This is a genomic window from Bacillus sp. FSL H8-0534, assembly GCF_038005885.1.
Taxonomy (GTDB): Bacteria; Bacillota; Bacilli; order Bacillales; family Bacillaceae_G; genus Bacillus_A; species Bacillus_A pseudomycoides.
Genome location: NZ_JBBOUC010000001.1, coordinates 461,373 through 576,715 on the forward strand (window position 1 = coordinate 461,373; position 115,343 = coordinate 576,715).

Annotated in this window: 118 protein-coding genes, 6 pseudogenes and 2 riboswitches (2 of these 126 cut by a window edge); of the genes and pseudogenes, 64 read left to right on the top strand and 60 right to left on the bottom strand. The window is 33.0% G+C overall.

Annotated elements, in window-relative coordinates; genetic code table 11:
* From MHH71_RS02595 to MHH71_RS02665, 15 genes are all read left to right on the top strand, one after another.
* Positions 1-689, top strand: partial view of an esterase/lipase family protein gene (locus MHH71_RS02595; protein WP_006094994.1) — the 3' portion only. It extends 553 nt beyond the left edge of the window; 689 of the gene's 1,242 nt are visible here — the last part of the coding sequence; its start codon lies beyond the left edge, outside the window; its stop codon occupies positions 687-689.
* Positions 690-876: 187 nt separating this feature from the next.
* Positions 877-1,902 carry a homoserine dehydrogenase gene (locus tag MHH71_RS02600; protein ID WP_033797637.1) on the top strand — a complete coding sequence of 342 codons (1,026 nt, stop codon included), beginning with the start codon at positions 877-879 and terminating at the stop codon, positions 1,900-1,902.
* A gap of 169 nt (positions 1,903-2,071) precedes the next feature.
* The gene (locus MHH71_RS02605; protein ID WP_006094992.1) at positions 2,072-2,794 is read left to right on the top strand and encodes an MBL fold metallo-hydrolase; all 723 of its coding nucleotides are present in this window, start codon (positions 2,072-2,074) and stop codon (positions 2,792-2,794) included.
* Between the two features lie 180 nt (positions 2,795-2,974).
* Positions 2,975-3,081: riboswitch (TPP riboswitch) on the top strand.
* 178 nt (positions 3,082-3,259) lie between these two features.
* A complete protein-coding gene (gene tenA, locus MHH71_RS02610) occupies positions 3,260-3,949 on the top strand; it encodes a thiaminase II (protein ID WP_033798902.1) in 690 nt (229 codons plus the stop codon).
* A gap of 328 nt (positions 3,950-4,277) precedes the next feature.
* On the top strand, positions 4,278-5,810 hold the full coding sequence (locus MHH71_RS02615; RefSeq protein ID WP_006094990.1) for an alpha/beta hydrolase: 1,533 nt from the start codon (positions 4,278-4,280) through the stop codon (positions 5,808-5,810).
* A 106-nt stretch (positions 5,811-5,916) separates the two neighbouring features.
* Positions 5,917-6,837 carry a macrolide 2'-phosphotransferase gene (locus MHH71_RS02620; protein WP_006094989.1) on the top strand — a complete coding sequence of 307 codons (921 nt, stop codon included), beginning with the start codon at positions 5,917-5,919 and terminating at the stop codon, positions 6,835-6,837.
* 385 nt (positions 6,838-7,222) lie between these two features.
* Positions 7,223-7,990 carry a DUF3959 family protein gene (locus tag MHH71_RS02625; protein WP_018780565.1) on the top strand — a complete coding sequence of 256 codons (768 nt, stop codon included), beginning with the start codon at positions 7,223-7,225 and terminating at the stop codon, positions 7,988-7,990.
* Between the two features lie 153 nt (positions 7,991-8,143).
* The gene (locus tag MHH71_RS02630) at positions 8,144-8,365 is read left to right on the top strand and encodes a hypothetical protein (RefSeq protein WP_078212017.1); all 222 of its coding nucleotides are present in this window, start codon (positions 8,144-8,146) and stop codon (positions 8,363-8,365) included.
* Positions 8,366-8,669: 304 nt separating this feature from the next.
* Complete coding sequence (locus tag MHH71_RS02635) at positions 8,670-9,086, top strand: DUF3995 domain-containing protein (protein ID WP_033798887.1); 417 nt, start codon at positions 8,670-8,672, stop codon at positions 9,084-9,086.
* 73 nt (positions 9,087-9,159) lie between these two features.
* Entirely contained in the window at positions 9,160-10,173 is a 1,014-nt protein-coding gene (locus MHH71_RS02640) for a DUF1835 domain-containing protein (protein WP_006094935.1), read from the top strand.
* 231 nt (positions 10,174-10,404) lie between these two features.
* A complete protein-coding gene (locus MHH71_RS02645) occupies positions 10,405-10,821 on the top strand; it encodes a hypothetical protein (protein ID WP_003204498.1) in 417 nt (138 codons plus the stop codon).
* A 200-nt stretch (positions 10,822-11,021) separates the two neighbouring features.
* The gene (locus tag MHH71_RS02650) at positions 11,022-12,257 is read left to right on the top strand and encodes a cytochrome P450 family protein (protein WP_006094936.1); all 1,236 of its coding nucleotides are present in this window, start codon (positions 11,022-11,024) and stop codon (positions 12,255-12,257) included.
* Between the two features lie 276 nt (positions 12,258-12,533).
* The gene (locus MHH71_RS02655) at positions 12,534-13,805 is read left to right on the top strand and encodes an MFS transporter (protein ID WP_006094937.1); all 1,272 of its coding nucleotides are present in this window, start codon (positions 12,534-12,536) and stop codon (positions 13,803-13,805) included.
* On the top strand, positions 13,795-14,433 hold the full coding sequence (locus MHH71_RS02660; protein ID WP_033798888.1) for a Vat family streptogramin A O-acetyltransferase: 639 nt from the start codon (positions 13,795-13,797) through the stop codon (positions 14,431-14,433). The genes MHH71_RS02655 and MHH71_RS02660 overlap by 11 nt, the downstream gene beginning before the upstream one ends.
* Positions 14,434-14,859: 426 nt before the next feature.
* Complete coding sequence (locus tag MHH71_RS02665) at positions 14,860-15,015, top strand: DUF1540 domain-containing protein (RefSeq protein WP_003204488.1); 156 nt, start codon at positions 14,860-14,862, stop codon at positions 15,013-15,015.
* Between the two features lie 97 nt (positions 15,016-15,112).
* Here MHH71_RS02665 and MHH71_RS02670 read toward each other — a convergent pair whose 3' ends face one another.
* On the bottom strand, positions 15,113-15,610 hold the full coding sequence (locus MHH71_RS02670) for a PadR family transcriptional regulator (RefSeq protein WP_006094938.1): 498 nt from the start codon (positions 15,608-15,610) through the stop codon (positions 15,113-15,115).
* A 138-nt stretch (positions 15,611-15,748) separates the two neighbouring features.
* Here MHH71_RS02670 and MHH71_RS02675 point away from each other — a divergent pair, with 138 nt between their 5' ends.
* From MHH71_RS02675 to MHH71_RS02685, 3 genes are all read left to right on the top strand, one after another.
* Complete coding sequence (locus MHH71_RS02675; RefSeq protein ID WP_006094939.1) at positions 15,749-16,960, top strand: cytochrome P450; 1,212 nt, start codon at positions 15,749-15,751, stop codon at positions 16,958-16,960.
* Between the two features lie 341 nt (positions 16,961-17,301).
* Complete coding sequence (locus MHH71_RS02680) at positions 17,302-18,162, top strand: Cof-type HAD-IIB family hydrolase (RefSeq protein ID WP_078212019.1); 861 nt, start codon at positions 17,302-17,304, stop codon at positions 18,160-18,162.
* Positions 18,163-18,493: 331 nt separating this feature from the next.
* A complete protein-coding gene (locus MHH71_RS02685; protein WP_018780555.1) occupies positions 18,494-20,275 on the top strand; it encodes a PAS domain-containing sensor histidine kinase in 1,782 nt (593 codons plus the stop codon).
* Positions 20,276-20,406: 131 nt separating this feature from the next.
* Here the strand turns inward: MHH71_RS02685 and MHH71_RS02690 are convergent, their stop codons facing one another.
* Positions 20,407-21,087: an aspartate/glutamate racemase family protein gene (locus MHH71_RS02690; RefSeq protein WP_006096949.1), complete on the bottom strand. Its 681-nt coding sequence runs from the start codon at positions 21,085-21,087 to the stop codon at positions 20,407-20,409.
* Positions 21,088-21,244: 157 nt separating this feature from the next.
* Positions 21,245-21,362: riboswitch (SAM riboswitch) on the top strand.
* 146 nt (positions 21,363-21,508) lie between these two features.
* On the opposite strand from MHH71_RS02690, the gene MHH71_RS02695 reads away from it, so the two are divergent.
* The 4 genes from MHH71_RS02695 to MHH71_RS02710 all read left to right on the top strand — a co-directional run bounded on the left by MHH71_RS02695 (position 21,509) and on the right by MHH71_RS02710 (position 24,855).
* On the top strand, positions 21,509-22,057 hold the full coding sequence (locus MHH71_RS02695; RefSeq protein ID WP_006094951.1) for an ECF-type riboflavin transporter substrate-binding protein: 549 nt from the start codon (positions 21,509-21,511) through the stop codon (positions 22,055-22,057).
* A 10-nt stretch (positions 22,058-22,067) separates the two neighbouring features.
* On the top strand, positions 22,068-23,768 hold the full coding sequence (locus tag MHH71_RS02700; protein WP_006094950.1) for an ABC transporter ATP-binding protein: 1,701 nt from the start codon (positions 22,068-22,070) through the stop codon (positions 23,766-23,768).
* Complete coding sequence (locus MHH71_RS02705) at positions 23,761-24,588, top strand: energy-coupling factor transporter transmembrane component T family protein (protein ID WP_033798894.1); 828 nt, start codon at positions 23,761-23,763, stop codon at positions 24,586-24,588. Before MHH71_RS02700 ends, MHH71_RS02705 begins: the two co-directional genes overlap by 8 nt.
* 168 nt (positions 24,589-24,756) lie before the next feature.
* On the top strand, positions 24,757-24,855 hold the full coding sequence (locus MHH71_RS02710; protein ID WP_018765986.1) for a YjcZ family sporulation protein: 99 nt from the start codon (positions 24,757-24,759) through the stop codon (positions 24,853-24,855).
* Positions 24,856-25,115: 260 nt separating this feature from the next.
* On the opposite strand, the gene MHH71_RS02715 is transcribed toward MHH71_RS02710, so the two are convergent.
* Positions 25,116-25,427: a hypothetical protein gene (locus MHH71_RS02715; protein WP_033798893.1), complete on the bottom strand. Its 312-nt coding sequence runs from the start codon at positions 25,425-25,427 to the stop codon at positions 25,116-25,118.
* 682 nt (positions 25,428-26,109) lie between these two features.
* On the opposite strand from MHH71_RS02715, the gene MHH71_RS02720 reads away from it, so the two are divergent.
* Positions 26,110-26,904 (top strand): alpha/beta fold hydrolase, encoded by a 795-nt coding sequence (locus MHH71_RS02720; RefSeq protein ID WP_006094948.1) that lies wholly within the window; start codon positions 26,110-26,112, stop codon positions 26,902-26,904.
* A gap of 545 nt (positions 26,905-27,449) precedes the next feature.
* Here the strand turns inward: MHH71_RS02720 and MHH71_RS02725 are convergent.
* Together MHH71_RS02725 and MHH71_RS02730 are read right to left on the bottom strand one after the other, a co-directional pair.
* Positions 27,450-28,715: a sensor histidine kinase gene (locus MHH71_RS02725; RefSeq protein WP_033798892.1), complete on the bottom strand. Its 1,266-nt coding sequence runs from the start codon at positions 28,713-28,715 to the stop codon at positions 27,450-27,452.
* Between the two features lie 110 nt (positions 28,716-28,825).
* Positions 28,826-29,698: a serine/threonine protein kinase gene (locus tag MHH71_RS02730; protein ID WP_003203550.1), complete on the bottom strand. Its 873-nt coding sequence runs from the start codon at positions 29,696-29,698 to the stop codon at positions 28,826-28,828.
* Positions 29,699-29,827: 129 nt separating this feature from the next.
* On the opposite strand from MHH71_RS02730, the gene MHH71_RS02735 reads away from it, so the two are divergent.
* The 5 genes from MHH71_RS02735 (at position 29,828) to MHH71_RS02755 (ending at position 33,837) form a co-directional block, all read left to right on the top strand.
* Positions 29,828-30,346 (top strand): GrpB family protein, encoded by a 519-nt coding sequence (locus MHH71_RS02735; RefSeq protein WP_006094946.1) that lies wholly within the window; start codon positions 29,828-29,830, stop codon positions 30,344-30,346.
* Between the two features lie 140 nt (positions 30,347-30,486).
* Positions 30,487-31,017, top strand: coding sequence for a hypothetical protein (locus MHH71_RS02740; RefSeq protein WP_018780545.1), 531 nt, complete (start codon positions 30,487-30,489; stop codon positions 31,015-31,017).
* Positions 31,018-31,029: 12 nt separating this feature from the next.
* Positions 31,030-31,704 carry a response regulator transcription factor gene (locus tag MHH71_RS02745; protein ID WP_003203539.1) on the top strand — a complete coding sequence of 225 codons (675 nt, stop codon included), beginning with the start codon at positions 31,030-31,032 and terminating at the stop codon, positions 31,702-31,704.
* The gene (locus MHH71_RS02750; protein WP_033798891.1) at positions 31,701-33,128 is read left to right on the top strand and encodes a HAMP domain-containing sensor histidine kinase; all 1,428 of its coding nucleotides are present in this window, start codon (positions 31,701-31,703) and stop codon (positions 33,126-33,128) included. The genes MHH71_RS02745 and MHH71_RS02750 overlap by 4 nt, the downstream gene beginning before the upstream one ends.
* A gap of 109 nt (positions 33,129-33,237) precedes the next feature.
* Positions 33,238-33,837 carry an undecaprenyl-diphosphatase gene (locus MHH71_RS02755; protein WP_018765976.1) on the top strand — a complete coding sequence of 200 codons (600 nt, stop codon included), beginning with the start codon at positions 33,238-33,240 and terminating at the stop codon, positions 33,835-33,837.
* 285 nt (positions 33,838-34,122) lie between these two features.
* Here MHH71_RS02755 and MHH71_RS02760 read toward each other — a convergent pair whose 3' ends face one another.
* A complete protein-coding gene (locus MHH71_RS02760) occupies positions 34,123-34,446 on the bottom strand; it encodes a hypothetical protein (RefSeq protein WP_018765975.1) in 324 nt (107 codons plus the stop codon).
* 170 nt (positions 34,447-34,616) lie between these two features.
* Here MHH71_RS02760 and MHH71_RS02765 point away from each other — a divergent pair, with 170 nt between their 5' ends.
* Positions 34,617-34,742, top strand: a complete 126-nt coding sequence (locus MHH71_RS02765) for a hypothetical protein (protein ID WP_006094941.1) — start codon at positions 34,617-34,619, stop codon at positions 34,740-34,742.
* 389 nt (positions 34,743-35,131) lie between these two features.
* Positions 35,132-35,965: an adenosylmethionine decarboxylase gene (gene speD / locus MHH71_RS02770; protein ID WP_033798890.1), complete on the top strand. Its 834-nt coding sequence runs from the start codon at positions 35,132-35,134 to the stop codon at positions 35,963-35,965.
* Positions 35,966-36,683: 718 nt separating this feature from the next.
* Here the strand turns inward: speD and MHH71_RS02775 are convergent.
* Positions 36,684-37,634 (bottom strand): nucleoside hydrolase, encoded by a 951-nt coding sequence (locus MHH71_RS02775; protein ID WP_033798895.1) that lies wholly within the window; start codon positions 37,632-37,634, stop codon positions 36,684-36,686.
* A 514-nt stretch (positions 37,635-38,148) separates the two neighbouring features.
* Here MHH71_RS02775 and MHH71_RS02780 point away from each other — a divergent pair.
* Positions 38,149-38,892: a YrrS family protein gene (locus tag MHH71_RS02780; RefSeq protein WP_018780541.1), complete on the top strand. Its 744-nt coding sequence runs from the start codon at positions 38,149-38,151 to the stop codon at positions 38,890-38,892.
* Positions 38,893-38,997: 105 nt separating this feature from the next.
* Here MHH71_RS02780 and MHH71_RS02785 read toward each other — a convergent pair whose 3' ends face one another.
* On the bottom strand, positions 38,998-39,522 hold the full coding sequence (locus MHH71_RS02785) for a GNAT family N-acetyltransferase (protein WP_006094954.1): 525 nt from the start codon (positions 39,520-39,522) through the stop codon (positions 38,998-39,000).
* 90 nt (positions 39,523-39,612) lie between these two features.
* Between MHH71_RS02785 and MHH71_RS30495 the strand changes: the two are divergent.
* Both MHH71_RS30495 and MHH71_RS02790 read left to right on the top strand, forming a co-directional pair.
* A pseudogene (locus tag MHH71_RS30495) lies at positions 39,613-39,729 on the top strand (DUF1453 domain-containing protein); the annotation flags it as partial.
* 80 nt (positions 39,730-39,809) lie between these two features.
* Positions 39,810-40,316 (top strand): DUF3189 family protein, encoded by a 507-nt coding sequence (locus MHH71_RS02790; RefSeq protein WP_018765970.1) that lies wholly within the window; start codon positions 39,810-39,812, stop codon positions 40,314-40,316.
* A 34-nt stretch (positions 40,317-40,350) separates the two neighbouring features.
* Here the strand turns inward: MHH71_RS02790 and MHH71_RS02795 are convergent, their stop codons facing one another.
* The gene (locus MHH71_RS02795; protein ID WP_006094955.1) at positions 40,351-41,061 is read right to left on the bottom strand and encodes a hypothetical protein; all 711 of its coding nucleotides are present in this window, start codon (positions 41,059-41,061) and stop codon (positions 40,351-40,353) included.
* A 563-nt stretch (positions 41,062-41,624) separates the two neighbouring features.
* Between MHH71_RS02795 and MHH71_RS02800 the strand changes: the two genes are divergently transcribed.
* From MHH71_RS02800 to MHH71_RS02810, 3 genes are all read left to right on the top strand, one after another.
* Positions 41,625-42,830, top strand: coding sequence for an MFS transporter (locus tag MHH71_RS02800; protein ID WP_003197956.1), 1,206 nt, complete (start codon positions 41,625-41,627; stop codon positions 42,828-42,830).
* Positions 42,831-43,033: 203 nt separating this feature from the next.
* Complete coding sequence (locus MHH71_RS02805; protein WP_006094956.1) at positions 43,034-43,939, top strand: glycerophosphodiester phosphodiesterase; 906 nt, start codon at positions 43,034-43,036, stop codon at positions 43,937-43,939.
* 211 nt (positions 43,940-44,150) lie between these two features.
* The gene (locus MHH71_RS02810; protein WP_018765965.1) at positions 44,151-45,005 is read left to right on the top strand and encodes an alpha/beta fold hydrolase; all 855 of its coding nucleotides are present in this window, start codon (positions 44,151-44,153) and stop codon (positions 45,003-45,005) included.
* 242 nt (positions 45,006-45,247) lie between these two features.
* Here the strand turns inward: MHH71_RS02810 and MHH71_RS02815 are convergent, their stop codons facing one another.
* Positions 45,248-45,715 (bottom strand): DUF2306 domain-containing protein, encoded by a 468-nt coding sequence (locus tag MHH71_RS02815; RefSeq protein ID WP_018765964.1) that lies wholly within the window; start codon positions 45,713-45,715, stop codon positions 45,248-45,250.
* Positions 45,716-46,038: 323 nt separating this feature from the next.
* Between MHH71_RS02815 and MHH71_RS02820 the strand changes: the two genes are divergently transcribed.
* On the top strand, positions 46,039-46,563 hold the full coding sequence (locus MHH71_RS02820) for a GrpB family protein (protein ID WP_006094958.1): 525 nt from the start codon (positions 46,039-46,041) through the stop codon (positions 46,561-46,563).
* A 249-nt stretch (positions 46,564-46,812) separates the two neighbouring features.
* On the opposite strand, the pseudogene MHH71_RS02825 reads toward MHH71_RS02820, so the two are convergent.
* Positions 46,813-48,117: pseudogene (locus tag MHH71_RS02825) on the bottom strand (aminotransferase-like domain-containing protein); the annotation flags it as partial.
* A gap of 139 nt (positions 48,118-48,256) precedes the next feature.
* Here MHH71_RS02825 and MHH71_RS02830 point away from each other — a divergent pair.
* The 10 genes and pseudogenes from MHH71_RS02830 to MHH71_RS02875 all read left to right on the top strand — a co-directional run bounded on the left by MHH71_RS02830 (position 48,257) and on the right by MHH71_RS02875 (position 54,884).
* Positions 48,257-48,715 (top strand): GNAT family N-acetyltransferase, encoded by a 459-nt coding sequence (locus MHH71_RS02830; RefSeq protein ID WP_033798898.1) that lies wholly within the window; start codon positions 48,257-48,259, stop codon positions 48,713-48,715.
* Between the two features lie 31 nt (positions 48,716-48,746).
* Positions 48,747-49,098 (top strand): annotated as a pseudogene (cutA, locus tag MHH71_RS02835) (divalent cation tolerance protein CutA).
* 178 nt (positions 49,099-49,276) lie between these two features.
* Positions 49,277-49,723: an NUDIX domain-containing protein gene (locus tag MHH71_RS02840; protein ID WP_003197936.1), complete on the top strand. Its 447-nt coding sequence runs from the start codon at positions 49,277-49,279 to the stop codon at positions 49,721-49,723.
* A 414-nt stretch (positions 49,724-50,137) separates the two neighbouring features.
* Positions 50,138-50,428 (top strand): heterocycloanthracin/sonorensin family bacteriocin, encoded by a 291-nt coding sequence (locus MHH71_RS02845; protein ID WP_018780539.1) that lies wholly within the window; start codon positions 50,138-50,140, stop codon positions 50,426-50,428.
* Between the two features lie 222 nt (positions 50,429-50,650).
* Positions 50,651-50,770 (top strand): annotated as a pseudogene (locus tag MHH71_RS02850) (GNAT family N-acetyltransferase); the annotation flags it as partial.
* Positions 50,771-50,807: 37 nt separating this feature from the next.
* Positions 50,808-51,254, top strand: coding sequence for an NUDIX domain-containing protein (locus tag MHH71_RS02855; RefSeq protein ID WP_006094963.1), 447 nt, complete (start codon positions 50,808-50,810; stop codon positions 51,252-51,254).
* A gap of 465 nt (positions 51,255-51,719) precedes the next feature.
* Positions 51,720-51,983, top strand: coding sequence for a heterocycloanthracin/sonorensin family bacteriocin (locus tag MHH71_RS02860; RefSeq protein ID WP_003207258.1), 264 nt, complete (start codon positions 51,720-51,722; stop codon positions 51,981-51,983).
* Between the two features lie 167 nt (positions 51,984-52,150).
* Positions 52,151-53,173 carry a serine hydrolase domain-containing protein gene (locus MHH71_RS02865; RefSeq protein WP_033798899.1) on the top strand — a complete coding sequence of 341 codons (1,023 nt, stop codon included), beginning with the start codon at positions 52,151-52,153 and terminating at the stop codon, positions 53,171-53,173.
* Positions 53,174-53,226: 53 nt separating this feature from the next.
* The gene (locus MHH71_RS02870) at positions 53,227-53,370 is read left to right on the top strand and encodes a hypothetical protein (RefSeq protein WP_006094966.1); all 144 of its coding nucleotides are present in this window, start codon (positions 53,227-53,229) and stop codon (positions 53,368-53,370) included.
* A 305-nt stretch (positions 53,371-53,675) separates the two neighbouring features.
* Positions 53,676-54,884, top strand: coding sequence for an L-lactate MFS transporter (locus MHH71_RS02875; protein ID WP_006094967.1), 1,209 nt, complete (start codon positions 53,676-53,678; stop codon positions 54,882-54,884).
* A gap of 43 nt (positions 54,885-54,927) precedes the next feature.
* On the opposite strand, the gene MHH71_RS02880 is transcribed toward MHH71_RS02875, so the two are convergent.
* A complete protein-coding gene (locus MHH71_RS02880; RefSeq protein ID WP_098788317.1) occupies positions 54,928-55,371 on the bottom strand; it encodes a permease in 444 nt (147 codons plus the stop codon).
* 160 nt (positions 55,372-55,531) lie between these two features.
* Between MHH71_RS02880 and MHH71_RS02885 the strand changes: the two genes are divergently transcribed.
* The 4 genes from MHH71_RS02885 (at position 55,532) to MHH71_RS02900 (ending at position 58,104) form a co-directional block, all read left to right on the top strand.
* Positions 55,532-55,969, top strand: coding sequence for an NUDIX hydrolase (locus MHH71_RS02885; protein WP_006094969.1), 438 nt, complete (start codon positions 55,532-55,534; stop codon positions 55,967-55,969).
* Between the two features lie 185 nt (positions 55,970-56,154).
* Positions 56,155-56,613, top strand: coding sequence for a hypothetical protein (locus tag MHH71_RS02890; protein WP_003207266.1), 459 nt, complete (start codon positions 56,155-56,157; stop codon positions 56,611-56,613).
* A 39-nt stretch (positions 56,614-56,652) separates the two neighbouring features.
* A complete protein-coding gene (locus MHH71_RS02895; protein ID WP_255261221.1) occupies positions 56,653-57,147 on the top strand; it encodes an NUDIX hydrolase in 495 nt (164 codons plus the stop codon).
* A 180-nt stretch (positions 57,148-57,327) separates the two neighbouring features.
* Complete coding sequence (locus MHH71_RS02900; RefSeq protein WP_006094971.1) at positions 57,328-58,104, top strand: Cof-type HAD-IIB family hydrolase; 777 nt, start codon at positions 57,328-57,330, stop codon at positions 58,102-58,104.
* Positions 58,105-58,445: 341 nt separating this feature from the next.
* Here the strand turns inward: MHH71_RS02900 and MHH71_RS30500 are convergent, their stop codons facing one another.
* Both MHH71_RS30500 and MHH71_RS30505 read right to left on the bottom strand, forming a co-directional pair.
* Positions 58,446-58,889 carry an erythromycin esterase family protein gene (locus tag MHH71_RS30500; RefSeq protein WP_006094972.1) on the bottom strand — a complete coding sequence of 148 codons (444 nt, stop codon included), beginning with the start codon at positions 58,887-58,889 and terminating at the stop codon, positions 58,446-58,448.
* A gap of 9 nt (positions 58,890-58,898) precedes the next feature.
* Positions 58,899-59,231 carry an erythromycin esterase family protein gene (locus MHH71_RS30505; RefSeq protein WP_006094973.1) on the bottom strand — a complete coding sequence of 111 codons (333 nt, stop codon included), beginning with the start codon at positions 59,229-59,231 and terminating at the stop codon, positions 58,899-58,901.
* A 455-nt stretch (positions 59,232-59,686) separates the two neighbouring features.
* Here MHH71_RS30505 and MHH71_RS02910 point away from each other — a divergent pair, with 455 nt between their 5' ends.
* A complete protein-coding gene (locus MHH71_RS02910; RefSeq protein ID WP_006094974.1) occupies positions 59,687-60,658 on the top strand; it encodes a helix-turn-helix domain-containing protein in 972 nt (323 codons plus the stop codon).
* Between the two features lie 772 nt (positions 60,659-61,430).
* Here the strand turns inward: MHH71_RS02910 and MHH71_RS02915 are convergent.
* The 4 genes and pseudogenes from MHH71_RS02915 to MHH71_RS02930 all read right to left on the bottom strand — a co-directional run.
* Positions 61,431-62,135, bottom strand: a pseudogene (locus MHH71_RS02915) (YwqG family protein); the annotation flags it as partial.
* 91 nt (positions 62,136-62,226) lie between these two features.
* A complete protein-coding gene (locus MHH71_RS02920; protein WP_006094976.1) occupies positions 62,227-62,634 on the bottom strand; it encodes a DnaJ family domain-containing protein in 408 nt (135 codons plus the stop codon).
* Positions 62,635-62,655: 21 nt separating this feature from the next.
* On the bottom strand, positions 62,656-63,849 hold the full coding sequence (locus MHH71_RS02925; RefSeq protein WP_033798900.1) for an alpha/beta hydrolase: 1,194 nt from the start codon (positions 63,847-63,849) through the stop codon (positions 62,656-62,658).
* A 181-nt stretch (positions 63,850-64,030) separates the two neighbouring features.
* Positions 64,031-64,882, bottom strand: a complete 852-nt coding sequence (locus MHH71_RS02930) for a patatin-like phospholipase family protein (protein ID WP_006094978.1) — start codon at positions 64,880-64,882, stop codon at positions 64,031-64,033.
* Positions 64,883-65,073: 191 nt separating this feature from the next.
* Between MHH71_RS02930 and MHH71_RS02935 the strand changes: the two genes are divergently transcribed.
* Positions 65,074-65,451, top strand: a complete 378-nt coding sequence (locus MHH71_RS02935; protein WP_006094979.1) for a PH domain-containing protein — start codon at positions 65,074-65,076, stop codon at positions 65,449-65,451.
* Between the two features lie 176 nt (positions 65,452-65,627).
* Here MHH71_RS02935 and MHH71_RS02940 read toward each other — a convergent pair whose 3' ends face one another.
* The 11 genes from MHH71_RS02940 to MHH71_RS02990 all read right to left on the bottom strand — a co-directional run bounded on the left by MHH71_RS02940 (position 65,628) and on the right by MHH71_RS02990 (position 74,911).
* On the bottom strand, positions 65,628-66,167 hold the full coding sequence (locus MHH71_RS02940) for a GNAT family N-acetyltransferase (RefSeq protein WP_167535677.1): 540 nt from the start codon (positions 66,165-66,167) through the stop codon (positions 65,628-65,630).
* Positions 66,107-66,628: a YfiT family bacillithiol transferase gene (locus MHH71_RS02945; protein WP_006094981.1), complete on the bottom strand. Its 522-nt coding sequence runs from the start codon at positions 66,626-66,628 to the stop codon at positions 66,107-66,109. Before MHH71_RS02945 ends, MHH71_RS02940 begins: the two co-directional genes overlap by 61 nt.
* A gap of 32 nt (positions 66,629-66,660) precedes the next feature.
* Positions 66,661-67,182 carry a GNAT family N-acetyltransferase gene (locus tag MHH71_RS02950; protein ID WP_006094982.1) on the bottom strand — a complete coding sequence of 174 codons (522 nt, stop codon included), beginning with the start codon at positions 67,180-67,182 and terminating at the stop codon, positions 66,661-66,663.
* 81 nt (positions 67,183-67,263) lie between these two features.
* Positions 67,264-68,595 (bottom strand): NAD(P)/FAD-dependent oxidoreductase, encoded by a 1,332-nt coding sequence (locus tag MHH71_RS02955; protein ID WP_006094983.1) that lies wholly within the window; start codon positions 68,593-68,595, stop codon positions 67,264-67,266.
* A gap of 299 nt (positions 68,596-68,894) precedes the next feature.
* Positions 68,895-69,674 carry an undecaprenyl-diphosphate phosphatase gene (locus MHH71_RS02960; protein ID WP_006094984.1) on the bottom strand — a complete coding sequence of 260 codons (780 nt, stop codon included), beginning with the start codon at positions 69,672-69,674 and terminating at the stop codon, positions 68,895-68,897.
* Between the two features lie 142 nt (positions 69,675-69,816).
* A complete protein-coding gene (locus MHH71_RS02965) occupies positions 69,817-70,446 on the bottom strand; it encodes a DUF4352 domain-containing protein (protein ID WP_033798901.1) in 630 nt (209 codons plus the stop codon).
* Between the two features lie 175 nt (positions 70,447-70,621).
* The gene (locus MHH71_RS02970; RefSeq protein WP_006094986.1) at positions 70,622-70,996 is read right to left on the bottom strand and encodes a nucleotide excision repair endonuclease; all 375 of its coding nucleotides are present in this window, start codon (positions 70,994-70,996) and stop codon (positions 70,622-70,624) included.
* Positions 70,997-71,122: 126 nt separating this feature from the next.
* Positions 71,123-71,686 carry a GNAT family N-acetyltransferase gene (locus MHH71_RS02975; protein ID WP_006094987.1) on the bottom strand — a complete coding sequence of 188 codons (564 nt, stop codon included), beginning with the start codon at positions 71,684-71,686 and terminating at the stop codon, positions 71,123-71,125.
* A gap of 189 nt (positions 71,687-71,875) precedes the next feature.
* Positions 71,876-72,991, bottom strand: a complete 1,116-nt coding sequence (locus MHH71_RS02980) for an NAD(P)/FAD-dependent oxidoreductase (protein WP_033798886.1) — start codon at positions 72,989-72,991, stop codon at positions 71,876-71,878.
* Positions 72,992-73,317: 326 nt separating this feature from the next.
* Complete coding sequence (locus tag MHH71_RS02985) at positions 73,318-73,968, bottom strand: YdeI/OmpD-associated family protein (protein WP_033798885.1); 651 nt, start codon at positions 73,966-73,968, stop codon at positions 73,318-73,320.
* 151 nt (positions 73,969-74,119) lie between these two features.
* A complete protein-coding gene (locus MHH71_RS02990) occupies positions 74,120-74,911 on the bottom strand; it encodes an arylamine N-acetyltransferase family protein (protein ID WP_006094929.1) in 792 nt (263 codons plus the stop codon).
* Positions 74,912-75,566: 655 nt separating this feature from the next.
* Between MHH71_RS02990 and secY the strand changes: the two genes are divergently transcribed.
* Positions 75,567-76,871 (top strand): preprotein translocase subunit SecY, encoded by a 1,305-nt coding sequence (gene secY, locus MHH71_RS02995; protein ID WP_006094928.1) that lies wholly within the window; start codon positions 75,567-75,569, stop codon positions 76,869-76,871.
* Positions 76,872-77,051: 180 nt separating this feature from the next.
* On the opposite strand, the gene MHH71_RS03000 is transcribed toward secY, so the two are convergent.
* Positions 77,052-77,969 (bottom strand): DMT family transporter, encoded by a 918-nt coding sequence (locus tag MHH71_RS03000; protein ID WP_006094927.1) that lies wholly within the window; start codon positions 77,967-77,969, stop codon positions 77,052-77,054.
* Positions 77,970-78,117: 148 nt separating this feature from the next.
* On the opposite strand from MHH71_RS03000, the gene pdxR reads away from it, so the two are divergent.
* Positions 78,118-79,584: a MocR-like pyridoxine biosynthesis transcription factor PdxR gene (pdxR, locus tag MHH71_RS03005; protein WP_033798884.1), complete on the top strand. Its 1,467-nt coding sequence runs from the start codon at positions 78,118-78,120 to the stop codon at positions 79,582-79,584.
* Here the strand turns inward: pdxR and MHH71_RS03010 are convergent, their stop codons facing one another.
* The 3 genes from MHH71_RS03010 to MHH71_RS03020 form a co-directional block, all read right to left on the bottom strand.
* Entirely contained in the window at positions 79,585-80,082 is a 498-nt protein-coding gene (locus tag MHH71_RS03010; protein WP_006094925.1) for a DUF421 domain-containing protein, read from the bottom strand.
* Between the two features lie 285 nt (positions 80,083-80,367).
* Positions 80,368-80,922: an undecaprenyl-diphosphatase gene (locus tag MHH71_RS03015; RefSeq protein ID WP_003197858.1), complete on the bottom strand. Its 555-nt coding sequence runs from the start codon at positions 80,920-80,922 to the stop codon at positions 80,368-80,370.
* Between the two features lie 372 nt (positions 80,923-81,294).
* Complete coding sequence (locus MHH71_RS03020) at positions 81,295-81,747, bottom strand: CHRD domain-containing protein (protein ID WP_006094924.1); 453 nt, start codon at positions 81,745-81,747, stop codon at positions 81,295-81,297.
* Between the two features lie 320 nt (positions 81,748-82,067).
* On the opposite strand from MHH71_RS03020, the gene MHH71_RS03025 reads away from it, so the two are divergent.
* A complete protein-coding gene (locus tag MHH71_RS03025) occupies positions 82,068-82,283 on the top strand; it encodes a spore germination protein (protein ID WP_003207198.1) in 216 nt (71 codons plus the stop codon).
* A gap of 26 nt (positions 82,284-82,309) precedes the next feature.
* On the opposite strand, the gene MHH71_RS03030 is transcribed toward MHH71_RS03025, so the two are convergent.
* The 4 genes from MHH71_RS03030 to MHH71_RS03045 all read right to left on the bottom strand — a co-directional run bounded on the left by MHH71_RS03030 (position 82,310) and on the right by MHH71_RS03045 (position 85,387).
* Positions 82,310-82,546, bottom strand: a complete 237-nt coding sequence (locus tag MHH71_RS03030; RefSeq protein ID WP_006094922.1) for a DUF3947 family protein — start codon at positions 82,544-82,546, stop codon at positions 82,310-82,312.
* A gap of 209 nt (positions 82,547-82,755) precedes the next feature.
* Positions 82,756-83,634, bottom strand: a complete 879-nt coding sequence (locus tag MHH71_RS03035) for an SDR family oxidoreductase (RefSeq protein WP_006094921.1) — start codon at positions 83,632-83,634, stop codon at positions 82,756-82,758.
* A gap of 12 nt (positions 83,635-83,646) precedes the next feature.
* Positions 83,647-83,994: a hypothetical protein gene (locus MHH71_RS03040; protein WP_033798882.1), complete on the bottom strand. Its 348-nt coding sequence runs from the start codon at positions 83,992-83,994 to the stop codon at positions 83,647-83,649.
* Positions 83,995-84,016: 22 nt separating this feature from the next.
* Complete coding sequence (locus MHH71_RS03045) at positions 84,017-85,387, bottom strand: aminotransferase-like domain-containing protein (protein ID WP_006094918.1); 1,371 nt, start codon at positions 85,385-85,387, stop codon at positions 84,017-84,019.
* A 125-nt stretch (positions 85,388-85,512) separates the two neighbouring features.
* Here MHH71_RS03045 and MHH71_RS03050 point away from each other — a divergent pair, with 125 nt between their 5' ends.
* From MHH71_RS03050 to MHH71_RS03060, 3 genes and pseudogenes are all read left to right on the top strand, one after another.
* A complete protein-coding gene (locus MHH71_RS03050; protein WP_438263655.1) occupies positions 85,513-86,154 on the top strand; it encodes a DMT family transporter in 642 nt (213 codons plus the stop codon).
* Positions 86,132-86,899, top strand: a pseudogene (locus MHH71_RS03055) (DMT family transporter); the annotation flags it as partial. The gene MHH71_RS03050 and the pseudogene MHH71_RS03055, both read left to right, overlap by 23 nt.
* Positions 86,900-86,916: 17 nt before the next feature.
* Entirely contained in the window at positions 86,917-88,602 is a 1,686-nt protein-coding gene (locus tag MHH71_RS03060) for a M3 family oligoendopeptidase (protein ID WP_006094916.1), read from the top strand.
* 485 nt (positions 88,603-89,087) lie between these two features.
* On the opposite strand, the gene MHH71_RS03065 is transcribed toward MHH71_RS03060, so the two are convergent.
* From MHH71_RS03065 to mtnN, 6 genes are all read right to left on the bottom strand, one after another.
* Positions 89,088-89,894, bottom strand: a complete 807-nt coding sequence (locus MHH71_RS03065) for an N-acetylmuramoyl-L-alanine amidase family protein (RefSeq protein WP_003207203.1) — start codon at positions 89,892-89,894, stop codon at positions 89,088-89,090.
* Between the two features lie 583 nt (positions 89,895-90,477).
* Positions 90,478-91,056, bottom strand: a complete 579-nt coding sequence (locus tag MHH71_RS03070; protein WP_006094915.1) for a GNAT family N-acetyltransferase — start codon at positions 91,054-91,056, stop codon at positions 90,478-90,480.
* 463 nt (positions 91,057-91,519) lie between these two features.
* The gene (locus tag MHH71_RS03075) at positions 91,520-92,017 is read right to left on the bottom strand and encodes an SRPBCC family protein (RefSeq protein ID WP_033798881.1); all 498 of its coding nucleotides are present in this window, start codon (positions 92,015-92,017) and stop codon (positions 91,520-91,522) included.
* A 169-nt stretch (positions 92,018-92,186) separates the two neighbouring features.
* Positions 92,187-93,038, bottom strand: coding sequence for a GNAT family N-acetyltransferase (locus MHH71_RS03080; RefSeq protein ID WP_033799653.1), 852 nt, complete (start codon positions 93,036-93,038; stop codon positions 92,187-92,189).
* 26 nt (positions 93,039-93,064) lie between these two features.
* The gene (locus MHH71_RS03085; RefSeq protein WP_006094910.1) at positions 93,065-93,700 is read right to left on the bottom strand and encodes an SDR family oxidoreductase; all 636 of its coding nucleotides are present in this window, start codon (positions 93,698-93,700) and stop codon (positions 93,065-93,067) included.
* A 46-nt stretch (positions 93,701-93,746) separates the two neighbouring features.
* Positions 93,747-94,454: a 5'-methylthioadenosine/S-adenosylhomocysteine nucleosidase gene (mtnN, locus tag MHH71_RS03090; RefSeq protein WP_033798880.1), complete on the bottom strand. Its 708-nt coding sequence runs from the start codon at positions 94,452-94,454 to the stop codon at positions 93,747-93,749.
* A gap of 475 nt (positions 94,455-94,929) precedes the next feature.
* Between mtnN and MHH71_RS03100 the strand changes: the two genes are divergently transcribed.
* The 3 genes from MHH71_RS03100 (at position 94,930) to MHH71_RS03110 (ending at position 98,493) form a co-directional block, all read left to right on the top strand.
* Positions 94,930-95,622 (top strand): response regulator transcription factor, encoded by a 693-nt coding sequence (locus MHH71_RS03100; RefSeq protein WP_029426830.1) that lies wholly within the window; start codon positions 94,930-94,932, stop codon positions 95,620-95,622.
* Entirely contained in the window at positions 95,612-96,769 is a 1,158-nt protein-coding gene (locus tag MHH71_RS03105; RefSeq protein ID WP_018780494.1) for a sensor histidine kinase, read from the top strand. The genes MHH71_RS03100 and MHH71_RS03105 overlap by 11 nt, the downstream gene beginning before the upstream one ends.
* 713 nt (positions 96,770-97,482) lie before the next feature.
* Positions 97,483-98,493, top strand: a complete 1,011-nt coding sequence (locus MHH71_RS03110; protein WP_033798879.1) for a D-alanyl-D-alanine carboxypeptidase family protein — start codon at positions 97,483-97,485, stop codon at positions 98,491-98,493.
* A gap of 60 nt (positions 98,494-98,553) precedes the next feature.
* Here MHH71_RS03110 and MHH71_RS03115 read toward each other — a convergent pair whose 3' ends face one another.
* The 5 genes from MHH71_RS03115 to MHH71_RS03135 form a co-directional block, all read right to left on the bottom strand.
* On the bottom strand, positions 98,554-99,321 hold the full coding sequence (locus tag MHH71_RS03115) for a glycosyltransferase (protein WP_006094905.1): 768 nt from the start codon (positions 99,319-99,321) through the stop codon (positions 98,554-98,556).
* A 255-nt stretch (positions 99,322-99,576) separates the two neighbouring features.
* Complete coding sequence (locus MHH71_RS03120; protein ID WP_050774405.1) at positions 99,577-100,146, bottom strand: shikimate kinase; 570 nt, start codon at positions 100,144-100,146, stop codon at positions 99,577-99,579.
* Between the two features lie 23 nt (positions 100,147-100,169).
* Positions 100,170-100,655, bottom strand: coding sequence for a DinB family protein (locus tag MHH71_RS03125; protein ID WP_006094903.1), 486 nt, complete (start codon positions 100,653-100,655; stop codon positions 100,170-100,172).
* A gap of 254 nt (positions 100,656-100,909) precedes the next feature.
* Positions 100,910-101,440, bottom strand: a complete 531-nt coding sequence (locus MHH71_RS03130) for a GNAT family N-acetyltransferase (protein WP_003197805.1) — start codon at positions 101,438-101,440, stop codon at positions 100,910-100,912.
* 23 nt (positions 101,441-101,463) lie between these two features.
* Positions 101,464-102,078, bottom strand: coding sequence for a flavin reductase family protein (locus tag MHH71_RS03135; RefSeq protein ID WP_033798878.1), 615 nt, complete (start codon positions 102,076-102,078; stop codon positions 101,464-101,466).
* 94 nt (positions 102,079-102,172) lie between these two features.
* On the opposite strand from MHH71_RS03135, the gene MHH71_RS03140 reads away from it, so the two are divergent.
* Positions 102,173-102,853 carry an ArsR/SmtB family transcription factor gene (locus tag MHH71_RS03140; protein ID WP_006094901.1) on the top strand — a complete coding sequence of 227 codons (681 nt, stop codon included), beginning with the start codon at positions 102,173-102,175 and terminating at the stop codon, positions 102,851-102,853.
* A gap of 201 nt (positions 102,854-103,054) precedes the next feature.
* On the opposite strand, the gene MHH71_RS03145 is transcribed toward MHH71_RS03140, so the two are convergent.
* The 8 genes from MHH71_RS03145 to MHH71_RS03180 form a co-directional block, all read right to left on the bottom strand.
* Positions 103,055-104,995 carry an AMP-binding protein gene (locus MHH71_RS03145; protein WP_078211923.1) on the bottom strand — a complete coding sequence of 647 codons (1,941 nt, stop codon included), beginning with the start codon at positions 104,993-104,995 and terminating at the stop codon, positions 103,055-103,057.
* A gap of 48 nt (positions 104,996-105,043) precedes the next feature.
* A complete protein-coding gene (locus MHH71_RS03150; protein ID WP_006094895.1) occupies positions 105,044-106,585 on the bottom strand; it encodes an acyl-CoA carboxylase subunit beta in 1,542 nt (513 codons plus the stop codon).
* A gap of 2 nt (positions 106,586-106,587) precedes the next feature.
* Positions 106,588-107,376, bottom strand: a complete 789-nt coding sequence (locus tag MHH71_RS03155; protein ID WP_006094896.1) for an enoyl-CoA hydratase — start codon at positions 107,374-107,376, stop codon at positions 106,588-106,590.
* Positions 107,377-107,380: 4 nt separating this feature from the next.
* A complete protein-coding gene (locus MHH71_RS03160; RefSeq protein ID WP_006094897.1) occupies positions 107,381-108,292 on the bottom strand; it encodes a hydroxymethylglutaryl-CoA lyase in 912 nt (303 codons plus the stop codon).
* A 22-nt stretch (positions 108,293-108,314) separates the two neighbouring features.
* A complete protein-coding gene (locus tag MHH71_RS03165; protein WP_003197789.1) occupies positions 108,315-108,530 on the bottom strand; it encodes an acetyl-CoA carboxylase biotin carboxyl carrier protein subunit in 216 nt (71 codons plus the stop codon).
* A 27-nt stretch (positions 108,531-108,557) separates the two neighbouring features.
* Entirely contained in the window at positions 108,558-109,895 is a 1,338-nt protein-coding gene (locus tag MHH71_RS03170; protein ID WP_006094898.1) for an acetyl-CoA carboxylase biotin carboxylase subunit, read from the bottom strand.
* 14 nt (positions 109,896-109,909) lie between these two features.
* Positions 109,910-111,055, bottom strand: coding sequence for an acyl-CoA dehydrogenase (locus MHH71_RS03175; RefSeq protein WP_006094899.1), 1,146 nt, complete (start codon positions 111,053-111,055; stop codon positions 109,910-109,912).
* 215 nt (positions 111,056-111,270) lie between these two features.
* Positions 111,271-112,239: a YbgA family protein gene (locus MHH71_RS03180; protein WP_006094900.1), complete on the bottom strand. Its 969-nt coding sequence runs from the start codon at positions 112,237-112,239 to the stop codon at positions 111,271-111,273.
* A 531-nt stretch (positions 112,240-112,770) separates the two neighbouring features.
* Here MHH71_RS03180 and MHH71_RS03185 point away from each other — a divergent pair.
* Positions 112,771-113,418, top strand: a complete 648-nt coding sequence (locus tag MHH71_RS03185) for a DUF2625 family protein (RefSeq protein ID WP_033799334.1) — start codon at positions 112,771-112,773, stop codon at positions 113,416-113,418.
* A 191-nt stretch (positions 113,419-113,609) separates the two neighbouring features.
* Here MHH71_RS03185 and MHH71_RS03190 read toward each other — a convergent pair whose 3' ends face one another.
* From MHH71_RS03190 to MHH71_RS03205, 4 genes are all read right to left on the bottom strand, one after another.
* The gene (locus MHH71_RS03190) at positions 113,610-113,822 is read right to left on the bottom strand and encodes a hypothetical protein (RefSeq protein ID WP_033798866.1); all 213 of its coding nucleotides are present in this window, start codon (positions 113,820-113,822) and stop codon (positions 113,610-113,612) included.
* Complete coding sequence (locus MHH71_RS03195) at positions 113,822-114,202, bottom strand: hypothetical protein (protein ID WP_006094832.1); 381 nt, start codon at positions 114,200-114,202, stop codon at positions 113,822-113,824. Before MHH71_RS03195 ends, MHH71_RS03190 begins: the two co-directional genes overlap by 1 nt.
* Positions 114,203-114,413: 211 nt before the next feature.
* Positions 114,414-114,785 (bottom strand): GntR family transcriptional regulator, encoded by a 372-nt coding sequence (locus tag MHH71_RS03200; RefSeq protein ID WP_033798867.1) that lies wholly within the window; start codon positions 114,783-114,785, stop codon positions 114,414-114,416.
* Positions 114,782-115,343, bottom strand: the 3' portion of a protein-coding gene (locus MHH71_RS03205; protein ID WP_033798868.1) for an ABC-2 transporter permease. Its footprint extends 95 nt past the window's final position; 562 of the gene's 657 nt are visible here — the last part of the coding sequence; its start codon lies beyond the right edge, outside the window; it ends in the stop codon at positions 114,782-114,784. Before MHH71_RS03205 ends, MHH71_RS03200 begins: the two co-directional genes overlap by 4 nt.

The window sequence follows — 115,343 nt, forward strand, 5'->3', positions numbered from 1 at the left end:
CGACATTGGCAACACCTCACAACGGGACAACCCTTGCAGATGGAAGTTTACTTCTACCAGCTGTAAAGCAATTACTCGTCGCAACTGCTGGAATCGGAGAAAATAACAATCTATCACTATACGACTTTAAATTGGATCAATGGGGAATTAAAAAGAAAGCTGGGGAGTCATTTTATCAATATTCAAACCGTGTCTTAAATAGTTCCATTTTGAAGGATACGAAAGATATAAGTCAATGGGATTTAAGTACAGATGGAGCGAAGGAATTAAATGACTGGGTAAAAGCGCAACCAGATGTATATTATTTCTCTTACAGCGGACATGCAACACAAGCCGCACCTATAACGGGAATCCATTTTCCGCACATTACAATGAATAAGACACTAATGGGAAATGCAATTTTCTTAGGGGCATATGCAAGATACGAACAGAATCGTCCATTCATCGATTCATCTTGGTGGCAAAATGATGGTGTAGTGAATACAAGTTCAATGGTGGGACCATCAACTGATACGATTATAAATAATAATGACACACCAGAGCTTGGAAAATGGAACCATATTGAGACAAAACAAAACTGGGATCACCTTGATATGGTTGGACTAAGTGTTTCGGACTCATTAGGGTTTTCTGATATTAATGCTTTTTACCGAACAATTGCTGAAAAGTTATCCAATTTACCAAAATAAAGTAAAACTGTAATCATTGGGGGTCTTACTGTCCACGAATAGCGTGGGGGACTGAATTCCTATTTATATCGAAATATAAATAGGAATTCAGATTATTCTGAGGGAGTTTTTACTTCGTGAATTGTATTTTACTTTCGAAGTATAATGGAGTTAACATTAAAATAGCATGATAGTCCGAGGTGATGATATGAGAGTTAACGTGGTGATATCTGGATATGGAACTGTTGGAAAAGAGTTTGTAAGATTGGTATTTGAGAAAGCTTCATATATAAAAGAGATGTACGGCATCGAACTTGTTTTTACTGGAATTATTGGGAGTACAGTCAATCTTTATAATGACAAAGGTTTACATATTAAAGAATTATTAACTTATGGTACTGGTTCTCATGTATTAGAGAAGTATACCAAACACTATCCACTTGATAAAAGTGAAAAGTTTCCTTTTGGTACTGTATTAATTGAATCGACACCAACTAATCTTCAAACTGGTGAACCAGGAAGAACATACATTGAAACAGCGATTGAAAACCATATGGATGTAGTAGCTATTTCGAAAGGAGCACTTGTTAACGCATGGAAAGAAATAAAAGAAAAAGCAAAACTCGCAAACGTACGTATCTATTATAGCGGCGCAACTGCTGCTGCACTCCCTACATTAGATATTGGACAATTCAGTTTAGCAGGATGTCAAATTGAAAGTATAGAAGGTATTTTAAATGGAACAACAAATTATATTCTTACAAAAATGTATGAAGAAGATGTAACATTCCAGGAAGCATTGCATCAAGCACAGCACAAAGGGATAGCTGAAACAAACCCCTCATTAGATATAAGTGGAATGGATAGTGCTTGTAAACTTTTATTATTGGCAAATAGTTTGCTGCAAGCAGAATGTTCATTGAATTGTATATCTATAAAAGGTATAGAGGATGTTACAAAACAAGATATAGAGAAAGCAAAAGAACAAGGTAAATCTCTAAAACTAATTGCAACAGCATATAAAGATCATTCAGGAAATCTTAAACTTGAAGTATGCCCGCGTGAAATAGAGAAAGGGCATCCATTGGCTCATGTAAATGGAACAGAAAAAGGAATCACTTTTCATACTGATACGATGGGGAAAGTTACTTCAACCGGAGGAGCTTCAAGCCCAAGAGGAGCAGCGGCAGCGGCTTTGAAAGATTTAATTAATTTGTATCGAAAAGATGTATGATGAAAAAATATAGTCTTCAATTAAAATGAAAAAGATAATAATCAACTTGACAAATAAATATTTTTATGTTATAATTAAAATTTTAACATTTGACATCAAACCCTTAGGGTGATACATTTTAGTAAGAGAAATAACTTCACTAATTTATGTATCGAGGGGGACGTGTAGTATGAAAATAGAAAACGGTCTAGCGGTTTTGAAATTGAAAATTCAAGGATTTGAATTAAATCCAACATTACTTTGGGATGAAAAAGAAGCTCTATTAGTCGATACTGGTATGCCAGGTCAATTAGAAGGGATTCGCGATGCAATGATTGGTATTGGTGTGCCTTTTGAACAATTACAAGCAGTTATTTTAACTCATCAAGATATAGACCATATTGGAAGTCTTCCTGAAATACAGCAGAAGGCAGATCATTCTATTGAAGTGTACGCCCATGGATTAGACAAACCTTATATTGAAGGACAGTTACCCCTTATTAAAGGAGATCCAAATAAAATGAGTGAAGAAAAATGGGCGGCACTTCCAGATGTTGTGCAAGCTTTATATAAAAATCCTCCAACAGCAAAAGTAAATCAAACCTTAGAAGATGGACAAAGACTTCCATTTCTCGGAGGCATTGAAGTGATTCATACACCAGGACATACTCCGGGGCATATTAGTTTATATAGTGAAAAGTATAAGACATTAATTGCAGGTGACGCGATGGTATGTGTTGAAGGAAAACTAAAAGGGCCAGTTCCACATACGACACCAGATATGGAAACAGCTACAGAATCACTTAGAAGATTTTTAGAGTTTGATATTGAGAGGATAATTTGTTATCACGGTGGTGTTTGTGATTTGAATGCGAAGGAGCAGATTGAAACATTAGTAAGAAAAGAAAAGTAATGTTGTTATGCAAACTCGTATTTTATCCAGTATAAATTGCCCATAAAAGCCCGACTGGTAAGGGATGATGAAGAATACCCCATTTTATAAAGTTTTACTTTATGAAGTTCGAACGTTCAAATTATATTTGATAGTTATATGGATTATGTTATGATAAGTATCAAAGTTAAATAGTTTATTTCTATCCACTAGGGGGGCCTTTTATAGGCTGAGATCAAAGGATATTTTTGAAACTCTTAGGACCTGATCTGGGTAATACCAGCGTAGGGAAGTGGAAGTGACAGAAGATGATATTTTTAAAATATTGATGATGTCCAGTCCGCTTTCTTTACGTGTGTGTAAAGAAAGCTTTTTTATTTTTGTGCACCTATTTGAAGTAAATCTCTGTAGTCTAGTCGTTAACGAGCGATTGGTTAAGAAATCTGTTTCATTTTTATTATTAAAATGTTTATTGGAGGGTCTTTCATGTCATTTTCACAGTTAGTACGTAAAGAAGTTAATCCAATTTGGGAAGCAAGTTTTAATCATCCATTTGTAACAAAACTAGGAGACGGCATATTAGATTTAGCTAGTTTCCGCTATTACGTTTTGCAAGATTCATATTATTTAAGTCATTTTGCAAGAATCCAATCGTTAGGAGCAGCAAAAGCTATTGAATTAGAAACGACAGCCCGTATGGCGCACCATGCACAAAATACATATCAAGCGGAATTATCACTGCATGAGAATTTCGCTAAAAAACTAGGAATTACGAAAGAAGAAAAAGAATCGTTCATTCCTGCACCGACGGCTTATGCGTATACATCACATATGTATCGCGCTGCATATGATGGGCATATCGGGGATGTTATCGCAGTAATTTTGCCTTGCTATTGGCTTTATTATGAAATTGGTGAGCGACTCAAGGAATGTCAACCTGAAGAACCAATTTACCAAGAATGGATTTCCGCATATGGCTCTGATTGGTTCCGTACTTTAGTAGAAGAGCAAATTGCTAGATTAGATGCCATTGCTGAAACAGTAACAGAAGCTGATCGTAAGCGAATGAAACAGCATTTTGTAATTAGCAGTCAATATGAGTATTCATTTTGGGAGATGGCTTACACATTAGAAAAGTGGCCAGTGGAAGAACAAGTAGAAGATGTAAGTTTATAATGAAAAGATATGTCTCTCATCAAGCATGCGAGAGTATAGAAAATGACTAACTTAGTTTAGTCATTTTTTTTTACAAAATAATAATATCTATATTCTATGTTTTAGGAAAATTAATTTTAGTGATTAATTGATTACATATTATAAAAAAATTACACAATAAAAAAGAGGGAGAAGATGGTTTTTATTGAATTTTGTTTATAATTCCTTTTTAACTTGTTAGAGGGTAATCGTAAAGAAGATTATTAATCTTTTTGACACTTTTTATTCCACTTACAATAATTGGGGTGTTCTATTAAAAAAATTTAATTTTGGAAAGGGATCAATAAATATGAAAACAAGAAAACGAATAGGAAATAATTTTTTACTCGTTAGTGCAATTTGTGTGATAAGTATTCCTTCTGTTTCATATGCGGAGGAAGTAATTTCACCTAAAAATTTCGCGAGTCCTTCAAGTTTGTATGAGGGGAGGAATATGGATGTATTGAAAACAAGTTTTTATGCCAATACATATAATAATCCGTTCAACCACCAATTTATTTCGACATTAAAGGAAACAAACACAAATATAAAAGAAATAGACAATGTTGATGATGAAAATCCTGTTATATCTACTACTCTTACATTTATTCGTGATATGCATGCTGAAAATTATAAATCTGCATTTGATTTAACTTCTCGATCTTTACAGAAGATAATATCTGAAAAATGGCTGGAGAGTTATTGGAAGGGACTCCCAGTACAATTACAAGCAGGTTCTTTTATTGGAATTGGAGAGATAAAACAAAAAGAGACAAATTCCGTTCATACAAATGTAGAGATTGGATTAGTTTTTGAACAATTTACTGTGCCTTTACTAATTAAATTAGATCCATCTGGAAAAATAGATGATTTTCAATTTAGCATGTCGTTTAGTCCTGTCGCAGAACGTCCATCATATAGTAAGCCTGAATCATTTGTTGAAAAAGCAGTAGTAGTCGGAAGTGGCGCGTTTCCATTACCAGGAACATTGTCTGTTCCAAAGGGAAATGGTCCTTTCCCAGTGGTTATCCTTGTTCAAGGATCTGGAGCAAGCGATCAAGATGAAACTGCATTTGCTTTAAAACCATTTCGCGATTTAGCTGAAGGTCTTGCTTCAAAAGGAATTGCTGTCCTTCGCTATAATAAACGAACCTATGAACATGGATTGAAGACGCAATTTAGTCCTTTTTATACAGTTGATAAAGAGACAACGGACGATGCACTTCTTGCCACTCGTTTTCTTCAAAATGAACCTATGATAGACAAGAATCAAATTTATATTCTTGGTCATAGTCAAGGTGGAATGATGGTTCCGCAAATGATCGAAAAAGACCAAAATCAAAATATTGCTGGGGCGATTGTAATGGGAGGACCAGCTCGTACAATCCAAGATGTTGTTTTAGATCAATTTGATTATCTTTTTTCTATTGGAAGAATGAAACCTGAAGAATATAAATTTTACAAAGAGCAATTTAAATTATTAAATGATCCTAACTTCTCTAGTCAGAATCCTCCAAAAGATTTTTATTTAGGATCACCTGTATTTTGGGATTCTATTCGTAAAATTAAGGCAGCGGAAATGTCCAAAGAACAAAAGACACCTCTTCTTATTATTCAGGGAGAAAGAGACTATCAAGTTCAATCAAAAATCGAAATTCCTCTTTGGAAAGAACAATTAAAAGAGCGAGATAACGTAGATTATCGACTATATCCAAAGTTAAATCACTTCTTTACAGAAGGTGATGGGGAATTAAGTAAACCGGATGAATATAATAGTCCTGCCAATATCCCTGAGTATGTTATAAATGACATTGCTACTTGGGTGCAAGGAAGAGCCAAATGAAAATAGTACAGTATATTTGTGAGAGCGCATTCCGTTTACAAAAAACATGGGGAATTAGCCTGTGTTTTTTGTGCTTATATGAAGAATTTTAAAGGGGTGTTTAAAGATGACAAATGCAAATGAACAGAAAAGTATAGAAGAAATTTTAAAAATCGCTGAAAAAAATGGTTTACCATTGAATAAAGAAAGCGCTGAATTAAATGAATCAGGAATGGACTTTCAAGTTGTATTTGCTACTGATGAGAAGGGCGCTTCATGGGTTCTTCGGAAACCGAGAAGACCTGATGTCATTGAAAGAGGGGCATTAGAAGGGAAAATACTTGAGCTTGTTCAAAAATATGTACCTGTTGCAGTACCAAATTGGAAAATCAACACATCAGAATTAATTGCTTATCCATTAGTAAAGGGGAATCCTGCTGCTGTTATTGATTTAGAAATACAAAATTATGTGTGGCACATTCAAAATAATCCCCCTTCTATGACGTTTATTCGATCGTTAGCCGAATCACTTGTTGCGTTGCATTCAATTAATCATGTTGAGGCTACTAAACATGGACTTGAAGTTCTTCAACCTGCTGAAGCAAAGCGATTGTTAGTAGATAGAATGCATCAAATAAAATCACAACTTGGTGTTTCAGCCGAACTATGGGAGCGTTGGCAAAAATGGCTTGCGGATGAATCGTATTGGCCAAAGTACTCTGCATTTGTTCATGGTGATCTACATCCACCGCATATTTTAGTTGATGAAAATACCAAAGTAACAGGCCTGCTAGATTGGACAGAGGCGAAAGTGACAGATCCCGCTACTGACTTTACTCTGTATCTCACAATCTTTGGAGAGGACAATTTGAAAGTATTATTAAACGAATATGAAAAAGCAGGAGGAAAAGTTTGGCCGAGAATGCTTGAACATATTATCGAACTTGGCGCTGCTTATCCGGTCATGATTGGATTGTTTGCACTACAGACAAAGGAAGAGGCACATATGGAGATGGCGCGTGGGGCTTTGGGAGTGAATGAGAAATAATAAATTCTATTGTGTAAAGTGGCTGCGTTGTGAGGGGGGGATATAATTATATAAAAAGGTATATCCAAGTTGTTGAGCTCTTGTCCATCACACGTTTGAAGATGCGAAAGTCCGTTAAATATACAATAGGATAATTTGATAATCCCGCTAATTTACAAATAGCGGGATTTGTCATTTCTTTATACAAATCTAGATCTCTATTGTCAATTATAGTTTTGTTTTTTTGTTTACTTTTTGGTACAAGTAGGATTAAGATGTTTTTTAGGAATGTTATTATTTGCATGCATATACACTATAATTTGGTGGAAGTGAGGAATACGCTAAAAAACAAAAAATTTGCTTTGTTATATAGAAGAAAGATAGAAAACTGAAAGGGATGAGAGTTTTGAAGAAACTTGATGTGCTTTTAATGGTACTCAGCTTCCTGTTCCCCATTGCAGGTATTATGAAAAAAATTCCTCTTGAATTGTCATTTTATTTAGGAGGACTATTGTTTTTCACGAGTTTTGGAAGCTATTATGCAAAACGAATGTATTCACGAATATGTAGTTGGCTCGCTTACACTATATTTATCACGTTCTTGCTCGCAATTTGGAATCAATACGTAACAACTAGTTCTTTACTAGCAAACGCAAAAATCGCTGCATGTATTGCGGTAATTCCATTATTATTCCGGTTCCGCACCTATGCAATTACCTTAGGGTTACTGGCATTATGGGGTGGCTTATTATGGGATATTAAACAAGCCAAATCATTAGTCGTTCTTGGACGTATTATGAACTTATTGACTTCAGAACGACTGTATTTACTTTTGCTAGTAGTTGGATTTTTACTTGGTGGATTGTTTGCCAACATGCTAAAGCGTGGTAGTATCAATGAAAAACAAGAAAAAACAAATCTATTCAAACAAAAAAAGAAACGAATTAAACCGAATTTTAAAATTCGTATTCCGAGTTTACCAAGGTTGAAAGTGAAGATGCCAAAGTTTAGTAGAAAATCTTCTAACTCAAAAGAAACACGTACGTATGAACCAAATCGTGAAGAAAAGACAGCAACGTATCATACAACGCAAACAGAGCAGCAACATCATGAAGTTGAAACAATGCAAGGACAAACAAGGATGGAACGACGAAGAAATCGTTATAATGCATAGAGGATGTTTTTATACAAATATTTGAACCCGCAACGCCCCTGTATACAATTCGATGGGGTATTGCGGGTTTTCACTTTAATATATTAAACATCTTAATTATTGGGAATTTTCACGTAGAAGAGAATATATGATTAATGATAAGAAGAGAATACTATGAGAAAATTAAGTAATATGGCCATTGCAAGTATTATAGTTTCTGTAGGTTTAGGAATGACAATTTACTATATACAAAAAGCTGAAAATAAACCTGTAGAAGGGAAGCTACAAGCAATATATGAAATTGCACTGAATTTAGAAGGGATTAAAGAGGAGATATTAGATGAGCAAAGAGAAAAACAAATAGAAATCAGTAATGAAATAAAGAAAAAGATTTAAGATATAAAAACAGAACATATAATTTCATCTAATGATCTAAAATAGCATCTTCATTTAGGAAATTCAACCCAGTGAAAGGAATTAAAGAAATATGCAACTTATCCAATGTACACGCCTGCTAATTACAAGTAAAACTTAATGACTTTATATTCAATTGTTTTTATACGGTATCAGAATATCAAGATTGAAGATTAAATAACATTACAAATGGCGGTATTGTGAACAATTTAGAAATAGATTGCTAATTGTTGTTTAGTTGAATATTCTTAATCTTAAAAGAAACACATTGATGGAGGTGTTAATATTGCTCATTATCATCACTATATCAGCATGTCTCTTAGTATGTATTAGTTTATTACATGTTTACTGGGCATTTGGCGGGAAATGGGGAATAAAGGCAGCGATTCCAACTGAGTCAGGAGAAAAAGCTTTTACTCCTGGAACTGGTATGACATTATTAGTTGCGCTATTACTATGTATAGCAGCGTTACTTTTATTATTACAGGCAAATGTTATTTCCTCTTTTATTCCACATGTCATCGTTCAAATCGGTTCTTGGATTTGTATGTTTGTATTTGGATTAAGAGTGGTTGGAGAATTCAATTACTTTGACATATTTAAAAGAAAAAAAGATACATATTTTGCGAAAATGGATACAATGTTGTTTATTCCATTGTGTGCTTTTTTATCTTTTTCATTTCTCCTAGCAATTATTAGATGAAAAGAATAGCATGCGTCTCATTATATGTTACACTATAAATTACATTATTTTAGAAACGAATAGAGGGAAGTACATGATAGATAATTTAAGTAAAGTAATCGATAATATGCCAGAAGATGAAGCAAAATCATTACTCCGCTTCATCTTAATTCAACTTGATTTAATGGAAACAGAGCCAAGCGAAGATAGAATGGACATTTTAACAGAAATCCCAAAACAACTCATTGAATCACAAAAACCTAAGCTACATATTAAAGAGAGTAAACATGTACATATTGCATTTGGTGACTCGCCAGCTGGGTGTATTAAACATATGCTGAAACAAGCTAATTTAACAGAAGACTATGTTATTCTTTTCTCCGATGCGTTCTCTATCGGCCCAATTCATCAATTGAAGTTAGAAGCTGGACAAGTAGCTCGCCAGCAATGGCTATCTAGAAGTTTAAACTCTTATGATCTTTATTTTGAAGAAGAATATTTATCAACATTCAGACAATCAATGAAAGAATTACAGTCTATTCCTCAAGATATACCAATTACAATTTGGAAAGCTGATAATGCACATGAACATGTGGGCCTTTGTTTTGTCCTTGCACATTTACAAGATCGAGATAATATTCGTGTAATTAACACATCTGAAGCATATAGAGAACTGTTCCTAGAAGGCTATGATATACGCGGGACAGGAGGGTTATCTTCAGAGAAACTAGCAGTTATTTATGAAAAGTACGAAAAAGATTCATCACTGGCTAATGAAGCACGAAAAACTTTTGAACAAGAATGGGAATTACTCTCTCAAACTACGGATTTATTACGACTTTGGAATGAAAACCAAGTTCAATCCGTACAAGAAGATTATTTCGATTCTTTCATTATTGAATGTGCAGAAAGATTAGAAACAACAAGATCTTTCTGTAAGGCACCAAGGTTAGTAGGAGAAGTTCTTGGGCATATTGAGCAAGTAATTGGAGATGTTTTTCTTGAATATCGCTTGCGTACATTAATCCAGCAAGGTGTATTTGAAATGGAAGGTACATTAAAAGCAATGCGCTATTATAGCGTTAAGTTGAAGAAGAGGAACCGTTAGGAAAGTACGGTTTTACAGTGTCCATTTTAAAAAGCCCAATTTCTCAGCATTAAAGCTGAAAAATTGGGCTTTTTTGTTCGGAAAAGGAAATGAGAACACCTCTATTGTTTTACAGTTATTTCAAAATAGAATCTCTCAACTTCTATTTTGGGCTATATAAATAAGCTTCCCATAGGAGCAATACAACATATGATTGGATAAAGTAATTAATCATAAGAGGTGAGTTTTTTAATGTATAATCAACCAACGTATTTTCCATATGTAGATTATAATCAAACAGCATATTATAACCCACAAACTTCTGGTTATGAAACATCTGATGAACTAAGAGATGTGGAGCTTGAAGAATATAGACCTGATGATGCGGAAGATGCTCCGACGTCACCACCGCCATCACAAGTACCATCTTTACCATCAACATTCGCCACTCCTGCACAAAGTAGTAATATGAAATCATGGATGTGTAATTGTTTAGGCAGATGGGGATATTTACGATTGCATCGACCAGGACCATTCGGAAGAGATTTATGGTTTTTCCCAACTGAAGTGAGAAGAAATGGAGTATCGGGATATACTTGGCAAGCCGGACGTCGCCGGAAAGTAAGTTACCGATACCAGCAAATTAGTAATTTCATGTGCTTTGCTTAGTGATAAAACAAAATGTAGGAAAGAAACACTAATAGGCGATAAGAAGAAAATATCTTCTTATCGTTTGTTTTTTGAAATGAATTATTTTTCAATATATAAAGTAAGATCGCAACGAAAAATTTACAATTTTCCCACTATTCATGAGTTATAATTCATATGTTGAAGTGCTTTTTACAAATAGATGAGAGTGAGGGAATGCAATGTTTTTTAAAAATAAAGTTGGCCTCAAAATAGAAGATGGTATTCAGTTAGCCTCTGCAGGTTTTAAAGAAGATGCTTATGAAATTTATAAAGAATCACGCGCATCACAACCAATTTTGTTCGTATATAAGAGTGAACTGTGGACAGAATGGCTTATTACAAGATATGAAGATGCATTACCACTTTTAAAAGATTCTCGCTTGAAGAAAAATCCAGAAAATGTATTTTCTCGAGAAAGATTAAAACCATTTCTTTCTCTTGAAAATAGTGATCACTTAACGAAACATATGTTAAATTCAGATCCACCTGATCATAGTCGTTTACGAGCACTAGTTCAAAAGGCTTTTACTCCTAAAATGATTTCACAATTAGATGAACGTATTCAGAATATCGCGGATACTTTATTAGACCGTGTAGAATATAAGCATTCCCTAAATCTTGTTAATGACTACGCCTTTCCATTACCAATCAATGTAATTAGTGAAATGCTTGGCGTTCCAAAAGATGATCAAGAAAGATTTAGAATATGGTCTCATGCGGTAATTACTTCCCCTGAAACACCAGAGGAAATAAAGGAAAATGAAGAAAAACTATCCGAGTTTATTACATATCTTCAATATTTAGTGGATGTAAAAAGGAAAGAGCCGAAAGAAGACTTAGTTAGTGGATTAATTCAGGTGGAAAGCGAAGGAAGTAAATTAAGTGCACCAGAACTTTATTCAATGATTATGTTGCTTATTGTCGCAGGACATGAAACGACTGTGAATCTTATAACCAATACAGTATTAGCATTGTTAGAAAATCCAGATCAACTGCAGTTATTAAAAGAAAAGCCCCAACTTATTGATTCAGCGATTGAAGAAGGATTACGTTATTATTCTCCCGTTGAAATTACGACGGCACGTTGGGCAACTGAACCTTTTATGATTCATGATCAAGAGATTCAAAAAGGGGATATGGTAATCATTTCACTAGCGTCGGCAAATCGTGATGAGAATGTCTTTGTGAATCCGGACGTTTTTGATATTACGAGGGAAAATAACCGCCACATTGCATTTGGACATGGAAGTCATTTTTGTTTAGGAGCCCCGCTTGCTCGTTTAGAAGCAAAAATTGCAATTGCCACATTGTTAAAACGTATACCTAAAATTCAAATAAAAGGGGAACGCGAAAAAATTAAATGGCAAGGCAATTATTTAATGCGTTCTTTAGAGGAATTGCCGTTAACTTTCTAGAATAGGTATTTGAGACGTGCATACATTGTATTTCGTTCACATAGAGTATGTATGTGTCATTTAAAATCGAAACGGAAGGGTGAAGACATCCCAATGATCAACTAATTCTATTTTTTAAGAAATCTTCGTTATAAAACGAAATATTCTTCTGAATAGGATTAGTATGTACATTTTTATATGTAAAAGGGATGTATTTTCGCACTGCGAATAAACTGACTTTTATAATATGATGATGGTGCTGCCTCCTATTCAGAATGTAGAATAGGGGGCTTTATTATGTCTATGAATATAAAAGCTAAACAAAAAAGTAATATATCTGTAGTACTAAAAAATCGATTTGTGCAAGCAATTATTGCTTCAGCATTATTTCTCCAGATAGGAATTTGGATCCGAAACTTTGCGGTACTGCTGTATGTAATGGAAATGACCAATGGTGATGCGTTTGCCATTTCAATGATTTCAGTTGCTGAATTTGCGCCGATTTTTATCTTTTCATTTATAGGAGGAACGTTTGCAGATAGGTGGAAGCCAAAAAGGACGATGATTTGGTGTGAAGCCTTAAGTTCGTTATCAGTATTTGCAGTATTGTTTACACTTATGTTTGGTACTTGGAAGGTAGTATTTTTCGTTACACTTATCTCTGCAATTCTTTCGCAATTTTCACAGCCTTCAGGTATGAAATTATTTAAACAACATCTATCTACAGAAGAAGTACAGTTGGCTATGTCATTATATCAAACCATTTTTGCGATTTTCATGGTATTAGGTCCTATACTTGGCACGTTTATATTTCAAGCCTTCGGAATTTACACTTCTATTATTGTGACAGGTATTGCTTTTTTATTTGCGGCTTTAGTCTTGCTATTTCTTCCAAGAGATATTGAAGAACAAGAAGAAAAGAAAAAAGTTAGCTTATTGCAAGAGATGGTGGATGGAATTAAATATGTAAAGGCAAAGAAGACACTAACATTACTCGGAATTTGTTTTATGGCAGCAGGATTAGGGATTGGTCTGATTCAGCCACTAGGTATTTTTATCGTAACTGAACAATTAGGTTTATCAAAAGAAAGTTTACAATGGCTACTCACTGTAAATGGAGCCGGAATGATTATTGGAGGAGCGTTAGCGATGGTATTTGCCAAAAATGTTGCTCCGCAAAAGATGTTAATTTTAGGCATGTTTGCACAGGCCGTTGGCATTGGTATCATCGGATTTTCTACAAATTTATGGATTACACTCATTGCTCAGTTTTTCAGCGGTCTAGCACTTCCTTGTATCCAAATTGGAATAAATACGCTTATTATTCAAAACTCGGATACAGACTTTATCGGACGAGTAAATGGGATTTTAAGTCCTTTATTTACGGGTTCGATGGTATTAACGATGAGTATTGCCGGTTCATTAAAAGAAGTATTTTCACTTAGCACAATGTATGAAGGAACAGCATTACTATTTATTATTGGTTCATTATTTATTTTGCCAATATATAATTTGAAACCAGTAGTAGGAACTTCAAATGAAGGTGGTGCTGTCCAGCATGAATCCTAATTCAAATGTGCAATATCCGATTGAAGGAAATAAGAGTGTTCATTTCATTAAAAATACAATAACAAAACCAAATATTATTGTTGGAGATTATTCTTATTATGATTCAAAAAATGAAGAAACATTCGAAGATCAAGTGCTATACCATTATGAATTTTTTGGAGACCGATTGGTTATGGGAAAATTCTGCTGCGTAGCACCTGGAGTTACATGTATTATGAATGGCGCAAACCATAAAATGGATGGATTTTCAGCGTATCCATTTAATATTTTCGGTCATGGCTGGGAGAAATTCACACCTACACTTTCTGATTTACCGTTTAAAGGAGATACGGTTATCGGAAATGATGTATGGATTGGTATGGATGCGACGATTATGCCCGGAGTGAAGATAGGGGACGGAGCAATTATTGCTGCTAAAGCGGTTATAACAAAAGACGTTCCACCATATACAATTGTTGGTGGTAATCCTGCTACTGAGATAAAAAAGAGATTTTCAAATGATGTAATAAATGAATTGTTAGAAATAAAGTGGTGGGACTTGGACATTAAGATTATTTCTAAAAATATTGATGTAATTGTAAGTGGGAATATGGAAGCGTTGAAAAAATTAGCAGACGCTTCAGTGTGAAAAATATGAAAAAAGGAGGGCTCCATTACGAAAGATGAGTCCTCCTTTTTTCATTCGCTTTATCAATTTTATAAACAAAACCACCGTCACATCATAAGTCGTAACAAAATGTTTCTGGCTTAGCTAGAAGAGTTCGGGAGCGTTCAACCCATTTAAAAATATCTGAATTCGTTGAATTTGTTGCACTTTGTAAGATGTTTTGAAGAGATTCTATATTATATGTATTTCCGCGAGTTCGAATAGCATCTCCAACTAATAGATATAAAATAAGTTAATTATATAATAGAGAAAAAGTTTGAGGAAAATGTTTTTCTTGTCCAATTTTTCATGATAATTAGCAAGCGTAGTATCAATACAAAGAAAAAAATAGAAGTATCGTACCTCTCAAATTTGTTAATGATAAAAGGATAAGGAGGTGTGATACTTATGGCACAAGATGTTTTATGTGAAGTAAACAACTGCAAATATTGGGGTAACGGAAACAAATGTAATGCAGATGCAATTTATGTAGTAAGTCATAAAGGTAACCAAGCATCTACAACAGAAGAAACGGATTGCAAAACATTTATTCCTGAAGCTTAAACGATAAAGGGTAACCGCACCAGGTTGCCCTTTTATTAATTATATTATTGATAATAAATTTCATTTTCATTCACTATATTTGCTTTTTTGTCATTTTTTATATTTTTTTCATGAGAGAGGTAATCCAAGCTAGCTCATGTTCAATACGTGATTTACCATACTGTATGACCTCAGAAATAAATAGTGATGTCTCAGCTAAAGATCGAATGGAGGCTAATTGTTTGTATAGCACATTTTGACGAGTCGTTAAAACTTCTTTTCGAGCTTCGTAATCTAGTTTCTCAAACAGTGCAACACGCACAAGAAATTCAGTATCATTAGCAGCTAGTTTCTCTGGAAACTCTCGCATCATTTCATAAAAGATTTCTTCACCTGTAGGAGTTAATGCGTAAATGTTACGATTTGGTTTACCTATTTGTTGATGAATCTTTTTTGTAATTGCTCCCATATCTTCAAAGCGCCGAAGGGCAGGATAGAGCATGTTATGATTCAATTCAAAATTTTCTCCAAGACGATTTTGAATGTTTTTCTTTATTTCATAACCATACTTGGGTCCAGAAGTTAATTCTGCGAGTAGTAAAATATCAACATACATATGTATCCTCCTAATTTTTTCTCAAGTTTATATCCGTAAATATCCCCTGTATATATGTTAAAATAACATATGCTAGTCTATACATCTTTGAACTGCCTACCTATTACTTTATTTTAAAAGAAAAGGGAGGAAAGAACTATGAATTCGCCTGAAAATGTAATTTTGGTTCATGAAATTTCAAAGCTCAAAACAAAAGAAGAGCTGTGGAACCCTTATGAGTGGTATAAGTATATGAGGGGAAATCATCCGGTCTATTATGATGCGGAGCAGGATGTATGGAATGTTTTTTTATATAATGATGTGAACCGTGTTTTATCTGATTATCGCCTATTTTCAAGCAGAAGAGATCGTCGTCAATTTTCCGTTCCGCCTTTAGACACAAGAGTAAATTTAAACTCTTCTGATCCTCCAGAGCATCGAAATGTTCGCTCAATTGTTTCAAAGGCATTTACCCCAAGAAGTCTTCAGCAGTGGAAGCCACAGATACAAGCAATTGCAAATGAACTTGTGAAAGATATGAATAATTATGATGAAATTGATATTGTAGAGCAGTTTGCTGCAATTCTACCTGTAACCGTTATTTCTGATTTATTAGGTGTTCCAACAACAGATAGAAAAAAAATTAAGATGTGGTCAGATATTTTGTTTATGCCATATAGTAAAGAGAAGTTTAGCGATTTAGATAAGCAGAAAGAAGTTGCTTTACATGAATTTAAATCTTATCTTCTCCCGATTGTTCAAGAGAAACGATACCATTTGAAAGAAGATATTATTTCAGACCTGATCAGAGCAGAGTATGAGGGAGAAAGATTGACTGATGAGGAAATTGTGACTTTTTCATTAGGACTTTTAGCCGCAGGGAATGAAACCACTACAAACCTTATTATTAATAGCTTTTATTGCTTTTTAGTAGATGCACCTAAGGTATACAAAGAATTAAGCGAAAGTCCAGTGCTGATTCCTAAAGCGATAGAAGAGGTACTACGTTATCGTTTCCCTGTTACATTAGCCCGTACTATAACGGAAGATACAACAATATTTGGACCAAAAATGAAAAAAGGACAAATGATTGTTACGTGGATAAGCGCTGCCAATTTAGATGAAAATAAATTTTCACAAGCAGATTACTTTGATTTACATCGACCTGGAAATGAAAAACATTTAACATTTGGCAAAGGGCCTCACTTTTGTTTAGGCGCACCACTTGCTCGTTTAGAAGCTGAAGTTGCATTAACTACGTTTATTAGGAATTTTAAAAAGCTAGAACTTTCACCATCCTTTCATTTAGAGAACTGTATATTAGAGAATGAACAAACGTTAAAGCGGTTTCCTATCCTTTTAAAGAAATGAAGCATATTAAAAAAATGAAAACCCCTATTCTAAGTAGGAGTTTTCATTTTTTTAATAAGTTTTTTTAACAAACTAAAAAATATTTCTTGACCTGAAACGCTTTTCATAAATTATAACTAAGTTGTGTTTGACAAAGTGAATATGGAAACGATACCTAATTTGTGTATTTATCCAGCTATTTGTGAATAGGAAGCCATCCACCTTTAATCTTAGTGGAAGGAAATGGAGGAATCAACTGCCTGTAAAATCTCGATTAGTGAAGACGAATAATTAGTGGGTTCCACTGATTTAAGTTTCACTTTATACAAGCATGTTTATTTATAGAAAGTGGTGACGGAACAATGAAACTAATTACAATCGATTTAGATGGAACTCTTCTTTCAAGAAATAAAATAATTAGTAAAGAAAATGCAGAAGCTATCCAAAAATGCCAGGAGCAGGGGCATGTAGTAGCGATTTGTACAGGACGTTCTCTCGTAGATATTGAACGTTTACTACTGGAAGCTGATTTACAATGTCCTATTATTGCAGAAAACGGTGCTCTTATTTATGTGGATCAAAAAATGATGAAGAGATACCCTATTCAAAATACACATGCCTTTGAAATTGTTGAATATCTTGAACAAAATCGGATTTATTATCAACTGTATACAGATCGAGGTATATACGTTCCGGCATATGGTGAAGAAAGTGTGAATCATGAAATAGAATGGATAAAAAGGTCAAATAAAGATATTGATCAGCAAGAGCTTGAAGTCATCGCAGCATTGTATCTTGAACATACAGCATTTCATATCACAGAAAGTTGTAAATCGATATTAGAAGAAGAGATTTATGTGCATAAGCTTTTACCATTCTCCTATAATGAAGAGAAATTACAAAAATTAAAAATGCATTTTCAACATAATACAGAGCTAGCAATTACTGCTTCGTATTGGCATAATTTAGAGATTAATCATTGTGACGCTCAAAAGGGGAATGGTTTATATACTTTAGCAGAACATCTTAATATTCCTGTGGAAAATACTGTTGCAATAGGTGATGGGCTAAATGACATTTCTATGATGGAAAAGGCACATATATCTATCGCAATGGGAAATGCAGTGGACGAAATTAAACGGATTTGTCACTATGAAACATTATCGAATGAAGAACATGGAGTTGCACATGCTCTTTATCAATATGTCATGGTAAAAAAATAAAAAAGAATCCATCAAGGATTCTTTTTTATTTTTTATTAGGGGTAAGGTATTCTATGAGATTCATAGAATACCTTATTGCATTTTATTATATAGAATATATCGGAAGAATTGTATATGATTTCCAAGTAATTTGTGAATAATTTGTGAATATTTAGATCATTACATATTTATATTAATAAGATTATATATCATTTCAAATAATTTTTAATTGAAAAATAAAATTTATTTGAATAATTATGCTCTTGCTATATACCTATGAGAACATTATTCGTATAATGGAGAAGCGTGAGTAAAAATTGGTATTAAATTTACATATAGAGGTGGAAAGAGAATGAATGCGCGGCTATTGGAACTCATTGATGTGAACACAATAGAAACCATGGCAGAACAATTTTATAAATTAACAAACATTTCACATCAACTTCTTGATCAAAATATGGAATGTGTTTTTTCATTTGGTATGAATCAAGAAGAAAATATACAACTTACAAAAATTGAAATCCCTATCTTTTTACATGAGCAACACCTTGGATCATTTATTGTTTGTGCAATTAAAAATGACATCCGTACTTGTTATAAATACTTCGAAATGCTTTCAAATCTCATTGTAGATGGTGCAATGAATAAACTTCAAAACCAAACAAAAAATATACATTTACTTTCTCAAAAAGAAGAACAGCTACATACAATCTTACAAAATATGCCCATTATGGTCGATGCTCTTGATAAAAATGGGAATTTTATATTATGGAATCGTGAATGCGAGCTCGTAACAGGCTATGCTGCAGAAGAAATCGTTGGAAATCCCAAAGCACTTGAACTGTTATATCCTGATGAAAGTTATCGCAGACAACTTCAAAAGAAATTTTCGATTCGCGGAAAAAGTTTTCGAGATTGGGAAATGAATTTAACATGCAAAAATGGGGAAATAAAAACAATCATGTGGTCAAATATTTCGGAGCAGTTCCCAGTACCTGGTTATAGTTATTGGGCAGTTGGAGTTGACATTACTCATCGAAAAGGAATTGAAGAGCAATTAAAACAGCAAACTTCTGAGTTAGAGCTTATTTTTAAAGCATTACCTGATTTGTGTTTCTTAACTGAGGCTGATGGAACAATTATAGACTATAAAGCAGGTTCACCAGCTAAGTTTTACGTACCTGCAGAATCCTTTATGGGGAAGAAATTTTATGAAGTCTTGCCATCACCTGTAGCACAACAATTTCAAGAAGCAATTCATCAAGTACAACAAAAGGAATCGACAGTTATTGTTGAGTATCCGTTAACACTTAAAGGAAGTGTTAGTTTCTTTGAAGCTAGATGTTTACCACTCTTACAAGATAAGATTATGATAATCGTTCGAGATATTACCGAGCGGAAAAAGACTGAGGAGTTATTGAATAAATCAGATACACTTGCAGCAATTGGGCAGTTAGCTGCAGGGGTAGCCCATGAAGTCCGAAATCCATTGACAGTGATTAAAGGATTTATTCAATTATTTCAGATTAATCAAGAAGATCAAGATAAATATTTTGATCTTATGCTATCAGAAATCGAAAGAATTGAAGCTATACTTCATGAGTTTTTATCGATTGCAAAAACTGATGTCATTTCAACTGAAAAGAAAAACCTCTGCTCGATATTAAAAAATGTCGTTTCATTAATCAACACGAAGGCAATCATGACAAATATTCAAATTGATCTGCATATAGAATCAAAAGAATTAATGATTGATTGCTGCGAAAATCAATTAAAACAAGTTTTTATTAATATTTTACAAAACTCAATTGAAGCAATGCCAAATGGAGGAGAAATCTCTATTTATGTAAAAAAATCAGAGCGTGAAGAAGTTACGATTAATATGGTTGATGAGGGCGTAGGAATTCCTGAAGAAAGAATTAAAAGACTTGGTGAACCTTTTTATAGTACGAAAGAGAAAGGAACTGGGATTGGACTAATGCTCAGTTATAAAATTATTGAAAGTCATCAAGGAAGAATTAGTATTATGAGTGAGGTAGGAATAGGAACATCAGTTACAATCTATTTACCAATGTTTCAAAGTGAGCAAGTTACTTCTTGTGCAGCAATGTTACCTATAACAGGGGCTTTATGAGGATATTACTTTCTGGTTCATATAATAATAGAGTTAAAAAGCTATCTTATGATTTGTAAGATAGCTTTTGTTATATATTAATTTATTTTGAGAGTTAAAGAGTTCTTATAAATTATACAGTTGTTTATCTATTATCCAGCGAATTGTACAGCAGTTTTTGCATGTAAAAAAGCAGTATCAAATACAGGAATAGAAATGTCTTTCTGTGAAATAAGTAACGGTATTTCTGTACAACCTAATAAAATTCCTTCTGCACCATTTTCAATAAGTTTTTGAATGATTTGTAAGAAACGTACTTTAGATTGCTGTGAAATAATCCCTTTACTCAATTCTTGAAGAATGACATGATGAATGAAATTTCGTTCATCTTTTTTCGGAATAATTGTTTCAACACCATAATTAGCTAGTCTTGTTTTATAAAAGTCCTGTTCCATTGTTTGTTTTGTTCCAAGTAAACCAATCCGTTTCACATCATGTTCAACAATTTCTTCAGCACTGACATCACCAATATGAAGAAGGGGGATAGAGATTGCTTGTTCTACTTCTTCCGCAAATTGATGTACTGTATTTGAGCACATAAGTATACAATCTGCACCGGAACACTCTATTTTTTTTGCTACTTGAACGAGTTGATTTTGCACTTCCTCATATTGTTGATTTTGTAATAAATTTGTCACTTCGCCAAAATCCATGCTATATAGAACAAGCTTTGCATTATGATTATACTGAGATAGAGTTAGTGTATTAATATGTTTATAATAAAGAGACGTTGATTCCCAACTTAATCCACCAATTAATCCGATTACTTTCATGTCAAATTCCTCCCGTTAACATGTTTTGTTATGCTAATTATTCCATAATTCCGATAAGAATACAATGATTTATTAGATTGTTTTAAGAAAAATAAAAATAGTGAGAAAAATATTGAAATTAACTTGCGTTAATGCAATAATACAAATTACAAACGAATACTTATCCAGAGAGGTGGAGGGAACGGCCCTATGAAACCTCAGCAACCCCTATTTATTCATACAAATAGGAAGGTGCTAATTCCGCAAAAGACATATTGTCTTTTGAAAGATAAGAGGATCATATCTCAATAAAAAATGACCTCTTATAAAAGAGGTCATTTTTTATTGAGAAATTGAGAAGAAAGGAAGTGAAGACGCATAATTTAATTTTCTTATACATATAGGACTAATATAAACTAACTAGAATGAAAGGGGAATTCATATGAACAAATTATCTACAAAATTAGTCGTAGCAATTGGAATCGGTTCTGCAATATATGGTGTATTAGGTCTATGGGGATTTTCAATTGCACCAAACACATTTATAAAGCCTGCTTTGGCTATATTAACAATTTTTGGTGCGATTTTCGGGCCGATTGCAGGACTTTTGATTGGTCTTATCGGTCATACAGTGACAGATACCATCGCTGGATGGGGAATATGGTGGGGATGGGTACTTAGCTCAGGTATTATTGGATTTACGATGGGACTTGTACAAAAACGAGCAAGTTTCAGTGTGAAAAATGGAACATTTCGTAATCGAGATATTTCATATTTTGCTATAACAGGTTTAATCGGGATTGTCGTTGCAATCATATTTGCCGGTGCTTTTGATATTATCGTTATGGGTGAACCTTTGGATAAAATTGTTATTCAAGTATTCGGTGCAACGATTGCAGATATCCTTGTGTTCTTAATTCTTGGTTTACCAATCACACTGGGATTAGCGAAAGCAAATAAAAAACATACACATTTGAAGATTGAAAAGTAGGGAGATTACAATGAAGCCGATTATTTCCTTTGAACAATTTACATTTCAATATAAACAAGTGACAGAACCTACTTTAAAGGATGTTACATTCCGTATTTATCCAGGTGAAAAAGTATTGATTGCCGGTCGAAGTGGATCAGGAAAATCAACATTGGCCCATTGTATAAATGGGCTTATCCCTTTTTCATATGAGGGATCAAGTACTGGGAACATTTCAATATGTGGTAAGGATCCGCGAAAAGGTAGTATTTTTGAGCAAAGCAAGCATGTAGGAACTATTTTACAAGATCAAGATTCTCAGTTTATTGGTTTAACCGTAGGAGAAGATGTTGCTTTCTCATTAGAAAACGATTGTGTAGAACAGGAGAAAATGAAGGCTGTTGTTATGGACTCACTACAGAAAGTACAGATGCATACGTTTCATCTACGAAGCCCGCATGAATTATCTGGTGGTCAAAAACAAACTGTTTCTCTTGCTGGACTGTTAACAACAGAAGCTGACATATTACTATTTGATGAGCCATTAGCAAACTTAGACCCCATGAGTAGTTTGAAAACAGTAGAACTTATACGAAAGGTGCATCAACAATTTAATAAAACAGTTGTTATTATTGAGCATAGAATAGAAGAAATATTAAAATTAGACCTTGATAAAATCATATTAATAGAAGAAGGAAAAATTGTAGCGGTTGATTCACCAAAAAGAATTTTACAAACAAACATGCTACAAAAAATAGGGTTAAGAGAACCTGTATATATTGAAGCATTAAAAAATATAAGAATGAATATTTTAGATGAAGAATTATATCCAATTGAAAGTTTAGATCATGGAAATGTGAATAAAGCGATTAAGCAATGGATGTTAAATTCTACCATGTTTAAAGAACAACAAAAAAAAGAAATCTTATGTGAAATAGAAAATATATCATTTTCATATTCGCAAAAAGATTTTACATTAAGGGATATAACACTCTCTATACAAAAGGGAGAAATTGTAGCATTATTAGGCCATAATGGTGCAGGTAAGTCTACATTTGCACATACATTAACGGGAATGAACAAAGCGAAGGAAGGGGGAATTGTACTTGATAATGAAAATATAAGTTCATGGTCTATTCGAAAGCGTGGAGAAGTGATCTCCTATGTCATGCAAAATCCTAATCATATGATTACACAATCTACTGTTTGGGATGAAGTTGCTTTTTCATTAAAATTAAAGAAGACTTCTAGCGCAGAAATAAATAAACGCGTAGAAGATGCATTGCGAATTTGTGGATTATATCCATTCCGAAATTGGCCTATTCAAGCGTTAAGTTACGGACAAAAAAAGAGGCTTACCATTGCATCGGTTTTAACAAGGAATCCGAAGCTTATCATATTAGACGAGCCAACAGCAGGACAAGATTATTTTCATTATAAACAATTTATGTCTTGTATAAGCCTACTAGCGGCACAAGGAATATCATTCATCTTTATTACACATGATATGAATCTAGCTTTAGAATATGCAGACCGTGCAGTTGTCCTTCATAAAGGGAAAATACTTGCTAATGATACTGTTCCAAACGTATTAACAAATAGCGAAGTATTACAACAAGCTAATTTACAGGAGAGTTCGCTAACAACTTTAGCGAATTTGAGTAAAGTTCCTTTTCCAGACGTTTTTGTACAAATGTATATGGAGGCAAAAAGGAGAGGGGATTATGAATAAAGCAGATTTATTTTATATAGATAATCATACATATTTTCATCGTATGGACGGCGCAATTAAATTGTTGTTATTTATAATTTGGATGACTCTTACGTTTATATTTTTTGATTTTCGTATTTTATTATGCTTGTTTTTCATTGGTTGTTTAGGATTAGTGATCGCTAAAATCCCTATAAAAAAAATTGTAATTATATTTAGTGTTATTTTCACATTTAGTATGCTAAATTCAATGATGATTTTATTGATTACACCAACTCATGGATCTGAGTTAACTGGTACAAGTACAGCATTCTTGCATATTGGATATGCTACGATTACATTTGAAACACTATTTTATGCTCTTACGCTCTCATTAAAGTATTTTACGTTATTACCATTTACACTTATTTTCATATACACGACACATCCAAGTGAGTTCGCTAGCAGCCTGCATAAAATTGGCTTACCATATAAGATTGCCTATGCAATAAACATTGCGCTTCGTTACATACCGAATATACAAGCGGAATACAAATTGATTAAGCACGCTCAAGAAGCAAGAGGTGTACCATTTGAAAGAGGAGAGACGAATTTTTGGGAACGTATTAAAAATCGGGTACTCATCTTTTGGCCACTTGTTATTCATTCTTTAGAGCGAATTGATACGGTTTCAAATGCAATGGACTTACGAGGATTCGGAAAAAAAGAGAAGCGAACATGGTATTTTACAACAAAAGCAAAACAAGAGGATTATCTAGGGCTCGTTATCGGCATTATAATTTTAGTACTGGCCATTTACCTAAAGTTCAATATTTTCAAAGGGTTTTGGTATCCATTGTAAGTTTTCTGGATGTTATTGGGATAAAATTTAGGCGCTCAGAGCAATGCCTTTTTAAATTTATCCAAGACATGCTCAAAAATGACATAGAAACATACTGTATAATACGAACCTGTTAATAAACGATCAATTTCATTATCCATTAGTTTTATACTAAAAGGAGGAGAGAATATGAGTTTCGGTGGTTCTTGTGGTTTTGGTGGAAGTTTTGCTTTATTAGTTGTGTTATTTATTTTATTAATTATTGTTGGATGCAGCTGCTGGGGCTGAGGCTGAGGCTGAGGGTATTAAAAACATATAACTTTTTAATCATTCGTCACAGAATCATGTAATCAGAAAAAACATTAAAGATACTTTTTTAGTATCAATACGAGATTCAACATAAAAAAAGGAGCTGCTATGCTCCTTTTTTTATGTTGAAATTTCACCGAAATAATAAGGTAATTTCCGGAAAATTCGTTCAATTTACATAATTTTTTAATATTGTAAATACTTGTGACTAAAAGGCGAGTTTTTATTATTCACGATAGTTATTGGCTTTGATTACCCAGTCTCTTTTGACTGTTAGGCGTAATTTCATCGGCAAATTCTATATTTGCCAAATTTACTTTGGATGGAATAAATGTTTTTGTTGTATTTTGAACGCCTTGGAACAAACGTTGAATAGGTTTCATCATATTTGAATTACGTGTTGCTACTACACTAAAAACTGTTCCTAATCCTAGTAAAGAAAACCAAATCCAGCTTCTATTGTTATTCCGTCTATTTCTAAATAATTTAAACATTTGCTGAGTTCTTCTTCCAGAATTGAATAGTGACATCAAGAAGTTAAGAGTATTCATTTTTTACCCCCTGTAAAGATAATTAGGAAAAAGAAACACTAAGTTCAATTTCACATGATTTATGTTGCAATATTTTATCGGAATTTATGCTAACATTTCTTGATTCTTTTTTCCTAAAAACCCTAAGTTTACTCATTACAAAGGGAAACATGCACAGATAAATAAGGATTTGAAATTCATTTACATAATGTTTATTTAATCAATGAGATGCAGTATATTGAAAAATGGGATTAAAAAGAATTATTTTAATTTTATGTGTGATTCATAAGGAAAATCCATCGTAATTTATTCTAAATAGTTGCCAGAATAGAAATAAAGAAGTGCCACATAATAACAGAAATGAGTGAAAAGACACATCGTCAAGTGTACTGTAAGAGGTTATTTTATAGCTAACATTCAAAAAAAAGACCATCTGTTTTTCTGTTTAAATAAATGAAAAGATTAAAAGAAAAACTTGAGGAGCGACTAAATTCATTTTTTTTAAACGAAAATCAGCTTCAACGTTATCAGGAACGTATAACAGAATAATATCGACAGCTTATAGCTAACAAATTATAAAGAAATTAATAACAAAAGGAAAATACTCATGTACTAAAATCAATTTTTAGTATGCATCATTTTTTAGAGTTACTGTTTTTTTGAAAAAGAGTAATAATTTTAGATTGTTGAGGTGATTACATACATGCCAATGTTGGATGTAGATGGTAGTAGTCTGTACTATATCGTTAAGGGAAAAGGGGTTCCTATTGTTTTTATTCATCCTCCTGTACTTACATGTGTGAATTTTGAGTATCAAATAGAGGGATTATCCCAAAATTTTAAGGTGATTGCTTTTGATATTAGAGGACACGGAAGGAGTCAGTATTCAAAACAACCGATAACCTATCCACTGATTGCTGAAGACATTAGATGTTTGTTGGATCATTTAGAGATTAAGAAAGCATTTGTATGTGGATATTCGACTGGAAGCTCTGTCGCATTAGAATTTTTATTGGCCTTTGCTGAAAGAGCGTTAGGAGGTATTCTAATCGGGGGAATGTCAGAAGTGAGGGATGGATATCTAAAGAATAAGATTTCACTTGGCGTGAAACTTGCGAAAGCGGGGGCAGTTTCATTTTTAGCATGGTCTATTTCATGGAGCAACTCAAATACACATAAATTGTTCAGAAAGATGTTTAAAGAGGCACGAAAAGGGAATGCCAAAAATATCTGGCAGTATTATTGTTATAGTTTGCATTATGATTGTACTAATCAGCTTAGAAATATTCAGCTTCCGGTTTTGTTGGTGTATGGTAAGAAAGATAAAATATTTTATAGTCATGCCAAATTACTACATGAAAAATTGCCATGTAATGAATTAAAATTCATTGATAACGTAAAGCATCAAATTCCTACAAAAGCAGCGAGATGCCTAAATGAAATGATTCAGCAGTTTGCTTTTATTCATACTGAGATGAGACTTTTTCTTTACCCATAAAAAAGTATATTTATTTCGAAGTTATATGCGTTTATTGTGCTAAATATTTAATGGGAAAGGAGCTATCAGGCTCCGTTTGATAATTGATATGTGAAAGAGTAGTGAGCGCTCAAGTTATCCCTCCTAAATATTTCGAATTATTTTTCCGTACCGGTGATTGATGCGGATGGAGTCTTGCGAATGTAAAACCTAATGAGTAAATATACGAGAAGTGGTACAACTATGTTAGGTAATAAAAAATAGAGTAAAGAAGGAATACCTTCAAGTTAGCTATAGCCAGGACCTTTTATAGGAGGGTTCATATATAAAAAATTTAAGCCAAGGTTTATGAAAAGCATATCTTATTTTGTATTAACTAGTAGTAATATTCCCGCTTTAAAAATCATCGAAAACAATGAAGTTAGGCGGGAGATGAAATGTTAGTAAATACCTGATTAGTGAAGGCTAATAATCAGTGGGGGATGGAGAAAAAACATTGATTAAAATTTCAATTTATGTAGTGAAAAGTAAAAAGGAGCATAGGAAGCTCCTTTTAAATCAAAATGTTAGTGTTTTTTAGCAATCTCATTATTTTGTGGAAATGTGATCGTTAAAGTGGTTCCTTTATTAACAATACTATTTATATCTAAAGTACCATTCATCGTTTCAATGATTTTTACTGCAACCATCGTACCTAAACCTGTTCCTCTTGTTTTTGTACTAAAATAAGGTTCACCAAATCGATTGATTTGCTCTTGTGTCATCCCAATTCCACTGTCTTTAATGACAATAGTAATTTTGTTTTCACAAGCAGATGATTTGATACTTAGTTTTCCGCCATTTAGCATCGCTTCAATACTGTTCTTTATTAGGTTTAAAAAGCATTGCTGAAAATGTTGTGTATTCCCAGTGATGGAACCTGTTACTAAATTCTCAGAAACATTTATAGAATTCATATTACATAATGGCATCATCATACTTATTATTCTTTTTAATTCTTGATCTATTACAATGTTATCAACTTTTTGTGATGCTGGCTTAGCAAATGTTAAGTAGTCATCAATGATAACCTGAGCGCGGTTTAGCTCTCCAAGAATATGTTCAATATATTGTTCTCGCGATTCTTGTGGTAAATCTGGAGTTTTAAGGAGTTGAGTAAAACCTTTTACTACGGTAAGAGGATTTCTTACTTCATGTGAAATACTCGCAGCAAGTTGACTCACAATCTCCATCTTCTCCATCTTTACTAATTTAGACCTCATAATAACGGCATCTCTTAAAACCTCATTTATATATACAACAAATAACATGACAATTGGAGGGAGTAGAATAAAATAAGTGATATATGAATTTGTAATTGGGAAATCTGACAGAACAACAGCGATAAAGGTTGTAAGTAAAGCAAGGAAAAAAGGTAAAGTCATTGACATGATAAGCTTCTTTCTTCTGTTTAATTGATTAAATTTAGAAGAAGAATAGGCAGTGAAAATAAGCATGGTAATATAAACAATAACTGTTAAAAAGTTAACACCATAAAAAACAAACCGAATCAATAACATGATAGATAATAAAGCGATCCCAACTGGTAAACCACCATAAAGTGTACCTATTAAAAAAGGGATCTGTCTTAAGTCGTGAACGCAGTTTTCGTCTATGTATATAGGGAATTTCATACATAAAATCAATGGTATACTAGTGCATATAATGATAAGAATCTTTTTATAGTTTTTAAAAAATATTTCATTATTATATATAAAATAAAAAACAAAGATGCTGCTTAAAATGTAAAGCAGATTATTTAATACGTTTTGGTTAATGTATACAAAATTCATCTAGCATGCCTCATTATTGTAGTTTTCAGTACTATAAGTATTATACCGGAAAAATACAACTTCTTCATGTTTTAATTATTGGAATGAGGACTGTGATTACTTTTGAATTGTTATTTGTTTCGAGCAAATTCCCATGCTAAGTGAAATTCTTCAACTGATGCATAACGTTGATTTCTATTTTTTTCTATCGTACGAGCTGCTACGTCATACAATTCTTTCCCTGCTTCCCATTTAGTGAAAGAACGATCGAGTTCCCCTCCTAAGAACGCAAAAGCGATTGCTCCCATATTAAATACATTTGTTTTCTCATCAATCACTGCATCAAGTTCGAATTCCTCAGGTGACATAAATCGTGATGATCCCCAAAGTCTTCCCATTGTATTGATATAAGGTTTCTTCTGATATAAATCGATATCACAAATCTTTGTTGTCTTTGTTTCAAAGTCATACAAAATGCTTCCATCATAAAAATCTATTGCTACATAATTTTTTCTTTCAACATGAACATGGAAAGAAAAAATATGATCTAGTGAAATAAGACGTTCTTCAATTGATAATTGTTTATAGCGATAGAACGGAGAACTAGGATTACTATATTTCGCTAGTGGTGGAAATGACCAATGGGAATGAAGGCATTCTCCGGTAAACCAATTAAAGATTGCCACATAACCGTTTTCTACTTCATAATGATCAATTAATTCGATTAGATGATCGTGTTTTAATTCTTCATAAAGAAAAATAGCTTCTTTTAATCTAGTAACAGCGGCATCTGGATTTCCCGAATACTCCATTGTTTTTGCACCAGCATATTTAACAAATCTTTTCTGACCATCTATTTCAATACCAAAGCATATATTGCCAGAATCTTGTTGATCAAATACAGTAAACACTCTACCAAGCTTCACAAGCCATTCAAAATCTTGATATTCTTTTAATTTAAAAGTTACATCATCAAAGCTAAGTGTGACTGGAATTTCGTTCATTTTACACCTCTTATTTTATATAATGAGATTAAATATTAATAAATTCGAGGAGAGTAATAAAAATCCTGTTTTGATTAGTTAAAAAGAATTACTTTTAAAGCTATGTAATTATTATGAAAGGAGTAAAAGATGGATAAAGAAATAATCATTGAACCGTATAATTTAAATTGGCATACGGAATTTGTGAAGGAGAAAGAGAAATTTATCACATTGCTAAAAAAGGACATCTTAGCGATTGAACATATCGGAAGTACGTCAGTAGAAGGGTTAGATGCTAAACCTCTTATTGATATGATGATAGGTGTTAAAGATTTAAAATTAGTTGATCATTGGATAGAACCATTGCAAACAATAGGATATGAATATGTATTTCATAAACCTTTTCCGCAGAGGCGTTTTTTTAGAAAAGGGAAATGGAGAGCAGGTACACATCATTTACACGTCTATACGCACGGTGGTCAAGATTGGAAAAACAATTTATTATTTCTTGATTTTATGAGTAATCATGAATGGGCACGTGTGGAATACAAACAATTAAAATACGAGCTTGCTATGAAGTATCCATTTGATCGAGTGGCGTATACTAATGCAAAAGAACCTTTTATTCAAAGGATCATTACACTGGCGAAAGAAAATCTATACATATAAAAATTACGGTGGGAAATTTGTTTTTTAGTTCACATAAAGTATTTCTCATCTTATTCTAATCTTTCTTTCATTCTTTTTTCTTTTTTGATTGCTACAATTTGGAATGTAGTGATGTTTTGAAATTGAAAGAGGGATGCAAAATGAAGAAAACGTTCGGAAGTCAAATTTTTAATTTGTTTATAAAGATCGCAGGAGCTTGTGTGATTGCATTTAGTGTTACAATGTTTATCGTAAACTTTATGCTAGGAGATCAAATAGGATTAAAAAGCGTAAATAAAAATCTTGGTTCTCTTGGTGAATATGGTGCGATTGCAGCTGCATCACTTTGGTTTTTACGTCATATTTGGCTGTTTTTACACAAAAATAAAATACCCGGATTCAAGTATATGAAAGAATTATATATGTTAGCAAAGAAATATCATATGTTTATCGGTTATGCTATATTAGCTGTTGCAACAACACATGGAGTTTATTTTTTTATAAGGGGAAATCACCATATGATACAGATTTACAGCGGCATATTTGCTTTTGGTAGCTTAGTATTGCTAGGAGTTGTTGGAATTCTTTTGAATAAGGTTAAAGACAGAAAAAAATCGGTATTATATCGAAACATACATCAAATGATTGCGATTCTATTTGGATTAGGATTGATCATTCATTTAATAATATAGGAGGAATTAGGGTTGCATCATATATTAATAATTGAAGATGAAGAAAGTTTAGCTGAATTTTTAGAGTTAGAATTAAAATATGAAGGATATGCAGTAGAGGTACAATACGATGGGCGAAAAGGATTGGAAGCAGCCATAGAGAAGAACTATGATATTATACTTCTTGATTTGATGTTACCAGGACTCAATGGGATTGAAGTATGTCGTAGACTGCGTGCGACGAAGAATACTCCCATCATTATGTTAACAGCGCGTGATAGTATTATGGATCGTGTTACAGGATTAGATAGCGGCGCTGATGATTACTTACCGAAGCCATTTGCAATTGAAGAACTCCTTGCACGAATACGTGTTATATTTAGACGCGAACAAAAAGAAGAAAGTAAGCCAACACTTTTGCTTGCTTTTAAAGATTTACAGTTACATGTAGAATCAAGAACGCTAAGAAAAAATGATGAAATCATTGAATTAACGAACAAAGAATTTGAGTTATTACTCATGTTTATGAAGAATATTAACCGCGTACTAACACGAGATATACTTTTAGAGCAAGTGTGGGGTTACGATGCGATTGTAGAAACAAATATTGTTGATGTATATGTTCGCTATTTACGAAACAAATTACATGGTGTAGATAAGGAGGAGTATATCCAGACTGTTAGAGGGGCTGGATATGTGATGAGATGATCAAAAATTTTGCACAGCGCATTCGAAACCTTCCGATAAAATGGAAACTAACTCTTTGGTCAACTACGTTATTATTTATCTTGTTCGCTTTATATAATGTTTTACAGTTTATTGTGATTAATCAATGGACAGTAGACTATGAAAAGAAACAAATGAACAGGCAAGTGAAAGAAATAGCAGCATATTTTACTGATAAAAAAGAAACACTTTCTAACCAAACGATTGAAAACGGTAAAGACTTCCTTAATAATATGAATGATAAACATCAGATTATTCGAATTTTAGATAAAGATGGACAACCAATTGTCTCGATTTCTCGTGATTTTAATCCGAGGTGGGCGCCTCCTAAATCGGTTACCCAACCTGAAGCTTATATAAAGAGGCATTTAGAAGATAGAATATTAATTGAACGTATGCCGATTCAAACAGCAACATTTATGGGAACAATTGAGGTTGGGAAAAATTTAGAAACTTTCGATCATTTGTTGAAAATCATTTTCGTTGTAATGGTTGCAGCTGGTATCGGTGGACTTATACTTAGTTTTTTAGGTGGAACAATTATTGCTAAACAACTTTTATTAAGTGTTCAGAATATAACTGATACGATGAATCGAATTAAAACAAACGGGTTAAAAGAAAGAGTTCCTGTACGGGAAAATAATGATGAACTTGCAAAGTTAGGCATTCTATTTAATGAATTAATGGATGATGTAGAAAAGTCTTTTTTACAACAAAAACAGTTTGTTGAAGATGCATCACATGAACTTCGAACACCCCTTACAATTATTCAAGGCCATTTATCCATGTTAAACCGTTGGGGAAAGGATGATCCTGTTATTCTACAAAAGTCACTTCAATCTAGTTTAAAAGAAGTGGATAGATTGAATAAATTAGTCTCAGAATTATTAGAGTTATCCAGAGCAGAATCAGAGCAAATGCCCTCATTAGCAGTCGAGCCTGTACATGTAAATACTGTATTAAAACAAGTAATCCAAAACTTTGAAGTTCTTCAAACTGAATTCGAATTCGATATACAATTATATGCCGAAGAGGCTTACGTGGCTATACCAACACCTTATTTAGAGCAAATAATGATTATCATACTAGATAACGCGATTAAATATACCAAAGCAAATGATAAATACATTTGTATTCAAACAAACATGCAAAAAGAAAATATTACTATACGTATTGTAGATCATGGCGTCGGAATACCCGAATCGGATTTACCATATGTACTTAATCGTTTTTATAGGGTAGATAAAGCAAGGAGTCGTAAACAGGGTGGAAATGGCCTGGGGCTTTCCATCGCAAGACGGCTTGTAGAAAAATATAATGGAAACATTATATTAGAAAGTAGGGAGAAAGAAGGTACATCAGTTACAATTTCGTTTCCTTATGTTTTACATGAAAATGAGAAATAGATGAGAAAAGTTTCAAAGTATTTTCATATTACTGTTGTATACTGTGTAAACCGATAGAACTTGTACTTTCTTAAAGTACGAATGTAATGAAAATAAGGAGAGGGTAGATATGAACTACACAGTATTTCAATGGATTAATAATTTAGCGGGAACCTCAATCATTTCAGATAAGATCATGATTATGATTACGAATAGCGCGCCTTACATGGCGATTCTTTTTATGCTTATTTTATGGTTTAGTAATACTAAAAAAGAAATGGCGATTCAAAAACAATATACTGTTGTATATACTGTTCTTACAGTCGGAGTTTCATTGCTGTTAAATGTTTTCATTCATGCAGTATATTATCATGCGCGACCTTTTGTAACTTATCATGTTCATCAATTAGTGCCACATGCAGTAGATTCATCATTTGTAAGTGATCATTCTGTACTTGTATTTTCAATAGCATTTACGATGCTATTGAGAGGGGAAAGATTAAAATATATTGCATTAATTTGGGCCGTACTAGTTGGAGTTTCACGTATTTACGTTGGTGTCCATTATCCAGCAGATATAATTGGTGGAGCATTCCTGTCATTTATAACTTGCGGCATAGTAATGCAAAGTACGCGAAAATTAGAACCATTAACACAAATGGTATTTGTAATTTATGCATCCATTGCAAAACGAATTCCATTGTTATCGAAATATAACCATACACATTAATCATACAAGTTACTAGAAAAAGAACCTATTCGTAAATGATGGGTTCTTTTTCATGCATACAAACATTAATTTCACGCACTGTATTTAATTGGAAAACAAAAAATATTAGGGCTCGTTAGAAGATATATAGCATGTGTAACTTTTCGTGAAAATTTTTTCGAACGAAATGTACGATGCCTATTGAGCACGAAACAGTCATATGTTCTGTGAAAATTCCATTGCGAAATAAGAGATTCCAGCGAATATGTTAGTTAATAGGAACCTCTCACTTCAAAATGGGATCATTCAATGACCTGTATACTTCATCCATCCACTCTCTGATCGTTTTGCTTTAAATTTACCGTAAGATAAAAGTTTCATCGCTGAACGAGTAGCTGTGTGAAAAACTAAGATCTTCATCCATTCATCTTCCATTTCACTAGGATAAGGGGTGGACTCGTAAGCATAATAAGCAGCCATGATACAAGGAACTACTTGGTCTGGTTCAAATTCATATGCAGTTGCATCATCGATAATTAAATCAATGATGCGCTTGTTTCTTTCTTTAACGTCTTTCTGGATTAACTTTTTTACCGCTTCTGGTACTAACTTTAATATTTCATTTTTCATAACAGTCACCTCATTCTTTAGCATGTCCAAATCGCTTGGAGAAATATTGAAAACATTGTGTTAAATCGGATTGCGTAAGTTGAACGGGACTATACTCATGAAATTATCAGTATGAAATAGTTCCTTTTGTACAAAATAGGTACGAACGTTTATAAGAGGAGGGATCATTCATGACGAATCGGAATGATAATCGAAAACAAAAAAGCAAATATCCAAATAACCTAAAAAATGATACTGAATTCTCAAAAGATGTAAATATTAGAAGTGAAGTAACGAAAAAAGATTTAAAAAAGTAGTGTTTTGATTTGGAATATAATTGAGAGTAATTATAAAAATCGGCGCAGTATTTAATTAGTTTTAAGCATAGAAAAAAAGAAAAGATGTGTAAACTAATTAAAGCTTACACATCTTTTCTTTTTTGATGCATTTACTCACAATGGTTTCTTCATTCAAATTTTACATAGTTGCTATTTCAAATTTCAATTACCGTATTTTTTCCAATAAAACTAAAATAATCCATAACAATATAATAATTAGCCATCACCAACGAATTAGAAATAACTTGTATATTACAAGTAATCCCAATTCAAAAAGAAGATGCATGAAAAAATTGTAGAATGGAACTATATTTCATAAAGGATTTATAAAATAGTATTAATCAGAAAAAAGAATGGGGCATTTTATCATGAACCTAACACCAGAACAAAGGATTCAATTACATGGTTTTAATAACCTCACAAAATCATTAAGTTTTAACATGTATGATATTTGCTATACAAGAACAAAAGAAGAACGAGAAGCTTATATAGAATACATAGATGAACAATATAATGCAGACAGATTAACTAAGATTTTGAAAAATGTCTCGGACATTATAGGTGCGCATGTACTGAATATTGCTAAACAAGACTATGTACCACAAGGGGCGAGCGTAACTATATTAGTATCAGAAGGTCCCGTGGTAGAAGTGCCGACAGAATCATTCACTGAATCACCTGGACCTCTTCCTGATTCAGTTGTTATGCAGTTAGATAAAAGTCATATAACGGTTCATACGTATCCTGAATATCATCCAGATGAAGGTATTAGCACTTTTAGAGCGGATATTGATGTAGCTACATGCGGTGAAATCTCACCTCTTAAGGCTTTAAATTACCTTATCCACTCATTTGATACAGATATTATGACAATTGATTACCGCGTTCGGGGATTTACAAGAGATATAACAGGTAACAAGTTATTTATTGACCATGAAATAAGTTCTATCCAAAATTACATTCCAAATAACGTGAAAAGTCTCTATGACATGATTGATGTCAATGTTTATCAAGAGCATATCTTTCATACAAAATGTAAACTAAAAGAATTTGACTTAAACAACTATCTATTTGGATATACACAAGAAAAATTATCCGTAAAAGAACAAGAGGAAATTACAAAAAAATTAAAAACGGAAATGGATGAAATATTTTACGGAAAAAACATGAGTCATGGATCAATGGGAGAAAGTTTTGAATGATACCTCTTTTTAGGGAAATACAAATAACTCCTATGTCACCTTAGCAATAAAGTAAACAAGCTGGACATCCTTAGTGTGTGAAAATCCAGCTTGTTTACCTTTTTATTTTGCTTAATGTGTGAAATTTGTATTTTGTTGTTGGTATCCCTAATTCTAGAGGGATACATACTCAAGCAAGCAATTTCACGCACTGTATTTGTATAATAAATAAAGCAAATAAACAAGTTAGCATAAACATCTAGTTTGTATGAATACCACTGGTTTATCCCGCTATTTGTGGGCAGTAATACTCCCACCTCAAAATTCTGCGAAAGCATTGTCTAGCTCTAGCGGCTAGAATCTCCGGTCGTTTCGCCCTCTCGGACGAGGCAAAAAGCGCCTCTCTGTCGGGGGCTCCAACGTCCTGCGATTCTGAGCGAGCCGCTTACGCTTTTCTAAAGAAGTTAGGTGGGAGATAAACTGCCCGTAAAAGCCCGATTGGTTCAACTAATAATCAGTGGGGAATGAAGAAAGCCCCCACTGATTAAAGTTTCACTTTATGGGAAAGAGACAGGGTTGCTGTTATAGATCGCAAAGTAGAAACACAAAGATTTGTCATCCCTGTGTTTCTTGAAGTTTCCTTTGATTACTCGATAAAGAGAACCCTAGGATATACCGGTTACTTATACAATTTTTGTAAATATTTCTTGAAACAGTTTTATCTCTCAACGAAAGAATGCTACAGCCTTCTCCTTAGGAACGTTTCCATAATATCATTCTTGAATTTTTCATAATCAAACTGAAAAGCCACATTATGCGTTTTATAACCTGGATTAGTCACAAAACGAAAGTCTGCAATACTTTGACCGAATCCTTCCCCTTGATCGGGAATTACTTTGATGGGTACTCTTGAAAGACCAACAGCCTCTTGATTCAGCAAATACCACACTGTTACAAAATCATGCATAGGGCTTCCTCCTATACCGGGATTCGACTTGGAGTAGAAATTATAATAGTAGTCTAACATAGGCTTAATGATGAGTCCTGCAATATCCTGTGTATCCTGATGAAATGCATCGATTTGTTGGACCATTTCGGGTGTAACAACCGCATGTTGAGTTACATTTAACGGAATAATTGTCAAGTTCTTCGCATGCTGCAGAATTAAGTTTGCTGCATAAGGATCCGCATAAAAGTTAGCTTCAGCCACCGCAGTCACGTTTCCTGGATAAAAAAAAGCTCCGCCCATGCAAATGTATTCTCTCACATTCCGCATTGTTTCTAAATTTAAAACAAAGGTCGTAGCTAACGAAGAAAGTCTTCCCAAATTGATAATTGTAAGATCATCTAAATTTGAATTTATAATTTGGTAAATATCATTTAAGGGATAAACTGGATAAGAAATTTCAGGTGGAATGATAGGTCCTAATCCGACTTTTCCATGTACCTCAGGAAAATACTGAACCAATATACCCGTTAACGGTACAGAAGCACCAAGGAATACAAGTATCTCTTTTTTTCCCGCAATGTACTTCAAATAGTTAATATTTCTTATGGCATTCTCTCTTGATACATTTCCATAATCGGCTACAATCCCTAAAATTTGAATATCTTTACGAAAAAAGGTGTACAGGATGGCAAATGCATCGTCAATTCCCAAATCTGTAAACAGGAGAACCTTTTTTAGCATGTGTATTCCTCCAAAAGTTATAGAGTTCTATTTTCACTAAGGATGTAGTGAGTAGGCTTGTACATATATATTTTATGTATTCCTATAGAGTGAATTCTATTCATATGTAGTTGAAATAGAACATCATTAGGAAACTTACGGTGTTAAGGTGAGTGTATTATGCCCAACTTTTGCAGATGCACCAATAATTGTAAAATACTTTAATAAAAGTAGATGAATTCTTGGAGTGGTTGACGCTTTTATTAAAAATTGTAGAAACATTCTAGCTTAACATTAATTTTGTTGTTGAAATTCTGAATATTAAAATGTAATATAAAAAAAGCGTGTTTAACAATGTACTTATTTTAGATAAGAAAATGTATTTACAATAAAGGTGTGTGTAAGTGATAAGGAGGAAGGGGTTAACAACTATACAGATGAATTTTAAAGTTCATCAACATATAAACTTACTGGATTCTAAAATAGTGAGCAAAGCATACAGTTTCACAGTAAAAGTTACATGGAGGTTTCAGAAATGGGAAATGAAGGTAGATTTCAAGAAAAGCAACAAGCCCGTCGACAACGCAGTGTTGTTAATATTGGATTAAGTTTAGTATTATTGACAGTCAGCATGGTATCTTATCAGTTATTTTTTACTGATCATACAAAAGGAAAAGAACATCCAGAAGAAAAGAAAGTAGCCCAATTAGCATCTAAAGAGGCGAAAAACAATAAATTAGAGGAACGAAAAACAAAACAATCAGAAGCAGACTCATCAAAGGAACAAGCAAACAAAGAAAGTGAAAAACAAAAATTAATAGAACAGCAAAATCAAGAGAAAGAAAGCTCAAAAGTACAGGAAAAAGAAAAAGAAAAACAGAACAATGAAAATCTAGTAAAAAAACAAGAAGAACAAAAGGATAATAAAATTGAAGAACAGAAGGCTAATGTAGAAACAATAAATAAAAATCAATCAGATAGAGATGCAAATCAAACAGAACAAAATAAGCAATGGAATCCAGTTGGTACAGAGCAAGGGGCAAAACCTGCCATGCAATTTAAAGAGGGAACGACAGATTGGAATGAGATGAAAAAAGCAATTTCCTACGCTGTTGAGGTTCCTGAATCACAACTCATTTATGATTTTATTGGAAATAACGGAACGAATAAGGCCTATGGTAATGTGCGAGATAAGCAAAGCAATAAAAAATATAAAGTGTATATTGATTGGATTGAAAATAAAGGCTGGAAACCAGTATCTGTTCAAGCTGTGAAATAATTATACCGACAGATATTCCGCCGAAATTCAGCAAATAAAGCAAAGACTCTCCCAAACGGAGAGTCTTTTATATGAGTTATTATTTTTGATATCTTTGCTGTTTATTTATGTGGTTTCTTTTCGTTTATCAAATGCAAACAGGTTAAGTTCTTCAGAATCATTGGCCAGCTGCATCGATCGTTCAAACCGCAACCCTACTTTTTCAAGAAGTTTGGCTGAAGCGTGATTATCTGGAGTAGTAATCCCCACAATACGATTTAGCCCCAATTTATCTTTTCCATATGCCATCACCGCAGAAGCTGCTTCATAGGCGTATCCTTTAGCCCAATACTTTGGGAGAAAGGCAAATCCAATATCTACATCTTCCAAGGAATCTCTTTTTACTAGACCACAAATTCCAATCGGAACATGATCCTCCTTCCGTTCTACTAAAAAAAGACAGAAACCAAATTGCTCATACATGCGAATCGGTCCATTCAAAATATAGATCCTTGCATCTTCTAACGTTCTCACACCGCGATCTCCTATAAATTGTAACCAAGAGGGGTCATTCAAAAGCTCGAGGATAAACGCTGCATCGTCGGTTGTTTGTAGGCGAAGAGTAAGACGCTCTGTTTCGAGAATATTCAAAAGAAATACACCTTCCTTTCAGTATTATATTCTATCTAGATATCATAATCGTATATTAACTTAAAACTCAAGGGTATTTTTTCGTGAGGTACACATTATATGTTAACCGTTGTAACAAACATTTTTTTATGTACGCCACTTGGTACAATAATTAGTAGAAGATATTATATTTGGAGAAAATATCACGAATTAACAAGTAAGTTATAAAATCAAAGCTTCACTTGATTAGTAAATGATGAAATGGTGATACTAATAATTATGAAACGTTTATGATAAGGGATGGTATTATGATTTTTATTTATACAGATTTTGGCGGAACACATACAACTTCACTTGCAGCAGCATATCATTTAAACAAACTCCCCACTGATCGAAGACTGACAAAAGAAGAAATTTTAAATGTGGACTATTTTAATAAGCTTAAAACGTCTGATATGGGAAAAATAATTTTTCATGGAAGGGACGAAGGAGGAAATCCGGTTTATACAGTAGGACACGGGACATCAAAAGTAGTTGTTCCATCCATGAAAAATTTAGCGGAAATTCTTCAACATCAGTATCAAAACAATGAAAAAATCATTTTTTCAAATACTTCACCAACAGTTCCACTTCCTATGACGTTTGGAGGATTGTTTTCAAGAAGATTACATATTGATTTTATTGGTGTTCCCTTACTCGTATGGGGAGCAAAACTGTGTTGTGATAATATACAACGACTTGTTGATTATACAAAAGAAGCGGGTAGAATGACTAATGATTATGTTGTTATTTTAGAGAATGAAACTTTCAAATAAAAAATGCAGGATTTATTGGAATCCTGCATTTTTTCTATATCAATTCAACTTTTTTTCGAATGACAATCTTATCAATTTCGTCTTCTTCATCCCCAATATATAAGCCACGTTCTTTTAAATATGTTTCAAAATATAAATCTGCTTCTGCACGTTCATCATAAGGTTTTACAGATAAAACAAATCCTAATTTATTTTGTTCCTCTAAATGAGAAGTAGAGATATAAGCGGGGGTATTATGACGTAAGAATAGCTCCTTAACAGGAATTATCATATCCTTCATTAGCTTTGATAACATGCTCATTTCAAAATCAAAGTTAAATCGATCAATACTAGATATGTCAGCAAATACCACCCCAATAAAGCCTGTATTAAATACTTCTTGAAATTCGGCGTCTTGCTTATCATAAAAATTCTTTTCAATTAAGTAATTTTTAAAATAAGCAACACCATCAGCTTGTTCAAAAGGTTTTGTTGAAAGAACAAAACCTATCTTCTTTTGTTTATGTAAATACACACAAGACATATGTGCAGAAATATTATGCTCTTTAAATAAAGAACTTGTTGCGCCTGCAAGGCCATCTAATACATGATGGACAATTTGAAGCTTTTTACGGGCAAAATAATAGGATTTTTTTTGTAGTTCCAATGTATCAATAAACACAGAACCGATAAAGCCTGTATTTGAGATAGTAGGTGTATGCTTTTTTCTTCCTCTGCGTTTGTTTTGAGCCATTGTAAAAATCATCCCTTCAAGTACGATTGAAATAAAAGAACGTTTGTTCGTATATTTATATTTTACTATTTAATCGTTATAAAGTAAAGGGATTTTTACCGGAAAAACATAAAAAAGACACCTTTTAAAAAGTGCCCTGAATGCGATAGGGAAGAGGATTCAACCCATTTTATTTACGATTTATATTATGAAACAGAGACAAGTTCTTCTGCATCTTCTACATCTAAATGACAATCCATTGTACGTACATCTTGATCTTCATGACTTCCGAAATAAATAGTAATTTTCATATGTATCGCTCCTTTATTCTAGGAATACCTAAAATAATTACTAGTAATGTTACTGCCTATTATATACCACTTTTTCCATTTCGACAATCTTATCCAGTTTATAATTTTATTTTGTAAATATTAAGAATATTTGTTATGATACACTTAATTAAATGTAAGGAGGAATTAACATGTTAAAAACTTTAAAAACATTCTCAAGTAAAGGAAGAGGAGTGCATAGTATTTAAGCTAACTTAACACTCCTGCTTCCGCGAAGAATATAAATATCGGAAAGTAGGAGAACGTTTGGATAAGTATACGCTGGCAAATCATAATATTTCTATTTTATTTTGGGTACATTTTTTTGGAACAATTAGCTTTTTACAAGCAGTTATGACGTTGTTTTATGTGGAAAGAGGATTAACTCCTTCAAATATTTTTATTGTATTGATGTGCTGGAGTGGAGCGGTTTTAATTGGAGAAGTACCAGCAGGCATTTTTGCAGATCGTTTCAGTTTAAAACTCTCTTTTATAACAGGCGCTTGCATAAAAATTATAAGTATCTCTATTTTGTTCTTTGCTGATAACATATGGCTATTTTGTTTATATAGCTTATTGAATGGTTTATCAGTCACATTTTTTTCGGGTGCTGATGAAGCCTTAATATACGAATCTTTAAAAGAAACGAATGAACAACATCTTATGGATAAAGCGATGGGAAAAATTCAATCCGCTAGCTTTATTTCAATGTTGATTGCTGTTATTTTCGGATCTTATTTTGCGAAAGATTTGAAGGAAGAGCAATTCTTTATTTTAATTACACTCGGACTTCTTTTTCATTTCGTAGAATTAATTTTACTTTTATTTATAAAAAATCCGGCGGTGGAATTTGAATATAATGAGTCAGCTTATTCACAAGTAATCGAAGGAATACAAGTTATCCGAAGAGCACCTCAATTACTTATTATGTTCTTAAATATATCGCTTGTATTTATTCCAGCGAGTGCAGTTTTTGACAACTATGATCAATTACTTTTGAAAAATGCAGGCGTGCCCGTATTTGCAATTGGCATATTATATGCAGTCGCTGCAATAGGCGGATATTTTGCATCCATTTCTATAGGGTGGTTAACCCGAAAATTCTCTCGTATATTTTTATTAAATCTTTCAGGTGCATTAGCTGTCTGTGGATTACTATTAGCAGCGTGCTTTGGAAATACGTTGTGGAGCGTTTTAGGAGCATTTATTATATTACGATTTGTAAGAGCAATAAGATATCCGATTTATTCACAGCTGAGTAATGATATAATTCCATCACATGTACGTGCAACAACAATTTCATTGTTATCAGTACTAGATTCTGTACTGGATTTAATTATTTTTGGTACGTTATCTATACTTGCTGTATACGGGTTACCTGTTATGTTTATGGGTTGTACTATAATTGCACTGATAGGTACTTGCTTACCGATTAAAGGTATAAGAGAAGTGCCTAAAAATATTGAATCGTAAATCTGTTTTAAGGCGACCATTCTTTAAGGTATATCCAAGCCTTAGAGGATGGTTATTTTTTATCAAGACATTAGCTATCCAGTTGTTTATTTTGTAGACTGAATGATTTTGTTACAAAGCTTTAATAACATATTTATACGTGCTTAAATTTTATCGTGTAACATATATAAATAGAGTATAAGATTAGGAGTTAAAATATCACTATGAAAAAAGCACTTATTACTACAACTGTTTGCATCTTGATAGGAATAAGCATTGCTATTCTACAGCAAACAAAAGAAATAAATTATATAAAAGCTAAGAATCGATCAGATCATGTCATAACAATTGCCCATAGAGGGGCATCTGCATATGCTCCAGAACATACAATATCAGCCTATAAATTAGGTCAACAATTCAAAGGTGATTATATAGAAATAGATCTTCAAATGACAAAGGATGGACACTTAATTGCTATGCATGATAATACATTAAATCGAACAACAAACGGATCAGGACTTGTTAAAGATCATACATTAGAAGAAATAAAAAGACTTGATGCTGGTAGCTTCTTTAATAAAAAACATCCCAAGCTATCAAAAGAAGAATTTAAGGACGTAAAAGTACCAACGCTTGAAGAGATTATTGAAACGTTTGGCCATGATGCTCGTTATTATATTGAAACAAAATCACCAGAGGACTATCTAGGAATGGAAGAAAAGCTTTTAGAAATACTGAATCGATACCAACTAAGTGATCCCGCTATTGTAAAGGAGAAAATAATCATCCAATCATTTAGCACTGAAAGTTTAAAAAAGATTCATAGTCTAAATTCTAGCATTCCGCTGGTGCAATTATTAACACACAAAAAAGCAGTCAGACTAACCAATGAAGACTTAAAGGCGTATAAAACTTATTGTGTAGGCTTGGGCATGAACTATACATATATGAATGCTACCGACGTTCCAAAAATACAAAAACAAGGCTTAGAAGTTCACCCATTTACAGTAGATAAAGAGGAAGATATGAAAAAAATGATTGAATGGGGTGTAGATGGGATGTTTACGAATTATCCGGATCGTTTACAGCATGTAATTTTATCATTATCCATTAGTAATGAAATAGATTAACCTAAGTTACAAAAATATAATATAATTAGCAATGGGGTTAAGCCTCTTATTCATTTCTTATAAGGAGAGTGCTTATTATGATTATTAAGTTCATTCGTTTCCGTTAATTTCAGGTACATTTCTATTCGTTCATTTTTCTAAAGGGAATTTTGGGCTGTCTTGATGTACCTTTTTTCAAATGACCAAATTCGAATGAAATGAGGAATGAATTATGAAAGAAAAGATAAATAAAATTAATGGAATTGATATATGCACAGAGAGTTTTGGAAATCCTAATCACCCAGCGACTTTACTGATTATGGGAGCAATGTGTTCGATGGTTTACTGGGATGAAGAGTTCTGTAAACGATTAGCAGATACAGGGCGATACGTTATTCGATATGATCATCGAGATGTTGGGCGTTCCGTTACCTACAAGCCAGGAAGTTCTCATTATACTGTGATAGACATGGCGGATGATGCTGTTGGAGTACTCGATGCATACGATATTAATCATGCACATATTGTAGGAATGTCTTTGGGAGGTATGATTGCTCAAATTATCGCAGTAAGGCATCCTCAAAGAGTCCTAACAATGACATTGATTGCATCAAGTATTTATGGGTCTGATGAAAACAATCGGAATTTACCTCCAATGGATGAAAAAATTCTTGCTTATCATGCGAATGGAAGCAAATTGGATTGGACAGATAACGAATCTGTTGTGAATTATTTGGTTAGAGGATCAGCATTACTCTGTGGACCAAAGCATAAATTTGATGAGCAAAGAGTTACGAAGCAGGTAACAAAAGAAATAAAACGAGCAAACAATCTACTCAGCATGTTTAATCATGCACTGCTTAAAGGTGATGATTACTATGAGGGGAAATTAAAAAAAATAAATATATCTACTTTAGTTATTCACGGCACCGAAGATACGGCACTTCCGTATGAGCATGGCTTAGCTCTAGCAAATGAAATTCCTAATGCGTCGTTACTACCACTAGAGGGAACGGGGCATGAAATTCATTTTGATGATTGGGATAATATAATTAACGCTATTTCGAAACATACTTCAAGAGTGTAGGGAATTACACAGTCAAAATAGACGATTTAAGAAGTTTTCTGCTCCTTAGATCGTCTATTTTTTATTGACACTTCGTTTCAACTATTCACGAATAATAAATTGTATTTTATCTAAATGGCTTTTTTTCTTTGGACTAAAATGATTGAGTAGTAATAAAAAAATCGCTGAATCCAGTTATCGAAGCAGAATATTTACTGCATGATTAATAGCGTTTCTATTTTTTCAAAGAGGAATAGAGCTTTTTACTTGTTTGTATGCTTTTTATATTTTTTTATAACCATTATTGTAAGTGGGGTACCAATCAATGTTGGTAAAAACCAAAACGATAGTGTAGGAAGTAAATTTAATATCGGTATAGAATTCCCTATGTTCACTAGGAGAGCCGTTACAGCACCTATATATGAACCTAGCATACCTCTAATATGATGATGAATCCAATTTTTCCAGCGTCTTTTTCTTGCAAGATAGCCATAAATAGCAAATGAATAAGAAAAAAGTGCGACATAAAACAAATAAGCAATCTCATTCCAATGTAAAATAGACAATATAATTGCAGTGATGAATATTACAACGTAAGATGCATGATAAACTTCACCCCATTCTGTATGAGTTCCTTTTCTCTTTTTTGCAGACATTGCGACAGCTCCTGAAATTAAACATATGATCCCAAATAGAATATGAATTATTAAAAGTATAGGAAAGATATCCAATATACTTCCTCCTTTGCCATTTTAATATTTTTGGTTTGTTAAAGAAGAGATGAAATACATCTTTGATTCAATTTAATATATTGAAATTAAGGTGTTTGTAGAACATCTTCTAGCAATAATAATTTTCATCATATTTTGTTTGCTGATATAAAATGTATATTGTAAATTAAGAAACTACTTCATATTTGAAAAGATATTATAGTTCTAAAAAAGGTGTAAAATAGAAACTGCTTTTGCAGAAATTCTAGGGCTTGATGAGGATTCGTATGAGCAATTTATTATATTTGGAAAAAAATTAAATTATGATAAGGAGGTATATAATAATGGCTGAAAAAACGAGAATAATAGAAATCATGTCTTATAATCCTGAATGGAAAATGGAGTTCAAGAAAATCAAAATAATGATTGAAAGTTATATCGGCGATTTAATTTTAAGAATTGAGCATGTAGGTAGTACCTCTGTTGAAGGGTTAGCAGCAAAACCAATTATTGATATTGATGTAGTTATAGAAAGTTACGATCTATTACCTGACATTATAGAACGATTAGAAAAAAAAGGTTATCACCATCAAGGAGATCTAGGTGTTGAAGGACGTGAAGCTTTTCAAAGAAATAATGAAGATAATTTTATGAAATACCACCTCTATGTCTGCCCGAAGGATGGGAAAGGCTATTTAGAACATGTCGCTTTACGGGATTATTTATCAGCAAATGAGGGTGCACGGAAAGAATATGAAGAACTGAAATATCGATTAGCTGAGAACTATCGATATAATATTGATGGTTATTGTGAAGCTAAAACTGATTTTGTAAAAGGGATTTTGAATAAGACGCTTTATATAAACTAAAAAGAAAAAGTGGGAATTACTACTTGTAATAGAAGAACAAATAGAATCTAATTAAATTGGAAATTTCAAAAATATTTTCATCTTTCTTATCTACCAATATGGTTAAACAATTATAAGTTAACTCAAAGATTTGATTTGGACAGTTTATGAAAAGGTAGAGAAGAATGTATCAGGAAGTTGTCAACACCTAACATATGAATGTATGAGTACCCGCTTGAAAGTCCTCTTCCTTAAATGAAGAGGACTTTTCTATGGTTCTATTAATTCCCTAACAATTTGACTTATCTGATAGATTCCTTGCGTAAGATCTTGGACAGGTACATAGCCATACGATAAACGAATATGTTGATCAGATTCCTCTTCATAAATACGCCCTGGGTTAAGAAGAATCCCTTTAGATAATGCTTTTGGAAATAGTTTTTTCATTGAAATTTTAGGTTGTATCTTTAACCATATAAACAATCCTCCGCTAGGGGCATTCCATGTTGCGATGTCTTTACAATACAGGTCCAGCGCTTGTATCATGATTTTTCTTCGTTCTTTCAGCTGCAATCTCACGGACGCTACATGTTTTTGATATAAACCACTAGACAACCATTCAGCGGCAACTCTTTGTGATAATGAACTAGATCCATAATCTGTTTGCATTTTTATGTCTGATAATCTTTCAATCACAGGTTCTGGACCAATTACCCATCCAATTCTTAATCCAGGACTAAGTGTTTTCGATAAGCTACCGACATACAATACGTGCCCATTTTGATCCATTGCCTTTAATGATAGTGGAGGTAGTTCATCAATCCATAATTCATGATAAATATCATCTTCAATAATAGGAAGTTGTTCTTTTTCACAAACATTCATAAGTTCTTTCCGTCGACTTTCCAACATTAAGACACCTGTTGGATTGTGAAAACAAGGGATAGAATATAAAATGTTTTTCGTTTTATTATATTTACTTCGTCTAGACAAATCGCTTGGTACGATACCACACTCATCCATCGATATTCCAGAAAGATGTATATCTGTTGATTGAAATACATGAAGCGAATATAAATATGAAGGTTTTTCAAGTAGAACTGTGGATTCCCTATGCAAAAGACCAACTGATATTAACTGTAGTGCTTGCAATGCTCCGGAAACGATTAGTATAGAAGACGGAGATGTATGAATACCGAATGATTTCACATAATCACTTATTGTCTGGCGTAAAGGGAAAAGTCCTTTTGGTTCTTCATATCCGAAAGTATCTAGTTCCTTAGACACATTATGTATAACTAATTTCATTGTTTCTAACGGAAAAATATCAGAAGAAAGTTCACCTTTACTAAGTTGAATAAAGTCTTTGTTTGATTCGATTTCATTAATTTCTTGAACAATTAATTTACTTGGTTTATGTACTCCTGTTTTTACATACTCGTTCCAATTAGGTGGAGGATTCGTTGCTAATAATGACCATGTATTATTCATTACAATTGTTCCCATACCCATTTGTCCTCTAAGTAAACCGTCTGCTGTTAGTTCTTCTAACGCTATAATTACTGTACTTCGATTCTTTTAGAGAGGAAATGATAGCGAATCGTTGAATATATAGGAAGTGTATTCGAACTATTAAAATCCGATAAAGAAACAATTATGAAAGAAAGATATTTTTTAAATAGGATAATTTGTTATTCAAAAAGGAGTCCATATGATGAATATCCAATTAAAAATAATAACAAGAGATAACTGGGAAGAAGCACTGAAATTACAAGTATCGAAGAAACAAACTACATTTGTACCACCAGTAGCAGTATCACTTGCGAAAGTATATATTAAGCCGGATGGTGAAAATGTCGAATACATTCCATTAGCCATATATGATGACGATAGTATGATTGGATTCATTATGCATGCATTCGAATCCAATACATCGGACATGTATTGGATTAACGGATTTATGATTGATGAGCATCATCAAGGAAAAGGATATGGTAAAACTGCTTTAGCTGAAATGATTAAATGGATTACAAATGAATTTACGGAATGTAAGGAGATTCGATTAACTGTACATAAAGAGAATATTATTGCAAAGAGGTTATATGAAGGTTATGGATTTAAAAAACTTGATTATGTTTATGACGAAGAGCAAGTATATCGTTTATATGTCTAACTTTTATTTAGAAAAGGTTGTGATCTAGCGCATGGAATTTAATGAAGTAAAAATCGAAATATTTATCCCAGAGGAATATATTGAAACTCTACGAGATAAATTAAATAACATTCACGCTTGTAAGGTCGGAAATTACGATAATTGTCTATCTTACAGCACAGTTAAAGGGTACTGGAGACCTTTAGATAATGCAACACCTTTTTGCAACACCTTTTGATGGAGAAATCGGTCAAATATGTGAAGGGCAAGAATGTAAAGTCGAAATAAGGTGTAAACAAGACATTGTAAAAGACACACTTACCATAATTAATCGAATTCACCCTTACGAAACACCCATGATTTATATCATGCCACTACTAAATGCATATTTTGGACAAGTTTAATATTCTCAGAGGATATCACTTTCAAAAAACATGAAGTTAGTATTGTAATTTCATTTGTTAAAGATTACTTAAAGGTGTATTCAAAATCTATTCACGATAGTTCTAGAAAAACAAAAAATAATAATAAAGACTTAATGAGAATACATGCTATGTTACTACAAAAGGAGGGAAATCTTAATTGAAAACAAAATTTCATCATATTGTAAGAGGGATAATTATAAAAGATAAAAAGCTTTTAATAGCAAACTACAAAGGGCATCACTCTTTTCTACCAGGTGGTCATGTTGAGTTAGGAGAATCTGCAGAATGTGCATTAATTCGCGAACTTAGAGAAGAACTGGACATCAATTGTGAAGTTAAGCGCTTTTTAGGAGTGATTGAAAACCAGTGGCAAGATAGTGAAATACTTCATTATGAAATTAATCATGTTTTCGAAGTTGATAGTAACGACTTACATAGTGATATAGAACCAATTTCTAAAGAGTCTCACCTAGATTTTAGTTGGATTATTCCTAATAATGAAAATCTAATTGCATATAAAATAATGCCTGAACCTTCAGTCCGAGGATTAATAGAAAAGGTGCAAAAAGAGGAATTATCAAGTTGTTGGCTTAGCAATTTATAAAATAACATGCAAGAGTACTACGTTGTAAAAAAACATGATATAAGTACCCTTTCTCGAAAAACTAATATACTCTTAGTTCATCTTTTTAAAAATTTCATATCTGTGTTTTTTTATGACTAAAAGATATCACGCAAAAAACTACCACGCTTAAGCTATAGAACTAGAAAATGATGACATAAAGCTAAATGTTATTGTTTAAATTCATATTTTATAATTTCCATTTATAAAAATGAGCCCATAGTAAAAACAACCTAAAAATAGGCATATGAACAAGGTGCATCATCTAGTGATAGGTCATATTTTGTTGGTGTACGTATTGAACTTAGTTTATAGCGCTATTTCTATTTAGATTTAACGAACAGAAATATAGGAAAGCATCGATGGGGTTTTAATTTATAAACGGAGGTCATGAAAATGAATGAGTTTCAACAAGAACTACAAGCGTTAAGCCTTAATGATTATCAGTCTGGAAATGTTATGTATTGGGACCAGCAAAACCAATATCCATATTACTATATTGAAGATGATGCTCGTCGCTGTGGCGGTTGTGGCCGTTGCGGTGGATTTCGTTGCGGTGGATTTCGTTGTGGTGGATTCCGTTGTTTTGGTTGCTTCGGTTGCTTTAGTTGTTTTGGTTGTGGTGGTTGCGGTGGTTGCTCTAATTGTTTTGACGGTTTTAATGGTGCTACCTGGTGGGTCATTTAAATTCGTGACATAAATAAAGATATTTTTGAAAGAAAAGTGTATATACAAGTATGAACTGTAGAGACACTTTTCTTTCATTTTGTGAATTTAACAAATAAAAGGGCATCTTCTATTTTCGTCGAAATTAATATTTGATATAGCATTTCATATAGAGGTGAATGGTACATTGGATACATATCAAAAAATAGTTTCATGGGTAGAAGAAATAAAGGCACGGAATAAGAGATTCGTCTAATTGTACACAAAAAGAACACTCGGGCAAAAAGGTTATATGAAAGCTATCGTTTTGTAAATCTTGGTCATGTTTATGATGGAGAAGAAGTATACCGTTTACTTGTTTAACTTTAATTAAGAAAATGGATAAAGAGGAGAAACCTAATTGAAAACAAAATTTCATCATATTGTAAGAGGAATCATTATAAAAGATAACAAACTTTTAATAGCAAATTATAAAGGGCATCATTCTTTTCTACCAGGTGGTCATGTGGAATTAGGAGAACCTGCAGAATGCGCATTAATTCGTGAACTTAAAGAAGAAATAGATATAGATTGTGAAGTTAAGCGCTTTTTAGGAGTGATTGAAAACCAGTGGCAAGATAGCGAGACGCTTCATTATGAAATTAATCATGTTTTCGAAGTCGATAGTAACGACCTACATAGTGATATACCACCGATTTCTAAAGAGTCTCACCTGGCTTTTCATTGGATCATCCCCAATAATAAAAATCTAATTACATATAAAACAATGCCTGAACCTTCTGTTCAAAGATTAATAGAAAAGGTACAAAAAGAGGATTTATCAAATTGTTGGATTAGTAATTTATAAAGTATTGCTGAAGGGTATTGGGTACTTAAGTGTTAATAATACTGCATAGTACCCAACTAACTCTTAATAACTATTAAAGAAAGTCATCATCCCCATCAAATGAAATAATTGATTCACTTTTATTGTACAAAAGAAGTAAACCTCAGATTGTGCTCCTACAAAGAATATAAGATTCTCTCCTATATTTACAAATGAGAAATTTATATAATTTCATATTTGTAAAAATTCTTTTATCATCTCGTTTATAAAAACGAATCCAACATACAAGCTATCTAAAAATAGGCAACCGAACAAGGTACGTCACCCAATAAAACCTCATATTTTGTTGTTGTACGTATTGAAATTGGTTTCTAATTTCTATATTTATTGCTGTTTATTATGCCGATTAAACAAGTGATACATATAGAAAAGCACCGATGAATTATGCTAGACAGAAACTTTAATTTATAAACGGAGGTCATAAACATGAATGAATTTCAACAAGAACTGCAATCATTGAATCTAAATGATTATCACCCTGGAAATGTTGTGTACTGGGATAATCAAAATCAATATCCATATTATTATGCACAAGAAGATGCTCGTCGCTGCGGCGGCTGTGGACGTTGCGGCGGTTGCGGCGGACGTTGTGGTGGTTGCGGCGGACGTTGTTTCGGCTGTTTCGGCTGTGCAGGGTGCGGCGGCTGCGGCGGGGGATGCTTTAGCTGCTGGAGCTGGTGGTTCATTTAACTTTGTAACATAAATGAAGTTATTGTATGAAAGAAAGGTGTATATACATGTTCAGAGTGTAGAGACACTTTTCTTTCATTTTGTGAATTAAACAAATAAAAGGACATCTTCTATTTTCATCGAAATTAATATTTGATATAGCATTTCATACAGAGGTGGGTGAGACATTGCATACATACCAAAAATTAGTTTCATGGGTAGAAGATATAAAAGAACGGAATCATAGCTCTGCAGCAGCACTTTTTATTATGAAAGATAATGAAGTGGTACTTGAACATTATAGTGGAAATCATTCTAATACTGAAAACAGTGCTACTATAACAGCGTCTTCACAATTTAATGTTGCTTCCGCTAGAAAGAGTTACTTAGGTTTAGCGGTTGCTTATGCACTATATGAAGGGAAGATAAAGCATCTTGATGATTATGCAGCAAATTATTTTAAAGATTATGATGAGAATTTGCTTGGTAAGACAACCTTAAGACATTTAGTAACGCATTCACATGGTTTAAATGAAAAAGAAGACGGAACAATTTATCGAGAATTTGAACCTGGACAAGGGTGGGCATATCGAGATATTAACGTACGTATGATGACCCATCTTATTTATCAACTATATGATAAAAGTTTTCCTGCGTTATTAAAAGAACGTATCTTTATACCTGCAGGTTTTAAAGAAACAGGATGGAGAAAAAAGTATCATGAGAATTTGGTAAAGGTAATAGTAAATCCTCATGAAGAAGCAATATGCAGTACTGGAATATTAGATGATGGAACGGAAAAAAACCTTTTTGTTTCTGCTAGAGAATTCGCCTATTGGGGAAATTTACATTTAAATGAAGGATACATAAATGGAAAACAAATCGTACCGAAAGAGGTTATTAAAATTGCAACAAGTCTTCAAAGCCCAGAATACGAAAACACGGACTTACCACAAAACGGATGCTTCTGGTTTGTTCAAAACACACCCGCTATACAAAGCGAGCTTGGGGAAAGGGTACCTAAAGGCTCGTATCAAATATTAGGCATTACAGGACCCACCATTTTAGTCATTCCCAAGTATAATGTTGTCGTTGCCAAAATGTATAATAAAAGATATAACTATGGAGGAGACAACTATCTGTATTATTTACGAGAATTTAGCAATTTAGTCGCTGATACATTCGCGAAATCATCTTTTACATACCTGTAATAATATTTGAATTGGGGTATAACTACTTTTATAAAGAAAAGGAGTGAACCCTTATGAAAAAACAAACGAATAAAAGTAAAAAACAAAACATCAACGACACAAGTGTTGAGCAGAACGCTACATATAGCGATCCAAAAGATGCTGCAAATATGCAAACTGTTCCACAACCAAAAGATTATGAGGAAATCGAATATTAATTTTTGTTTTTTATAAGACTTTTTTATGAAAGAAAAATACATCTTAAGCCCCATAAAAATAAAGACATCATTTGGTACTATAATGTATATAAGCATTTGAAAATGTCTTATCTTAACACAGCTTTTTTACAATAAACCCGTATATAATCTAATCGACAAAAAGGCACTTCTTAACGAAGTGTCTTTTTGTTTATTTTGTACAATGACTCCAATTTAATTTCCAGTTTTAAATTAGTATCTTGTATTTCATCACGGATATACTAAATTGTGATAAAACATGTCATGATAAGAAAGGGACAGTTCGCATGAAACAAACATCTGTAAATCCATGGCTGATTGTCCTAGGCACAATCATTGTGCAAATTGGTCTTGGAACGATTTATACATGGAGTTTGTTTAATCAACCGTTAGTAAGTAAATTCGGTTGGGAACTTCATACTGTAGCGATAACTTTCTCAATTACCAGCTTTTCTTTATCATTTTCAACTTTATTTGCAGGTAAATTACAACGAAAGATGGGGCTTCGTAAACTTATCGCAACCGCAGGAATTGTTCTTGGAGTTGGATTAATACTTAGCTCACAAGTTTCCTCATTACCACTTCTTTATTTACTAGCTGGTGTCGTGGTAGGTTATGCAGATGGTACAGCCTATATCACATCATTATCAAATTTAATTAAATGGTTTCCAAATCGTAAAGGTCTCATTTCTGGTATATCAGTCTCAGCATACGGAATGGGGAGCTTAATTTTTAAATACGTAAATGGAAAGTTAATTGATACAGTTGGTGTATCGGAAGCTTTTTTATATTGGGGCATAATCGTTTTGATTGTAATACTTGCGGGATCTTTCTTCTTACGTGAAGCTGCTACGAATGAAACAGTATCTGAAACTTTAAGTAATGATTATTCAACGAAAGAAATGTTACGCACAAAACAAGTTTATTTATTGTTTTTTATGTTATTTACATCATGTATGAGTGGCCTCTATTTAATCGGTATGGTAAAAGATATCGGAGTTCAACTCGTAGGACTTAGTGTAGCAACCGCAGCTAATGCCGTTGCAATGATTGCGGTTTTTAATACTGTTGGCCGAATTGTTCTTGGGACATTATCAGATAAAATAGGTCGATTAAAAATTGTTTCAGCAACTTTTATTGTAATCGGCTTATCTGTTTTTACACTGAGTTTTATGAATTTAAACTACGCTATTTATTTTACTTGTGTTGCAAGTGTCGCATTTTGTTTTGGAGGAAATATTACCATATTTCCAGCAATTGTGGGTGATTTCTTCGGTTTGAAAAATCATAGTACAAATTATGGAATTGTATATCAAGGTTTTGGTTTTGGTGCACTCGCAGGTTCATTTATCGGAGCGCTATTAGGTGGATTTCAACCAACTTTTATTACAATCGGTATACTATGTATTATATCCTTTATTATCTCCATTTTAATTCGACCACCAAGCAAGGAGAAAAAGAAAGAAACACAAAAGTTATATCGAAAAATAGCTTAACATTTTGCATATGTTCTGTATAGAAAAGAGCCCTAAATGAACATTAGGGCTCTTTTGAGAAGGAATTAAATTTTTTATTTCCAGTTATTTTATAAATAATGTAGTTCACACCAAAGTACGTTACACCAAATAATAACAAAAACAATGGAAATAAAATAAGAGCTAGTAAACAACCTCCAATATCCCCATTAAAATTCACATCTGCATTTGAAAAATTCCAGTCCTTAACTTTGCTGATAATATGCCCTAGAATATAGGACAACACAAAACAGATTACAAAAGCGAAAACAAGATGAACTGTAAATTCCCGATTCGATACTTTATCAAATATGTAATAACAAAATCCCCAAAACGCGCCAAAAAGCACTAAAACAAACAATACTTTAAAAAACTTCTTAATATTGATCCAGCATTGAAATACAATTTGTTTAAATGTTTTTCGATTACGTTTTTTCTTTCTAAGTCTTTTCTTTTTATGCGGTTTCATTTCATCCATTCACAATCTTTGTTTTTTCTTACTATTATATCTTTAAATAAAAACAAAAGATATCCTTAATATTCCATATAATAATATTTTAAATTTACTAGCAAGGAGATACATCGCTTTATAGAGAACTGTATACTAGAGATCTACTAAGGAGGTTCCTATGAAAAAAGTAACTGTAACGTACGTACTACTTTACGATGAGTTTCAAGAAAAAGTATTAATGGTTAAAAATACAGGTTCAAATGCTTCTTATTTTACTTTACCGGGTGGTGCAGTCGAGTTTGATGAAACGTTAGAAGAAGCAGCAATTCGCGAAGTAAAAGAAGAGACAGGATTAGATATAGAGGTAGATGGGATTTTTTCAATAAGTGAAGCATTTTTTGAAGAAAGAGGTCACCATGCTATCTTCATTAACTTTATTGGGAAAATTACAGGTGGAGAAATACATATATCACGACCAGAAGAGATCGAGGAAGTTACGTGGATGGAACTACAAATTGCAGAAACATATTTACGACTTCCCGAACATTTAAAAAATCTATTGCAAAGAAAAGAAACTGTACCATATATTTTTAATGGGACAATTATTCACAAATAATAAAGCTAATATTTTAAGTTGAAACAAATATGAGAAGAAAGATACTTAATAACCAAGAATATCCCATTGAAAATAAATTAGAGTAATTGATTCAAAACATGAATGGAAAAAGGTTTATTAAAATACAAATCGTTACCTTTTTAATTATTATGCACAGAAATAATAGGGGCTTAGGAGAAATAACTATGCAAATATATAACGAAATACTTTCAAGCGAAAAACTTGAGGAACTTATACTGAATGAAAGCGGAGAAATACTAGAAAATTTGAATAACAAAGAAATGTTTATTAGTAGTTTTATTGATTATTATACAAAAGAATACGAGAATTCGGAATGTAATTACGTTGAACTATTTGATATTGACAGTCCAGACTATATTAAATTTGAATTAATAGATAACAAAGTGTTTGTTACTGCTTCTTTGTTTGCAGGATTATCTATATGGTTGGATAAAAAAGCGTTAGGAAAAGTAACAGCTACTATAGAGGGTGTTTATTCGTTCATATTGATTGATACAGACGGCAACATTATTACCTTAGATGAAAAGTTACATTTACATGAGAGTTCTTTTGCTATTATAAACTTTAAAGTAGAGAAATTAAAAAGTATCGATCAATATTTTGATGACTATACGATTATATAAGTAATGGTTGCCTTATATTAAAATTAGAAACTATGTTTTATTAAAAGAAATGATGAGATACTCATGTTAAACAAAGAATACGCCCCTGCTAAAGGATTATGGAACGGAGTAGGCGGAAAAATAGAGAGCGGAGAAACGCCATTAGAAAGCGCAATTTGTGAAATAAAAGAAGAAACAGATATCGATATCAAAAGAAATCAAATCCAGTTCAAAGGTATCATAACATGGGAAATGGATCATACATATTCAGGTGGCATGTATGCGTATGTAGTAGATGTACCTAATGACTTTTACTACGAAACTCCTAAAAAGACAGCCGAAGGGATTTTAGACTGGAGAGGCGTGTCATGGATACTTAGTAAGTATAATTATGGGGTAGGGGCGATGATACCTCACTTTCTACCTAAAATGCTCAATGAACATCATATATTAGAACATAGATGTGTCATTATAAATCATACATTAGTAGAATATGAATGCAAAGAATTTAACAGGTTAGACAACCTACCTCTAAATAACCTAGTGAAAAAATAGGATAACATCAGTTTTTTAATTTAGTAAAAGGCCCGTACGAAAGAAGAACTCCATGTTTTGAAAAAACGCTTAAACTGCTTCATTTTAGTTGAGTGTAGAACGTATTTTGAGATGTTTGTAAAAAGTACACTATTAGTTATTGTATAAAGATAGCGCAATTTAACAAGGAAGGGATTACATATGTACAAAATTGTATTTTTTGATGTTGATGGCACCCTATTAAGCGAAGTGGATAGAAGTATACCGTTAAGCACAAAAGAAGCACTTGAGAAATTAATCGAGAGAGGATTAAAAGTTGTAGTTACAACAGGAAGACCGTACAATTTGTGCGAAGAGTTTAAGACTATGGGCATTGATACGTTTATTTCTGCTAATGGTGCGCTTATAACATGTAACGAGAAGGTTATACATAAATCAGTACTATCAACAGAAACAGTTCAAGATGTTTCTGCTTTTGCTGAGTTGAACGGACACGGTGTTTCTTATTTTACCAAGCTATTTACGATGAACGGCATGGTTTCCGATGATGAGCGGGTCATGGGGGCATTAAAAGAAACTTTGAACCTTACACAATATCCCGAAAAAATGAAATCTCTATCAGACGAAATTTACTGTATATGTTTGTATGCGGACGACAGTGAAGCGCAAAAATTTCTAGATAGATTTTCAAAACTTAGATTCGAGCGTTTTCATGGCTACGTAATGAATGTACTTGAAGAAACGGAAGTATCCAAATCAGCTGCGATTAAAAAAGTATTGGAGCATCTCAACTTTTGCAAATCCGAAGCCATTGCTTTCGGTGACGGCGGAAATGATATCGACATGTTGGAGTATGTGGGTTTGGGAATTGCCATGGGAAATGGAGAAGATACGTTAAAACAAAAAGCAGACTTCGTTACCAAAAGAGCAAGCGAAGGAGGAATATCTTACGCGTTAAAGAAATTTGGTGTCATTTAAACTAGAGTAACATTACAAATTTGTAATGTTTATGTCACCTTCTCCAATAGCACTTAAAAACATCCCACTCATATACTTAAGATAGATTTACAAAAAAGGAGTGTGGGAAAATGCACGAAGTAATTGGGGAAGTCGTAGTTGGTCTATGTGAATTCGTTTTTGAGATTTTCGCTTACGGGAAGACAGATGAAGAGAAAAAAGAATAATTCCATTTGATTTGTATGATACATAAGATTCTTAGACACCTATATAAGGTGTCTTTTCTTGTTCATTTTAAGCAGAATACATTTAAACTAATAATTTCATAAAATAAGTTTTAGATAAAATAAAAAGTGTATAATTTACATACTTGGCATAACATCCATCATATTTGGAAATGGAATTGGATAAGGATCTGCTTTTAACATTTTAGCGTTCTGTTTTCGTATATGATAATTATGTCCCCACACAATCATTTTTTTGTTTTTATACTGCAGTTCACTTAACCACGCTAAATTTTGTCCCATTTGTTTGTCATGTGAGTAATATGAAAAATCCGAAAAAACTGGCTGAGAGGGGATGCTTAATTCTTCTTTTACTTGATTTGGAATATACGTTTTAAGGGTATCAATTCGAACCTTGATTAACTTTTCTAGCAAATTCACATCATATGATGCTTTAGGCGCTACTTGTTTTAAATCATTCGAATGCTGTTGGATAAATTCTTTTACTTTTTCATATTTACGTAAAATAGAGGACTGCATTGTTTGAAATTCTTCATAAGTAGAAACGGAACTGTATTTCACAATTTCTTCTTATGCTTCTTCTACAAGTTGTTTTCCTATTTCCGGATTTAATTTTCCAATCCATTCATTTGTAGGAGTTGCAAATGTTGCAGTAGAAGCATTCCACGGTATTTGTATGTCAAACCCTGTTAAAATAAGGGGCGTTCCTTTTTCCTTTTGTTCTTTTATGTATTGAAATAATTCTTCTACATCTTTTGTGAACCAATTGCCAAAAATAGATTTTTTCATGGTTTGCTCAGCAGTTAAATCATCTAAGTTTTGATATACGGAATTCGCTGCCGCAAATCCTGATTCAAACGCAAGTACATCATAACCCATTTCTTCATATAAATACTTAATCATTTAAACCTTTGATTGATTCATTTCTGTTGAACCATGAGTAGACTCACCTAGTAAGACAATAACCCCTCCTAAATTTTTATAAACCTTATCACATAAATCTAATCAGCTATGATTCATTTAAACAAAATAGGAACAATTAGATTTATATATTTATACTAAAGGATGGAATTTATACAAATCAAGAAGAAAAGGAGGATATTTCTGTTTAATTTAAAAATTCTATAAATTAAACAGTGTTAAAATAATCCTCAGAAGAGAACTCGAGGAAATATGCTACATAATTGCCACAAAAATAGAGCAGATAGCAGCAGAAAAAATGGAGGATACGAAGATCTACAATGAATAAAAATGTTACTCCGATTTTAATAGATAAAACAGACGGAACATCAGTTCTTTTATATAATGATATGGAAGATGCACACTTCATTTATATCTATTGAAAGGAGAGAATCGAAATGACTGACAGGAGCAAAAAGAAATCTAAATGCGCACTGGAAAAGGACGAAATGATTAAACTGTATTTAAAAGGGGAGAGCACGTCAAATATTGCAAAACTAGCTAATGTTTCACCTAGATATGTTCGGATAGTCCTAACGGATAACAACGTTGAAAAAAGAGCAAGAGGCAGCTGGAAACGAAAATATAACTTAAATGAAGATTACTTTAAGCGTTGGTCTAATACTATGGCATATATTTTAGGGTTTTTCATTGCAGATGGTGTCATTACAAAAGATAACCAAACTGTAAGTATTTCTCAAAAAGAATCAGCGATTTTAGAAGATATAAAAATAAAACTCAATTCAAACCAACCATTATATAAAAACAAGAACACTGGTGTTTATATGTTAAATTTAAATAGCAAAATCATGAAAAATGATCTAATAAACTTACATGGAATCATGCCTTGTAAATCATACGACGTACAATTTCCATTTGTTCCAAAAGAGTATCTGCATCATTTTATTAGGGGATATTTTGATGGAGATGGCTATGTGAACTATCCAACTTATACTGTAAGTTTCGTAGGTGGATCACATAGTTTTATGAATTCTTTAAACGAAGTTTTACATGAGCAAAACTTTAAGCCGAACCTTGTGAATAAAAAATCGCATTACCGTGTGATACTTAGTGGTCGAAGAACTATTAAACTTTTTTCTAATTGGATCTATAAAGATAAAGAAATATTTTTACAAAGAAAATATGATGTGTTCCAAAAAGAACAATTGGACTTAGAACAACTACAAGATAGAAAGTTAAAAAGAACAAGAACGGCAGTAACTCAACGAAAAAAAGAATTTCTTATTCAATATCAACAACATCAATGCATTGATAAATCCTGCGAAAATATTAGCATTAAAAAATCAACATTCAAAAACTGGTTACAAAGTGATTCCAAATTTAAAAATAGCTTCGAACAAATTAATTAAAAATAAAATCCCTTGTACAGATTAGTGTGAATGCTATATTTCAACGCTAATCTTTTTTCTGTCAAGCAACAGAAGTAAAAGGGAGATTTAAACTAAAAACAAGTTACTTCTATTTTCACAGTTAACATAATATATATTATAGGTAGTTATACAAAAGAAGTGTTTCCCTGTCTCTAAACACAAGTATACTATACAAAGTGAGATGAAACGGATATTTTTTATGAAATCGGCTTTACATATTACTTATTTAAATTTTTATAAATTTTATAGTAAATGTACGATTAAATTTCTCTACAGCATTTTTAGAATAAAAATTTTGCTGAGTTTACAACATACAAAAACATTGATGAACATAAATTTATTACGTAATTCGTTAAAATTTTTTTGTTATTACATTGTTTCCGCGTGCGCATTTAAGTTTTTCATCATCTATTATACATTTCCTTATAATTACATCTTATTTTCTTAATATGGTTAAATTTAGGGTTTATCTATAACAGGTTGTTTATTGCGTTGTATTTTTTATCTTAGTTAACATAACCCGATACTATTCCTATAAAAATTCTCCCTATTTTTTAGGAAGAATTTTTATATTGGTTTATATTTCTTTTTGTAAATTATATTGACTTTTTATTCATGTAACTACGTACATAAGTTTTAAAATTGTGATTTCACACTAAGATTCTTGCTATAACCGGTAATTCACACAGATATAGCGAAATACTTCAACCCCTCTTCCCTATTTTCCGCTATATTAAAGGTGTTTTTAGACTTAACAGCAATCCCAATTATAAAGTACATTTGAAAAGTTTAGGTTTAGTAGATCTTCTTTTCGTATAAAAAAGTTAGCAATGCCGCAATCTCCCCACATAATTCCTAGAGAATCATCTGTATCGATTTGTAGCAATAAGATGTTATGTTCTTGATAGGTTTCTTCCCATTCTCTTGGATCCGTTTGTGTAAAGAATGGATATCCTCCAATTTTATGCCCTCGGCTTTCAAAGTGTTTATTGTACAATCTATGAAATTCCATTTCTACGCTATCGTCATCGATTTCTTCTAAATGAATTGCATCTCTAAAAAACTCTTCAAATCGATAATCTCCTAGTGTTACAGGTTGATAACCTGCTTCAAATCTTAACTTTGCTGCTCTAGGCACAATAAAATTCTCTGAATCAATAGCATTTAAGTAGCTAAAATCCGTTACAATTTGAGTTTCATCTTGCGTTAATTCTGCATGATAAATAATACGAAAATCTTTTTGTTTTGTTGGATGGTCAAAATCAGCCCCAACAAGATCAGCATCTCTGCTTACAAAAAACTATAGTAATCCTTTCTATGGCACAGATTCAATATGAGGAATCTCTCTAAAATTCATCTGCACAAGTAACATCATAGGCTGTCCATTCGAATCCTTTGGATGCTCATGATGAATAGGTACATACGGATACCCACCAAATTCACTTTCAAATATGGTATGTATTTGTCACCCTCTACTCCTCCTTTGCATAATATATGAAATAAGCCTATTTTAATTATATAACAAGAAATAGGCTTATTGAAAAATACTAAAAATCCGTTTTCACTCTCATTTTTTGTGCAGATGCTGGGCACAAAAGGTTATGTTCCAAAACTCTTTTATTAATAGTCCGAACTAGCTTTGCTGCTTCTTTAGAATCTATAATCTCTTTCAGCTTTTCCTTTAAATAATCAATTTCTTTCGAAAGCTCAATCCACCTAGGTAAAACATGATTATCTTTCAATGTTTTATAAAGTTGTTTTTCAGGGTTATACGAAAGGCTTTTATCAATATTAAGTGGTTTCCCCTTGCCAGGTAGGTCATCAAAAGCTCCTGATTTTTCTGCCCGCTTAACGATAGAACTAATATGATCTTCATACGTGAAATCCCAAACCTTCTCATCCTTTACTAAAATCTCTTGTTTTTTTAACTCTTTATCTAAATCCTTTTGATTCATATTTTACCTCCTCATTTCTTTTTAAGATAACGATCTTGAATTATTTAATGCTAATAAACCTTCAGTAAGTTGCTCTCGCCACCAAATCTCGTCGTGACCGCCTTGAAACTCGCTATAGGTAATTTGGTATTCTTTTTCTCTAAGCGTCTTATACAGGCTCCTATTGGCTTTTAAAAGCGATTCATTCTCAAGAGTTCCAGCTGCCATATACATACGTAATCTCAGCGTATTACTAATTGATAAAAATTGTTTCTCCATCCAGGGAAGCTTTTCTTCATACCCGTCCTTTTTCCAATGTACAGAACCTGACAATGACAGCACATTTCCGAAAATATGAGGATTCTGAAGTGCTGTATAAAACGCCGCTAGGCCACCTAAACTTAAACCAGCAATTGTTGCATGCGCCGGATCCTTATATACATGATATTTTGTTTGAATCCAAGGAAGTAGCTCTTCTATTAAAAATGCATTCATCTTGTCGTTATAAGTAAGCTCATTTAATCGATCTACGTGTTCAATTCCAACAACAATACACGAAGGTATTTCTTGTTTATGAATGAGATGATTGAGTGTTGCTGGTGCTGAAAGATTTTGCATAAATGAGTTTCCATCAAATGTGAGGATAAGATTTTGAAGGCTTGATGTAAGAGAATAATCATGAGGTGTGTAAATATATATCTTTCGTGTATTGCCTAAAACAGAACTGTAAAAAGAATATGTTTCAACTTTTCCCTGAGGATTATAATTTTTAGGGAATCTTTTATCGTACTGCATTTCCATTCCTATTTCTAAAACAGCTGCTCTATCTGTTCCTTCTCCAAATATATGACTGTTAAATGGATCTAACTGATACTGTTCACTACGCGCTATCCAATTTTGTTCAAAATAATCATTAACTGAAAAGTGATAGGTAGAAATAAACTTTTTGTTCGTTCTGAATGTTTTGTACCATAAATTCGTGTCTGAAAGCCGTTTTAGTCGATTAGAATGAAGATCCCAACCAGGATAACTACCAAATACATAAATATTTTCTGTGTCTTTATCGCCTAGCCATATGTAAGTAATAAGATGATACTGATTATTCATTGGACAAGTTTCTATAAGTGGCGTCTCATTTGCTTTGAGTTCATCTAAAAATGTATGAAAAGCTCGTGTATCTCCATTGCTTAATTGATCTGTAAGCTCTGTTATTTTGGGGCTTAGTATTGACTTCATTCCTTTTCCCTCCTCCACTGCAGTATATTAGTACTTCTTTTTTTGTAAATAAATCCCTATATAAACAGGGTACTAATGTTGTATATTTTATGAACAAAAACACACAAACAATATAGTCTGTGTGTTTACATTCTTATTTTACATGCTGTTTCCTAGTATCCACTGTTCACCCCTATAGTTATTATTTCTCTATCCATTCTAATAACTGCTCATACTGATTCTTTGCATCCTGATACCCTAGATTATATAAATTAACAAGCTTGTCCTTATTTCTTTCAATCCCACTAACAGGAAGCTGCATGCTTGGTTGAATTACAAAAAAGTTTTCTTTTTGTTCATCTGAAGACATGTATGAAATGCTCTCATTATAAAACCGATAATGATCTACTAAAAGCTTAGAGACTTTCGGATATCGTCTATATAAATATTTTGCCATTGGTGAAAACTTATTACGCTTTTTCTCATATCCTTTTGGCTTTGTCATAATAACAATGTTTTTTTGAAATCCATCTATTTGTGCCTTTCGAACAGGGATAGGATCAATGATCCCCCCATCTAAAAGTTTTTTACCATTATAGTCCACAGCTGGAGCAATAAATGGAACAGAACTTGATGCGCGAATAATTTTCAATATATCATTCCCATGCTCTTGCTTATTATAATAAACAGCTTGTCCTGTCTCGCAATCTGTTGTGCCTATTACAAATTGCTCATTTGCATGTAAAAAAGTTTGAAAGTCAAATGGTACAATTTTATTAGGCACTTCATCAAAAAGAAAGTCCATACCAAACAATTCTCTTTTTCGTATTAAGTTTCGATAAGATATATAACGATGATCAGATACTAACTCTGTATTTACTTTTTTATTCCTTCCTTTTTGACGCGATAAATAAGTTGCACCCATGCATGCTCCTGCCGATACTCCAACTACATATGGGAAAAACAAATCATTTTCCATAAAGTACTCAAGTACCCCTGCTGTATATAACCCTTTCATGCCTCCACCTTCTAATACTAAACCGATATTTTTCATTTATAATCCCTCTATATTTGTTTCTTGATTTTCTAAACACTTATATTTTAGCACAAGATATTATGATGAAGTATCAATAAATTCATTGCATTTGCTTAAAAAAGCTCTTGCTGCATTGTAAGAATCTCTTAGTCTATAACATGATACAATAAAAGAAACTCATTCCACAGATCATAAAGGAGGAATTTTATATGGGTTTATTTAGTGGTATTTTCGGAAATGCATCTGATACGAGTACAGAAAATGTTGAGCGTGACTTACAGAAGATTATGCTTGATGATGAACAAGTTGAGTATGCGTATAAATTGATTCGAGATTTAATTGTATTTACAGATCGACGAATGATTTTAGTAGATAAACAAGGAGTAACTGGTAAGAAAACAGAATATCATTCTATTCCATATAAAAGCATTACACAATTTAGCATTGAAACAGCAGGTCATTTTGATTTAGATGCAGAACTTAAAATTTGGGTATCTAGTATGCATGAACCGATTACAAAGGAATTTAAAAGTGATGACAGTATTTTAAGCATTCAAAAAGCATTAGTAAAATATACAACAAAATAACACCTTTGAATTTTTATACAAAAACAAAAGTTATAACCCCGTGTTTTTTGGAACAACATGCATTGTTTTGTTTTAAAAATACAAAAAACTTCGCAACATTGTATTATATAGGACCAAAATAAAGGGATAGATAATACAGATATACTCTGTTGTATCTATCCTTTTAAAATCTATTTTTATAATATTTTCTTATAATAAACAAGTGTTGTATTATCATTCAACTTCTTTCTTAACCCCGTCTGAATGTAGCCCACTTTTTCATACAGATAACAATTACGTTCTTCTTCTAAAATGGTAGCTAATTCCCAACTAGTTGCTTGTGGGAACATCTTCTCTATTAAAACGAGTGCTTTCTGGGCTACCCCTTTCCCTTGATAAATAGGCAAAATGAACATAGGGCTTATCCAGAATTCCGTTGTCTTTTCTTTCCGAAATATACAAATAGCCCCCGCAAGAGTATTATCAACAAATATTTTATAAAATCCACCATAAGGATTGTTTATTCTTGTAATTACTTTATCAATTGTTTCATTAGCAGGATTCGTTTTATAGTCCTTATATTTTTCTAATAACGGTTTAAATGCTTGTACTTGAATATTGAAAATATGTTCCGCATCAAAACTTATTGCTCTTTCTAGTGTTATTCCCATAACATTTACCACCCTAATCGCTCCCGTAAAGAAGTGATATGTGCAGTATGATGCCGACCGTGCCATGCATATAATCCAATTGCTACCTCCAGTTTTGTTTCACCTGATTCAGGATGATTAAAAGTTTTTTCAAGATCTGCCTGCTCTAAAGAGCTTAATACATTTACCCATCTTTTATGTAATGAATCTAATAATACAAGGGAAACATCAACAGGTAATTTTGAATCAGGGAGCTCTGCCCATTTCTCTTCCATATATGGTTTAATTGTCGGGTTATTTTCTGTAAGAGCTAACTTAAAACGAATATAACTATTCATATGACTATCGACAACATGATGAACAACTTGCCGTACTGTCCATCCACCCTTTCGATAAGGTGTATCTAGCTGTTCTTTATCTAAACCGTTAATTGCTTTTGTTAGTTTTGCAGGAAGATTTTCAATTTCTTGAATCCACTTTTCTACTATTTCCTCCGTAATATTTCCTTCATAAGTGAATTTCCCAATTGGATAACGTAAGTCCTGCATTGTATTGTTCCCCTTTTGTTTTAAAATTTCTTTTATAATACTTTAGTATGTTTCCAAACGTAATGAATGAAATTAATCTTTTGACCATTTAACTCTATACCTTTTTTATCAATTGCGGTACGTGAAAAGCCGTTTTTTTCTAATACTAGTTGTGAAGCAATATTATTATTTGTTGTCTTTGCATGAATTTCGATAATTTGATGGTTTGCTGCTTGAATTAAGAGTAATTGGATGGCCTTAGTTGCAATTCCATTTCCGATAAAATCTTCTCCTACACGATAACCAAGATATCCCAATTGTCTATCTTTCTCTATGTCTACTAAGTTTATTCGACCTACAATTGTTTTTTCCATATTCCGTATAAGATAAAAGTAGGAAGTGCCTTCTTTTTGTTCCTTTAACAATTCATCATGTTTAGATTGAAACGTCTCATAAACATAGTAATCATCACCACGACTCGGTACCATCTTTTCAAAAAAAGTTCTATTATAACTCTCAAAAGCAAACAATTCTTCCGCATCTTGTTTCTTTAATTTTTCTATGTATATTTCCATTCATGACTCATTCCTTTTTAATCAATTATCTACTTATAAATTCTCCATTTAATAGTTAAAATCCTACTGCTTGTAATGAGATTAACCTCCTTTATTTTTTCGAGTTGTAAGAATAGCAAGCCATACCTTAGGATGAAGAAGATGTAGGGGACTACGCATAAGGTTCATGACCCTAACTAAACGAATGTAAACGTCTGTATTACTCGCGGAAAGTTGGTATATTTTTTTCGTATACCATTGTTGAAATGGTTGTATAAAAGGCTTTTCTCCTTTTATCTTAGGGTGACGGAAAGCTTCTGTAGTAACCATTTCCCACGGCGTTGCAATAATTTTTGAAATTCGCTTATAAAAGTCACGCGTAAAATCTTTCTCTAGCACTTTCCCCTTCTTTAAACACATTTGTAATTCTTCAGCTTCCATAGCAGCGACAGAAATTCCTTGTCCAAAAACTGGATCAAAGCGACAGTGAGCATCTCCAATTACTAAAAATCCTTCTGGCATATTTTTCACTAAATCGAATCGACGACGAACTTGGTATGGAATCTTATGTATTTTTATATCTGTAATTGGCTCTGCTTGTTCAAGAAAATGAATGACATCTGGTGCAGGTAACTTATGAGCAAATGCAAGAAATTCTTCATCTGTTTTTGGTACATTCTCATTGGCGTATCCGCTAAAAGTCACGAAATATCGATTATCTTCAATAGTTTGAATAAAGGCACCATAAGGATTTTCAGGAAAGCTAGGAGAAATAAGTAAATTGCACCAATCAGGACATTCATTCTTTTTTAGCTGGAATACCCTAGTCGCGTAAAATAATTGAATCCATACTTTTTCTTCTTTTACCTCAATGCCATGTGTTTCTAACCATTCTATATTTTTTGAACCAAATCCACTTGCATCCACAACTAGTTCTGCGTGTAAATTTTCTTTATTTCCTGTCTTCATGCACCGCACTTTTACTCCAGAAACCTTGTTATGCTGCTGATCGATTATCAATTGTTCAACCATTGTTTCATATTTTGTTGTAATATTAGTTACTTCACTCATTCTTTTTTGTATGTGCCACTCAAGCATAGGACGACTTTGTTGAACCGCATTCAACTCTCCGATAAATGGTTGTTTCCATAAACCAAAATGATGCCATTTCAAATCCCCAGTAAAATTATTTTCGATACCACCATCTTCTTTTAATTGATTCATAATTGCCGGGAATAATTTCTCAATTGCTACTTCACCACCTTTTAATAACACATGAGGATGATGGCTTTGAGGTACTCTTTTTCTAGGCCTTTTTTCATTCCATTCTTCGCCTGCTTCTAAAATTATTACTTCTTGAAAATAATCAGATAAAGCTTTTGCTGCTAGTTTCCCAGTTATACTTCCACCAATAACGATTGCTTTTCCTAACATTTTTTTACCTCCCGCAAGATATTTCCGCTACTTTCATGATGCTAAAATAAATTTTTCATTTTCCTCTTTATACTTCTGACATATTAATAGAATCATAAAATAAAAAATCCTGCTATAAAATTGCGCAACAGGATTTTTTTATCAACATTTATTCGTCTTTCCCCTTAATTACAAGTACTATTTAAGCAAAGAATCAACATGTAATTCCGCTAAAAATAGCATTTCTAATAACGTTCACCAGCAAGACTCAGCATAAAATAAGATTATTGCATGACTGTATTTTTTCAAGGTCGTTCTCCTTAAAATACGCCAGTGAACTGTAAAGTTAAAATGATAATGCCTAGAGCCCAAACATAATATGCAAATACTTTAAGAGAATGCTGCTTTAAATATTGAATCATCCAAGATACTGCAATATATCCAAAAAATGCAGCAGATAAGGTGCCAACGATTAACGATGTACTTGAAATGCTTTCAGCTTTCCCTTGAAATACGTCTACAGACTGTAAAATGATTGCTCCAACAATAGCGGGAGTAGATAACAAAAACGAAAAATATGCAGCTGTTTCACGATCTAATTTTCTCCAAAGTGCTGCGACAATCGTCATACCAGAACGAGAGATTGCTGGGAAAATAGCAAACGCTTGAAACGAACCAATAATAAAAGCATCTTGATATGTAATGGCATCCATTTTCTTACGTCCACTTTTTTGTTTCTCTGCCATATATAAAAACAAACCTGTCACTAAAAACTCCCATCCGATTGTTACACCCGTTTTTGAAATCTCTTCAAAGAAATCTTTAAATAATAAGCCAATTATAACTGCTGGGATTGTTCCAACAATGAGTAAAAATGTAAGCTTTGAAAGTGGATTTTTAATTAAATAGATAAACTCTTTTTTATAATAAATAAACACCGCTAACAGGGTACCAATATGCAGCATCGTGTCTAAAAAAAGCCCAGCTTCATCTAAATGAAACAAATGTCTTCCTAAATACAAGTGTCCAGTACTGCTTATAGGTAAAAATTCCGTTAATCCCTGAATAATTCCTAATATAAAAGCTTCTAACCAGTTCATGATTGTCTCCTTTCTTGTTTGCTTGTACCAGTATATGTTTGTTTTTACCTGTTATGAAAGAAAAGAAAGGTAAAGGAATTCAAGATTTAAGGACTTTTCCAAACAACAAAAAAAGAGGGTATATACCCTCTTAACATAAACTTTATTTAATTTGTTCTTTATGTTCATGATTAACAAGAACATACCATTTACCTGTATCAAACTTTTCTTTATTAATCACATAAACTTTATTTCCTCTCTTTACATCACCAGGTTTTAATTCCTTACTAATAGTAGAGGTCTCGCCTTTTTCAACCTCATAACTACTAGTTGCCCACACATCACTTTGGTAAGCATTATCATTTTCATCCACTAAATCAACTGATGGCAAAACTGCTAATTTCATCGGTTCGTTTGTGATATTTTTCCCTTCAACCTCTATAACAATAAAGACATGTCCATTTTCAGGCTCTTGGATCCCTATACTTTCTTTACCAACCTTATCTCTTTCTACAACTCTTTTCACAGTTACATCAAATTTTGGCGTATTAAAAGTTTTGTTTAATGAATACTCTTTTTCTTTTATTTTTGTCTTTTCTTTTGTTTGTTCCGTGTTTTTCGAATCTGTATTCCCTTTCGTTGTATCGTTTGTTTTTGTTTTCACATTCTTTTCTTCTTGCTTAGAAGTGGTTTCTTTAGATTCAGAAGAAGTTTTGTCAGATGTACTTCCACACCCAGATAAGTTAAATACTAAAGCGCCACCCAAAATACATGTAGTAAATTTTTTCAACATCCTTTTTTATCCCCCAATAAACACAATATATAAATTTCCTATTTATCATAGCAAAAAACAATTTTTTGCATTGTTATATTTTGTCGAATAGTCTAAGGGGATCAAATGTTTTTTATTAAATAAAAAAACATGACCTTAATATAATACTAAGATCATGTTTTAAATTACTCTTATTTTATTTATAAAATACTTTATCAACATTATACTTCGCTTGAAGTTCATTAATGATGTATGTTTCGTAAATTTCTCTTTCCATTGGATCTTCTACAATACATACATCAATACGATATACTTCATCGCGATGTGCTTGAATTGGTGAAACATTGTCTTCAAAATGCTTTTTAATACGCTGTCTTATTTTACGTGCTTTCCCAACAAAAAGAAGTTCATCATTAATGTTATAAAACATAAAAATGCCGCCTTTATCTCTTGGAAACAGGTGGAAATCAATGAATCCATGAATTGGAGTGATTCTTGGCTCATCGCCTTTTATTACTTGTTTTCTTTCTGTTATAGAAACATCAACTGCAGGTAAATCAATTTTAATCAAGTTACTTCACGTCCTCTTTTATAGTAAAGGTAAATAATAGCATAAGTATGAAAGAAAAGCTATGCGTGTTGATTATAAATGTAATTTAATTAAATTTATACAATCGATTTGCTAAAACAACTTTCATTATCTACTAAATATTATAGGTATATCATTTATGCATTTTCTCCAAATCATATGATCATACGCCTCGCCCCAATAATCCTTTAACAAAAAGTTAGGCTCTCCAAATTTTTTCTTCCATATTTTTTGTGCGTTAGTATATCCGCTATCCAAACAGAATTCTTTTATTCCTTTATCCAATAAGGTAAGAAAAATCGCATTTAAAAGCAAATTACCTATGCCGCGTCTTTGGTAATTCGGGAGTACAAATACAGTCCCTATCTCATATAAGTCTTTTAATGCACCATCTGTGCAATTATTAATCAGTTTACTAGATGGCCCAAATTCAATTGTGCCGATAATTTTATTACAATGTTTGTCTACAGCGATCAAAAAATATCGATTTTTCCCATCGCTATCAAAGTCACATTTCAAGTACTGTTTTTTAGTTTCAATTTCATTTTCTATATCGCCAGTCAACTCCGATAAACCTTCTCTAGCAAACGTATCTACAATGACTGTATGAAACAATTGATGTAACTCTTCATAATCACCAATGATTGGTCTTCTTATTTCAACGTTATACATTTAAGGCAACTCCTTAATCCTCTAAAATTGTATGTGTAATTGATTTATAATTTTCATGCTATCTATTTCAAATTTACAATCAATATAGCTTTTCTCCAAAATGCTCAAAATTCCCTCTGCAAATATAAAAAGAAACAAAAAAAGATTAGGTAGCTATTCCTAATCTTTTTTTGTTTCTAGATCTAATCACTATTCAAGTGCACCAGCTACATCATAATGACTTAAATCCAATTCTATCGGTTGGTCAAGAGCAAGTTTTGCAAGTTCTGAACCTAAGTATGGACCTGCTGTTAATCCAGAAGCACCTAGGCCGTTCGCAACTAGTATACCTTTAAAATTAGGTAACGGACCAATGACTGGAAGAAAACCTGGTGTAAATGGTCTAAAACCAACTCTTGTTTCCAGCATCGTACTATTTTCTAACCCTGGTGCCACAGACAATGCTTTATCAAATACTTCATGCAAACCACCAGCTGTAACACGATAATCAAGACCAGTATCATTTTCATGTGTTGCACCTACAACTACACGGCCATCTTCAAAAGTTAAAATATATTGATCGTTTGGCGGCATAACAACTGGCCAATTTTCAGTATTCGTATTCGGCATATGTAAATGAACAATTTGTGCTTTTTGGAAGGTCACAAGAAAGTTAACACCAAGAGGTTTTAACAACTCATTTGCCCATGCTCCTGCGGTAACAATTACTTGATCTGCCGTTACTGTTTCACCATTTACATGAACACCTTTAACATAATTGTTTTCATGAATTAAAACAGCATCTCCCTTTATAAAGGTAGCACCATGTTTTTTCGCAGCATTTACAAGAGATTGACGAAGTGCTCGTCCATTTACCCGAGCAGCACCGCTTATATGCACAGCTCCATATTCTTCCGATAACGGCGGGAATAATTTTTTTGTTTCCTCTGGTGATAGACGAGTGATTTCGCCAATTTCAGGAGCATCCTCACGTCGTTTATATGCTCGCTCCTCCATTTGATCTAACTTTTTATCATCTGTATGTAAGCTAATAGCACCTACTCGATTATAACCTGTATCTATTTCACCATCTTCTTCTAATTGCTGGATTAAAGAAGCGTAATATCTCGCTCCACCTTTCGCGATTTTATACCAAGCTTTGTTACGCCGTTGTGAAAGCCATGGACATACAATTCCTGCTGCTGCATCCGTTGCTTGTCCTAAATCCTGGCGATCAACCAAAGTAACACGAGCTCCCTCTTTAGCGAGATGATAAGCAGTAGACGCCCCTAAAATTCCAGCTCCAACTACAATATACGATTTCATTTCAAACACCTTTTCTTATTCATTCTTTTATATTCTATTTACTGCACGAGAGCTCTACACATTTTATGTGCTGTAAAAAGCCACTCTCATAAATTCTGAATCATATTCAGTATACTTGAAGGAGATGTTTTTTCAACTTTTCTCTTCTATTAATTGTGTCATCATTATGTATTTTGATATCGAAAACGGAAGTTCATAAAAAAACATATTCTTGATGAGATCAAGAATATGTTTTACATCTTAAAATTAGACTTACGGTACCTATAACTACACTTTAAAAAAATTCCACTCTTTTTGAATATCCTAGTTTTACTATTAAATCTTCTTTATTTCTTCTTTCTGCGGAATAAATCAATTGATTTATAACCTTGTGAAAGGATTTCAACCATTTGCTGCGCACGCTTTTCACGTGTCTGTTGCTGTTTTGCTAAGAATATGTGGCGTGCCCAATCTTTTTGATAGCCTGGTGTTAAACTTTGATAAAACTGAAGTTCATTTGGGTGTTTAGCTAATAATACTTCTACATCTTTAATATTCTCTACATAATCAGAAACACATTGACTGGCAGCAGATGTCTTTTTAACTTTCTTTTTTTCGCATTTCAAACCAACGACAGTAAAGACATCATCCATACTTACCATCCGTGCGAACTTAATATCACTATTGCCTACATATCCATCTTCTCCAACGTTCATTGCTGGGAATATTTCATCTCTGTGAATAAAAGTTTCATAACGAGTGTTACCTTTTTTGGGATAAGCAAAAAATAAATAACCTTTTTCGAGTAATATTTGCTTATTAATAATAAGTTGCGTGTACTTCACCATCTCATCAATTGTTTCTACAAAAATGAAAATAGCATCATGATCTTTAGATAACTTAATTGCGTGTTCAGTAAAAAGGGCATAATCGCTTGGTTGATTAATCACTGCCATATTACTATATTTACTAAGGTTCAATTTATCGATAACGGACATAGTAGACTCCTTTTTTATTCATTGTTACTTTTATCGTACCTATATTACCATAAAAGAGAATGACCTTGCTGTGCAAACCAAACCATTTATTTACCATGACGCTTTTACATTAAGGATCATACTATTTCTATTTTGAATGCAAAGGTAAGGTTTACATTTCAATGTTAAATATATCATGTAAGAGCTTCTTATAGTGATTCTCTGTAATTACACTTTTCCTTTTTTGGCCATTCATTACTTGAGTCAAACTATCTTTCGTCAAAGAGACATATCCAGAATGCGTAAGTTTTACTGCAATCGGCCCTTTATTAAAACTAGAATTCTCATCTTCTATGACTTTTCTTTGAACTTCATTTAAAGTTGTTTCATCAATAGGATCCGTACGAAAAGCATGACATACTTTCCATTCTATCTTTTCATGTGGGTCATGCCACGAATGAGTGTCTCGTCTTTCTAAAATATAAGTTCCTTTATCTGTATCTTTTCTCCTAACACGATATTCGCCATTTTTTGAAGTAACAGTCTCACCAGTAAACGGTACAAGTGTGAGAGGTACAAGTGAAGCAATTCCTACATCAGCTAAATACGATACTGAATCATAATTTAAAATGATTGTAATATGGCTTTCTTCAAGAGCCCATACATTTAAATCACTTTTATAAACTGTGCCTAATGCTAACTTCACATCGAATCCACAATCTTTTAATAAGTAATATAGAATAGAATTCATTTCATAGCAAAGCCCACCTCGTGAACTCATTAGTATTTTCTTTTGTAAATTCTCTTTAGAAATTTCTTTCGTATTACCTGTTACGATATCTAAATTCTCAAACGGAATTTCATACGCAATTGCGCTAATTATTTTGTTCAAGTCCTCAAATCTCACAGTCTGTTGTTTCTTTAGGTTTAACCTTGCAAAAAACTGATCTTGTAACTCTGTCATATAAAGCACCCCTTCAATATTTAGAGTGAATGTATTATATGCTAATTTTAAAAGCTATGAAGAGCATCAACAATGTTCATTTACAATAACTGTACCGGTACAAAATTCCTGATTTTTAATAAAAAGAAGTAGATACCGATGTTTGAAACACCAGCATCTACTTCTTTTCATTTTATTTTAATGTGTTTTGAACAACAAGGTCCGGAAATATTGATTCCATAACCATAAAGGTGTATGAATATCACTTGGAGTAAACACACTTCCTATTAACACTTAATCCCACGCTACAGCCACAACTTGACTGCTATCAATTGTAGATAATTCTCTACTTATACATAGATAACAATTACAAACTTATGTAATCAACTCTTCATATAACAATGTAAAGAATTACCCTTTTCATTCATTTTTCATGCGTATCTATGTACATTTTTTTATTTATTAGTTATATTATGGTTATTGAATGATTACGAAAATAAATCTATCGCTTATAAAAACGTTTGTATTTTTTATATCCATAACAACACTACAAAATGTATGAAAATCCATTTGTCAAATGAATTCTACACGGAAGGAGGCTTGTAGTTCGTTCATCAGGATATAAAAAAACAGTTTTCTTTTTAGATAACTGCTAAAAAATACAGGAGGCGACACGATGTTTCGTACGATTTCAAACTTTATGAGAGTAGCTGAGATAAGAAGGAAAATCTTTTTTACACTTGCGATGTTAATTGTTTTTCGAATTGGCACGTTTATACCAGTTCCTCATACTAACGCAGAGGTATTAAAAGTACAAGATCAAGCCAATGTTTTAGGTATGCTTAATGTATTTGGCGGAGGAGCCTTACAACACTTCTCAATCTTTGCTGTAGGTATCACACCATATATTACAGCCTCCATTATTGTACAGTTGTTACAGATGGATGTTGTACCTAAATTTACAGAGTGGGCAAAGCAAGGGGAAATGGGCCGTAAAAAATCAGCTCAGTTTACCCGATACTTTACAATCATTCTCGCATTTATTCAAGCCATTGGAATGTCTATTGGCTTTAACAATATAGCAGGCGGGCAACTAATTTCTAATCCAGGATGGACTACGTATTTATTTATCGCTACAGTGCTAACTGCCGGTACTGCATTTTTACTTTGGTTAGGTGAACAAATTACTGCAAACGGCGTAGGTAACGGAATTTCAATGCTTATCTTTGCAGGACTTGTTGCAGCGATTCCAAATGTCGTAAATCAAATTTATTTACAACAATTCCAAAATGCTGGAGATCAACTCTTTATGCATATTGTAAAAGTAGTATTGATTGGACTCATTATTTTAGCGATCGTTGTTGGTGTTATTTACATCCAACAGGCAATTCGTAAAATACCTATTCAATATGCAAAAGCTGTTTCAGGGAATAATCAATATCAAGGGGCAAAAAATACACATTTACCGCTTAAAGTAAACAGTGCGGGTGTAATTCCTGTTATTTTTGCTTCTGCATTTCTAATGACACCACGGACCATTGCGCAGTTATTCCCTAACTCTGATATGTCTAAATGGTTAAGTACAAATCTGGACTTTACACATCCAGTTGGAATGATCCTTTACGTTGGACTCATTATTGCTTTCACATACTTCTATGCATTTGTTCAAGTAAATCCTGAACAAATGGCCGAAAACTTGAAAAAGCAAAATGGCTACGTTCCAGGTATTCGACCAGGGAAATCGACAGAGCAATATGTAACAAAAATTTTGTATCGCTTAACGTTTATTGGTGCAATTTTCTTAGGTGCTATTTCAATTTTACCAATTGTATTTACGAAAGTGGCTACTTTACCACCTTCTGCTCAAATTGGTGGTACAAGTTTACTCATCATTGTAGGGGTAGCGTTAGAAACAATGAAGACACTAGAAAGCCAGCTTGTGAAGCGTCACTATAAAGGGTTTATAAAGAAAGTAAACTAATATTTTTACATACAAATTAGGCATAATGAAACCCTCTCGTTTTCTATATGAGAGGGTTTTTATTTATGTAACTTTGAAAAACAACAGTATACATATAAAAAAACATTTAATTACATATCAATTCCATTGTCATAAACACACTATTTTATTCTTCTATTTCACAACTGAAATACAATCATGTTACATTTCTTTTTTCAATAATCTCCCCTGTTTAAAGTACACTCCAAGTGTAGAGCGATTTGCTAAAAATACACCCATCAAGATGAGACACGCTCCGATTCCCATTACTGGATTAATTGGTTCTCCTAAAAATACGTATCCTGTAATAACAGCAATTAATGGAGATACATACAGCCAAGTTGATGGGAATACTGGATTGGTCTTTGACAAGAGCCAATAATATAAACCATGCCCACCAATTGACCCTACAAAGATAAGATATAGAATGGGCCATTGTACACTCCAAGATGTTAATATATCGAGATTTGGCTGTTCTATAAAAATAGAACTAATCAGAAGAAAAAGTCCACCGTAAAACATTTGGATTCCGTTAATGAGAAACGGCGATACTTTTGGCAGATCTGAAAGTATTTCTTTTGAATGGATGGAACCTATGCCATAAAATAATTCGCCGACTAATATGACAAGGCAAGCGATACTCCATATAAAAGTGAGTTGTTGGTGCATCCCTGGTAAGGAGATACAAACAACTCCAATAAGCGCTATGATTAGAGCGAGAAATTGCTCCCGTTGTAGTTTTGTTTTATTTCTCTTCGATTGTAATAACAAAATCATCATTGGCCCTGTTGCAGAAAGAACAGCTGCTAAACCCGAAGAAATATACTGTTCAGCCCAATATAATGTTGCAAATGTCATAAAGGTTAAACAAAAACCAACATATATAATTCGTTTTGAAAGTAGGTATGGTATAATACCTTTCCGTTTTAAGGTAAATATGATGATTAGAATAACACCTGCTAAAAAGAAACGGATTCCCGCCGAGAATAATGGTGGTGCCCCCGCTTCAATCCCAATTTTTATCGTTAAAAATGTTGTGCCGAAAATCATACAAATTAAAATATAATTAAAAATGACCATTATGTTTCCTCCTTTTGTTTTTTAAGATGAGTATAGAGGAAACAGTGTATAACAGTATATCAACGTATATAACAGTTGGATAAATCTATAGTTGCTCCTACATATGTTTTTAGATTTAATTAAATTAAAAAGAAACTCAGGTGAGATCATGAAAATTGTACTACGCAAAGAGTCTAATATACCATTCTATCAACAAATTTATATGCAAGTTGTTGAGCGGATTCAAAGTGGAATGTTATTACATGGTGATTCCTTACCTTCTTTACGTACTATAGCAGATGATTTGAAAATAAGTATATTAACCGTTCGTAAAGCCTATAAACAGCTGGAAACAAAAGGTTATGTACAAATTAAACAAGGAAAAGGTGTGTATATACATAAACATGAACATCGGAAGCATCAGCCTACGCCGTATGATTGGCAACATACGAAATCAATCAATGTCATGCGATCTCAATATGTAATGAATCAACATAGGAAATATTATGATTTTTCACAGGCCATTCTTTATCCTCGTCTTTTACCTAATCCATTTCTTTCGGATGAAATGCAAAAAATAATAGACAAAGATCAAATGATATTAGCAACTTATGGACCAGTTCAAGGAGATGAAGAGCTTCGAATAGAAATTGCAAGATACTTAAAAGATTATCAAAGACTAGCTGTAGATCCTTCTAATTTATTAATTACAAGTGGCGCCCAGCAAGGAATTGATTTAATCGCTCAAACATTGTTACAACCAGGTGATACAGTTATAATAGAGAGCCCGTGCTACGGTGCAGCAATTGATGTATTTATAAACAAAGGGGTTAAAATCATACCAATTGAGCTTGATGAACAAGGAATTCGCTCTGATTTAATCGATGAAGTTTGTCAAAAACAGAGACCCGTTTTAGTATATGTGAATCCTACTTTTCAAAACCCTACAGGTACTATAATGAGTAGCCAAAGGAGAAATGAACTTGTAGAACTAGCAGAACTGTATCATTTTTTTATAATTGAAGATGATTCTTTTGGGGAAATATATTTTGATGAAGTTATAATTCCACCTCCACTTAAAACCTTTGATACAAATGGTCACGTTATATATTTAAAAGGATTCAGTAAAACATTAGCGCCAGGCCTTCGTATTGCAGCATTAGCTGTAGAAGGACCTATTTTTGAATGGTTATATGCTGTGAAAGCTTCGATGGATATAGGAAGTCCGTTACTAACACAAAAGGCACTTCTTCCATTTTTACGAGCAGAAAGAATGAAAAATCTTTTAGAAAAATTACGCACCGCATTACAACTAAGACGCGATACAACACTAGAAATATTAACTTCTCTAACAGGGGAAATTCATTTTCAAAAACCTCTAGGTGGTTTTAATTTATGGATTACACTTCCAGATTCAATCAATGCTTTTATGTTACTTAAAAAAGCGAATGAAGCGAACGTTTCTTTTCTACCAGGAACGGCTTGTTTTTTGAATCATGAATCAAAATATAACTATTTACGAATTAGTTATTCTATGTTAAATGAAAAAGACATGTTGATTGGATTAAAAAGATTTCATAACGTATTGCTAAACTCCCTAAAACAACAAAAAATAGTTAATATATCTCCATATTAACTACTTTTTCAGGTTGTATTGGTGCAATATCTTTTCTAACATTTCGCAAGTAACTGGTTGTGCTCCAGCTGTTAGTTGATAACCAACGCGACCGTTCGGTTCCGCCGTTGCTTGTTGTAATGTTTTAATATCATGAATTCCTTGTTCTCTTAAATACATCAGCAGTTGCTGTTCTGTCATTTTCGTACGTCTCAAATTATTTTTCAAAATTTCTCCATTTTCAACAATAACAATGCTATTACCATTTAAAAATTGTTCCATCCCTCTTGATTTCATTTCTACATAATGAATAATAAATAAAACACCTGAAAATATACAAGCAGCAAGGATAGACGGTCCTACTTTTCTACTTAGCACTGGTTCTACAATAATACGCCCAATAGAGACAACGATAATAATTTCAGCTCTTGTCATCTGATTAATTGATTTACTTCCGGTTAATTTTAAAGCGAGGATACCCGTAACAATTAAAATTATGCTTTCAAAAAAAATATTCATCAACAATCCATTCCTTTAATGCTAATTTATGAATAACATTACCATTAATTAAATTCTTTATTGTTCACACAGTTCCTAAAAACTAAAAACAAGTATATACTAGCACTCCCTAGCATGTACTTGTTTTTAGTTATTCTAGTCAATCCTTACTAGATTTTTTAAAATTCCAAAAGAGATTTTCAATTTGTGCCTTCTCTTGCTCTACTCCATAAAACAAAAGAAGCGGATGTTCTCTTTTTATTTGGTACAATTCCCAAGAATGACATAGGGAATTTTTCTTTTTTTTCATTTAAATAATTTTGTGAACGATGAATATATATTTATAATCCAAGTAATAAGAGACTGAAATGTATATGTATTCTTATCAATAATCACACTTGTTAGACTACCTATAACAGCACTCCCGATTATGTCAAATGGATAATGATGTCCTACCCAAATACGTGAAAAACCTGTCAAAACTGCTAATAACCACATAATAGAGCCAATTAAACGTTCACGAAGTAAAACGGAAGTCGCTACAGCAAAAGCTAAGGCAGTATGTTTACTTGGAAATGAGGAATTACTCTTTGATGGGATAAGCAAACGAATTCGATGGAAAATAAAAGGACGAGGTTTAAAATAAAAAAGTTGGATGATACGGTTTATAAATAAAGTAACTCCTGCTGAAATTCCTGCATACAAAATAATTTTTTTGTAGAAATTGTTTCTAAACCACATAAATATTAATATGAAAAGGTATAGATAACGCGTCTTCTGTGAAAGAAAAACCATTATCGCATCCATAGTAGTTCCTCGTCCAGCAAGACGATTTATAACCTTAAACAGCATATAATTCATTATAAATGTTCTCCTTTATTTCTGAAATGATATATAAAGTCCATTAACTAATAAAAAATGGAAAACAGTTTATGACTGAATTGCCTAGGTGGCAATTGTTCACCAATGAATTTAAAATGGTCCCCACAAACTATAAACCATCCCTCCAACAATGAACACTAAACCTAGAAATAACACTATAAAAGCGAGAATTGATTTTTTATTATCTTCCATGAACTTTACCTCCTTAAAAATTATTGGTTCTATATAAATTTCCCCACAACAAAAACCTTTAGTCATAATTATGGCTAAAGGTTTTTGTCATCATACTTATAAGGAATAAAAATATGGAATTATAACCTGTAAGAACAGACTATATACAGTTAAGAAAGATTAAAACCTTTTTATTTGCCCTCGAATTTCTCCGTTTGGGTGGTTTTCCGTATGAGCGTTTACATACGAATTGCCGATTTCCATCTTTCTTGCTAGTTCTAACAAGGACATACCTTGTAAAGGACCAGTAAGGTCACTTTCTACAATTATTCCCGTTACCACTCCTCTATTGACACTAATACCACGCGTTACTGGTCCAAAAAGAAATGCGACAACCTGACCATTTTCGCCTCGCGTCCCTAGATGAATGTGAACAGCAGTCAATATTTCTATATCATTAAGCACCAATTTAAATCGAAGTCCTGTAAAATCAGTATTAAATCTAAATAGTACTAAACCGCAAGCATCTGTTTTTACAAGAGGCACTTTTTCTCGCCCTGTTAATCTAGTTAAAAAACATTTAGACAAAGTATAGTTCACTTCCCTATTCATTAAATAATGTATTTTATTCATTTGATAGAAAACAGCTTGCACGTTTTTACTATAAATAGATTTATCGCTTTTAGATGTACAACGATAACTACATTTTCTTGGGTTAATGGAATCTTATCAATGTTTTTTCTTAATGCATTTATCAAAATAGCACGAAATATTAATAAAAAAGAGTCCATCTCAATTCCACAAATCTATGCATTTTTTGTTCAATGATGTCTTTGGTTCATACGATACATTTCTCTTCCGCTCAAATTCGCTTTATGCTAAGCTGCACTTTTACAAAAATAAATCATATAGTGACTTTAACAATCCCTAATCTAATAAAGTAGGTGAAGACTATGCCCTCTGTTGTCGGAAATCTTGTTGTTCAAAATAGTAACGGTTCTTTTAACTTAGGTGATTTCTATAATGTTTCTCCGAAAGAGAATACAAAAGCCTATAATGGTTCAGGATCATCTAATGTTGCTTTTGTAACTAATACCTTTAACGGTGTGAGTGCAACGAATACATTTGATTCTGATGTTGCAGATCAAAATCAAGTTGGAACAGCTTAATTTTATTAAGAGTAATAAAATCAGTTTTATAAATTGTACACAGCACCAATTGGAATTGTTGAAAAATATATCCCATTCTGAGTCATATACGTAGGATAATAATATTGTACAGACGGATAGTCAAAATGCATACCTTGCATCTGCATTGTTTGTACCTGCGCTTGTAATGCCTGCTGAACAGATTGAAGTGTACCTTGTGCTGAAGTATATGTTACAGCAGGAACTCGAATTTCATTGTTAAAATATGGAACATTCATATTCATTCAACTCCCTCTTATATAATCATCCACACACTGTTTTATATATTATGGATATGAGTTTTAAAAAGTTCTAAAGCGTAACAATATTTAACAACCTTTTGTCCACCGTTGGAAGGAATGAAGATGCAGCAAAAATTTTTATACAAACGAAAATGAAGACTAAGAACCGATATATACATGGTTCTTAGTCTTCATTTCATTTTATACAATACTCATTGTCCTTTTAAAACATTCTCTTCAAAATATTTTCCCCAATCAGGTTGTCTTCCATCAATATCTTTAAATCCATATTCTCTCGCTAACCCCCAAGAACTAAGGGCTTTTCCTGTTTTATTATGAACGTTCGAATCACTTGCTAAAGCAGCGATTGCTCTACCAATAAAGAAAGGTGTTTCAGATGCGATAAAGTGTGGATCTTTCTTTGCACCTTCTTGCCAATTTTCTTCTGTTACACCAAATAAATCTAACATTGCTTCCGAACGGAGAAATCCAGGGCTTACCGCAACAGCAGTAATATGATGTTCCTCTAAATCTTTCGCCATTGCTTCTGCCAAATGGATGGTTGAGATTTTTGCTAAGCTATAATATAGGTTACCACGGTACTGATAATCGACACCATCTGTAATTTCAATTACAAGTCCCTTCTTATTGTTCACCATTAGGGGGGTACTATAGTAACTTGTCATCATGTGTGAATGGACAGCACGTTGTTGCATAAGTAATCCATTATGTAAGTCATGTTCCCAAAATGGTTTTCCCCATTCAGTAAGCGGATCTCCGCCCCAAACATCATTTACTAAAATATCAAGTTTGCCGTTTTGTTCATCTTGAATTTTTGTAAATAATGCTTTAATATCCTCTTCCACTGTGTGATCTACACGTACGGAAATCCCCTTTCCTCCTTGTTTTGTAACAAGCTCTGCTGTTTCTTCAATCGTTTCTGTTCTTCCCATTGATGATAAATTACCCTTTGTACTTCTTCCTGTTACATACACAGTTGCTCCTGCTTCACCAAGCATCATTGCAATACCTCTTCCAGCACCACGCGTTGCACCAGCTACAACTGCGACTTTTCCTTGTAATGGTTTCATATACAATTCTCCTTAATGTTTATTTTCCAGTCTAATTAATTTAGGTACATGCTCTCTATCATACTTTTTTGTATATATTTCCTCATCCGGAGTAACAAATTGTAGCGTAATCTTACCACAAACACCAGTGTAAAATTCGAACTCACCTTGTGAATTTGAAATAGCAAGTTCTTTATTTACGATTGAGTCTGCATAAACTTTAACATTCGATATAGAAAGGTTGTTGCCATCTACAATAACTGACTTTATATGAATAGCAACCCCTTTACAATTTTCACTTCCTTTATTATACATAACCATTACTATCACTCCGGTTCCTACGATAATACATATCAACAAGGCTATTATGTTTTTCTTCATAATAAACCTCCTATATGAAGTGTTAGTCTTTCTTAAAATGGAAATCTACACGATTTACTTGTTTCATTTCCTCGATTACTCTATGAATTCCTATCCTAATTTTATCTTCTTTCATATTTGATACATTCAGTTTTAAAAGTTTTTCTTTACGGAAAGAAGACAAATAATTTTTATCAACAGTCTCTATAAATATTTGATTTTGCCCTAAGTTTTTAATAAGCGTTTCCGTGACAATACTTTTATGTAATGATAAGCACGTATGTATTCCTATTTTGCTTTCTGTTTTACAAAACAGATGTTGATTTTCTTTATAAGCTTCTTCTAATGCTCCAGATAACGCCTTAGATCTAGCGTAATATGACAATTGGATTTTTTGTTTGTGTCGTTCAAACATCCCGCTTTTTATGTAAATTTCTAAAGCAGCTTGGGAAATCATTGAACTATCAATATCTAATAGCTTTTTATATTTATGAAACGCTTCTGCAATAGAAGCAGGAATAACTGCCACACCTACACGTAATCCAGGGAAAATAATCTTCGAATAACTTTTTAGATAGATTACATGTGAAGAATTATCGTAACTATATAGTGGATCTACCTTTGGGTTTTGTTCTAAATCTGCTAAATAATCATCTTCTACTATAAATACATTGTATTTCTTTGCGAGAGAAATAATCTTTTCTTTTTCCTTCTTAGAATATGAAGTGCCGAGTGGATGATGAAATCTTGGGATGGTATAAAAGAATTTTATCTTTCCCGTTCGAAATATCTTTTCTAACTCAAATAAATGAATACCTTTAGCAGTGCGTTTTATTCCGATTACAGGAGTACGATTTGTTTCTAGATATTCAATAAATAAGTGATAACTCGGTTGCTCAATAAGTATCGTTTCATTTTGATTTGGAAAGGGTATTGAAGTTAATATAACTAGAGCTTGCTGCACTCCTGAGGTGATAAAGATATTTTCTTCTTTTGCGAAAACTTGATAGTTCGCTAGTTGTTTTTGCACAATTGAAATTAAAGATGGCAGCCCTTTAGGTGTACCATATATAAACAAATCATTCTTATACGTATCAATTGCCTTATTAATACAATGTTGAAAATCTAAGTAAGGAAATACATCAGGATCTGGAGCTGAAGATGCAAAATCAAAATTCTCTGTTTCATCTTCTTCATAATCCCCCATTTTTTTCACCACATAATATCCACTTTGAGGTACGGAATAAATAATATGGCGCTTCTCTAATTCATGAAGTGCACGTATAATGGTTGCTTTGTTGCACTCATATTGTGATACGAGTGAACGTATAGACGGTAATTTCCTACCTTCTTTTATCTCTCCTTTTTGAATCATGCTTTCTAAATCATTTAATACATTTAAATATTTATACATGATTACACCTCAACGTCCATTTTGTACCGGTACAGTTTGTATTTGTTCACATTGTAGCACCGATTCAGAAAGATTACCATGTACATATACTGGCCAGTAGTAAATCAATTATATGAGGTGAAATTATGAAAAACACAACTAAAGCATATACAGCCGCATTAGTATATGCCTTTATTATCGGATTTTCATTTATGTTTGTGAAATTAGCATTAACGGTTACAACTCCTCTCGATACACTTGCACACCGTTTTACAGTTGCTTTTTTAATAGCAACTATTCCTATCATTTTTGGTTTTGTAAAATTAAATATTTCATTTAAAAACATACTTTCACTTTTACCACTAGCAATCTTTTACCCAGCATTATTCTTTGCGTTCCAGGCTGTCGGCTTAGTATATACAAGCTCGTCTGAAGCTGGGATTATCCAAGCTGTCATTCCGATATTCACAATGATTTTCGCTTCTTACTTTTTAAAAGAATTTACAAATGCATGGCAAAAAATATCTGTACTCATTTCTGTAATTGGTGTTATTTATATATTTGTTATGAATGGCACAGGAACTCATGAGACTGGTTTTATAGGAGTTGCTTTTATTCTGCTATCAGCGTTATCATCTGCTTGCTACAATGTTTTAGCACAAAAAATGACAAAGAAATTTAAGTTAATAGACTTAACATATATGATGACAATGATTGGGTTTCTTAGTTTCAATTTAATCGCTATCATTGAACATATGAATGAAGGTACTATTAAATATTTCATTTAAAAACATACTTTCACTTTTACCACTAGCAATCTTTTACCCAGCATTATTCTTTGCGTTCCAGGCTGTCGGCTTAGTATATACAAGCTCGTCTGAAGCTGGGATTATCCAAGCTGTCATTCCGATATTCACAATGATTTTCGCTTCTTACTTTTTAAAAGAATTTACAAATGCATGGCAAAAAATATCTGTACTCATTTCTGTAATTGGTGTTATTTATATATTTGTTATGAATGGCACAGGAACTCATGAGACTGGTTTTATAGGAGTTGCTTTTATTCTGCTATCAGCGTTATCATCTGCTTGCTACAATGTTTTAGCACAAAAAATGACAAAGAAATTTAAGTTAATAGACTTAACATATATGATGACAATGATTGGGTTTCTTAGTTTCAATTTAATCGCTATCATTGAACATATGAATGAAGGTACTGTAAATATATACTTTAAACCATTTACAAACGGAACATTTCTTATATCTATTTTATATTTAGGATTATTGTCTTCTTTGCTAACAGCATTTTTATTAAATTATTCATTGTCTTATATGGAAGCAGCTAAAATGAGTGTCTTTAGTAATCTATCTACACTTATTACAATTATTGCAGGAGTATTATTCTTACACGAACAAATTGCATACTATCATATCGTTGGGACCATAATGATTGTTCTTGGTATAGTAGGTACAAACTTCCTAGGTAAAAAAGGAATTCATATAAAAGAAAAGAATACCTCTATTAGTAAATAAAAAGTGAGGGATTTTTCATGCAGCAGGTAATGCCTATTAATATTAGTAATATAGCTGAACTAACAAAAGAATTGGATACATTATTAAACGTATCAATATCTTCTAATCAAGAACTTGAGAATTGGTTAATACAACAATCACAGACTTTAAATTCTATCAATGAGCAACTCATGCAACATTATATTGCTTTTCAACGAAATACAAATGATATAAAGGTAAAAGAAGCTTTTGACTTTGATCAAAAAAATGTACAGCCTACATTAAAACGTTATAAAAGTCTACTAGATCAAAAATATTATGAATCACCCTATCGCTTCCAGTTAGATCCCTCTCAGTTTGGATTCTTAGATACAAAAATCCAAAACATTCGAAGCCTCTTTAACGAAGAAAATATTAGTTTAGAGGTTACTGAAGATGAGTTAATAACAAGATATTTTGAAATCACTGGTAATCTCTCTTCTATGTGGGGCGGTGAAGAGGTAAACCTTTCTGAATTAAGAATATATCTACAAGATTCTGATCGAAGCATTCGTCAAAAAGCGATGACTGCTATCTCTGAAAAGTTTTTATCCGTAGAGAATGAAATTCAAGAAATCTTAAATCAGTTAATTGTGCTTCGAACAAAAAAAGCTAGGAACGTTGGTTTAATGAATTATCGTGACTACATGTTTAAAAAATACGAGCGTTTTGATTATACGGCCGAACAATGCAATAAATTCGCTGAATCTATTCGTAAATACGTTGTGCCGCTTCAAGAAAAAATGCATAAAGAATTACAGGAAAAGCTTGGGGTAGATACGTTACGTCCGTGGGATATACATGCTGTACCTGCAGATCATAAACCTTTACACCCTGTAAAAAATGAAAATGAATTAATAGAAAAAAGCAAAACACTTTTCGCAGAGATTGATTCAAGTTTTTCAGCTCTTCTAGAAAAAATGCATAACCATCTAGATTTGGAAAGCAGAAAAGGGAAAGCACCTGGTGGATTCTGTGAATATTTACCCGCATCTAAGTTATCATTTATTTTTATGAATTTAACAAAAACACAAGATGATGTTGTTGTTTTCTTACATGAGATGGGTCACTGTATTCATCATGATTTAATGAAAGATATTTCGATACATCAATATCAACATTTACCAATGGAGACTGCTGAATTAGCAAGTATGACAATGGAACTATTTACAATGAACAACTGGGATGTTTTTTATAATAATCAAGAAGATTTTAAACAAGCTAAGCGAGAACAATTAACACAAATTATAGAGTATTTACCAATTACACTGATTATTGATCAATTTCAACACTGGTTGTATGAGAATCCAACTCATACTGTCGAAGAAAGAAATGCTAAGTTTTTAGAACTTTCTTCTCTATATAATTCAAGCATCGTAAATACAGATGGCTATAAAAATTGGATCGTCGCACAATGGTTATCTGTTCTACATATTTTTGAAGTACCCTTCTATTATATTGAATACGCAATTGCACAAATTGGCGCTTTACAAATGTATAAACAATATAAAGAAAACCCTCAGCAAGCATTGCAAAACTATAAAAAAGCTTTATCTTTAGGTAGTTCTAAGTCTGTAAAAACAGTATATGAAGCAGCTGGAATTCGATTTGACTTTTCTGGTGAAACAATTAAGGATTTGATGTGTTTTGTTGAAGAGGAATTAGCGTTATTAGAAAAAATATGAGTAATTAAGCCTACGTTTTACTTAATTTAACCTGTACTAAAAGACTCTATTTTGAAATTATATTTTTCAAAATAGAGTCTTAGTTTATCATTATTAGTTTACATAATAATATTATATTTCTTTCAAGATGATGACTTACAAGCAAAACACCAACTGATTGGTATTTATATGATGATTTAAAGGAATCAATAACTATTCGATCCTTTCAGATATTTGCTGAACAAATTGTCTTGGTCGTCGATGAGGCTAATAATGAAGTGATTGGCCTTGATATTTTTGGATAAGCTTTTACTTCTAACTGAACTATTAAATGATTGTTAAAACGAAAAAAGCACAATGATGTGCTTTTTCGTTTTAACCCTTCACTTTTAATCAGATAACACCGCTTATTAAAATCTTCTTCTAGGGATCGAATCTCAATAAACAAATCCTCATAAACTCCTACTCATTAAGAAAGGGTAGAAAATTCCTTCTATGTAATTACATCAAGCTTTCTGAGAATATTGTAAAATACCATTTGCATCAAAATAATAATAATAACCATCTAATAAAATCCAACCTCTAGTCATATGATATCCTGCATAAAAATGATACCACTTGCCATCATATTTTAACCATCCAACATGTTGTGATCCATCTTGTTTCATATAAGCCCAACCTACACCATCATGTACCCAACCTGTTTGCATTTGACCGTTGGAATTAAAATAATAAAGCTTTCCATCAATGTGATTCCAGCCAGTACTCATATATTTATCTTTAGGTAAATAATACCAATACCCACCATTTTGAAACCAACCAGTTTGCTGTGAGCCGTCCGCTTTAAAATATGCCCAACTTACACCGTCATGTACCCAACCTGTCTGCATTTGACCACTGGAATTAAAATAATAGTTTTTGCCATCCACCTTATACCATCCTGTTGCCATTGCCCCGGAACCATTCAATAAAAAATACCATTTCCCTCCGTCTTGTAGCCAACCATGATATAACGATCCGTTTTTAAAATAATACCAGTATCCATTATAAGAGAACCATCCATTTCTTGGAGCTTTGACCGTATTACGTTCTTGGTTAGAGTATTGAATACCATGTTTATTTCCTTTAATATCACTATTCCTTATTTCTGGTGAAAGTTCTGTTTTTATATGAATTGATTTTTGCTGTTGTACAGCAGGTGTTTTTTGAAATCTTTGATTCTGTTTTTCTTGCTTAGAATTTTCCTGTGCATGTGAAATAGTAGGAAATAAAATAGCCGACGATAAAATAACTGAAACTATTCTTTTTTTCATATGTATCCCCCTATGATAATGTTAAGAGTAATTTGGTAAAAATATACTCTATTAAAATATATTACCACAATGATTGTAGTTCGAATATAAAATAAATATAAAAACATTGGAACTTGGATATAACAAGTTGCGTATAAAATGGTTTCAGAAAAACATATTGCCTCGCAAAAAAGTTTTTCATAATAATAAGAACTAAATAATAAAAAAATCAGGACGACTCCAAAGTTTCATTTCTCCACTCTGTTCATTATAGCTTTGAAAAACCTCTTATTTTAAACATTAGTCTCTCCTATATATTACTATTATTTCGAAGAACAAATTTAATTTAAACAATGACATAACGTGAGTATCAATTCTCCATTACCTAGGGGGTTAATTGTATCTATAATTCTATTTTTAAGGTATTATAATTACATAATAAAATCTTGATATAATCAGATTTAATAACACCTACATTAACACTATCCTTCTATCCTTGATAAAGTGAAACTTTAATCAGCGCGGCTTTATCCACTACCTAACTTTTTTCTTTCTTTAAATTTTATCCCATTAAAGCGAGATGAAAATAAATAGGTGTATCATTTTAATTGAAATTTTGTATGTAGTCCTCTTTAAGGATTCCATATATTTCTAAATCAATCACTCCTTTACCAGACCATAAAGAAGCTTGTCTTAACACCCCTTCTTTTATAAAACCGTTCTTTAAGAGGACTTTCTTTGAAACCTCGTTTACAGGCATGACCTCCGCTTGAATTCTGTTTACATTAACTTCTTCAAATAAAAATTTTACTACCATACGAACAGATTCAGTTGCAATGCCCTTACCCCAATAATCCTCTGCCAAAAAGTATCCAATAGATACCATGTTCACTTTTTGATTAAAATCCATAGATTCAATAATTCCAACCAATTTATCACTTTGATTCTTCTGAAAGATACCCCATTTAATTCTGCTTTTTTTATGATAATCCCTATCAAAATGACCAATCATCTTTCTTACCGTTTGTAAGTTATGTTTAGGAATGATACCGCAATATTCAAATACCTTGTCATTGTCGTAGATCGAATATAATTCCTGTAAGTGTACCTCTTCGATTTTTCTTAATACTAGATTAACAGATTCCAATACTGGGAAATCTCCAAAAACCATTTCAATATTCATTTTATTCTCTCCTTAGGTTATTCCTTAATTGGTCTTATAAGTTCTTTTCAATATATTTAGGTTTTGTATTCTTTCAAAGTGATACATTCCTCAACCCTCTGTATATTCACATTTTATAATTCAAACAAAAGTTTTTTTTGATAATTTGTGCTAATTTTACATTTATATTGCAATCTACACTGTGTTCCTCTTTATGAAATTTAAGTGTATTTAAAAAGCAACAAAGCAAGTTTTCTCCTGTTTTGTTGCTTTTTGTATTAGGCATCAGTTAATCAATCTAAGAGAAATGTAATTTAATCATTTTTTGTCGAGAACATTGCAAATCAAACTTATGTGCTGTTTTTTATTATTGTTAACAATTATGTACTCTTTTCTGTATTTATTTCATTCATCATATATAATCAATAGTTTTTATTTCACGATAAAAGCTTTTTTAATCTGTAATTATCACATAATAATACGATTAATTTAAATCATTATTTTCGATTTTATTAATTACTAACTTATATCTTTTATACCATTTTTCCCATTCATCTTTTGGAAAATCCATGTCATGACCATCTAATACAGCAGAAAAAATTTCTAAACATATATGCCATCCAGATAAATCTTTTGGTGTGTGTTCATTTATTTCATGAATAAATTCCTTTAATATTAATAGACAACCATCTGGATTTTTATGTACTTCAAATCGAACACGATCTTCTCCCCAAGTAAATTCTAATACAGAATTTACTTGACAGTCTAAAATATTGATATCAATAAAATTCCCTGAGCCATCCATCATATCAAATTTTATAATACCTCCTTTTCGTAGATTCTCTACATAAAGGTTTGGCATCCATCTTGCTAGTTTATCATTCTCTGTTAATACAGCCCAAACTTGTTCTACTGCATGATTTAATGAACGGTTAAATTGAGCTACATATTCATTATCTATTTTCTCTATTAGAGCTAACATAGTCATACCTCCATTTAAACTCGAAAAACAAACATATGCCCGTTTTTTTAAAATTTCACACAAAACACATGAAAAAGCAAATAAAAACTTATGATGTCTATAAAAATATAAATCCTTCAGTTTCTTTGAAAGTATGCAGCTAAAAGATTTTTCTATTTTCCTCTAAACGTTACAATGTATAATACATTTCATACTGAGCCAACGAACTCTTCTCGAATCCGCATTTTTTTACAAATCCTTCAAGTAAACCATTATTAGGGAATCCAATAGAAAGACTGGGAAGCTGTAATTCTTTGCTTACAGTTTGTAATAGACTTGTAGCCACTCTAATTCTTCTATATTTTTTATCAACAAATAATAAACTTATCTTACCATTGTCACTAACACATATACATCCTTTTAAATCATCATTAATATAAGCTCCATAATACGTATTATTTTCAGTTTTCTCCATATAATCGATATCATTTTGCCAATTTATATGGAAGTTTAACCATTTTTGTATCCCGTTTTGAAATTCGCCAAACTTAATTTTCCTTATTTCTATATTTTGTACACTCTTACTTGTCAAAATAGAAGTGTCCCTCAAATTATAGTAAGACAGATCATATACTTTTTCATACCCTAACTTCGTATAAAATTGAATCGCTCTATCATTACCGACAATGACTTCAAGAAAAAGTTGCTGACATCCATTTTTTATCGCTTCTTCTTTATGAAATTCAAATAATTTATGACTAACGCCAACCCCACGATAGTCCGGATGAAGCGCTAATGTGCCACATCGCATTGTTTTTATACTTTCATATTCTTTAATTCCACCAAGTATAACTCCAATTGATTTATTTTCATCCAACGCTATATAAGAATACTCAAGTTTATTACCTTCTGGACCGAAAAATCTTTTTATAAAGTCTTCTTTTGAAACTTCCATCTTTATAATGTAATCAGAAAAACCATCTCGAAAAGCTTCGTATACTAAATCTATATCTGCTTCGCTACATTTTTTATAATGAAACATAGTAAAATTTTCATCTACCTTTCCCACTAATTTGAAATAAATGGACATTTTCTGCTATACATTTCATCATTAATTTGCTTTATAACAAACGGCGCAATATCTCCATTTTGAATTTTAATCCCTGGTAAATCTCTGATACTCTCTTTGATTTTACCACTCCCTTGTCCGTCTACAACAAAAGGTAACCGCACAATAGTCCAATCCACATTGCTATTTTGTATCACTTGTAATTCCTTATACTTATCTTTCATCATATTCGAAAGAAACACACGAAATAACATTGCTCCTAGTTTATTTAATATACTCTTTTGATCTCTTTGTACATCCAATGATCCTCCAGAAACAAGAATATATCGCTTGATTCTGTATTCTTCCATTACTTTTAAAATATGATTTGTCACCGTACTAAATATATATGATTCTTTTTTAGGTTTCCCCACTGCATTAATAACAGCCTTGCAGCCTTGTAGTAATCGACGTATTGCAGAAATATCGCGAGCATCTCCTTTTACAACTTCCAAATGTTTATGCGATATTTTAAATATTTGTGGATTTCGTGTGAGAATACGTACAAAGTATCCTTCTTGTAGTGCTTGAGTTATAAGGTATTTACCAGCCTTTCCGTTTGCACCAATAATTGCTACTTTATTTATTATTTTCATGACTAAAGTTAGGCTCCTTTTAAAGGATATAGATTTATACATCGTATTATTGATGAGATGTAGTTAATTCGTAAACGCGTAAAAACGCAATTAAATATTCACATGCTCTCTCACAGGCTAACATTTTAAACACCTTTTGTTCCTCTACAGTTTTATCATTTGCCTGATCTGAAGCTGCTTTCAAACAAAGAAAAGGCTTTTTATTCACATGACATACGTATGCAAAAGCAGCTATTTCTTGATCAACAGCTATTGCACCATATACAGTATGTAGTAAATATCTCATTTCCGTACTGCGAATACGCTGATCTCCGGATATGAAAGTTCCAAAATGTACTGGATCATAAGCACGCACTTTTTTTATTTGTCTTACAAGGTATTTCGTTGTTTCAATAGGAGCTGCTCTACCAGTATATAAATCGAAACTATCCGTTCCTGTTCCCGCAGCGGTTACATCATGCTGTAGTGTGTTAAGTGCAACAACAATATGACCATTCTTTACTTTCTCAGATAAACTTCCGCAAATGCCTGTCATAAATAACCGTTCAGGCTTAAATTCACTTATTAGTAACTGTACGCAACTAGCACAGTTCACTTTTCCAACACCAGTAATTACAGAGATTATTTCTAATTCATTTATAGAATGAAAATGAAATTCCCAAGCAGCTCGTTTTTCTACACGATGGCTTGGATAATACTGATACAAGTATGTAAGCTCTGGTTCCCATGCGGATACAATTGCAATACGTTTCATTACACTTTTCACTTCCCCCTATTTTCATTTGAATAATTCACCAATGTTTTTTCGCTCATAACATGGAATCCACTTTTTATGTAAATACCTTATTAATTCTTTATTCTTCGTAAGTACTTCACATCCTCTTCTAGATCCTTTCTAATCTACTATTCCTTTTAAATAATTCAAATTCCACTTATTTTATATTTCAAATCCCAATCTAATAAAAACTTTTTTATATCACTTTTCCAAGCTCCACTGGATTCAAATGTATATAGTTTTTTATGTAACACGCTACTTTCTCCTCAATAAAACTTTGTTTCAACATATCCTAAGGAAACAAATTATCCTGTTGTTTTTATTCGTGATGTATTTTTTTAATTCTTTTCAATACGTTACATGAAATTTTATGTATGATCTTAACTCCCAAATGCCTAAATGTTTGTTATTATATTAATGATGAGGGAATGCAAAGAAAGGAATTAAGTATATGATGGAAAGAAACATTTTAATTATTGATGATGATAAAGAAATTGTAGAATTACTAGCCGTTTATTTACGAAATGAAGGCTACAGCATTTATAAAGCATATGATGGTGATGAAGCGTTACACATGCTCTCACTTTATCAGATTGACCTTATGATATTAGATATTATGATGCCAAAACGAAATGGACTAGAAGTTTGCCAGCAAGTTAGAGAAGAAAATACGGTACCTATTCTTATGCTAAGTGCAAAAGCCGAAGATATGGATAAAATCCTAGGTCTTATGACAGGTGCAGATGATTATATGATTAAGCCCTTTAATCCATTAGAATTAATAGCTAGAGTTAAAGCGCTATTACGTAGATCTTCATTCCAACAAGTTACATCACTTAATGATGATGGTATTATTCGCATCCGCTCTGTTGAAATACATAAACATAATCATACTGTGAAAGTGAATGGAGAGTATATTAAACTTACATCTATTGAATTTGATATCTTATATTTACTTGCCAGCAATACTGGTAGAGTATTTAGTTCAGAGGAAATATTTGAACGAGTTTGGAATGAGGATGGTTATGGTTCCAATAAAACTGTAATGGTTCATATTAGTAACCTAAGAGAAAAACTTGAAACAGGAACGAATGGTGAAAAACTCATCCATACTGTTTGGGGAGTAGGTTATAAAATTGAGAAATGAGACATTTGACATATTAAAAGTCATTCCGAAATGGAAAATTGTTTTTTGGCTTTTAATATCTATTTTGCTTACACCAATTACCGAGGTTGTCATATCCCGTCTTGTTACGAGTGTAATTGACAGTTCCCTTACATTAACGGCATTAAGTGGAGAATTTGTCAGAATCGTCGGCTACGAAAAGTATATGGGATTAAAGGAGTCTCTTTGGACAATGATGGGATCCTATCTGTTTTTATTCTCAATTTTTTCATTCTATGTTTATATTTTCTATCGTCACGAAAAAAAACTATATTATGAAGTATGCATAAAGCAAATGATTGACGAAATTCGTTATATTGCGGATGGTAATTTTAATCATAAAGTATCTATTTTACAACATAATTATTTAGAAGACTTAGCAACTGGTGTCAATCACATTGTAGAGCAGTTAAAAGTTTCAATTGAAGAAGAACGTCAAACTGAACAAGCCAAAAGTGAACTCATCACAAATGTATCACATGACTTACGGACACCGCTAACATCCATAGTTGGCTATGTTAATCTCATACATCATGATAATTACAGAGATGAAGTAGAATTACGTCATTATATTCAAGTTATTTATGACAAAGTAAATCGATTAAACATGCTAATGAATGACTTATTTGAGTATACGCGTGTTCAAAATAACGAGTTACAACTAAATACTGTACTTATTGATATAATTGAACTACTTGGTCAACTATCTGTTCAATTTCGTATGCAATTCCAGGAAGCCAATATTGAGTGTAGACTTTCATTTCCACCAGAAAAACTTATGGTCCTTGCTGATGGAGATAAATTAGTACGTGTATTTGAGAACTTAATTATGAATGCTATAACGTATGGTAATGATGGGAAATTTATTGATATAACAGCTTATCAAGACGGAAACATGATTGTAATCGATATTACAAATTACGGACAGCCTATCCCAAGTACAGATTTAGCACATATTTTTGAACGCTTCTATCGTGTTGAAAAATCCCGTTCTGCATACACGGGAGGATCAGGCCTTGGATTAGCGATTGCAAAAAGTATTGTGGAGATTCACGATGGAACGATTGAGGTATATAGCGATACTGAACAAACAACATTTACTGTGAAGCTTCTTTCATATAAGCAATAAAAAGCATTTATCTCAACAACTAAAAATCCACTAAAAAAATCACCTATTAGAACAAGAAAAGTACTATATTCTAAATATAATAGTGATTTTGTTGTGTTGATTGATAAACCCCATGGAAAAATTCCATGGGGTTTTATTTCCGATCTATCAACTTATCACTATCAATATAAAGAATAAAAACCTAGAATGTACGCATTTCACATGGATTGTAGCTATGGCACGCCAGATGGGTTATGAGCCTCCAAATACAGATGTTTTAGGGACTAAAGAATAGTGAGAAATAAACAAACTGATTTGGAATCAGTTTGTTTATTTAAGTAGATTGTATTAAATAACAGTTTGTACCTGCGAAAGTTGATTTTTTTCAATAATTCCAAATGATTCTTCACTTTCCCCCACTGTACTTAAGAAAATTCTCCACCTCTAACTGTTACTTCCACTTCGTAATTTACTTCTACGTTAAATAAATTGAAAAAATTTACTCTTTAAGAATTCCTAATTTATCCATTACTAATTCATTCCTGTCCTCTACTACTAAATCTTCTTTATGTTTAAATGTGAGTGAAAATACATGTTTATTTCCTCATGATGACCATAATTATCCAAAATTTATATATTCCTTATAATTCTTTAGAAATTCTTTACCTTTTCTTTCCTCCTAGTTAAAGATTAATTTTTACACTAGTAATATCGATATACAAGGAGGATAGCTTATGCAACATTTTAAGAATTTGGTGCTTCTTATATTGTCTTTTCTTATTACTGCAATTCTTGTTTTTTATTTTTATTTCTATGTAAACGGACCTTCAATTAAAGCGAAATCAGCTATTTTAATAGATGCAACATCAGAAGAGATTGTATATAAAAAAAATGAAGATACCCCTTTCTCCTCAGCAAGTTTATCAAAAATGATGACAGAGTATATTGTGTTAGAACAAATACAAAAAGGAAAAATCAAGTGGGATGATCGTGTGAAAATAAGTAATTCTTCCATTCAAATGGAAGGAAATAATATCGATATAACTTTTGAAGATCAAATAACGATTCGAGATTTGTTTCATGCAATGGTTCTTGCATCTGATAATAGTGCGGCCGTATTTTTAGCAGAACATATTTCAAAAAGCGAACAAGACTTTACGAATTTAATGAATGAAAAAGCGACACAATTAGGATTATCTAATAAAACGTATTTTGCAAATGCAACCGGCGTAATAAATAAACAAAAAGAATCTAAAATAACAGCCTTAGATGCCTCGAAACTAGCCCAGCATTTAATAACGGATTATCCTATGATATTAGAAATCACCCAATTAACTTCTTATCAATTCACCTTCAAAGATATACATGTTTTCAATACAAATAAAATGTTGTATTCACTTGATAGTAAAATAAAATTCAAAGGAGTCGATGGTTTACAAACTAGCTTTTCAAATCCTGCTGGATATAGTTTTGCTAGTACAGCAAAACAAGGAAACAAGAGGTTTATTTCGATTGTAATGGAGGCAAATGGAGAAAATAGTGCTTTTATCGAAACAAAAAAACTATTTACTTATGGTTCCGAGCCTACTCACCTTCCATCTCTTCAATCTGTTAAGGATTATTTGATATCGTGGATATCTCTGCTTCAGTTTAAAAATCTATTTTTACAAACAATAATAATTTTTGTTATTATTGCCATTTCACTATTCGTACATATACGAAAAAAAGATTCAGAGGATTTTTAACTAAAAAGCCTCTTTCACATAAAAAAACCGGCTTGTATTTTCTAAAAAAGTCGGTTTTCCTTATTTCCCTTTTTTCTTTTCATAGTATAATTCATCTGCATACTTCTTATTTGTTCCCTTTAAATATGCCAAAATAATTTGAGGTCTCTTTACTAAAGTCCAATCACCATGCTCATCAAATTTTCTACAAGATGTTGTCATATAAGCTTTTTTAATGGTAGTAAAGCTTTTTCCATGGATCTTACCGTATTTTTTTAAACGCATTGCAAATTCCGCATCTTCAGCCATTAATAAATCCTCATTAAAACCACCAATAGCTTCAAAATCCTTTCTATAACACCAAAACATTCCGACAGAAACGAATCCATATTTGAAAATGAGAGGAATAATTAACAATAATCCTGAAACAATAATTCCTAATGAAATACGTTCAAATTTCCCTTTTACTCCCCCTCCTATATATTTTCCAGTTTCTAAATGCTTATCTATTTCTCTTAACATATTCTCACTCATCCAGCTATCAGCATCAATTGTAACAATGATTTCTCCTCGAGCTATTTTCGCCCCAGCATTTCTAATTTTAGATAGGTTCTTATTCTCATCTTGTAAAGTTATACAATGATAAGATTGTGCAATTTCTTCTGTGCAATCACTACAACGATTTAATACAACAATTACCTCGACTTGATTTTTATAAAATTTGGATGCAACCACAATGGAATCAAGACATCTACCAATATATTTTTCTTCATTGTGTGCAGGTATGATAATGGAAAACTTAACATCTTGTTCACCATCTGTTCCGACAAAACAACCATTTCTATCCATATCATATCTCTCCTATGTAAACTTTATTTATCAATTCATTTTCTTACTATATTTACAACCGACTTATTACGCCGTTGTTTATTCAAGTTGTACTATGAACAAAGCCTTACTATTTTTGAAATGATTGAAGTCTATAAAACAAAAAGTTTTTTCTTAATGTATGTACTTTTTCAAAAAAACACCAAGGTATAGGACTCACATCTAATATCTTGGTGTTTTCGCTTTATATCTTCATTTCATTTACATGAATTTTATTTAGTCAATTTTTATCACAACTTTTCCGATTAAAATGTCTCGATTTAAGCGTGACAATCCTACTCTCGATACTTTCATCTCTGTATTATCTTTCAGAATAATCAATTTCTCCTCATGCTGTTTTAACATCCTCAAAATTTCTGATTTACTATCTTTTTCAAAATCATTCGTCCACTTAAACATTTTCATTAACATTTTAAATGTGGGCTTATAGTTAGCCTTTTCCAGGTTAAGTAACTGCAAAATAAATCTTTTTATTATTCTGACTATCCTCTTCACTACACTTACATCTAAGAATATGATTAAATCTGCTTTTTGAAAGCTTTGCGATACCCATTTATGATGGGCACCTTCAATAATCCAAGCATTTGAATTTACAATATTGTAAAGTTGTTCATCTCTTTCCTTAGGTGTATTTCTTATATCTCCATTTTTAGTCCTTCTCCAAACAACATTATCTAGCTCATAATAAGGAATATTTAATTGATAAGATAATGCTCTTGCTAAGGTTGTTTTTCCACTTCCAACAGAACCAATGATATGAATTTTATTAGGTATAATACTTTTCAAAACAACCACCACTTTATAGATTTTTACAAAATAGAATTCCCAGCTTCTTTCATTAAACCTCTTCTAATTAAATTTGCTGACACAGGCTGAAGATTCAATTGTCTTGCCCAAATAGATAATTGACCAATATGATGGATCTCATGAGCAATCACATGACGTAGAACCTCGCCATATTTGAACGTCTCATCAGTCCATGAGGCTGTTAATATTTTATTCTCTAAATTACTTGACCATGTTTGTGTAAAGTCTTCCATTTTAGTTCGAAAGGAATCAGAAAGCTGCTTCACTTTTTCTAGCGTTCTATAATCTTCAAACTTCAGTTCGAAATCTGCTTTCCCTTGAAGCGCACGTATCCTGCTATACTCTACATCTACAATATGAAATAAAGTTTCTAAAATACTCCCTACTCCTCCAACACGTTTACAGAGTAAATCTTCTTCCGAAATCTGTTTACACCATTCAAACCATTGATCTCTTACTTGCCAATTGTATCGAAATAAAGTTTCCACTAAATATCGCTCCTTTTAATATGTATCCAGTTAATACCATTATATTACTTATACAGAAAATTCTTTTATTTTATAGTACTATTTTGTATAAAGAGCGCTATCCAAGAACATATCAATAGAGTATTCGTTTGAAAGATAAATAGCTATTTATACCTGAGCACTTAAAAGAAACTAAATTAGATTTTTATAATTTTTCCAATTAGTTTAATATCTTCTCCATCAGTTACATCATATCATTTTAAGATAAATTTTAGTTACATTCTATTAAACCATTCATATTCCAAAATACTCATTTCCCACAAATTCCAATATTCATCTCCTATTTTCCTCGCATCTCTTAATAACCCTTCTTTTACAAATCCCACTTTTTCATAGCATGTAATAGCAGCTGAATTAAAATCGAACACTCCGAGAGAGACTCTATGTAATTTTAATTGTACAAATGCAACATTGAGCACTGCTTCCATCATCTTTTTCCCAATAGATTTTCCCCTCATACTTGTATCACCAACCAAAACTTTCCCAATTCTTGCAGATTTATTTATTCGGTCAATTTTTCCAAGTGAAATATGCCCAATAACCTTTTTCGTTTCTTGATCTATCACTTTATAAACAAATACATTTGCATTTTCATAATTTGCATTCGCTATATACTTCTCTAATTGTTTGTTCTGTAATGGGTATGAAAATGCCGGACCGCCCCATTGTAATAAAAACTCTTCCGAATCAATCCAATCTATAAGTTGCTTAAAATTGTTTCTTTCAAAATACTCAAGTTTGATCATTTCCCCTGACTCCTTTTAAGATTTCAAGCTCGATAATTCTTCCCTAACTCTTCTCCTATTGAAAAATAATGTCTAAAATTATAAAATAACGGACTCCATTTTTGCGGATCAATATGGTTTTCCCCTTTTATTATCTCTTCATGCGCATGTACATGAACAACCTCGGTTTCAACAATTGCAAAGAAAGGATCATATTCTGGAATCCTAATTTGTTTTACGTTTGCTTCGATTTGTAGTGGGCATTCTTTAATACGTTGTGGCTTTACTGACTGTGAATCCAATGGTGTAAAACCAGCCATTGTAAATTTATCTTTTTGATATGTATACCCCATTTCTTGTTTATAAACTGGGACATGTTTTACTCCAGTATAGGGTGCGATTTTTTCTACTTGTTTCCACTGCAATGCAGAAGGGAAATTAATAACACATTCTCTACTCCTTTCAAGATTTCCAACCGATTTCCCTCCCAAACCAATGCCTAAAATCATATATTTTCCTAATGCCCATGAAGAAGACATTGGACTGATATTTGTTGTCCCATCTTCATTTAATGTTGATAATAAATAAATTGGCATTCCATAATATAAAATCTTTGGCTGTATCTCTTTGCCTAATAGTTTACTTATTTCCGAATTCATATTATCACTCCTAATTTTGATTCTTTATCTGTATTGTAAAACATAAAAACTTCCATTATCATCGAAATATGGATGTAAAAAAGGAGTGAAGAGGATGAATGAAAATATAGCGAAAATCGCTTCCTTAATTAGTGATACATCACGAGCAACTATCTTGGTTCACCTTATGGATGGGCGCGCCCATCCCGCTACTGAATTAGCACATGTTGCAAAAATCAAACCACAAACAGCCAGTTTTCATCTCAATAAATTATATGAGGCACAAATTGTTGAAGTAGAAAAGCATGGCAGACATCGTTATTACAAATTGGCAAATCATGAGCTAGCAGAATCACTAGAAAAGCTATTATACATTGCCCCTTGCGAACCAATTCGATCTTTTAAACAAGCAAAAGAAAATAAAGAAATTCAATATGCAAGAACATGCTATGATCATTTAGCAGAAAAATTAGGAGTTGAGATTACAAATGCTTTATTAAATAAACAAATATTAATAAAAAAGGATACTGAATTTACAGTAACAAAAGTCGGTGAAGCATTTTTTTCAGATTTCGGTGTGAACTTAGAACGATTACACAATAAAAGACGTGCATTCTCCAGATGTTGTTTAGATTGGACCGAGAGACAACACCATATTGCAGGTGCACTGGGAAATGCAATTCTGGTACGAATGTTAGAACAAAATTGGATTACTAAGTTCGAACAATCAAGAGCGATACACATAACTTCATTAGGACAGCAAAAAATTTATGAAACTTTTTCTATAAAACTTTAGTTTTATAGATGAACAATTCCCATATTTATAGACTTATACATGAATTATTCGGCAAAGGAACTACAAAATTAATCTTTATTTCAATTTGGCATAGATAATGTATGTGCTTTTCATTCATATTAAAGGAGATTCTCAATACAAAAAATCTATCCATCATAAAACAAGACATGAGCCCCTTTTATACGGGGCTCATGTCTTGTTTTATATTTGACTAGATTGTAATCCCTGAATATAAGAGACAACTTCCGGATTTACAAGTGAAGATAAATCTCCCAATTCTCTCCCTAAGTAAGCTGCTTTAATTACTCGTCTCATTACTTTAGAATTGCGTGTTTTCGGTAAGTCTTCTACAACATGAATATCCTTTGGACATAACGCTTTTCCAATGTGAGAGTTTACTAAATTTAATAACTCTATCTTTAATTCATGTGTAAATATAGTTCCTTCACGTAAAACAATGAAGCAGTGACAAACTTCGCCTTTTACTTCATCTGGTACACCAATTGCTGCTGCTTCTATTACATCATGATGCTTTACAAGAATTGATTCGTATTCCGCTGGTCCAATACGCTTCCCGGCAATATTTAATGTATCATCAGAACGTCCTGTAATGATATATTGCTCTCCGTCATAGATTACCCAATCACCGTGCACCCACTTATTTTCAAAACGTGACCAATACGTATTAACGTAGCGCTCGTCATCTCCCCAGAAGCTTTTTGTCATTCCGACCCATGGTTTTTCTAAACATAATTCTCCAACTTCATCACGAATTGGATTACCTTGTTCATCTAATACAACAGCTGCCATTCCAGGTAAAGATGCATTGAAACTAATCGGTGCAATTGGTTTAACTAAAACGTTTCCAAAGATCCCACCAGAAATTTCTGTTCCACCTGAATAATTACAAATTGGCACCTTCCCTTTACCAACTGTTTCAAAAAGCCACATCCAAGGGTCAGGATTCCAAGGTTCACCTGTTGATGCAAAAACTTCTAAACTTGCTAGGGAATGTTTCTTTACATACTCATCACCTTTTGCCATCAATGCTCGAATTAATGTTGGTGAAATCCCAAGATGCGTAATTTGATATCGATCAATCGTTTCCCATAATCGATCTGCTTCCGGATAATCTGGAACACCTTCATACATTACCATTGTTGCACCATTAATAAGTGAACCAAATAATAAGAACGGTCCCATCATCCAGCCCATATCAGTAACCCATAATACACGATCACCTTGCTTAATATTCATACCAAACCCTGCATCAAATGCAGATTTCAGAGGAAATCCGGCGTGCGTGTGTACTGTTCCTTTTGGCTTACCAGTCGTCCCAGATGTATAAATGAGCATAAGCGGGTCATCACTTTTCATTTCTTCAGCATGTGTAAGTGGTTTTTCTTTTTCTAAAACGCTCCATGAAAGATCATAATTATGAGGTGTAAAATCATTTCCAGCATGACGAACAATGACAACTTTCTCAACAGACGGGCATTGTTCACACGCTTTATCCACCTCATCTTTTAAAGAAACGATTTTACCACGGCGCGAGAATCCATCCGCTGTAATAATCATTTTGGATCCTGCTGCCTGTACGCGCGTCATGACTGCATCAGAAGCAAATCCTGAAAAAATCGGAGAAATAATCGCACCTATTTTCATTACTGCCAGCATGGCAACAACTGTTTCAGGAATCATTGGCATATAAATCGTTACGCGATCACCTTTCTCAATTCCGGAATTCTTTAGTCCATTTGCAACTCGGCTCACCCAGCTATCGAGCTCTTCATATGTAAATGATTTTGTTGTTCCGTTTTCCCCTTCGTACATGAGAGCAGGTTGTTGTTTTGTTTCTTCATCTGCAAGCCAACGAGATAAAGCAGATTCTACTACATTACACGTTCCCTCAGTGTACCACTGAGCGAATGGTGTACCGTTTTCTAAATCTAATACTTCTGTATACGGCTTCATCCATTGATAACCAACTGCACGTTCCGCTTCTCCCCAAAACCATCCAGTTTCTTCAATTGACTTGTTATAAAATGCTTCATAATCTTCATAGCCAAGCGATTTCATCCACCCATATAGACGTGTTTTATCTTTATATTCTTCTGTTGGAAACCAAACGGCTTGTTTCAATGTTTTCCCCTCCTCATTTTTCGAACAAGAAAGCCCTTAATAGGGCTTTTATACTGGATACACTGGATGTTTTCGATCTGTAAACACTTGATATTTACTCATGTACATTTCGAAACGCTTCTTTAGTTCTTCACGTAAATCATTCGGATGAACAATACCATCAATCACCATTTCTGATGCTAGGCGATAAATATCGATATCTTTTTTATACTCTTCACGTTTTTCTGCAATGAAGCTTGCACGCTCTTCTTCTGGTAATGCTGCGATTTTATTCGCATATACGGCATTAACAGCAGCTTCTGGTCCCATTACAGCAATGGAAGCCGTTGGTAACGCTAAACAACAATCTGGTTCGAAAGCTGGGCCTGCCATTGCATATAGACCAGCACCATATGCTTTACGAACAACGATTGAAATTTTCGGTACTGTGGCTTCACTCATAGCAGAAATCATTTTCGCACCGTGACGAATAATACCAGCTCTCTCAACTTTCGTTCCAATCATAAATCCAGGTACATCCGCAAGGAATAATAATGGAATATGATATGCGTCACATAAATTAATAAACTTCGCTGCTTTATCAGCAGAATCGTGGAATAATACACCGCCTTTCATACGCGGTTGATTTGCAACAATACCAATAGGCTTCCCATCAATTCGGCCTAATCCTGTAATAAGTTCTTGTGCAAATAATTTTTTCACTTCAAAGAAAGAACCTTCATCGATAATACGATTAATAAGATCTTTCATATTAAAAGGAGCATTTTGATTTTCTGGGATGATTTGTTCTAACGTTTTTTCGAACTGTTTTGGTTCTTGAGGCTTAGTCATAGGAGCATTTTCTTGATAGTTACTTGGAAAATATGAAATATATTGTCTTGCTTGAGCAATCGCATCTTCTTCTGTCTTACATAATACATCTCCGCATCCTGATACCGAGCAATGCATACGAGCGCCGCCCATTTCCTCTAGTGTTACTTTTTCACCAATAACCATTTCAGCCATACGCGGAGAACCTAAATACATAGAAGCATTTCCTTCAACCATCATGACAACGTCACAGAAAGCAGGAATATAAGCACCTCCAGCTGCAGAAGGACCAAACAATAAACAAATTTGTGGTACCTTACCTGATAGCTTCACCTGGTTATAAAAAATGCGTCCCGCACCGCGGCGCCCTGGGAACATTTCAACTTGGTCAGTAATACGAGCACCTGCAGAATCAACAAGATAAAAAAGTGGTACACGTAACTTTTCAGCTGTTTCTTGAATGCGTAAGATTTTTTCAACAGTTCGAGAACCCCAAGACCCTGCTTTAACTGTTGAATCATTTGCCATGACACATACAGTACGACCATGTATTTTACCAGTAGCAGTTACAACACCATCTGCCGGTAAGCCTGTTTGCTCACAATTAGCAAATAATGCATCTTCTACATATTCACCATTATCAAATAGAAGAGCTAAGCGATCTCGAACAAAGATTTTTCCTTTTGCTTTATTTTGTTCATGATATTTTGGTGCCCCACCTTGTTTAATTGTTTCAACACGTTCTTGAAATGCATTCGATTGTTGTTTTTGTTCTAGCACATTTACTCCCCCTTATACACTGGTTTACGTTTCTCCTGAAATGCTTGTAGTCCTTCTAATCGATCTTTCGTATGGATTACACCTTCATACGCCTGCTTTTCCATTTGTAATCCGGTATGCAAATCTACTTGTACCCCATTTGAGATTGCTTCTTTTGCTAATCGAATAGCAATTGGTCCATTACTCGCAATGCTTCTTGCAATTTCAATTGCTTTTTCTTCTAGTAAGTTAGCTGGTACCACAAACTCTACCATTCCATATTCCTTCGCCTCATGCGCTGAAATACGTCTTGCTGTATAAATTAATTCTTTTGCCCTGCCAACACCAATTAGTCTTGGGAGACGCTGCGTCCCACCAGCTCCTGGGATGATAGCTAGAGATGTTTCAGTGAGTCCAAGGCTTGCTGTTTCTGCCGCAATTCTAAAATCACACGCTAAACTTAACTCGGTACCACCACCAAGTGCAATTCCATTTATTGCAGCAATAACAGGTTGTGATAATTGCTCAACCATATCCATTGTAGAACGAATCATCCCAACTGCATGACGTACTTGCTCCTCATTCATATTGGCACGTTCTTTTAAATCAGCTCCGGCACAAAATGCTTTTTCACCATAGCCTGTTAAAATGACAACGCGAACATCGGCTTCTTCATTAATATGATTTAATGTAGATTGCAACTCTTCTAATAGTGCAAGAGATAATGAGTTTGCTTGCCGTTCGCGATTTAATGTTATTTTTACGATATGCGGTGTTACATAATCTACTGAAATGTTTTGTAATTGTAGCATTTTATCACCTACTTATTGTTTTATGTTGCAATGCTTTATACACATGACTTGGCAATTGAATATTTAGCTTGCTTTGAATAAATTGACTAGCCTTTAATAAATTTTCTTCATTTATATTTGTTTGTACGCCCATTTTGTGGAGCATATGTACTAAATCATCAGTCGCGACATTACCTGATGCCCCTGGTGCATACGGACAACCACCAAGCCCACCACAGGAACTATCAAATGTCGTAACACCGTATTCCAATGACTGAACGACGTTTGCAAGCGCCATCCCGTAGGTATTATGAAAATGCATCGCAAATTGAGAAGAATCATATTTTTTAAGTAAATGTTCCAATACTCGCTCTACTTGCAATGGATTTGCTACACCAATCGTGTCTCCCAACGAGACTTCATAAATACCATATGAGAAGAGTTGATTACATAACTCGTCTACAGCATCAATGCTCACATCTCCTTCATAAGGACAACCAAATACAGTAGAAACGTAACCTCTTACTCTTTTACCTGCAAACTCTGCTTGCTTTGTAATATCTTGGATGACAGATAATGCTTCTTTAATAGACTTATTAATATTGCTTTTATTATGTGATTCACTCGCTGATAAAAAAACATTCACCTCATCTACATTTTGCAAAAGAGCTCGTTCCAAACCATTTTGATTTGGAACAAGCGCAGCATATGTAATATCTGAATTCCGCTTTAACTCTGTAAATACATCACTCGCATCAGCTAAAGCAGGAACCCATTTCGGGTGAACAAAAGAGGAAACTTCAATATATGATAATCCAGCTTCTGAAAGTAATTGAATCCATTTCACTTTATCTTTTGTGCCAACAATTTTCTTTTCATTTTGCAAACCATCACGTGGTCCCACTTCTTTAATGACAGCAAAAGTAGGTAGCTTCAATACATTTCACCCCTTCTTCTCCCTATTCAATCTCTACCAATACATCTCCTTCATTAACAAAATCGCCCTCTTGCACATTTATTTTCATAACTGTCCCAGCTTCTTCTGAAACGATTGGAATTTCCATTTTCATAGATTCCAAAATGACGACATCCTGTTCTTCTTCTACTGTATCTCCTATTCCCACAACAATTTTCCAAACATTACCTGCCATCGATGCATATACTTTTGTCATCATTTTTTCCCCCTTTAATATTCATAAACCTTATTTTTTTACAAGTTGTTTTGTTACAAAACCTGTTGTATAAATACCACTTTGGAACACTTCATCTTCTAGCACTTGCAATAGCATGGATGTATTTGTCTTAATGCCTTCTACTTTCAAGTTTTGAAGTGCATCCTGTAATTTTTCAATTGCTTCTTCACGCGTTTCACCATGAGCAATCACTTTTGCAATCATCGGATCGTAAAACGGTGTGATTGTAACATTATTTTCTAAAAAGTGATCAATACGCACTGTTTCTGGTAACGTTAGGTCCGTAATCTTCCCAGGTGATGGGAAAAATGTTTTTGGATCTTCTGCATAAATACGTGCTTCAATGGCATGACCACTACGATTTATATCCTCCTGCGTAAAGGAAAGCTTTTCACCAGACGCAATGAGTAATTGTTGTTCAACAAGATCTAGACCAGTAATTTCTTCAGTAACAGGATGCTCCACTTGTAACCTTGTATTCATCTCTAAGAAATAGAAGTTTTTCTTATCATCCACAAGAAATTCAACCGTACCTGCATTTGTATAGCCAAGAGCTTTTGCTGCTTGTACAGCAACTTTCCCCATCGCTTTACGTGTTTCTTCATCTAAAAATGGAGACGGTGCTTCTTCAATTACTTTTTGATTCCGGCGTTGTACAGAGCATTCACGTTCCCATAAATAAACTGTATTGCCATGTGTATCAGCTAAAAGTTGAATTTCAATATGATGCGCATCTGCAATGTATCGCTCTAAGTACATCTCACCATTACCAAAAAAGTTTTGTGCACGCGTTTTATTGCTCTCGAATGCTTTGGTGAGCGTTTGCTCAGTTTCCATCAACTGCATTCCAATGCCCCCGCCGCCCGCGGATGCCTTCAGCATTAATGGATAACCAATTTGTTTTGCAATTCCAATCGCTTCTTCAGCAGTCTCAATATTCGTTGTGATTCCTGGTACAACTGGAACATTTGCTTCTTGCATTGCCAGACGTGACTCGATTTTACTTCCCATCTTAGCAATGATTTCTTCAGAAGGACCAATAAATACAATTCCTTCTTCTTTACAGCGAACCGCGAAGGAAGGATTTTCTGATAACAATCCATATCCTGGATGAATCGCTTCAGTATTTGTTTTCTTAGCAATTTCTATAATCTTTTCGAGATTTAAATAGCTCTCTTGGACACGTGGGCCACCAACCAAATAAGCCTCATTTGCTAGTTTTACATGAAGTGCATTTTCATCTGCCTCTGAATAAATAGCAACTGTAGGAATTCCAAGTTTTTGACATGTTTTTATAATTCGAACTGCAATTTCGCCACGATTAGCGATTAATATTTTTTGAAACATAGTGAATCCTCCTTTTATCTACACCCTAAATGTCTTGCGATTACGAGACGTTGAATTTCAGAAGTTCCTTCACCAATTTCTAAAAGCTTCGCATCACGAATATGACGCTCTACTTCATATTCACGCATATAACCATATCCACCATGAATTTGCACTGCTTGATTCGCAATACGACTTGCTGCTTCAGATGCAAATAACTTTGCCATAGCCGCTTCTTTACCGAAAGGTTTATCATGATCCTTTAACCAAGCCGCTTTATGTACTAAATTACGCGCCAATTCCACTTCAGTAGCCATATCAGCCAGTTTAAATTGAATCGCTTGGAAATTAGAAATCGTTTTTCCGAATTGCTGACGCTCTTTTGCATATTGAAGTGCACGCTCAAAAGCAGACTGTGCAATTCCTACAGCTAATGCTGCAATTGAAATACGCCCTCCATCAAGTGTATATAAGAATTGTTTAAATCCTTTATTTACATCACCAAGAATATTCTCTTTCGGTACACGAACACCATCAAGTACGATTTCACAAGTATTAGAGGCACGAACACCCATCTTATCGTATGGACTTGAAATCGTTAATCCCTTACTTGTTGTCGGCACAATAAATGCAGAAATACGTTTTTTTCCATTTTCTTCGACACCATTGATAGCGGTTACAATGATTGTATTTGCATACTCTGCATTCGTAATCCAACACTTCTCACCGCTAATCACATATTCATCACCATCTAAAAATGCTTTTGTTTGTGTGCCACCTGCATCGGATCCAGCATTCGGTTCAGTTAAACCAAAAGCACCTAATGTTTTTCCAGATGCCATTGGAACTAAATACTTCTGCTTTTGTTCTTCTGTACCAAAGTAATAAATTGGAGAAGCACCTAATGAAATTGTTGCAGCATAACTTAAACCTGTACCGCCACAAGCACGGCCAATTTCTTCAACAGCTAACGCATACGATAGAGTATCGCCGCCAGAACCTCCATACTCTTCCGTGAATGGAATTCCTAATAATCCCAGTTCGCCCATTTTTTGAAACGTTTCGTATGGAAATTCAGCTGTTTTATCATAATACACAGCTTTTGGTGCAACTTCCTTTTCAGCAAAGTCTCGTACCATTTCTTTAATCATTTGTTTTTCGCGAGTTAGAGTAAATTCCATTCCGCTACACACCCCTTATCGAATATTGAGTTTCGACAGCGTGCGAGTCTGTACTACAAACATTGCTTTTAAAAGACAAGAATAGTAGTTAGATAATTGTTATAATTCTGTCATAACTTAATTTTAAAACAGAATCTGTACTCATGCACAAAAAAATTCCTACATTGTTCTACAACAACATAGGAATAACAGTGTCGAATTATGTGGCTTTTTCTTTAATAATCTCTTCCTTTTCCGGAATCTGAAATTTCTACTAATGCTTCAGGGTACGGTTCAAAATATGTTTGTCGTAATAAATAGTGGTCTTCAAAACGTAAGACCCACGACTTTAAAACTACAAGTAAATTGCTAAGAGGTATTTTCTTATCTGCATATTTTTGAAGTAGCGTTAAAAAATACTCTTTTTCTTGCTTGTTTAGCTTATCTTTAAAGTATCCAAAAATATGCTGACATACGTTTATATTCGATGTATAGCGAGGTGTTCGCTTCAATAATTCATACAAGGTTTTTTCGTAATTTTCAAAGATATTTTCAATATTATCCTTTGCATGATTTGCAATAATACGGCCTAATTTTTTTTGTTTCACCTGATTATATGCCATAAATAAATATTTATGATCTGACTGAAATGATACTAATTCTTTCAGAGTTTTACTCTGTTTTATTGTTTTGAAATGGGCCATTGTAAACAACCTCGTAAAGAAATGTTCACGAATAATAAAATTCGACAATCTACCTTCTTCTTCTACTGCAATATGCGAAAATTTTTTTAGTACAGCTCCACCAAAAAATCCAACACCCTTCTCTTTTACTGGTGATTTTTCATATCCTGTATAAATTTTCACATCTCTAGTTCCGCAACTTGGGGAACGATTTTTTAAAATAAAACCATCAACATCCAGTAAAGTACTTAAAAATTGATCAGAAAACCGTTGCATCCTCTCTGTAACATCTTTTCTTGTCGAAGGCTGTACAAGCTTATGAATGCCACTATCTTCGATAATCCGAATTGTCTCACGTGGAATTCCTAATCCAATTTCCACTTCAGGGCATACCGGAATAAATGTAACAAACGGCTGTAGATTTCGAATAGTCACATCATGAATCAAATCTCCATTATAACGGCAAGCACCAAATTCTAGACATTTACTTACAACAACTGTTGGTTTAGCAAATTGTCGCATTTTATTACCTCCGCGGCGTTAATCCATATAATATAAATTGTACTACAATGAGTATTCTAAGCAAGGTTAGTTTGTATTGTCTCTTTTTATTATAACTATATATCAGTGACATATCAGTGATAATTTATATCTATTTCATATAAGTGTTAGCAAGTTCGTTTGCAAACTTGTTAGCACTTTTTTATATTTCTTCTATTATAAGCCTCTCCCCTCTTTACCTCTACGTTATATCAGATTAATTCTTGTTTCCCTGTTCAGAACTACGAGAAACACATATGACATGAACTGTATTTTCGAGGGGATTTTAACCATTTATTGTTATAATTAAATCCGCAATGTTTTTTCAGGATGGAGTTCTACCTTACAAGATGAATTGAAATATATTGTATCTGATTTTGAAAAAGCTGGATTTTCCAAAGAAACAATTAAAGAAACTTTAGAACAACAATATAAAATGCTTGATAAATTGAAAGTAAAAATGGAACAAAAATAAAATATAAAGTAACTGATGACTAAAAAGGGAGAGAATAAATGGATACTATAAATAATGGGCTATGGAAAGAAATCAGTAATATGTTTACTGATTCGAGCAAAAAAATAAAGTTGAATATCAATGAAACAACAAACGGGAAAAACACTTTGGAAGTATTGCAAATACCATCAAAATCCGCACTAGGTTCAATAGTATATAATACATCAGAAATAATAGTCGATGATTGGATTAGAATACTTGGTTCTGACAGTGAAAAGAATAGAGGGATACTTTCATATAATCTAGTTAACAAAGATGAAGTTGCTACAAAGATTGATAAAATGCTAATAGTTGCAGATGATATTGTCGGGGGCGTTTTCGCATTAAATGCGGGTAAGTTTTCTATTGGTGTAGGCCATATTTGGTATTTTGCTCCTGATACATTAGAGTGGGAGTCATTAGATATGAAATATTCAGAATTTATAACTTGGATTGCACAAGGGAATATGAATGAATTTTATAGTACCCTGAGATGGAATACATGGAAAGAGGACTCTGAAATTATGAAATTCGATGAGGCCATATTGATATATCCATTTTTATGGTCTAATGAATTACAGTTAGAAAAAGCAGATAAAAAGATTGTACCTGCTAAGGAACTATTAAATATCAATCAAGAATATAGCAAACAGTTTAACTTGAGTTAAGTTTAACTACATTTATAATTAGAATGATATCGCCCCTGTTGCTTTAAAATAAAGTTTGATCAAATTGATACTAATAACCTTGATAAACGTTCATAGAAAAGAGCGTGTTTTGAAAAAAAGATTGCTCAAAACACGCTCTTAATATTTTCAGTTGGTTCATTCTTTTATAAAAAAGTTTGATAATTTCCTATCTATGTTGCTCCACAATCGCGCCCGATTGTGGAAGAGATTAAAAAATTTGAATGGTCCATAGACAAAGCAAAGTTGCCTGACTGATCTAACTCAAAAACCAAAAGCACACCCGTAAAATGATGGGATTCTTTGGGATTCCTGCGCAAAAAACTCAATTTAAATATAAAGAGCTGCGTAATGATGGGAGAAGTTTCCATCTCCCAAAGATCCATCACCCCCTCCTAATCGATTTCAGTGGAAGGGAGTATAAAGCACGCCCGAGGAAAAGACCTCCAACGGCAAAAATAATCGACAGCCAGAGTCCGACCTGACTTATTGCTAAATACGAAGGAATCGTAATATTTAATGTAACTTTCAGAGCAACAAACACGATAAGTGTTACAACCACATAGAGGTTCCTCTTGCCCGTTCCGATTTTCCCTTGTTCTTTTTGAGCGATTGCCCATCCTTGGGCCATCCCTGCCAAAATGCCTAATACGACTCCCACTAATAACAACATCCATTCAGTCGTTCCAATGCTGTTCGTCGCAATGGACCACACGATCCCGACAATAAGTAGCATTGTTCCGATAAAAAATGTTTTATCTAACATTTTCACTACTCTTCAAACCCTTCTGATTTTTTTACTGAATACTATCAACTTGTGTTATAGAATCAACTCTATCCATTTCAAACCTCCGACTTGCGCAGCATCTTATAAGTTATGGTAGCGCAGATGGTAGATACCGAAACGAGCCACATTAGAAGTCATTGGTTGAGAGAGTTAGGATGACAAGAACACATTTCGTATCACAACGTCTTATTTAAACTGTATAAGCCTTCTTCAAAAGTTCAATAACTTCTTCTATTGTAAGACCAAAGGATTTGTAGTATGAAATGTCGCTAACCATTTGCTTTATGACCATTTCGTTGCGTATTCGCAGTATCTCATCGGATGAGATTTCTGCTACAAAGCACCCTTTACCCGTTATTGTATTTATCAAACCACATCGTTCGAGTTCTTCCCAAGCTTTCTTTACGGTGATGATACTAACACGAAGTTCCTTGGCTGCTTGTCGAATTGGTGGTAAACAATAGCCGCCTTCTAATTCGCCTTTCAAAATTTGGGCGCTGATTTGTTCGAAAAGCTGCTGATAAATTGGCTTTTCAGATGTGTTCGAAATTGCTATATTCATTGTATCTCCACTTGTAGGAATCGCTTATACGCAATTCGATAAGCAATCATGGTGAACAAAGTAAATATCACGATTCCTGCGATCAGGATGGATATTTGAAGCGCCATATTGTCAGCACCGCTACCATTGAAAATGTCAGACACAAAAGAATTCTGGATTCCGAGCCATTGTGCAACTCCGGCAAAAACCATTGCGGCTGTAACGGATGCGAAGGTTGCTTCACCATATTTATACGCTGTCTTGTAATACATGGAAATAAAGATGATGTTGAAGATCGCGAGCATGACAAAACATAGTCCCCAGAAACCCATGTGCGGTGCGAAGAAATAGTAGGTTTGATTCGGATATAAGCGAATATTTAACATTCCAAAGATAATTGCACTAACAATATGCAATAATTCCAGAATGACAATAACAAACACCCTCGCCTTCACCATGTCTTTTCTGGTTACAGGCATCATAGTAGTAAATATCAAATCGTTCTGAGTTCTATATCCTGCAAACATAATCGGTATCGTTATCCAGCAAAAATACAGAATGACAATAAAATATAACCAA

Bases quoted from the DNA above. Each gene is read 5' to 3' on its own strand.
- MHH71_RS02600 (WP_033797637.1), top strand. From the start codon at position 877: ATGAGAGTTAACGTGGTGATATCTGGATATGGAACTGTTGGAAAAGAG.
- MHH71_RS02605 (WP_006094992.1), top strand. From the start codon at position 2,072: ATGAAAATAGAAAACGGTCTAGCGGTTTTGAAATTGAAAATTCAAGGA.
- tenA (WP_033798902.1), top strand. From the start codon at position 3,260: ATGTCATTTTCACAGTTAGTACGTAAAGAAGTTAATCCAATTTGGGAA.
- MHH71_RS02615 (WP_006094990.1), top strand. From the start codon at position 4,278: ATGAAAACAAGAAAACGAATAGGAAATAATTTTTTACTCGTTAGTGCA.
- MHH71_RS02620 (WP_006094989.1), top strand. From the start codon at position 5,917: ATGACAAATGCAAATGAACAGAAAAGTATAGAAGAAATTTTAAAAATC.
- MHH71_RS02630 (WP_078212017.1), top strand. From the start codon at position 8,144: ATGAGAAAATTAAGTAATATGGCCATTGCAAGTATTATAGTTTCTGTA.
- MHH71_RS02640 (WP_006094935.1), top strand. From the start codon at position 9,160: ATGATAGATAATTTAAGTAAAGTAATCGATAATATGCCAGAAGATGAA.
- MHH71_RS02645 (WP_003204498.1), top strand. From the start codon at position 10,405: ATGTATAATCAACCAACGTATTTTCCATATGTAGATTATAATCAAACA.
- MHH71_RS02650 (WP_006094936.1), top strand. From the start codon at position 11,022: ATGTTTTTTAAAAATAAAGTTGGCCTCAAAATAGAAGATGGTATTCAG.
- MHH71_RS02655 (WP_006094937.1), top strand. From the start codon at position 12,534: ATGTCTATGAATATAAAAGCTAAACAAAAAAGTAATATATCTGTAGTA.
- MHH71_RS02660 (WP_033798888.1), top strand. From the start codon at position 13,795: ATGAATCCTAATTCAAATGTGCAATATCCGATTGAAGGAAATAAGAGT.
- MHH71_RS02665 (WP_003204488.1), top strand. From the start codon at position 14,860: ATGGCACAAGATGTTTTATGTGAAGTAAACAACTGCAAATATTGGGGT.
- MHH71_RS02670 (WP_006094938.1), bottom strand. From the start codon at position 15,610: ATGTATGTTGATATTTTACTACTCGCAGAATTAACTTCTGGACCCAAG.
- MHH71_RS02675 (WP_006094939.1), top strand. From the start codon at position 15,749: ATGAATTCGCCTGAAAATGTAATTTTGGTTCATGAAATTTCAAAGCTC.
- MHH71_RS02680 (WP_078212019.1), top strand. From the start codon at position 17,302: ATGAAACTAATTACAATCGATTTAGATGGAACTCTTCTTTCAAGAAAT.
- MHH71_RS02685 (WP_018780555.1), top strand. From the start codon at position 18,494: ATGAATGCGCGGCTATTGGAACTCATTGATGTGAACACAATAGAAACC.
- MHH71_RS02690 (WP_006096949.1), bottom strand. From the start codon at position 21,087: ATGAAAGTAATCGGATTAATTGGTGGATTAAGTTGGGAATCAACGTCT.
- MHH71_RS02695 (WP_006094951.1), top strand. From the start codon at position 21,509: ATGAACAAATTATCTACAAAATTAGTCGTAGCAATTGGAATCGGTTCT.
- MHH71_RS02700 (WP_006094950.1), top strand. From the start codon at position 22,068: ATGAAGCCGATTATTTCCTTTGAACAATTTACATTTCAATATAAACAA.
- MHH71_RS02705 (WP_033798894.1), top strand. From the start codon at position 23,761: ATGAATAAAGCAGATTTATTTTATATAGATAATCATACATATTTTCAT.
- MHH71_RS02710 (WP_018765986.1), top strand. From the start codon at position 24,757: ATGAGTTTCGGTGGTTCTTGTGGTTTTGGTGGAAGTTTTGCTTTATTA.
- MHH71_RS02715 (WP_033798893.1), bottom strand. From the start codon at position 25,427: ATGAATACTCTTAACTTCTTGATGTCACTATTCAATTCTGGAAGAAGA.
- MHH71_RS02720 (WP_006094948.1), top strand. From the start codon at position 26,110: ATGCCAATGTTGGATGTAGATGGTAGTAGTCTGTACTATATCGTTAAG.
- MHH71_RS02725 (WP_033798892.1), bottom strand. From the start codon at position 28,715: ATGAATTTTGTATACATTAACCAAAACGTATTAAATAATCTGCTTTAC.
- MHH71_RS02730 (WP_003203550.1), bottom strand. From the start codon at position 29,698: ATGAACGAAATTCCAGTCACACTTAGCTTTGATGATGTAACTTTTAAA.
- MHH71_RS02735 (WP_006094946.1), top strand. From the start codon at position 29,828: ATGGATAAAGAAATAATCATTGAACCGTATAATTTAAATTGGCATACG.
- MHH71_RS02740 (WP_018780545.1), top strand. From the start codon at position 30,487: ATGAAGAAAACGTTCGGAAGTCAAATTTTTAATTTGTTTATAAAGATC.
- MHH71_RS02750 (WP_033798891.1), top strand. From the start codon at position 31,701: ATGATCAAAAATTTTGCACAGCGCATTCGAAACCTTCCGATAAAATGG.
- MHH71_RS02755 (WP_018765976.1), top strand. From the start codon at position 33,238: ATGAACTACACAGTATTTCAATGGATTAATAATTTAGCGGGAACCTCA.
- MHH71_RS02760 (WP_018765975.1), bottom strand. From the start codon at position 34,446: ATGAAAAATGAAATATTAAAGTTAGTACCAGAAGCGGTAAAAAAGTTA.
- MHH71_RS02765 (WP_006094941.1), top strand. From the start codon at position 34,617: ATGACGAATCGGAATGATAATCGAAAACAAAAAAGCAAATATCCAAAT.
- speD (WP_033798890.1), top strand. From the start codon at position 35,132: ATGAACCTAACACCAGAACAAAGGATTCAATTACATGGTTTTAATAAC.
- MHH71_RS02775 (WP_033798895.1), bottom strand. From the start codon at position 37,634: ATGCTAAAAAAGGTTCTCCTGTTTACAGATTTGGGAATTGACGATGCA.
- MHH71_RS02780 (WP_018780541.1), top strand. From the start codon at position 38,149: ATGGGAAATGAAGGTAGATTTCAAGAAAAGCAACAAGCCCGTCGACAA.
- MHH71_RS02790 (WP_018765970.1), top strand. From the start codon at position 39,810: ATGATTTTTATTTATACAGATTTTGGCGGAACACATACAACTTCACTT.
- MHH71_RS02795 (WP_006094955.1), bottom strand. From the start codon at position 41,061: ATGATTTTTACAATGGCTCAAAACAAACGCAGAGGAAGAAAAAAGCAT.
- MHH71_RS02805 (WP_006094956.1), top strand. From the start codon at position 43,034: ATGAAAAAAGCACTTATTACTACAACTGTTTGCATCTTGATAGGAATA.
- MHH71_RS02810 (WP_018765965.1), top strand. From the start codon at position 44,151: ATGAAAGAAAAGATAAATAAAATTAATGGAATTGATATATGCACAGAG.
- MHH71_RS02820 (WP_006094958.1), top strand. From the start codon at position 46,039: ATGGCTGAAAAAACGAGAATAATAGAAATCATGTCTTATAATCCTGAA.
- MHH71_RS02830 (WP_033798898.1), top strand. From the start codon at position 48,257: ATGAATATCCAATTAAAAATAATAACAAGAGATAACTGGGAAGAAGCA.
- MHH71_RS02845 (WP_018780539.1), top strand. From the start codon at position 50,138: ATGAATGAGTTTCAACAAGAACTACAAGCGTTAAGCCTTAATGATTAT.
- MHH71_RS02860 (WP_003207258.1), top strand. From the start codon at position 51,720: ATGAATGAATTTCAACAAGAACTGCAATCATTGAATCTAAATGATTAT.
- MHH71_RS02870 (WP_006094966.1), top strand. From the start codon at position 53,227: ATGAAAAAACAAACGAATAAAAGTAAAAAACAAAACATCAACGACACA.
- MHH71_RS02875 (WP_006094967.1), top strand. From the start codon at position 53,676: ATGAAACAAACATCTGTAAATCCATGGCTGATTGTCCTAGGCACAATC.
- MHH71_RS02880 (WP_098788317.1), bottom strand. From the start codon at position 55,371: ATGAAACCGCATAAAAAGAAAAGACTTAGAAAGAAAAAACGTAATCGA.
- MHH71_RS02885 (WP_006094969.1), top strand. From the start codon at position 55,532: ATGAAAAAAGTAACTGTAACGTACGTACTACTTTACGATGAGTTTCAA.
- MHH71_RS02890 (WP_003207266.1), top strand. From the start codon at position 56,155: ATGCAAATATATAACGAAATACTTTCAAGCGAAAAACTTGAGGAACTT.
- MHH71_RS02900 (WP_006094971.1), top strand. From the start codon at position 57,328: ATGTACAAAATTGTATTTTTTGATGTTGATGGCACCCTATTAAGCGAA.
- MHH71_RS30505 (WP_006094973.1), bottom strand. From the start codon at position 59,231: ATGATTAAGTATTTATATGAAGAAATGGGTTATGATGTACTTGCGTTT.
- MHH71_RS02910 (WP_006094974.1), top strand. From the start codon at position 59,687: ATGACTGACAGGAGCAAAAAGAAATCTAAATGCGCACTGGAAAAGGAC.
- MHH71_RS02920 (WP_006094976.1), bottom strand. From the start codon at position 62,634: ATGAATCAAAAGGATTTAGATAAAGAGTTAAAAAAACAAGAGATTTTA.
- MHH71_RS02925 (WP_033798900.1), bottom strand. From the start codon at position 63,849: ATGAAGTCAATACTAAGCCCCAAAATAACAGAGCTTACAGATCAATTA.
- MHH71_RS02930 (WP_006094978.1), bottom strand. From the start codon at position 64,882: ATGAAAAATATCGGTTTAGTATTAGAAGGTGGAGGCATGAAAGGGTTA.
- MHH71_RS02935 (WP_006094979.1), top strand. From the start codon at position 65,074: ATGGGTTTATTTAGTGGTATTTTCGGAAATGCATCTGATACGAGTACA.
- MHH71_RS02940 (WP_167535677.1), bottom strand. From the start codon at position 66,167: ATGGCACGGTCGGCATCATACTGCACATATCACTTCTTTACGGGAGCG.
- MHH71_RS02945 (WP_006094981.1), bottom strand. From the start codon at position 66,628: ATGCAGGACTTACGTTATCCAATTGGGAAATTCACTTATGAAGGAAAT.
- MHH71_RS02950 (WP_006094982.1), bottom strand. From the start codon at position 67,182: ATGGAAATATACATAGAAAAATTAAAGAAACAAGATGCGGAAGAATTG.
- MHH71_RS02955 (WP_006094983.1), bottom strand. From the start codon at position 68,595: ATGTTAGGAAAAGCAATCGTTATTGGTGGAAGTATAACTGGGAAACTA.
- MHH71_RS02960 (WP_006094984.1), bottom strand. From the start codon at position 69,674: ATGAACTGGTTAGAAGCTTTTATATTAGGAATTATTCAGGGATTAACG.
- MHH71_RS02965 (WP_033798901.1), bottom strand. From the start codon at position 70,446: ATGTTGAAAAAATTTACTACATGTATTTTGGGTGGCGCTTTAGTATTT.
- MHH71_RS02975 (WP_006094987.1), bottom strand. From the start codon at position 71,686: ATGTATAACGTTGAAATAAGAAGACCAATCATTGGTGATTATGAAGAG.
- MHH71_RS02980 (WP_033798886.1), bottom strand. From the start codon at position 72,991: ATGAAATCGTATATTGTAGTTGGAGCTGGAATTTTAGGGGCGTCTACT.
- MHH71_RS02985 (WP_033798885.1), bottom strand. From the start codon at position 73,968: ATGTCCGTTATCGATAAATTGAACCTTAGTAAATATAGTAATATGGCA.
- MHH71_RS02990 (WP_006094929.1), bottom strand. From the start codon at position 74,911: ATGACAGAGTTACAAGATCAGTTTTTTGCAAGGTTAAACCTAAAGAAA.
- secY (WP_006094928.1), top strand. From the start codon at position 75,567: ATGTTTCGTACGATTTCAAACTTTATGAGAGTAGCTGAGATAAGAAGG.
- MHH71_RS03000 (WP_006094927.1), bottom strand. From the start codon at position 77,969: ATGGTCATTTTTAATTATATTTTAATTTGTATGATTTTCGGCACAACA.
- pdxR (WP_033798884.1), top strand. From the start codon at position 78,118: ATGAAAATTGTACTACGCAAAGAGTCTAATATACCATTCTATCAACAA.
- MHH71_RS03010 (WP_006094925.1), bottom strand. From the start codon at position 80,082: ATGAATATTTTTTTTGAAAGCATAATTTTAATTGTTACGGGTATCCTC.
- MHH71_RS03015 (WP_003197858.1), bottom strand. From the start codon at position 80,922: ATGAATTATATGCTGTTTAAGGTTATAAATCGTCTTGCTGGACGAGGA.
- MHH71_RS03020 (WP_006094924.1), bottom strand. From the start codon at position 81,747: ATGAATAAAATACATTATTTAATGAATAGGGAAGTGAACTATACTTTG.
- MHH71_RS03025 (WP_003207198.1), top strand. From the start codon at position 82,068: ATGCCCTCTGTTGTCGGAAATCTTGTTGTTCAAAATAGTAACGGTTCT.
- MHH71_RS03030 (WP_006094922.1), bottom strand. From the start codon at position 82,546: ATGAATATGAATGTTCCATATTTTAACAATGAAATTCGAGTTCCTGCT.
- MHH71_RS03035 (WP_006094921.1), bottom strand. From the start codon at position 83,634: ATGAAACCATTACAAGGAAAAGTCGCAGTTGTAGCTGGTGCAACGCGT.
- MHH71_RS03040 (WP_033798882.1), bottom strand. From the start codon at position 83,994: ATGAAGAAAAACATAATAGCCTTGTTGATATGTATTATCGTAGGAACC.
- MHH71_RS03045 (WP_006094918.1), bottom strand. From the start codon at position 85,387: ATGTATAAATATTTAAATGTATTAAATGATTTAGAAAGCATGATTCAA.
- MHH71_RS03050 (WP_438263655.1), top strand. From the start codon at position 85,513: ATGAAAAACACAACTAAAGCATATACAGCCGCATTAGTATATGCCTTT.
- MHH71_RS03060 (WP_006094916.1), top strand. From the start codon at position 86,917: ATGCAGCAGGTAATGCCTATTAATATTAGTAATATAGCTGAACTAACA.
- MHH71_RS03065 (WP_003207203.1), bottom strand. From the start codon at position 89,894: ATGAAAAAAAGAATAGTTTCAGTTATTTTATCGTCGGCTATTTTATTT.
- MHH71_RS03070 (WP_006094915.1), bottom strand. From the start codon at position 91,056: ATGAATATTGAAATGGTTTTTGGAGATTTCCCAGTATTGGAATCTGTT.
- MHH71_RS03075 (WP_033798881.1), bottom strand. From the start codon at position 92,017: ATGTTAGCTCTAATAGAGAAAATAGATAATGAATATGTAGCTCAATTT.
- MHH71_RS03080 (WP_033799653.1), bottom strand. From the start codon at position 93,038: ATGTTTCATTATAAAAAATGTAGCGAAGCAGATATAGATTTAGTATAC.
- MHH71_RS03085 (WP_006094910.1), bottom strand. From the start codon at position 93,700: ATGAAAATAATAAATAAAGTAGCAATTATTGGTGCAAACGGAAAGGCT.
- mtnN (WP_033798880.1), bottom strand. From the start codon at position 94,454: ATGAAACGTATTGCAATTGTATCCGCATGGGAACCAGAGCTTACATAC.
- MHH71_RS03100 (WP_029426830.1), top strand. From the start codon at position 94,930: ATGGAAAGAAACATTTTAATTATTGATGATGATAAAGAAATTGTAGAA.
- MHH71_RS03110 (WP_033798879.1), top strand. From the start codon at position 97,483: ATGCAACATTTTAAGAATTTGGTGCTTCTTATATTGTCTTTTCTTATT.
- MHH71_RS03115 (WP_006094905.1), bottom strand. From the start codon at position 99,321: ATGGATAGAAATGGTTGTTTTGTCGGAACAGATGGTGAACAAGATGTT.
- MHH71_RS03130 (WP_003197805.1), bottom strand. From the start codon at position 101,440: ATGATCAAACTTGAGTATTTTGAAAGAAACAATTTTAAGCAACTTATA.
- MHH71_RS03135 (WP_033798878.1), bottom strand. From the start codon at position 102,078: ATGAATTCGGAAATAAGTAAACTATTAGGCAAAGAGATACAGCCAAAG.
- MHH71_RS03140 (WP_006094901.1), top strand. From the start codon at position 102,173: ATGAATGAAAATATAGCGAAAATCGCTTCCTTAATTAGTGATACATCA.
- MHH71_RS03155 (WP_006094896.1), bottom strand. From the start codon at position 107,376: ATGCTACAATTACAAAACATTTCAGTAGATTATGTAACACCGCATATC.
- MHH71_RS03165 (WP_003197789.1), bottom strand. From the start codon at position 108,530: ATGATGACAAAAGTATATGCATCGATGGCAGGTAATGTTTGGAAAATT.
- MHH71_RS03170 (WP_006094898.1), bottom strand. From the start codon at position 109,895: ATGTTTCAAAAAATATTAATCGCTAATCGTGGCGAAATTGCAGTTCGA.
- MHH71_RS03175 (WP_006094899.1), bottom strand. From the start codon at position 111,055: ATGGAATTTACTCTAACTCGCGAAAAACAAATGATTAAAGAAATGGTA.
- MHH71_RS03180 (WP_006094900.1), bottom strand. From the start codon at position 112,239: ATGCGACAATTTGCTAAACCAACAGTTGTTGTAAGTAAATGTCTAGAA.
- MHH71_RS03185 (WP_033799334.1), top strand. From the start codon at position 112,771: ATGGATACTATAAATAATGGGCTATGGAAAGAAATCAGTAATATGTTT.
- MHH71_RS03190 (WP_033798866.1), bottom strand. From the start codon at position 113,822: ATGGATCTTTGGGAGATGGAAACTTCTCCCATCATTACGCAGCTCTTT.
- MHH71_RS03195 (WP_006094832.1), bottom strand. From the start codon at position 114,202: ATGTTAGATAAAACATTTTTTATCGGAACAATGCTACTTATTGTCGGG.
- MHH71_RS03200 (WP_033798867.1), bottom strand. From the start codon at position 114,785: ATGAATATAGCAATTTCGAACACATCTGAAAAGCCAATTTATCAGCAG.